This is a genomic window from Dactylosporangium sp. CA-139066, assembly GCF_050936175.1.
Taxonomy (GTDB): Bacteria; Actinomycetota; Actinomycetes; order Mycobacteriales; family Micromonosporaceae; genus Dactylosporangium.
Genome location: NZ_JBNJNH010000001.1, coordinates 6637137 through 6752479, shown reverse-complemented (window position 1 = coordinate 6752479; position 115343 = coordinate 6637137). Strand labels below are relative to the sequence as shown.

Sequence of the window (115343 nt, the reverse complement as noted above, 5' to 3'; positions counted from 1 at the left end):
ATCGAGGCCAGGGCGATGACGTTGGCCGCGGTCCCGGTGACGGCGAGCACCGTCTCGGCGTGCTCGCCGAAGTGGGCCTTGAACAGCGCGTGGGCGCGGGCCGTCACCGGGTCGTCGCCGTAGGAGCGGGCGTGCCCGTCGTTGGCGGCCACGAGGGCCGCGAGGACGTCCGGGTGCACCCCGGCGTTGTTGTCGCTGGCGAAGTACACCCGGCCGAATCTACTTGCCGATCTCGGTCAGGATGCCGGTCCACAGCTCGGCGCGCGCGGCCAGGGCGGCGTTCACGGTGTCGGCGGCCTCGGTCCACTTCACCGGGTCGTCGCCGCACAGGTCGGCGAGCATCTGCATCGCCATCGGGGTGTGCTCCTCGCCGTCGACCTCGATGTGCCGGGCGAGGTAGTCCACGAACGTCGTCAGGCGGCCGGCGCCGGCCTCGTTGACCCGCACGACCTGCTCGAACATGTCGGGGATGAGGTCCTCGCGGCCGAACGCGAACGCGGCCGCCTGGCAGTGCACCGGCGCCTCCTGGATGAACGTCCAGGTGGTGCCGGTGAACGCGGCCGACGGGGCGGGCACGCCCGCGGCGACCAGCGCCTCGGGCACCGCCACGCCCTCACGCAGCGCGGCGATGAACGCGTCGATCGCCGTCCGGCCGGCGCCGGCCTCGGTCATGCCCTCGAGGTACAGCTCGAAATGGCTGATGAACCCGCCGCGCAGCTCGTCGCTCTCCTCGACCAGGACGATGTCGTTGATGAGGCGGCGGCTGCCGGTCGGGCCGCTGGGCACCCACGGCACGGCGACGCAGGTGAGGCTGCGCTGCAGCGACTTGAGCAGGCTCATGAAGTCCCACACGGCGAACACGTGGTGCTCCATGAACGTGACGATCGCCGCGTGGCTGTTCAGCGCGGCGTACAGCGGGTGCCCGACGACGCGCTCGCGGGCCGGCCGGATCTCGGCCTTGAGCTTCTCGATGCCGGGGTGGGTCTCGCCCCAGTCGTAGCGGGACATGCGTGGCTCCTCACGGTTGCGCGGACCACCAGCGGTGGCCCGCCTCGGGCAGGGTGTGGATCGGGTCGTAGTAGGGGTGGGTGGAGCCGGGCCAGACGGAGATGCCGCGCTCGCGGTCGTAGGAGACGTACTGGTGCACCCAGCGCTTGCCGGCGAACGGCACGTCGCAGACCAGGCGCGGCGTGGCGTAGCCGGGCAGCCAGCCCATCAGGCCGTCCTGCAGGGCGCACGCCGCGGACAGCGGGATCCGCCAGTGCTCGGCGTTGGGGATCATGTCGCAGAGGTAGAAGTAGTACGGCAGGATGCCCGCCTCGTCCTGCAGCGCGAAGCACAGGTCGAGCAGGGCCGCGACCGAGTCGTTGACGCCGGCGAGCAGCACGCCCTGGTTGCGCACGTCGCGCACGCCGGCGTCGAGCAGGGCCCGGGCCGCCTCGGCGACCAGCGGGGTGATCGACGCGGCGTGGTTGGCGTGGGTGTGCACGGCCAGGCTCACGCCGCGCGAGCGGGCCAGCGCGGCCACGCCGGCCAGGCCCTCGAGGACGGCCGGCTGCAGCCAGTGCTGGGGCAGGCCGACGAGCGCCTTCGTGGCCAGCCGGATGTCGCGGACCGAGTCGAGGTCCAGCAGCTGGCGCAGGAACTCCTCCAGCTGCCGCCACGGCACGTTGGCGACGTCGCCGCCGGAGACGACGACGTCGCGCACGGCCGGGGTGCGCTTGAGGTAGTCCAGCATCAGCTCGCGGCGGTGGGCGGGCTTCAGGGCGAGGCGGGCCTTGACCACCTGCGGCGTCGAGTTGCCCACCAGGTCCATGCGGGTGCAGTGGCCGCAGTACTGCGGGCAGGTCGTCACCAGCTCGGCGAGCACCTTGGTGGGGTACCGGTGCGTGAGCCCCTCCACGACCCACATGTCGGCCTCGTGCAGCGAGTCGCGCTCGGCCCGCGGATGGCTCGGCCACCGCGGGTGCCGGTCCGAGGCGAGCGGCAGCATGTAGCGGCGCACGGGGTCGGCCCGCAGCGCGTCCCCGTCCGGTACCGCCCCCGGCACCATGGTGTTGAGCATCTGCGGCGGCAGCAGCATCGACATCGTCGCGTGGCGCGCCTGGTCGGCGGCGAGGTCGTCGTAGAAGGCGTCACCGACCGGGCCGAGCACGGCCCGCAGCTGGGCGACGTTCTTCACGCAGTGCGCGCGCTGCCAGCCGGCGCTGCGCCATTGCGCCGCGGTGACGTCGCGCCAGCCCGGCAGGCGCCGCCAGTCGGGCTCGACCAGCGGCGCCCGCGCGTAGGCGTACGCCGTCATCCGTTCGACAGCAGCGCCGCGTGCCGGGCGCGCAGCTCCCGCTTGAGCACCTTGCCGGTCGGGCCGAGCGGGAAGTCGGCGGCCTCGCGCGCGACGCGCACCGCGGCCAGCGTCGCCAGGCCCGCCCGCGTGAGCTCCTTGTTCGCCTTCTCCAGGATCGCTTCCTCGCCCCACTCACCGGCGTCGGCCTGCAGCTGCACGACGGCGACCGGCCGCTGGCCGCCGCCGGGCGCCGGGATGCCGACGACCGAGCAGTCGCGGACCACGTCGGCGCAGTCGGCGAGCAGAACCTCCTCCAGCGGCAGGCTGTACACCGGCCCGTCGAGGGTGTCGATGACGTCCACGGTCCGGTCGAGGTGGTAGAAGTTCCCGTCGGCGTCGCGGTAGGCGACGTCGCCGGTGAGCCAGTACCCGGCCAGCTCGAAGCTCGCCGTGAGCCGCGGGTTGTGCCAGTACCCCGGCGTGCGCGACGGCGTCTTCACCGCCAGGAGCCCGACGGTGCCGTCGGGAAGCGCCCGGCCGTCCTCGTCGAGGATCGCCGCGTCCTCCACGACCTCGAGCGGCTTGCCGACGCACCGGTCGTTGCGCGGCGTCTCGGGCGTGGTGATCCCGCCGAAGAGGGCCATGCCCATCTCCGAGGAGCCGAGCCCGTCGACGAACTGCGAGCCCGGCAGCGCGGCCTCGGCGGCGGCGTCGCTGGGCAGCAGCCACGGCTTGATGAGCCCGGCCGGGCGCTCGCCGAGGGTGACCAGCCGGCGGATGTGGCCGTAGTGGGCCGAGTCGCCGGTGTTGAACCACGAGTGCACCCGGGCGGCGCCGCGCACCGGCAGGTCGCCGGTGGCCAGCTCGACGAACGTGCGCGGGAAGGAGGCCACCATCGTGGGCTGGAACGCCTCCATCACCGGCTCGACGGTGACCCGCCGGTGGTCGCCCATGACGACGACGGGCAGGCCGAGCAGGACCGCGGTGAGGAAGTAGCTCAGGCCGCCCGCGTGGGTGTGCGGCATCAGCGACATGAGCCGGTCGTCCGGCCCGCACGGGAAGCGCACCATCCGCGGCTGCTTGCCGTTCCAGAACTGGCGGTGGGCGAGCATCGTGGACTTCGGGGTACCGGTGGTGCCGGAGGAGTGGATCAGCGCGACGACGTCGTCGGGGGCGTGCCGGTGCGGGTACTGCGCCGGCAGCGCGACGCCGGCCGCGTCGAACGCCTGCACCTCGGCGGCGAGGGCCAGGAACCGGGGCCGGCGCTGGGGATCCGCGCGGTACGCCGACGCCAGCCGCGTGGTGTCGTCGGCCACGACGCCGACCACGCCGACGTGGTTGAGGTAGCGGACCATGACGTCGGGCCGCATCGCGTCGTTGACCATCGCCGGGATCGCGCCGAGCGCGGTGAGGGCCAGGAAGTGGATGAGCGGCTCGAGGCCCTCGGCGACGACGACGCCGACCGGCTCGCCGGGCCGCACGCCGTTGGCGGCGTACCACCGGGCGTAGCGGTCGCGGAGGGCGACGAGGTCGAGGAGGCTGTGGCCGCGCAGGAACACGCCCCCGGTGTGGTCGGGGTGGTGGCTGTACACCACCGGCACGCCCCGGTTCGGGTTGTGCTCGGCGGCCTTGTCCAGGAAGTTGCCCGCGCCCAGGTCCGGGTCGGTCATGAACCGCTCCCGGACGGCGAGCGGGGCAACGGGGCTGTGCGCGTGGTCGCTCATGACGCTCCCTCGACGTGACGAATGACTTCCGTGGCCGCCCGGTGGCCCGAGCGGATCGCGCCTTCCATGAGCCCGAAGAACTCGGTGCTCGTCTCCGTGCCGGCCCAGTGCACCCGGTGCACCGGCGCCGCGATGCGGGGGCCGGCGGCGATCCAGTCGCCGGGGCCCATGAGTGCGGCGTAGCAGCCGCGGCTGTAGCGCTCGTGCACCCAGTCCGTGACGTGCACGGCGACGGGCTCGCCGAGACCCGGGAACAGCCGCGCCGCCTGCCGGACCGCGGCCGCCCGCCGCTCGCCGTCGCCGAGCGCGGCGAAGCGGTGGGCGTCGGCGCCCGTCACAAACCCGGTGAGCACGCCGGGCCCGCCGGCCGGGCTGTCGTCCACTGTGGACGTGAGCGGGCCGGCGGCGCTCACCGACCAGCCGGACAGCCCGTCCTCGCGCCACAGCGGAGCCGGGTAGACGAGGTGTACCTTGACCGCGCACCCGGGCACCGTGGCCCGCCCGGCCCGCGGTGCCGGCAGCCCGGGCCGGAAGTCGATGGCGTCGGCGAGCAGCGGCGGGACCGCGACCACGACGGCGTCGGCGCGCCACTGGCCGTCGACGGTCACGCCGTGCGCGTCCTGGTGGATGCTCGCCACGGGGTGGCCGAGCACGACCCGGTCGCCGAGCCGCTCGGCGAGCAGCTGCGCGGCCCGGTGCGCGCCGCCGTCGACGCGGGCGTCCTGGGCGCCGCCCTCGAAGGCGTTGAGGTACGACAGCCCGCCCCCGGAGCGCAGGTAGAACGCCATGTGCAGCACGGAGACGGCCTCGGGCGCGGCGGCCATCATCTCGCCGAGGAACAGCGGGAAGAACGTGCGCGCGTCCGGGTGGGCGAGGTGGTCGCGGGCCCAGTCGGCGGCGGTGGTGGCGTCGAGCTCCGCGGCATCCGCGCCGGCCCACGGCGCGTCCGGGTCGACCCGGCGGGTGAGCGCCTCGAGGCGGTCGAACAGGTCGCCGAGGGCGACGGCGGACAGCGGCGGGAACCGGCCGGGGCGGGTCTGCGCCGGCCCGCGCAGCGCGAACCGGCTGGCCCCCTCCATCCCGGTCGGCACGGTCTTGAGGCCGACGTCGGCGAGCAGGTCGAGCAGCGCGGTGTGCCGGTCGCCGAGGTAGGCGGCGCCGGCGTCGACCCAGACGCCGGGGGCGACCTCGAGGCCGTGGACGCGCCCGCCGACCCGGTCGCGGGCCTCCAGCACCGTCACGTCGGCCCCGGCGGCGGCGAGCCGGTCGGCGGCGACCAGGCCGGCCAGGCCCGCGCCGACCACGACGACCCTCATCGCCGGCCGCCGAGGGCCAGGCGAGCCGACAGCGCGGCGGGCGTGGGCGCGGCCAGGAAGTCGTCGAACGTCAGCTCGGCCCCGGCGGCCCGGTAGACGGCGCTGAGCACCCGGGTGGCCAGCAGCGAGTCACCGCCGGCGGCGAAGAAGTCGTCGTCGGCGGCGATGCCGGGCCGCTCCAGCACCTCCGCGTAGATGGCGATCAGCTTGTCGACGGTCAACGCACGACCTCCTCAGGCGCGTGGGCGGATGCGGTGGCCAGGCGGTCGACCTTGCCGGTGGCGGTGTAGGCCAGGCGCGGTACGACCTCGATGCGGGCCGGGATCAGGTGGTCCGGCACCCGCCCGCGCAGGAACGCGGCGACGTCCGCGGCCCCGTCGAGCTCGACGTAGGCGACCAGCACGGTGTGGCCGGCACGGGTGGCGGGCACGACGGCGACGGCGCGGACGCGGGGGTGCTCGGCGATGCGGGCCTCGACCTCGCCGGGGTCGACGCGGATGCCGCGGATCTTCACCTGCCGGTCGAGGCGGCCCAGGTGGTCCAGGCCGCCGTCGGCGCGGCGGGCCACGCGGTCGCCGGTGCGGAACCAGCGCTCGCCGTCGAGCTCGACGAAGCGCTCGGCGGTGTCGGCGGGGCGGCCGAGGTACCCGCGGGCGAGCGCGGGGCCGCCGATCCACAGCTCCCCGCCGGCGCCGATGCGCTCGCGCACGTGCGGCAGCGCCCGCCCGATCGGGGCCTCGGCGGCGCCGGTGAGCTCGGCGGCGTGGGTGATCTGCGTCGTCTCGGTGCAGCCGTACGTGTTGAGCAGCCGCACGCCGCGCGTCGGCAGCGCGTGCCACTGGGCGAGGCGGGCCGGTGCGACGGCCTCGCCGCCGATGACGACGAGCCGCACGCACGGCGGCAGCCCGGCGCCGTCGTCGGCGAGGTGGCGCACCAGCTCGTGCCAGAACGCGGTCGGCAGGTCCAGCACGCTCACCCGGTCGCGCTCGAGCGCGCGCAGGAAGCGCGGGAAGGAGCCGGAGAGGGCGTCGTCGGCGAGGACGACCGCGGCGCCGCTCAGCAGCGCCGGCAGGATCTCCTCGAAGCAGGTGTCCCAGTTCAGCGACGCGAACTGCAGCACCCGGTCGGCGTCGGTCAGCTCGAACAGCCCGGCGAGGGCCGGTACCACCGCGTCGAGGGCGGCGCGGGGCGTGCCGACCGGCTTCGGTTCGCCGGTCGAGCCGGAGGTGAACAGCACGTACGCGAGGTCGGCCGGCGCCCCGGCGGCGGCCGCGGCCATCGCCTGGCGGCGCTGCGCCGGGAACGCCGGGTCGATCGGGCAGTAGGTGCCGCCGGCCGCCCACGTGCCCAGCAGGGACACGATCGTCCCGGGGCGGTGGACGGCGTCCACGGCGACGGTGCCGGGGCGGGCGCCGAGGCGGCGCCGCGCCCGGTCGATCTCCTCGGCGAGGCGGCCGTAGCCGATCGGGATGCCGTTGTGCACGAGCGCGGGGCGCAGCGGATGCCGCGCCGCGGTGGCGGTCACGGCGGTCAGGAGCGCGTCGATGATGCACCTCACCAGCTCGGAGGGCCGTTCGGGCCCAGCGAGCGTGGCATCGGGCGCTACAGATCCGCTGCGGATCGGCTACGAGGCGGTGCGCAGCTGCACGCGGCGGCGCATCCACTCGTCGACGGCGTCGCGGTCGACGAGCTCGGCGCCGCACTCGCGGGCATAGCGCAGCACCAGGTCGTGCAGGTGGTACCCGCCGGGCCCCGACTCGGCCAGGAGGTTCACGGCCACGAGCTCGTCGAGCAGCTGCCGGACGCGGCGGACCGACCGGTCGGTGGCGGCGGCGGTGCGGTCGATGGCGACGGTGGCCAGGCGCTCGCGGCCGAGGCGGCCGAACAGGTGCGCGGCGGCCGGGCTGAGCGCGGCGCGGGCGCTGTCCAGGGCCGGGGCGAGCGCGGCCGGGACGCTGCGCGGCTCGTCGGCGAGCTCGTCGACGAACCCTTCGAGGGACTGCCCGGGCCGGGCGGCCAGCCGCAGCCCGGCGGTGCGCACCGCGAGGGGGTAGCCGCCGCACCAGCGGACCAGGCGCTCCGCGGCCGGGTCGCGGCGGCGCAGCTCCCGTCCGCAGATGCGCTCGAGCAGCTCGCGGGTGGCGGCCTCGGTGAGCGGCTCGATGGGCTGCGCCTCGACGGCGTGGTGGGCGGCCAGGGCCGGCAGCCGGCGGCGGCTGGTGACCACGAGCTGGCCGGCCGCGGTCGGCGGGACGAGCGGCAGCAGCTGCTCCACGGCGCCCGCGTCGTCGGCCACGATGAGCACCCGCCGGCCGTTGAGCCGGGCGCGGTACTGCGCGGTGCGCCCGTCGAGGTCGTCGGGCAGCTCGTCGCGGCCGGCCCCGAGCGCGGTGAGCACGGCGGCGAGGGCGTCCAGGGCCGGCAGGGCCCCGCCGTGCAGGTCGACGTAGATCTGCCCGTCGGGGAAGGCGCCGGCGGCGCCGTGCGCCCAGTGCACGACGAGGGCGGTCTTGCCGAGGCCGCCGAGGCCGGAGACGAGCACGATCCGCGGCTCGCGGGTGGGGCGGGCGACGGCGTCGCCGAGCGCCTTGAGGTCCTCCTCGCGGCCGGTGAAGTGCCCGACGCCCGGCGGCAGCGTGGCCGGCGGCCGCGGGCCGGCCGGTGCGGGCGCCGGCTCCGGGGCGGGTGACGGCCAGGCCGCGGGTAACGGCCAGACCGCGGCGGCGGAGGCCATGGCGCCGGCGGCGGACGCCGGGGCCGCGGCGGCCAGCGGGTCCGTCCAGGCGTCGCCGCGCAGGATGGCGGCGTGCAGGGCGCGCAGGTCGGGGCAGGGGTCGCTGCCGAGCTCGTCGGCGAGGTGGCGGCGCAGCGCCTCGTAGACGTGCAGCGCGTCGGCGGCCCGGCCGGCGCGCTGCAGCGCCCGCATGAGCTGGCCGGCCAGCCGCTCGCGCAGCGGGTTGGCGGCCAGCAGCGCCGAGATCTCGCCGACGAGGTCGGTGACCCCGGCCAGGCCGGCCGGCGGCTCCAGGGCGAGCTCGGCCTCGAACAGCTCCTCGTGCAGGCCGACGCGCAGCTCGGCCAGGCGCACCCGCTCGACCTCGGTGCCGGGCGCGGTGACGCCGTCGAGCGGCTCGCCGCGCCACAGGCCCAGCGCGGCGCGCAGGTCGCGGGCGGTGTCGCGGGCCGTGGCGGCGGCGCGGGCCCGGCGCACGAGGGCCTGCATGGCGTCGAGGTCGGTGGCGGCGCCGGAGGCCTCGAGCACGTAGCCGGGATGGCGGGTGGCCAGGGCCGCGCCGACCTTGCGCCGCAGGGCCGACACGAGCCCCTGCACGCGGGAGCGCGGCGCGGCCGGGTGCCGGTCGCACCACAGCAGCTCGATGATCCGCTCGGTGGACACCACGGCATTTCTGGACAGCGCGAGAATGGCGAGGACATTGCGTTCCAGTGGCGTCAGGGAAACGGTTCGGCCGGATAAGCGCGCCTCGGTCGGCCCCAGCAGCGATACCTCAAGCATCGAAATACCTCGTTCCCTTTACGTGACACACATCGTGTGTGTGATCGATCCATGCCGATCGGTTCGCGATCGGGCATCCATTCGTGCACGAGGAGGCACCGGCGGCGCAAGCCCTCCGCGGCGAGATCGCGGCGAAGGCTCGGCCGAGGGGGCGGAACGCGCGACACGCCGGGTCGTTTCGCGCCATCCGCGTCTTCGGGCCTTTACCGGCATGTGCCCCGTTCGCCGCCGCACCCGGCGAAGCGCCGGATTGCCGCGGAACCCGCGCTATCGGCCCACGTCGGCACGCTCAGGGCCGCAACCGCCCGAATGGGGCCGGGCCAGGCATCGGCCAACTTCGTTGAATTTGCAATTGTCATCCGTGCTCATCGATGCATAAAACGACGCCGCACCGCTCGGCGAGCGGTGCGGCGAAACATGACGAAGATATGACGGTCAGCCGGTGAGCCACTCGCGGGCCAGGCGCCGGACCGCGGTGCCGTCGGCGTCGGCGAGCTTCACGCCGGCGAACTCGCGGGCCCAGTCGCTGGTGAGCACCCGCGGCGGCGGGTCGGGTTCGGTGAGGGCCCGCAGCACGATCCCGGCGACCTCCTCGGCCGGCTGCGCGCCCGGCCAGGCGGTGCGGGCGACCCAGTCGAGGTACGGCCGCAGGACCGGCTCGTAGGGCCCGGCGCCGGCCAGCAGCGAGTCGCGGGTGACCCCGGTGTTGGCGGCGAACGCGGTGCCCAGCACCGGCCCGGGCTCGACGATGACGACGCGCACGCCCATCCCGGCCGCGACCGGGGCGAGCGCCTCCAGGAACCCCTCGACCGCGAACTTGGCCGCGCAGTACGCCTCGTTGAACGGCTGCCCGACCAGGCCGCGGGTGCTGCCGACGGTGACCAGCCGCCCGCCGGCGGCCCGCAGGTGCGGCAGGGCGGCCTTCGTCATGGCCACCACGCCGAAGAAGTTGACCTCGATGTTGGCCCGGAACGCGGCCAGGTCGGCCAGCTCGATCGTGGGCACGGTGTTGCCGACGCCGGCGTTGTTGACCAGGGCGTCGAGGCGGCCGTGGTCGGCCACGACGCCGGCCACGCAGGCGGCGACCGAGTCCGGGTCGGTGACGTCGAGCTCGCGGACGTCGACGCCGGGCACGTCGTAGGGCTTGCGCATGCCGGCCGCGACCGTCCACCCGGCCGCGGCGGCGGCCTTCGCCACCTCCAGGCCGATGCCGGTCGACGCGCCGGTGACCAGCAGCGTGCGGCTCGCGCCGCCACCTCCGCTTCGCTCCGTACCGCTCACGCCGTCACCTCCGCTTCGCTCCGGCGCCGGCGCGAGAAGATCCCTGTGCTTATTGTGAGCGGCCACTCCGCTTCGCTCCGTACCGCTCACGCCGTCACCTCCGTGAGCTCGGCGGGGGCCGCGTCGCGCTCGCGGCGCAGCAGGGCGTTGATGGGGGCGAGGGGGATGGCGGCGAACAGCGTGCCGATGAGGGTGCCGCCGACCATGGTGAGCTTCGCGGCGCCGAGGATGCCGTGCCGGGCGGCGAGCGCGTCGACGATGATGCCGCCGGCGAGAACGCTGAACGGGATCACGCCCCACGTGATGGTGCGGAACGCGGCGTGCGACACGGCCTGGTCGCGGGACGGGACGCGGGCCTGGCGCACCGCGGCGGTGCTGACGTTGTACCAGACCATGAAGATGCCGTAGAGGGTCAGCGTGGCGCCGAGCACGAGCGGGCCGGGCAGCGCCGGCGCGGCCAGGATGCCCAGCCCGACCAGCGAGTGCAGGAAGATCGACCACGGGATCAGCCGCGCCGGCCCGAGCGCGCGGCTGACGCGCTGCGCGACGAGCGAGCCGCCGACGGCGCCGGCCGCGGCGACGGACATGACGGTGCCGAGCGCGCCGACGGACATTCCGAGGCCGCGGTACGCCAGGATCGGCAGCACCGTCACGAAGATCGGCCCGCCGATGTTCGCCAGCAGCGTCCCCTGCAGGGTGCGCCGCAGCACCGGGTCGGTCCAGTTGAGCCGCACCCCGTGGGCCAGGCGCCGCCACATCGACTCCTGCCGCCCGCCGCCCCCGCCGTAGGGCTTCATCGCCCGGATCTGCCCGGCCGAGAACAGGAACGTGGCCGCGTCGACCAGCAGGGCGCCGGCGCCGAGCAGCACGTAGATGCCGGAGGCGACGGCCGGCCCGACGACGTCGGAGGTGGTGCGGCTGGCCTCCAGGTGCGAGTACGCCTTGACCCGCCCGTCCGGCTCGACGATGGAGGCGATCGTCGCGGTGTAGCCGACGTTGAAGAACACCGCGGTGGCGTTGACGACCGCGACGACGGCGAAGACGAGGGGTACCGACAGGAAATGCCCGAAGTAGGCGGCCGGGACCAGCGCGATCACCGCGGCCCGGACCAGGTCGCAGCCGATCAGGGTGCGCCGCAGGTCCCACCGGTCGACCAGGGCTCCGGCGACCAGGCTGAGCAGCGGGATGGCCAGGTACTGAGCCATCGCGACGAGCCCGACCTGGAACGGCGAGGCGTGCAGGACCAGGATCATCAGCGTCGGTACCACGAAGATGCTGATCTTGTCCCCGATGTTGCTGACGGTCTGCCCGGCCCACAGCAGGTTGAACTCGCGGCCGAGGCGCACGACGTCTTTGCCCGCCGCGGCCGTCATGACGTGAACCGGGCGTGGCCGCGGCGGTAGGCGGCGAACCGGGCGGCGATGAGCTCGCGCTGGATGCGCACCGCCTCCGCCGACGTCGCGTCCGGGCACTGGATGGTGCCGTCGAGCTCGATCTCCGACAGCCACCAGCGCTCGCCGTCGTGCAGGAAGTCGGCGCAGAGGTACGGCAGCGGCAGCCGCGCCCGGAAATACTCCACGGCGGGGCGCAGCTCGTCGGGCAGTTCGGTGTAGTACAGCTTCCCGCCCGTGCTGAACTGGGTGTAGAGGGCGCCGTCGCCGGGCCGGCGCACCAGGGTGGCGAGCGGCTCGCCGTCGACGAGGTAGACCCGGTAGTCGACGGTGGCGTTGCCGAGGTACGGCTGGAACACCAGCGGCGTGTCCCCGCCCTGGGCGAGGCTGAGCAGCCCGCGCACGTCGTGCGGGTCGCGGGCCAGGTTGATGCCCCGCGACGCGCACCAGCCCGACGGCTTGGCCAGGGCCGGGTACGGCAGCGCGGCGATGCTCGGCACGTAGTCGTCGTAGACGAGGTCGCGGCCGGGGCCGATGCGCACGGTCGGGATCGGCGGCACCGGGCAGTCGCGCAGGAACAGCACCGAGGCCAGCTTGTCGTTGCACAGCGTCGCCATGGCGGCCGGGTGCGGCAGGTAGAATCCGGCCTGCTCCAGCACGGCGTAGAGGGTCAGCTGGTTGAACACGTCCGCGGCCTGGTACGGCAGCGAGTACAGCGACGTGATGAACAGCGTGTCGTCCGGCGTCACGACCTCGCCGTCGACGCGCACCACGGGCCGGGCCGGGTCCAGCGCGTCGACCGCGACCGACTCCGGCGTGACCCGCTGCCAGGACAGGTCCAGCTCCTTGGCGACCTCGGCGTAGGTCTGCCAGAACGCCGCGTTCCAGGTCGCCGAGGTCCGGCTGGACTCCCGATCCGGAAACAGCCAGCACAACCGTCGCAGCATGGCTCAGCTCCTACTCCTTGGAGGTCCTGCTCGTCGTTTGGGTGCAGGGAGTCTGGCGGCGGCCGCCATGGATCCGCTTCGAACCGCCCACATGTGGCTCAGGTCGGGCTCCGCGGTGCCGAACAGCACGTCGTGGGTCTCGACGCGCGCCGGCTGACACGCCGCCTGCTGCCGGCCGCCGCCGCGCTGGCCGGCCTGATCGCGGCGTTCCTGGTGATGCAGCTGATCACCACCGGCGCGTTCGAGCGGCTCGAGGCGCGTCAGGTCGCCCAGGACGCCGACCGCATCCGCATCGGCCTGGACGCGCAGGCGTCGCTGCTCAGCGCGTTCGGCGCGACCAACGGCGTGTGGGACAACTCCTTCAACGACGTCGCCGGCGCCGACCAGAACGGCTTCGCCACCGACTTCCCGCCCGGCACCCAGCACGAGATCCTCGACGTCGACGGCTTCCTCGGCATCGGCGCCGACGGCTCCCTGCGGGTCGGCGGCATGACCACCGACGCCGAGACGTTCGGGACCCCGCCGCCGCAGCTGCGCGACCCGGCGGTGCTGAGCAAGCTCTACGACCCGTCGGCGAAGGCCGGGCAGGCGCGCTGCGGCGTGGTGTCGGCCGACGCGCCGTACCTCTTCTGCGGCGTGCCGACCTACCCCAGCAGCGGCACCGGCACCCCGTCCGGCGGCATGATCATGCTCAAGCGCCTCGACGCCGACCGGGTGACCCGCCTCGGCGCGGCGATCGACCTGCCGGTGGCGCTGGCCGCCACGGTCCGCTCGGGGGCGCAGGCCGAGCCGGCGCTGCACAGCCGGCTCGGCGACCTCGCGATCGCCACCGCGGTCGTCGGCGCCAAGCACATCGCCGTGGACGCCACCATCGCCACCGTCAACGGCGACAAGGTCGTGCTCGAGGTCGTCGCGGCCCGGCCGATCCACGCCGCGGCCAGCAGCACCGCCGTGAAGCTGTTCGTGTTCGTGACCGCGGCGACCGTCGTGCTCGTCCTGGTCATGCTGTGGTCGGTGCGCTCGGCCCTGCGGCGGCGGGTCGGGCCGCTGCGGCGCACCACCGAGCAGATCATCGCCTCCGGCGACCGGGCGCTGCGCATCCGCCCGGCCGGCAGCGACGACATCGCCGTGCTCGGCCGCACCATCGACGAGATGCTCGACGCGATGCACGAGCAGGAGGAGCGCCTGCAGGAGGAGCGGGCCGCCAAGGAGGCCCAGCTCATGACCACGAACGTGCGCCAGCAGCTGGCCGAGCAGACGGTACGGCGCCGGGCCGGCGAGGTCATCGACGACACCAGCGGCGCCGTGCTGTCCGAGCTGCGCAACGTCATGCTGCAGGCCGACGAGGTGCTCTCCGCGGCCGACGCCATCGAGCAGCAGGCCGCGGCCGCCGACCGGGTCACCCGCGGCGTGGTGGAGCGGGCGACCGAGGCCGGCACGGTCATCGACGCGGTCACCGCGAGCCTCGGCCGGGTCGACGGCATCGCCAACCTCATCGCCGGCGTCGCCGGGCAGACGAACCTCCTGGCCCTCAACGCCACCATCGAGGCGGCCCGGGCCGGCGAGGCCGGCCGCGGCTTCAGCGTCGTGGCCGGCGAGGTCAAGAACCTCGCGTCGAAGACGAAGGACTCCACCGACGAGATCACCGACACGGTCTCGGCCCTGGGCGCCAACACGCACGCCATGTCGGGCGTCATCACCGACATGAGCCGGGGCGTGCACGCCGTCGGCGACGTGACCGCCGAGCTCAGCGACGTCACGGTCCGCCAGCGCTCCTCGGTCGAGCAGCTCGTCGGCAGCGTCCGCGAGGCGATCACCCGGATCGAGGCGCTGACCAAGGTGACCGAGCGGCTCGAGCGCCGCCGGCACAGCCGGGCCTCGGTCGAAGGGACGGTCGCGCTGCAGCACGCCGGCCGGCGTATCGAGGCCGACCTGCTCGACGTGTCGGTCAGCGGCCTGCGCTGCGGCTTCCGCCCCGGCGAGCGGCCGCCCATCGGCACCGAGGTCGACCTCACGCTGCGCCTCGGCGAGCAGGAGCACCACCTGCGCGGCCGGGCGGTGCGGCACATCGACGCCGACGAGGCCGACGAGGTCGGCGTCGAGTTCATCTCGGCCAGCCCCCAGACCATCGCCGACATCGGCGACTTCATCCGGGCGCTGCTCGCCCCGGCCGGCGAGCAAGCGGGTCTGTAGCGGATCCGTAGCCCCCGCTGCCAGCCTCGCGGTGTGACCGCAAGCATCGACGGGGCGGCGACGGCCCTGGGCATCGAGGTCGACGAGGTCGGCCCCGGCCGGGCCCGCGCCCGCATGCGGGTGACCGCCGAGATGGCCAACCTGCACGGCATCGCGCACGGCGGGTACGTCTTCCTGCTCGCCGACACCGCATTCGCCTACGCCGCCAACGCCGGGCGGGTCGCCCTGGCGCAGGCCGCGCACATCACCTTCCTGCGCCCGGTCCCGATCGGCGCCTCGCTGACCGCCGTCGCCGTCGAGCGCGCCGGCGGCCTCTTCGACGTCACCGTCAGCGCCGCCGAAGGCGCCGTCGTGGCCGAGTTCCGCGGCCAGTGTGCCGTGCTGCCCCGAGGAGTCTCATGAACGAGTCGTTGCAACGCATCTGCTGGGTCTTCCCCGACCGCGAGTCGGGACGGCAGGGCGCGCTCTGGAAGCGGGTCTTCTGGGACGCCTACCAGAAGGTCGCCGCCGAGCTGGGGATGTCGTTCACCATCCACGCACCGGACGCGATCGCCGTCGACGGCCTGCGCGCCGGCGAGCCCCGCGTCTACGTCGACGGCGACGAGGTGACCCCGCACGACACGGCGTTCATCACGGCGCTGTACTCCCTGCCGTACCACACCATGGACGTCTTCAACCAGTACGCGATCTACGCCGTGCTCGAGCAGGCCGGCTTCTACCTGCCGACCCCGCCGTGGCTGTCGGCGATCGTCAACGACAAGCTCGCCACCAACCTGTTCCTGGCCGGCGCGCCGATCCCGACGATCCCGACGGTGCGCATCGGCTGCGGCCGCGACATCCAGCACCGCCTCTACGAGCCGGTCCTGGACGGGCTCACGTTCCCGGCGATCGTCAAGCCGGCCGGCTGGGCGTCCGGCTGGGGCGTGTGCCTGGCCCGCTCGGTCGAGGACCTGCGCGGCCTGGTGAGCCTGGCCCAGGGCGGCGAAACGACCCTGGTCTGCCAGCCCTACCTCGGCGCCGGCACCAGCGACTACCGCCTGTACGTCATCGACGGCAAGGTCGAGGCGGTCCTGGTGCGCAGGCCCACCGGCGACGCGCCCTGCTCCAGCGGCAGCCGCGGGGGCACCATGCGGTTCGTGCCGCTGCCCGACGAGCTCGCGGCCACGGTGGACTGGTTCGCGCAACGCATTCCCACGCCCTACTTCTGCGTCGACTTCCTCCACGACGGCGAGCGCTTCTGGCTGTCGGAGATCGAGACCGACGGCGCCATCGCCCCGGACGACAACACCGTCCAGCACGACCTCATCGCCGCCCGGTTCAGCGCCTACCGCCGGGCTCACGCCGCCTGGAGGGAAGCCCGCCATGCCTGAGTTCTCGCACGACCGCCTCGACGCCGCCGGGGTCGCCCGCGTGCGCGACCTGCTCGCCCGGCTGCGGGCCGTGCCGGCGCTCGCCGACCGCTATGCGTCCATTGTGGATATTCAAGACCTGCAAACCCTGGCCGCGGTACCGCTGATGCTCAAGGACGACCTGCAGCTCGCGCTGCGCCACGACCGCCCGCGCGCGTCCGCGGCCACGACGTGGGTGTTTCAGAGCGGCGGCAGCACCGGCGCGCCCCAGCTCGGCTACGCGCCCACCGGCCTGTACATGCGCGAGGTGTACGAGCAGTGGCGCCCGATCGGCCCGGACGACGTCTTCGTCAACGGCTGGAGCGCCGGCAAGATGTGGGGCGCGCACTTCCTCGTCAACGCCTTCACCGACCACGTGCACTGCACCGCGATGAACCTCGGGGCGATGAGCCGCGACGAGTACGACGCCTGGCTCGCGTTCTTCGCCGCGCAGAAGGTCACCGCGTTCGGCGGCACCCCGAGCGTGCTGCGCCTCGTCTTCGGCCACGCCCGCGACGCCGGCGTGAAGCTGCCCGACCTGCGGGCCGTGCTGTACCTCGGCGAGGCCTGGAGCGACCAGCTCGACGACGACCTCGCCGCCGTCGCCCCGAACGCCCGCCGCTGGGGCATGTTCGGCAGCACGGAGACCTGGGTCGTCGGCACGAACACCCCCGACTGCCCGGCCGACACCTGGCATCCGCTGCCGTCGCAGCTGGTCTGTGTCGGCGACGACGAAATGCTCGACTTCACCACGCTGAACCCGGCGGGCCTCAACCCGGTGCTGCGCTACCGCACCGGCGACGCCGGCCGGTTCGTCGAGTGCGCCTGCGGCCGCCCCGGCCGCGCCTTCCAGGTGCTCGGCCGCCGCGACGGCCTCATCAAGTTCCGCGGCCACCTCGTCAACGTCGACGACCTCGTCCGCGACGTCGCCACCGTCAGCGGCGTGGCTCGCGCCCAGCTCGTCGTGCACGAGCAGGGCGAGCGCGGCAGCGTCCTGGAGGTGCTCGTCCTGCCCTCCGCCGCGGCCGGCCCCGACGTCGCCGACGCCGTGCGGGGCCACCTGCTGGCCTCGGCGTTCGGGCCGTCGATCGTCTTCCAGCGCAACGCCGACGCGCTGCGGGTGAGCGTCGTGGCCGCGCTCGTCGGCAATGAGCGCACCGGCAAGGTGCCCAACCTCGTGCGCCGATGAACCGGCAGTTCAACCTGCTGTGGGCGGGCCAGACGGTGAGCAACGCCGGCGACCGCGTCACCCTGTTCGTGGTGCCGGCGCTGCTCATCTTCGCCCTGCACGCCTCGCCGTTCCAGGTCGGGCTGATCTCCACGGCGCAGTACCTGGCGATCCCGGTGCTGAGCCTCGTCGCCGGCGTCCTGGCCGACCGCTGGGACCTGCGCCGCCTGCTCATCGCCTGCGACCTGCTGCGCCTGCTCGCCGTCGCCGCCATCCCGCTCGCGTACTGGCAGGGCCGGCTGTCGCTGCCCCTGCTGTTCGCCTGCGTCGTGGTCATCAGCGCGGCCACGGTCTTCTTCAACATCGGCTACGTGCCGGCCCTCACCCACATCGTCCCCGCCGAGCGCCTCGTCGCCGGCAACTCCCGCCTCGAGACCAGCCGGATGACCGCCGAGGTCAGCGGCCCCGCGCTCGGCAGCGGCCTCTACCAGCTGCTGGGCGCGGCGTCGCTGCTGGTGGACGCGGCCAGCTACCTGTTCTCGGCGCTGTGCATCCGCGCCATGCAGCCCCTCGGCCGGCTCGGCGGCCAGACCGGCTCCCTGCGCGAACGCCTCCTCGTCGGCATCCGCGCCAACTGGCGCGACCCCGTCCTGCGCCGCTGCACCGCGGGCACGCTGCTGGCCAACATCGGCGGCCCGGTCTTCGTCACGCAGCTGCCGGTCCTGGCGTACAACGGCTGGGGCCTGAGCGTCGGCGCCTTCGGCACCGTCATGACCGTCGGCGCCGCCGGCGCGGTGGCCGGCGCCCTGGTCGCCCCGGCCGTCAGCCGCCGCCTGGGCCCGGCGCGCACGATGTCCTGGGCCATGCCCGCGCATTCGGCGTGCGGCCTGGGCGTCCTGGCGATGGGCATCCCGGGAATGGGCACGGCCGCGCCGGCGGTCATCCTGGCCGTCACGCTGGCCGCCTACATGTTCTTCTTCGCCTGGTACAACATCTGCAGCCAGTCGGTCCGCCAGGCCCGCATGCCGATCGCCGACCAGGCCGTGATCTACGCCGCGTACCGCACCGTCACGTGGGGCGTCATCCCGGTCAGCGCCTTCATCGGCGGCCTGGCCGTGACCCTGCTGTCGCACTCGCTCGACATCCGCACCGCGGTCACCGCCACGATGCTGGCCGGCACCGTGATCGGCCTGTCCGCGTTCATCCCCCTGTCCCCGGTGCAGCCGATGCTGGAGCGTGAGTATGTCCCCGCCTAGGGTCGTTCTGGTCACCGGCGCCTCGACCGGCATCGGCAGGGCCACGGCACTGGCCGCCGCGGCCGCCGGCTGGACGGTGCTGGCCGGCATGCGCAAGCCGGGGGACCTACCCGGCACGCAGGTCGTGCCCCTCGACGTCACCGACCCTGCCACGGTCGACGCCGCACTGTCCACCGTGGACCGCCTCGACGCCGTCGTGAACAACGCCGGCATCGCCAACAACGCCTTCACCCTGGAGCAGGCGTCCCTCGAGGCGATCCGCGCCAATCTGGAGGTGAACTTCTTCGGCGTCCTCACGGTCACGAAGGCCGCCCTCCCGCTGCTGCGCGCATCGCGCGGCCGCCTGCTGACCATCGGCAGCGTCCGCGGCGTGATCGGCCAGCCCTTCAACGAGGCGTACTCGGCGGCGAAGTTCGCGATCGAGGGCTACCTGGAGGCCCTGGCCCCGACCCTGGCCACCCTCGGCGTGACCACCTGCATGATCGAGCCGGCGGCGGTCCTGGACACGTCGTTCGTCGCATCCTCACCGCTGGATCCGGCCGCCCTCCTCGCCGCCGCCGGCCCGTACACGGACGCCTTCGCCGCCTACCGCCGCTTCGTCGCGTCGGGCGCGATCGAGGCGGCCCAGACCGCCGCCGAGGTCGCCGCCGTCGTCGTGGAGGCGCTCACCGCCGACTCGCCGCCGTTCCGCATCCCGACCAGCGCCCACGCGGCCCGCTACATCGCCCGCAAACTGTCCGATGTGGACGGCTCGGCGGTGGCCGCGGCGATGCAACAAATCCTGCAAACGCCATTGCATTGACCGCGATCTGCCGCCGGTTCTAGGGTGCTGGGAAAGCGCATTCCTAGAAGGGAGCGGCCGATGCGCCGCAGATCTGTGCTGCTCGCGGGGGCCCTCGGCGGGCTGGCCGGGGTCGCGTCGGTCGCCCGGGGCGCCTCGGCGTGGCCCGGGTCGTACATCACCGTCGCGGCCGACGGCAGCGGCGACGTGAGCACCATCCAGGCCGCCGTCGACGCGGTGCCCTCGGGCAACGCGTCGGCCTTCACGGTGAAGATCAGGCCCGGGACGTACCGGGGACAGGTCGTCATCCCGGCCGACAAGCCCTTCATCGTCTTCCGCGGGCAGGGACCGGACCCCACGGCGGTCGTCATCAGCGACGACCGGGCCAACGGCACCCCCAAGCCCGACGGCAGCGGCACCTGGGGCACGTCCGGCAGCGCCTCGGTGACCATCTCCGGGCACGACTACAGCGCCCGCAACCTCACCTTCGCCAACACCTTCGACGAGGACGCCCACCCGGAGTTCGCCGGCCACCAGGCGGTCGCCGTGCTCACCCGGGCCGACCGGATCGTGTTCGACAACGTGCGGTTCCTCGGCAACCAGGACACCCTGTACCTCAACACCCCCGACGCCGCCACGGTCAGCCGCGTCTACCTGCGCAAGTGCTACGTCGAGGGCGACGTCGACTTCATCTTCGGCCGGGCCACCGCCGTGCTGGACCGCTGCACCGTGCACTCGCTCGACCGCGGCTCGGCGACGAACAACGGCTACGTGACCGCGGCCTCGACGTCCCTGGCCAACCCGCACGGCTTCCTGTTCACCCAGTGCCGGCTCACGTCCGACGCCCCGCCCGGCAGCGTGTATCTGGGCCGCCCGTGGCACCCGTCGAACGACCCGGCGGCGGTCGCCCAGGTGACGATCCAGGACTCGGTCCTCGGCGCCCATATCGGCCCGAGCCCGTGGACCGACTTCGGCACCTGGCCGTGGCGGGACGCGCGCTACGGGGAGTTTCACAACCGCGGCCCCGGCGCCGCGACCACCCCCGACCGCCCGCAGCTGAGCGCGGCATGCCCGCCCGCGGCGTACCTGTCCGGCGCCGACGGCTGGGATCCGGTCCGCTGACCTCGAGTTGGCCCGCGACGCCCCGGCCGCCACGGCGTTAGGCTGCGCCGCGTGAACGAACGCGAGCGCGACGGCTACCGCCTGACCAGCGACCCGGCCCGGGTCGACAAGCCCACCGTGCACCGGTGGCTGTCCGAGGACTCCTACTGGGCGGCCGGCCGCGAGTTCGACGTCGTGTCCCGTTCGATCGACGGCTCGGTGCCCTACTCGATCCACCGGGACGGCACCCAGGTCGCGTTCGCCCGGGCCGTGACGGACGGCGCCACGTTCGCGTGGATCTGCGACGTGTACGTCGAGCGCGCCCACCGCGGCCGCGGCCTGGGCGTCTGGCTGGTCGACGCGATCGTCGAGGACTTCACGCAGGCCGGCGTCCTGCGCCTGCTGCTGGCCACGCGCGACGCCCACGAGGTGTACCGCCGCAGCGGCTTCGAGCCCGTCGCGGGCCCGCAGCGCTTCATGGAGATCGACCGCCGGCCCACCCGGGCCGCGATCCTCGCCCACCTCGCCGAAAGCTAGGGCGTCAGATCGAGCGCATGCACCAGACGGCCTTGCCGTCGGCCGTGGGTCTGGTGCCCCAGCGGTCGCACAGCGACGACACCAGCTGCAGGCCGCGGCCGTGCTCGTCGTCCGGGGCCGGGCGCTGCTTGCGCGGCAGGTACGGGGCCGTGTCGTGCAGCTCCAGCACCACGTGGGTCGCCGTGCGGCGCAGGCGGAGCTGGATCGGCGGGCGGCCGTGCAGCACGGCGTTCGCCGCCAGCTCGCTCACGATCAGGACCAGGTCGTCGATGACGCGCTGCGGGGCGTGCCAGCGGGTCAGGGTGGTGTCGACCAGCCGGCGGGCGTCGCGCACGGCGCGCTCGTGGGCCGGGATGTGCTGGATGACCGACTGCTCCTCGCCGGGCTCGCCGACGACGCGGGTGAGTAGCAGCGTGATGTCGTCGTCGGGGCCGTCCGGCAGCAGCTTCGACACGAGGCGGTCCGGGACGTCGGCCAGCGGGCCGGCGACGTCGCCGACCAGCGCGGCCAGGGCGAAGATGCCGCTGTCCAGGTCGCGGTCGCGGTGCTCGACCAGGCCGTCGGTGTACAGCGTGAGCAGCGCCCCGACCGGGAGCTCCACCCGCTCCTCGGCCAGCGTGTGCGGGCCCGTGCCCAGCGGCGGGCCGGACGAGGTCAGGGGGCGCGGGGCGGCGCCCGGCAGCAGGAGCAGGGGCGGCAGGTGGCCGGCGTTGGCGTACGTCAGGCTGCGCTCCCCGGGGTCGTACACCGCGTAGACGCAGGTCACGATCTGGTCCTCGCGCAGGTCCCGCACGACCCCGTCGAGGTACTCGAGCACGTCGGCCGGCGGCAGGTCCAGCCGGGCGTAGGCGCGCACCGCGGCCCGCAGCTGGCCCATGACCGCGGCGGCCGGCACCCCGCGGCCCATGACGTCGCCCATGACCAGGGCGGTGCGGTCGGCGCCGAGCTCGATGACGTCGTACCAGTCGCCGCCGACCTGCGTGCCGGCCACGCCGGGGCGGTAGTAGCCGGCGACCTCGAGGTGCTCCGGGGCGAGCGTCACCGGCGGCAGGAGGCTGCGCTGCAGCTGGTCGGCGATGCGGTGCTCGCGGTCGGCGGCCTCCTGGGCGGCGGCCGCGGCGGCGAGGGCCTGCACGGCGCGGCGCTGCTCGGTGACGTCCTGGTTGGAGCCGCGCAGGCGCATCGGGCGGCCGGCCGCGTCCCGCTCGAGCTCGCCGATCGTGCGGAACACCCGCACGTCGCCGTCGGGCGTCTGCACCCGCGACTCGTAGTCCAGGGGTGCGCCCTGCACGGCGGCGTCGATCGCGGCGTCGACGCGGGCGCGGTCGGCGGGGTGGACGCGGCGGTTGATGAGGGCCCGGCCCTGCTCGTCGAGCAGCTGCTCCGGGGTGACGCCGAACTGGCGCAGGAACTCCTCGGAGCCGCGGATGTCGCCGGTGGCGAGGTCGAGCTCCCAGGATCCGACGGAGGCCAGCCGCTGCGCCTGGTCGAGCAGCTCGCGGCTGCGCTGCAGCTCGTCGCGGGTGCGGCGGATGCGGTCGAACTCGAGGTTGGCGCGGACGCGGGCGCGCAGCTCGCGCGGGCTGAACGGCTTGACGAGGTAGTCGTCGGCGCCGGCGTCGAGGCCCTCCACGGTCGCCTCGTCGCCGGCCCGGGCCGAGAGCATGATGACCGGCAGGTGGCCGGCGACCTCGTCGGCGCGCAGGGCGGAGATGAACCCGAAGCCGTCGAGGTTGGGCATCATCACGTCGGTGAGGACCAGGTCGGGCGCGGCGGAGCGGACCAGCCGCAGCGCCTCCTCGCCGTTGGCGGCCTCGCTCACGTTGTAGTCGGCGTCGAGGATCCGGCGGATGTACTCCCGCATGTCCGCGTTGTCGTCGACGACCAGGACCCGGGGCGCGGAGCGGGGCGGCGGGACGGCCGGCGCCCGCGCCGCGTCGGCGAGGCCGACCCAGCGGTCGATCTCGGCGAGGTAGCCGCGCACCTGCACCGCCGTCTCGGCCGGGTCGACCGGGACGGCGGCGTCCGGGCCGTCGCCGTAGGGCAGCCGGACGGTGAACGTGCTGCCCTGGCCGGGGCGGCTGCGCACGGCGACGCTGCCGCCGTGCAGCGCGGCGAGCTCGGCGACGAGGGCCAGGCCGATGCCGGAGCCCTCGTGGTTGCGGGAGCGGGCGCCCAGGACCCGGTGGAAGCGGTCGAAGAGCCTGCCCTGGTCGGCCGGGTCGATGCCGACGCCGGTGTCGGTGACGGCGAGCTCGACGCCGTCGCCGGCCGGGACGAGCCGCACCGTGATCGACCCGGTGAAGGTGAACTTGAGGGCGTTGGACAGCAGGTTGAGCGTGATCTTCGCCCACATCTCCCGGTCGGCCTGGACCGGGCGGGGCAGCGGCGGGCAGTCGACGACGAGGCGCAGCCCGGCCCGCTCGGCGGCGGGCGCGAACATGCCGGCGAGCTCGGCGGTGACCTCGGCGAGGTCCAGCGGCTCCGGGTGGGCCTCGAGCCGCCCGGACTCCAGCTGCGAGAAGTCCAGCAGCGTGTTGACGAGCTTCAGCAGCCGCTCGGCGTTGCGCTGCACGACCTCGACCCGGTGCCGCTGCGGCTCGGGCAGCGGCACGGCCTGGTCGGCCAGGGCGTCCTCGGCCGGGCCGAGCAGCAGCGTCAGCGGGGTGCGGAACTCGTGGCTGACGTTGGTGAAGAACGCCGTCTTGGCCCGGTCGAGCTCGGCGAGGCTCTCGGCCCGCAGGCGCTCGCTCTCGAAGGCGCGGGCGGTGGTGAGCCGGGCGGCGATCTGGCCGGCGATGAGGTCGATGAACCCGGCGTAGGCCGCGTCGAACGGGCGGTACCGGTTGAGGCCCACGACCAGGAAGCCGTAGGGCCGCCCGCCGGCCGGCTGGGGCAGCGGCACCAGGCGGGCCTCCCGCGGCGGCTCCGGCCAGGCGCCGGCCGGCAGGCCGGTCAGCCCGCCGATCGTCAGCGGGGTGCCGTCGATCGCCGGCCAGGTCGCCGGGTCGGCGCACGGGTGCCCGGCCGGGACGCCGGTCGAGCAGGCCAGGGTCGTGCGCTCGCCGTCGTAGAGGTAGGTGAGCGTGAACGGCAGGTCGTCGGCGTGGGTGGCGAGCCGGGCGGTCACCGCCGCCAGCAGCTCCGGCTCGCTGGAGGACCGGCCGAGGTCGGCGCCGAGGTCGCGCAGCGCGGCCATCCGCCGCTCGCCGACGACCCGGTCGGTGTCCTCGCTGACCACGCACAGGATGCCGGCGATCCGGCCGTGGTCGTCGGTCAGCGGGCTGTAGGAGAAGGTGTGGTAGGTCTCCTCGGTGTACCCGCTGCGGCTCAGGAACAGCTGCAGCGCCTCGTCCCAGGTCGACTCGCCGGTCTCGATGACGCCGCCGATGCGCGGGCCGATCTCGGGCCAGATCTCCGCCCACACCTCCCGGGCCGGGCGCCCCAGCGCCCACGGGTACTTCTTGCCGAGGGTGTCGCGGCGGTACGCGTCGTTGCACAGGAACGTCAGGTCGGGGCCCCACGCCATCCACATCGAGAAGCGTGAGCCCAGCAGGATGTGCACGACGGTGCGCAGGCTCTGGGGCCACGACGGGGGCGGCCCGAGCGGGGTCGCCGCCCAGTCGACCGCCGCCAGGTCGCGGCTGACCTCCGTGTCGCCGAAGAACGGTTCGGCCGGGGTGTCGCCCATCCCGTTCAGCGTACGCACCCCGGTGCTTTTTGCGCAGCGCGGTGAGATCGTGACAGCACCACTTGCGTGACTGGAGGCGCCATGACAACGCTGTCGTACGCCGTCGGGGCCGCCGACGGCCCGATGCTGGGCGAGACCATCGGGGCCAACCTGGATCGCACGGCCGCCCGGGTCGGCATCTGGGCGCCGAACTGTCCGGAGTGGACCATCCTGCAGTACGCCACCGCCAAGATCGGCGCGATCCTGGTGAACATCAACCCGGCGTACCGCACCCATGAGCTCGCCTACGTCCTGGACCAGGCCGGCGTGGGCCTGCCGGTCTCCGCCCAGCAGCTCAAGACCTCGCCCAAGGCGCCAGCCACGGCGCGTGCATGGTCATCCCGGCGCGGGCCTTCGACCCGGCCCAGACCCTGGATGCGGTACAGCGGGAACGCTGCACGGTCCTGTACGGCGTGCCGACGATGTTCATCGCCGAGCTGGCCCTGCCCGACTTCGCCGGCTACGACGTGTCGAGCCTGCGTACCGGCGTCATGGCCGGCTCGCCGTGCCCGGTGCACGTGATGAAGCGGGTCATCGCCGACATGGGCATGGCCGAGGTGACGATCTGCTACGGGATGACGGAGACGTCCGGGCGCCTGGCGCACTACAAGATCCCGCGGTACGTGAAGGTCGTCGACGCGTTCCCGATGACCGTGACCGGCAAGGTGCGCAAGGTCGAGATGCGCGAGGTGTCGGCGCGCGAGCTGGGCGCCGCGACGGCCGGCTCGTGATGACCCGCCCTCGGTGGTGCGGCGGCCCCCGTTGTTCGGCCGCACCGCCGAGGGCGGATCGTATATGATTTTCGTATATGATTATGGCCCGGGCGCGGGCCCTGTCAAGACTGGACGTGGCCGTGCAGCCTGAGCCCTCGAAGCACGAGATCGCGTACCGCGAGATCCGTGAGCGCATCATCGACGGGCGCTACGGGCCGGGGCACCGGCTGGTGCTCAGCAGCATCGGCCGGGAGCTGGACGTGAGCCCGGTCCCGGTGCGGGAGGCGATCCGCCGCCTGGAGGCGGAGGGGCTGGTGCACTTCGAGCGCAACGTCGGCGCCCGGGTGGCCACGCTGCAGGACGACGAGTGGGAGCAGCTCGTCGAGATGCTGGCGCTGCTGGACGGGTGGGCGTTCGCGGCGGCGGCGCCGCGGGTGACGGCGCCGGACATCGCGGCGGCGCGGGAGTTCAACCGGGCGCTGCGCACGGCGGCGTCGGCCGAGCAGATCGAGCACGCGGCGGTCATGCTGCTGCACCGGCGGTTTCACCGGGTGCTGTACCGCTGCTGCGGCAACCGCTACGTGATCGAGTCGCTGGACGCGATCTGGGACCGCATCGACGCCTCGCGGGTGCTGGCGACGCTGTACCCGTCGCTGCGCCTGGCCACGGCGGTCGACGAGCACGACGAGCTGCTGGACCGCCTGGAGCGGGGCGAGGACGACCCGGCGGTGCTGGAGTCCTGCGCCCGGGAGCACAACCTGAACGCGATCCGCACGATCCGCAAGACGGTCGGAGAATAAGAAGACCGGCATCCACGGGGGAAGATGCCGGTCTCGCGTTCAACTATACGACGCCCACACGTCGTCCGCCAGTGGCAGTTCGGCGACGCGTTCGTCACCGAGCGCCGACGGGTACCTTCGGGTTGCGCAGGCCCTTGGGCAGGGTGGGCTCGCTGGCCGCGATCTCGATCTCGAGGAAGCTGGTCTCGTGCCGTTCGGCCTCGTAGGCGGCGTGCCCGCCGCGCAGGCCGAAGAGCCGCTTGGACAGCAGGATGTACAGCACCGCGGCGATGTTGATGACGAGCGCGCCGACGCGGGTGACGGTCACCTTCTCCATGATCTCGTAGATCTCGATCGGCAGGCCGAGCGAGGTGGCGACGACGGCGAAGTACTCGCCCCAGCGCTTGAGCATCCACAGCCCGGCGCCCTCGATGAGCTGCAGCGTGCCGTAGAGGGCCAGGCCGGCGGCGACCCACAGCAGCGTCTTGGACTCGGCCTCGATGACGGTCCGGATCGTGTGGATCATCGCGGAGTCCTCGAACCTCCAGCCGATCTTGTCCATGAACGGCTTGAGCAGCGGCAGGTCCTCGTTGAAGGCGCGCTCGACGCCGTCGCGGTGGCTGCGGAAGTGGTACACCCCGTAGGCGGCGGCGAGGCACAGCAGGCCCTTGATGAACCGCTCCAGCGACAGCAGCCGCAGGATGAGCGCGTCGCGCAGGGCCCGGCCGCGCAGGACGATCGGCGCCCGCTCGGCGGGGCCGGTCTGCTGCGGCTCACCGATGACGAAGTCCCCGCACCGCAGGCAGCGCCAGGCGGCGCCGACGGGCGTGGTTGCGTGCAGCTTCTCGCGGAACGTGTCCTCGGTCGGGGCGTAGGTCACGTGTCCGCGGCGCGCGCAGGTGCGAAGGTTCCAGTCCACGCGACCTTGATACCGCATCCGCGCCACCGGCGCGTCGTTCAGGTCGGCTTTACAACTTCGGGCGCCTCGGCCGGGGCCCGGACCGCGATGCGCCGCCGCAGCTGGACGGGGACGGGCGGCGACGGGTGCTCCTGGCGGCTGGTGGCGACGAGCAGCACGCCGACGAGGGCGGCGGCGACGATGCCGTCGAGCCAGTAGTGGTTGGCGGTGCCGGCCACGACGAGCATCGTGAGGACCGGGTGGGCCAGCCACAGCCAGCGCCAGCCGGTGCGGGTGGCGTGGATCAGCCCGGCGGCGATGACGAGGGCCCAGCCGACGTGCAGGGAGGGCATGGCCGCGTACTGGTTGCTCAGGGTGTCGGTCTGCGGCGGCCCGTAGACCGACGGCCCGAAGACGGCGGCGGTGTCGACCAGGCCGAGGCTGCCGAGCATGCGCGGCGGGGCCAGCGGGAAGACGAAGTGGATGGCGAGGCCCATGGCCGTCAGCCAGGCCAGGATGCGCCGGAACCGCAGGTAGTGTTCGGGGCGGAAGCAGTACATGTACAGCAGGAACGCGATCGTGGCCGGGAAGTGCACGACGGCGTAGTAGATGTTGGCCGAGCGCACGATCGCCTCGGTGCCGAGCAGCAGGTGCTGGAAGTCCGCCTCGTCGGGCAGGCGCAGCACACGCTCGAGGTGCCACACGAAATCGGCGTCGGCGTAGGCGGCACCGACGCGCCCGTCGACGGCGAGCCGGCCGACCTTGTACGCCAGGAAGAGGCCGAGCACCAGCAGGAGTTCGGTCCAGGCTCTCGGGCGTAACCTCGTGGTTTTTTCCCGTTCACCCGCCCTGACCCCCGCGTTCATCATGTGAAGCTACCTGATGTTGCGGCGCAGGCAATATTGCAGATCGAGCACGGATATCGTGTGCTGCGTCACCGGTTTGTTTACGCTTCAACCTCTAGGGAGTCACATGAGTACCCGAGCCGACCAGGCGATCGCCGCCCTGCGCAAGGGTCACGACGACCTCTCCGCGCTCGTCGCCGGCCTCACGCCGGAGCAGCTGACGGGCCCGTCGGCGGCCAGCGAGTGGGACGTCTCGCAGGTCGTCAGCCACCTGGGCAGCGGCGCCGAGATCAACCTCGAGGCGCTGCGGGCGTCGTTGGAGGGGCGCCCGGCGCCCGAGTTCGAGTTCAACAAGGGCGTGTGGGCCCGCTGGGACGCCATGACCCCGCAGGAGCGGCAGGCGGCGTTCCCGGCGGCCAACGCGCGGCTCGTCGAGGCGTACGAGGCGTTCACGCCGCAGCAGAAGGAGGAGCACCGCATCGACCTGGGCTGGATGCCGGAGCCGGTGGACGTCGCCACGTCGGCGGTGCTGCGCCTGAGCGAGTTCGGCTACCACGACTGGGACGTGCGGGTCGCCTTCGACCCGGCGGCGACCCTCGCGCCGGAGGCGGCCGCGCTCATGGCCGACCGCGTGGAGGGGCTGCTCGGCTGGATCGCCAAGCCGGCCAACCTCGACGGGCGCACCGCGGACCTGCTGGTGCGGCTCACGGACACGGGGGAGGAGCTGGGCCTGCGCCTGGCCGACCCGGTCGCGCTGACCGCCGCGCCGGAGGCGCCGGACGGCGAGCTGGACCTGCCGCTGGAGGCGTGGCTGCGCCTGGCCGCGGGGCGGCTCAAGCCGGAGTACACCCCGGCGTCGGTCTCGATCACGGGCCCGATCACGCTCGACGACCTGCGCAAGGTCTTCCCCGGCTACTGATCCGTTGCCGGGTGGTACCGCGGGCCGGTGCGCCGGCCCGCGGTACCGAAGCCAGCTACTTGGTGGCCTTGAGGCAGAGGACGGTGCCCTCCTTGCCGGACTCGCCCTCCCAGTAGGTGTTGGTCGCGTCCTGGAACTGGTCGCAGGCCGCGTCGGTCTCGGTCTCGCGCTTGTTCTCGACCTTGCCGAGCACGCTGAAGTCCGCGTCGGCGCTGTCGCACTTGACGATCGCGAGGTCGTTGGCGCCCTTCTGGTGCAGGCAGTCGCCGACGTTGGCCTTCAGCGCGGCGTCGCGGTTGAAGAACCAGACACCGCCGCCGATGACGACGAGGACGACAATGGCGATGATGATCCTGAGACCAGCGCCACCCTTCTTCGCGGGCTGCGGCGGCGCCATCGGCGGCTGCCCCATGGGCGGCTGCCCAACGGGCGGCTGCTGCTGAGGCGGCTGCGGCTGGGCGTCGGGTGTGGTCATGGTGTGGAGCCTCCCGGGTTCCGAATGTGTACCGGGTAGGCGTACCGGTTACGGGTCACAAACGCGCGGAAGTGTCCACATTCCGACTCAAGATCGTGTCATGTAACCGCTTGCCAAAGCGCCGGGACGTTCGGCGGCTCCCAGCCCGGCTGCGCGGTGTGACCCTGCAGGCAACGGTACGTGACCCCGGCGTACGTCACCTGATCTCCGGTTTTGTAGGTCCGCCCGGCCGTCCAGGTGCTCCCGCCGGGCGGCGACGACGGGGGCGTCGTGGGCGGCGTGGAGGGCGGAGTTCCCGGGATGTCAAGGACGACGTCGAAGGACGCCTCCCGCCCGTTGTTCCCGTTTCGCACCGTCATGAGCAGGGCCGGGTCGTACAGCGTGTCGGTGCTGTTGCGGGGTTCGCCCGGGAAGTACAGCTGCGTCGTGAGCACGGGCCGGTTCGGCGCCTGCACCTTCACGTGGATGTGCCGGGTCCGCCCCGGGTAGAGCCCCGGCACGATCGTGGAGAGCGCGTAGGCCCCGCGGGCGTCGGTGTACTGGTGCCCGCGCAGCCGGAACCCGGTGTTGTCGTAGGCCCCGGAGTCGTCGGCCTGCCAGAAGTCGAGCAGGGCCCCCGCGATCGGCTGGCACGCGATGCCGAACACGAACCCGCTCAACGTCAGCCGCGTCCCCGGCAGCCCGGTCGCGATGCTGGTCCGCTCCGGCGAGTTCGGCTTGAAGTAGGGCCCCTCGATCTGCTCGTGCGTCTCGTCGCCGTCGTCGCACATCGGCGTCGGGTCCAGCGGCGCGTTCTGCGCCGCGGCCTGCTCGATCGTGCCGCCGGCGAGCAGGATCGGCAGTGGTGCGGCGGCGAGCGCGGTCTTGAGCAGCTGCTTACGGGTGATGCGCATGGTGCGGTACCTCCTGGCCTCCTGGGCCGAGTCCGGTGTGTGGGGATGCGCGACGGGGTTCACCCGCCACGGACCCGACCGACACTAGGCAGTGCATCCGTCACCGTCGATGGACTGGGCCGGCCGTTCCTGGTGCTTTTCGCGGTACTCCTTCGGCGTCAGCCCGACCTCGCGGCGGAAGAACCGGCTGAAGTACGCGGGATCGGCGAACCCGGCCGCCCGCCCGACCTGCGCGACGCTGAGCTCGGTGCGGGCCAGCAGCCGCCGCGCCTCCAGCGCCTGCGCCCGCCGGATGAGCCTCCCCGGCGGCTCCCCGGTCGCCGCCTTGACGGCCTCGGCGAGCCGCTGCGGCCGCGTGTTGAGCCGGCGCGCGTACGCCGCGACGCTGCGCTCGCCCCCGTTGTCGTTGATCAGCCGCACGAAGGCCGCCGCGAGCGGGTCGCTCGGCACGCTCCCGGTCGCGGCCCCCAGCCGGTGCGCCCGGACGACGAGCACGTGCAGCAACGCCGGCAGGACGCTCTCGAACCCGGCGGGCCGGTCCGCGTACTCCCGCGCGAGGTCGTTGAACAGCCCACCGAGCCCGCGCGCCTCGCGCGCCCGCAGCCGCACGGCCGGCGCCGCCTGGAGCAGGAGCCTGCGGTCGCCCGGGTACGCCAGCAGCGCCTCGTCCCCGAACACGAGCAACCGCCCGGCGAGCCCGCGCGCGTTACGCCAGTAATGCACCTGCCCAGGCGCAATGACGAACAGCTGCGGCGGCCGCAGCGCATACTCATGCAGGTCGATGACGTGCGCCCCTCGCCCCGCGGTCAGCAGCACGATCTCGTAGAACGCATGCCGGTGCGCAAACGCGGCCCGCGCCATGTCCCCGAACCACTCGAACCCACCCACGGCAACGGGCACGGGCGCCGGATCGGGCACGTCGAGCTGATGCCGCGGCAGACTCTCTGTAAACATTCCTTACGATAGCTCATCGCCAATGCGTGACGGGTTGTTACGGTGCGCGTTCGCTCGCGGAGATCGTTTAGGTGGCATGGGTTACGGTGGAAAAGCAAAACCGGAAGCGCCGCCGCCGGCTCGCGACGTGCTCGGGTTTGCGCCTTTGCGGAACGGCCCCGGCTGCGTCCGGCCTCGACATCGCTTCGCCTTCGACGCCCGCGCCCGCGCGTCACCGCCGCTCGCTCGCCGAGCCTTGTCGTCCGGCAGCCGCGCTGCTCTTGGGGTCTTTGTCCGGGCTGGCGTCACCGGCGGCGTCAGCTGGGCCAGGATCGGGTGGTGTGGACTCGGCGGTCGTCGGCCGCGAGGCGGGTGGGCGCTCCCTGACCGGTGCCGGGGCTGCCCGCCGGGTGGCCGTGCACGCGGCCGTTCGGGTTGTCGTCGGCAGGCGGCCCGGCGAGCCCGCCGGACGCGGTGTGCGCGGCGGCCGCGCGTGTGGCTGGCGGCGGGTCCGCGATGGTGCTCACCGTCGCGATCGCGGCGCCGTCGTGCAGGGCGGATCGTGCAGGCCGGCTTGCCGGGGCCGTCCTGGACCAGGACTCGCCAGCCGCCGGCCGGGGCGCGGCCGGCGCTGCCGACGGCGGGACCAGGTCGAGGCGCAGGCCGGGCGGGAGCGTCAGGCGGCTGTCCTCGAGGCGGATGTCGCGCCAACCCGCCGCCGGGCACGCGATCAAGCGCGGCGGGGCGGTCGCGGGGAGGCGCGCCGAGATCGTCGGGCTCGGGGGCCACGGCGCGCGGACCGCGAACGCTGGGTCCCAGGCGGCGTGCAACGAGCCGCGACCAGCTCGGCCAGCGCGGGGCTGGTCGCGACCGGGCGGCCGTCGTCGCGGCACGCCGGCCCGTTGGAAAGCCTTCAGGCGCTCCGTGACCCGAGCGCGGGCGGCGTCCAGCATCGCCGGGTCGGTCACCACCAGGGCGATCTCGGTGCCGTAGGAGGTCCAGCTCGCGGCCGCCGCCGGCCGCGGCCAGGCAGCGCCCGGCGGGGCCGCGTCCGTAGAGCCCAGGCCGGTCAGCCCCGCCCTCCTTCGCGAAGCCGTTGCCGTCGAGTGTCCGTACGGCGGCTCCGCCGGGAGTGGCAGAAGGCTGGGAGGGGCCGAGGGGCTAGCGCTCGACCGGGCGGCGCAGCGAGTACGTGACCGCGTGCAGGCGGTGCGGCTGGCCGATGATCATCGCGGCGCGGTCGTAGGCCTGCCAGCCCTCCGCGCCGGCGCGGTTGAGATGGCGCAGGTCGTTGAACCGCTCGTCGGTGCCCCAGCGCTGCACGCCGCCGGGGTGGTGGAACACGGCGTCCCAGTCCTCGAACTTGTCCGTGCCCAGCGTGCCCGCGGCACGGTACTCCAGCCTCGCATATTCCCAAAGCGTCACGCGGTACATCATGCCCGACATCGAGCGATCCCACCGTCACGGATTCTCGTGAAGTACGGTCGGAGGGTGGATCGGCAACGTGATCGGGACGCGGCCGGGCGGGCCCGCAACGCCCGTCCCCGCGACGAGCTCGGGCGGCCGCTGCCCCGCGGGGCGGCCGGCGTGCCGACGATGCCCGACGACCTGTCGGTGACGCCCGACGAGGCGCTCGAACGGGCGCAGCGGCTGCTCGACGAGGGGCGGCCGTTCCACGCGCACGAGGTGCTCGAGGCGGCGTGGAAGGCGGCGCCGGAGGGTGAACGGGAGCTGTGGCGGGGGCTCGCGCAGCTCGCCGTCGGGCTGACGCACGCGAAGCGCGGCAACGCGGCCGGCGCCGCCCGGCTGCTGGAGCGGGCGGCGCTGCGGATCGCGGCCTACGGCGACGACCCGCCGCACGGCATCGACGTGACCGGGATTGTGGCGTTCGTCGATGAGGGAGCCGAAGGGGTACCGCGGCTCAGAGCGTGAGCGCGACCTTGCCCGTGCGCGCGGCCGAGCGCATGTACGCGATCGCCGCTCCCGCCTCCTCCAGCCCGAACGTGCGGTCGATCACCGGCGTGACCCGGCCGTCGTCGAGCATCTCGCGCAGCGTCTGCAGGGGCTCGGGCGCGACGCGGGACATGAGCGCGGCCATCCGCGGGCGGCCGAGGCCGCCGAACAGCCCGGCCCGCAGCTGCCGGTCGGTGCCCTGCAGCCAGCGGCCGCCGCGCTCGGCCCCGACGATCACGAGGGTGCCCGACGGGGTGAGCAGCCGGCGCAGGGCCCTGAGCGGGCGGGCGCCGCCGGTGTCGAGGACGAGGTGCCACTGCCCGGCCGGCTCGCCCTTCGTGTAGTCGATGACGTCGGCCGCGCCGAGGGAGCGGACCACGTCGGTCTTCGCGGTCGAGCACACGCCGGTCACCTCGGCGCCGAGGGCCTTCGCGATCTGTACGGCGAACGTGCCCACCCCGCCCGCCGCGCCCAGCACCAGCACGCGCTGGCCGGCCCGCAGGCGGCCGGCGTCGCGCAGGCCCTGCAGGGCGGCCACGCCGGACGAGGCGACCGTCGCCGCCTGCGCGAACGTCGTGCGCTGTGGCTTGCGGGCCAGCCGGCCCGGGTCCGACGCCGCGAACTGCGCGAACGCCCCGTCGGCGGCGCCGAACACCTCGTCGCCGACCCGCAGGCCGGTCACCGCCGGGCCGACCGCGGCGACCACGCCGGCGACGTCCAGGCCGGGGACGGGCCGCTTCGGGCGGCGCACGCCGAAGCCGGCGAGGCGCACCGCGTACGGCAGCCCCTCCACCACATGCCACACGCCCTGGTCGACGCCGGCCGCCCGCACCTCGACGAGCACGCCGTCGGCGCCGAGCCGCGGCTCCGGCAGGTCGCGCGGCTCGAGCGGCGCGCCGTACTCCTCGCGGACCATCGCCCTCATGCCGCCACCGCCGCCGGCGCGGTCGTGGCCGCGGTGCGGATGCGGCCGGCGAGCAGCCACAGCACCAGCGAGATCTCGCCGGCGGCGGCCAGGCCCAGCAGGACCGGCGACGCCGGGGTGCGCAGCAGGTCGCCGAGGTAGCCGGCGCAGCCGAGCATCGCCAGCACGCCGACCGCCCTGGGCATCAGGCCGGAGCGGTAGATGACCAGGCCGAGGGGGAGCAGCCACAGGCCGAAGAAGATCTGGCCGATGAGGTACCCCTGTGCGAACACGTCCATGTACAGCCCGGCGAGGCGGTCGTCAGGCCCGCGGGCGGCGACGAGCGCGGCGTAGTGGTTGAGCAGGTTGGTGGCCATCACCGCGACGGCGACGGCGTTGCACACCAGCGCCGACGGTGCGAGCCAGCGCGAGGCGGGGGACAACAGGGCGTACAACACCAGCGCCACCCCGAGAAAGCACACGATGTTGACGAGGTCGGACACCAGCCCGAGCATGAACAGCCCGGACGATTCGCGGATGTGCGCCGCGGTGGCGGCGGCGTCGCCGGGCACCACGAGCCGCTGCCGCACGAACAGTTGGCTGTAGCCGCCGCACACCGCGACGACGAGGTACAACACGCCGGCGATCCGGGCCAGGCCCCGCTGCGACGTCATGGCTGCTCCTCCGGATACTGAAAGACGGTTTCGAGTGGTACCCCGAACACGCGCGCGATCAGGAACGCCGTCTCGAGGGTCGGCGAGTACCGCCCCTGCTCGATGGCGATGACGGTCTGCCGCGTGACGCCGATGCGCTCGGCGAGGTCCTGCTGGGTCATCTCCCCGGCCGCGAACCGCAGCGCCCGGATCGAGTTGGTGACTCGGGTCGGCTTGCCCACGCGCCTACAACCCCCGGCGGTAGGCGACGATCTTCACGACCGACGACACGAACGCCGCCAGCGCGAACGCCAGGTACAGCGAGTTGGCGATCCAGAAGTACGGCGCCTCGCGCATCGCCAGCACCAGCGGCACGACGGACGCGATGCTGACCGCGTAGAAGGCGACGTACTCCCCGAGCCGCCCGATCGCCCGATCCCGCTCGTCGCCGCCCCTGGCCTCGCGCGGCGCCCCGGACCCCGCAACGGCGGTGGCGAGGATGTTGAGCACGATCGCCCCGGCGATGGCCACGATCATCGGTGTGACGTAGTGACTGGCGGCGATTCCGCCGGCGGGGGTGCGGGCGAGCAGGATGGCGGCGTAGACGACGGGGACGACGAGGGCCACGACCGCGTAGACCCAGGCCTTCTTCTCCAGGTAGGACATCGGCCCTCCATGTAAAACATCCTTGACATGTACGAAGGTAAAGCGGAGCCGACATCGTGTCAAGAACGCTTTACATGCCCGCGTATCGGCGCCTCCCGGCGGGCGTCGACCCGCCGCCGAAACCGGATATGTCGGGCGCTGGCGCGCCCGACATATCCGATATTTCATAAAATTTGATGTTTGTCGCGGCGCAATTCGGCGGTGGCTCGCGAAGGTCAGGCGCAGTGCGGGCCGTGTGCGGCCGGTGCAGGCCGGTGGCGGCGAGGCGGGCGCGGCGCGGGCCGCATGAACGCGACCAGGCGCCTTCCGCGCGGATTTATCGCCCGACAACGTATAAATCCGACAAGTCGTGGCGCGGAGCGCCCGACTTGTCGGACAGCGGATCAGGGAGCGGTGACCGCGCGCTCGACGCTGATGTGGAACGCCTCAATGCGACGGACGACGTGCATCAGGCCGGCGAAGTCGACGGGCTTGGCGATGTACGTGTCGACCTGGAGTGCGCTGCTGCGCAGGAAATCCTCCTCGGCCCTCGAGGCCGTGAGGACGACGACCGGGATGCGGTTCAGCGCGGGGTCGGCGTGGATCGCCTTGAGCACCGCGCGGCCGTCCACGCCGGGCAGGTTCAGGTCCAGCAGGACGATGTCGGGGCGGGGGGCCGCGGCGTAGGCGCCCTCGCGGCGCAGCAGGCGCAGCGCGTCGGCGCCGTCGGTGCACACGGTGAGGCGGTTGCGCAGCTTGTGCTCGGCGAACGCCTCGCGGGTGATGAGCACGTCACCGGGGTCGTCCTCGACCAGCAGGATCTCGATCGGCTTGGCCGGCTCGTCGCGCATCGTGGCCCTTTCGACACAGGTCGCCCCACACTAGCGCGCGGCGGCCACCCCGCCCTACCGGCGGCGCCGGTGACCGCTACCTTCTATGCGTGGCGTTCACGATCGACACGGTCGGCGGGTACGGGGTCGTGCGGGCCGAGGGCGAGCTCGACGTCGGCACCGCGACGCAGATGCGGGAGACGGTCGGGGCCGCGCTCGACGAGCACGACCGGCTCGTCGTGGACCTGTCCGCGGTGACGTTCCTGGACTCGGTGACGCTGGGCGTGCTCATCGGGGCGTACAACCGGACGAAGGAAAGCGGCGGGGCATTCGCCGTCGTCGTTACCGACGAGCGGGTCCGGCGCGTCTTCCGGATCACCGGGCTCGACAAGGTGTTCGCGATGTTCGAGACCGTGGAGGCGGCCCTCGCCGCGCTATGACACGGGCTCCGGAGCGGAGAGGTGCAGCACCTCGTAGCGCTCCGTGGCCTGCGGGTCGTCCGGCTCCGGGGTGGTCCACAGGGCGAAGCGGACAGCCTGCCAGCGGTACGGGTCGAAGGCCACCGCCGCCGTGTGCAGCCCGGGCCGCTCGGCCAGCGCCGGCAGGTCCTCGCCCCAGTGCAGGGGCGCGACGAGGCGGGTCGCGGTGACCGGCGTGGCGCCGTGGCCGGGGCCGGTGATCGCGGCCGCGCCGGTCCAGTGGCTGACGGGCGGGCGGCCGAAGTCGCGCACGATGTTGTGGAAGCCGCCGCCCCCGATGAGGAACTGCGCCATCGCATCGGTGCTGTTCCACAGGTAGAAGGGCGCGTACTGGTTGACGGGGGAGCCGTCGGCGCCCGCGGTGCGGATCAGGTACGCCTTGAGGCCCAGCCCCGCCCGGTCGTCGAGCGCGTGGCCGCCCCGGCGCACGCGCTCGCGGATGATCCCCATGTCGTAGTCGGTGGGCAGCGTCAGCTCGTACTGCATGGCGTGCATGCCGTACATACTAGTAGGTACAGAATCCCTTACCCGCGCAGGATCGCGTCGATCTCGGCGATCTGCTCCGCGGTGTGCCGGCCGAGGATGAGGTCGAGCTCGTGACGCTCGGCCGGGGTCTGGTACGCCGCGATCTCCCGCGCCAGCCGCCGGCGCGCCCGGGTGGTCTCGACGGCGGCGCGCATCCGTCTGCTGAGTGTCTTCATGAGTCTTACTGTATCGATTCAGAAAGATCATCTCTCGTGGATGCGGAGTGATCGCGAGCACGCACGAGCTGAGCTGCGGGTGCAGGATGTTCATGTGCGCGACGTCACCCCCGCCCCGGGCACCCTGGAGCCGATCGAGACCGCCTCCCGCGACGAGCTGGCCGCCCTGCAGCTGGCCCGCCTCAGGTCGACCCTGCGCCACGCCTACGACAACGTGCCGCACTACCGGGCCGCGTTCGACGCGGCGGGCGTGTTGCCGGCGGATCTGTCCGAGCTCTCGGACCTTTCGCGCTTTCCCATGACCACGAAGGACGACCTGCGGGCCAACTACCCGTTCGGGATGTTCGCGGTGCCGCGGGAGCGGATCTCGCGCCTGCACGCTTCATCGGGTACCACGGGCCGGCCCACCGTCGTGGGGTACACCTCGAAGGACATCGAAACGTGGGCGGACCTGATGGCCCGGTCGATCCGCGCGTCGGGCGGGCGTCCGGGCGACATCGTGCACGTCGCGTACGGCTACGGGCTGTTCACCGGCGGGCTGGGCGCGCACTACGGCGCCGAGCGCCTCGGCTGCACGGTCGTGCCCGTCTCCGGCGGCATGACCGAGCGCCAGGTGACGCTCATCCGCGACTTCCGGCCCGACGTCATCATGGTCACCCCGTCGTACCTGCTGGCGATCGTCGACGAGATGGAGCGCCAGGGGCTGGACCCGCGCTCGTCGTCGCTGCAGGTCGGCATCCTGGGCGCGGAGCCGTGGACGCAGGACATGCGCGCCGAGCTCGAGCGGCGCCTCGACATGCACGCCGTCGACGTGTACGGGCTGTCGGAGGTCATGGGGCCCGGCGTGGCCAACGAGTGCGCCGAGACGAAGGACGGCCTCACGATCTGGGAGGACCACTTCTACCCGGAGATCGTCGATCCGGTCACGGGCGCCGTCCTGCCCGACGGCGAGCGCGGCGAGCTGGTGATCACGTCGCTGACCAAGGAGGCGATGCCCGTCATCCGGTACCGCACCCGCGACCTGACCCGCCTGCTGCCCGGCACCGCCCGCACGATGCGCCGCCTGGAGAAGATCACCGGCCGCAGCGACGACATGATGATCGTGCGCGGCGTGAACGTGTTCCCGACCCAGCTCGAGGAGCTGCTGCTGCGCGAGCCGGCGCTGTCGCCCCACTTCCAGTGCGTGCTGACCCGCCAGGACCGCCTCGACGTGCTGACCGTGCGCGCCGAGCGCCGCCCGGACGCCTCACCGGAGTCCGCCGCGGCGGCGGTCGCGTCCCTGCGGCGCGCGGCGAAGAGCTCGATCGGCGTGACGATCGCCGTCGAGGTCCTCGCCCCGGGCGCGGTGGAACGCTCCGCCGGCAAGATGCGCCGCGTCCTCGACGAGCGCTAGGTGACTGGTGTTAAACGATGGCCGGCACCGGCGTGGCGGCCATCGTTTTCGATGTATTTCGGCTAGTTTGCTGGGATGGCGTTAGGCAGGGCGTCACAGCAGTTGGATTTGCTGGACCCGGTTACCCGGTTCTGCGGCGAGACCCTCCCGGGCAACTCGATCTTCGGGTTCCTGCACGAGCATCGCGAGACGCTGTTTCCGGACAGCATGTTCACCGACCTGTTCGCCGCGGTCGGCCGCCGGTCGGTACCGCCCTCGGTGGTGGCCACGGTGATGGTGCTGCAACGCCTGGAAGGACTGTCCGACCGCGAGGCGGTGGACCGGTTCACGTTCGACGCCCGGTGGCGCTACGCCGCCGGGGTCGGTGGCTGGGACGGCGGCCGGGCCGGGTTCGCCCATACCGTGCTGGTCGACATGCGCGAGCGGCTGCGCCGCTCCCGGCAGCCGGACCGGATCTTCGAGGTGGCGTTGGCCGCCGCTCGGGCCGCTGGTCTGGTCGGCCGGCGGCGGGTCCTGGACTCCACACCCCTGTATGACGCGGTCGCCACGATGGACACGATCACGCTGATCCGCTCGGCGATCCGCGGGCTGCTCACCGTCGCCGGTAACGGCCTGGCGGGCCGGCTGCGGGCGGTGCTGGGCAGCGGCGACGAGTACGCCGCGGCGGGCAAGCCGGTCATCGACTGGGACGACCCGGCCGCCCGTGAGGCGCTCGTGGACTCCCGGGCCCGCGACGGCTACGCCCTGCTCGCCGCGCTCGACGGGGTCAAGGACCTGCCGGCGCCGGTCGGCGAGGCGACCCGGCTGCTGGCCACCGTGCTGGGCCAGGACCTGGAGACCGGCCCCGACGGCACCCTGCGGATCGCTCGGAAGGTCGCCCCGGACCGGGTCATCTCCACCGTCGACCCGCAGGCCCGGCACGGGCACAAGACCAACCACCGCGGCTTCGACGGCTACAAAGGCCACATCGCCGTCGACCCCGACAGTGAGGTCATCACCGCGACCGCGGTCACCCCCGGCAACACCGGTGACGCCGAACCCGTCGCCGGCCTCATCACCGACCTCACCAGCCCGGCCGGCACCAGCCCGGCCGAGGGCACCGCAGCGGTTTACGGCGATGCCGCCTACGGCGCCGGTGAGGTCCTGCACCACCTCGACACCGCCGCGATCACCGCGATGACGAAGGTGCAGCCACCGAGCGCACCCGCTGGGAAGTACCCGAAAGACCGCTTCGACATCGATCTCAACGCGAACACGGTGACCTGCCCCAACGGCACCACCATCCGGATCCGGCCGGCCCGCGGCCAAGGCCGCCACGCAGGCCGGGCCGACTTCGGCCGGGCCTGCACCACCTGCCCCCTGCAGCCCGGATGCACGGACTCCAAAACCGGCCGCAGCATCACGATCGGCCACCACGAAGCCCGGCTCACCGCCGCCCGCACCCGCCAGCAGGACCCCGACTGGCAGGCCGATTACCGCGCGACCCGCCCCAAGGTCGAACGCAAGATCGCCCACCTCATGCGCCACCGCCACGGCGGACGTCGCGCCCGCATGCGCGGCCTGCTACGCACCGCCGCCGACTTCAACCTCCTCGCCGCCGCAACCAACCTCGCCAGACTCGCCACCCTCAGCCTCACCCACACCACCCGCAGCGGCTGGACCCTCAAACCCGCCTGAACCACCACCGACACCACAACAGCAACTCACTGATGCCGGCCGACCGCCACAAACGCCTACGCGCCAACGGATCCACGCCAAGAACCGCCCGTTACACCATCGACAGACCAAGCCCCAAGGACCAACGGTGGCCGACCGGCAGCACCGGCCAACCACCGTTTAACACCAGCCACCTAGAGACCGTTGCGGGCGATGGCCTCGGAGTACCAGCGGCCGCTCGACTTCACCGTGCGCTGCAGCGTGTCGTAGTCGACGTGGATCAGGCCGAAGCGGCGGCTGAAGCCGAAGGCCCACTCGAAGTTGTCCAGCAGCGACCACACGAAGTAGCCGCGCAGGTCCACGCCGGATGCGATGGCCTCGTGGACCGCGGCCAGGTGGGCGCGCAGATAGTCGATGCGCTCCGGGTCGTCGACGCCGCCGTCGGGGCCGACGCGGTCCTCGTAGGCGGCGCCGTTCTCCGTCACGTACACCGGGATGTCGCCGTAGTCGCGGCGGATGCGCTGCAGCAGGTCGCGCAGGCCCGTCGGGTCGATCGACCAGCCCATGTGCGTCACCGGGCCGGGCGTGGGGTGGAACTGGACGGACTGGGCCGTCGGGTACGGGGTGTTGTGGTCGAGCAGGCCGTCGGGGGCCGCGCTGACCAGGTCCGGCTGGTAGTAGTTTACGCACACCGCGTCGATCGGGGCCGAGATCACCGGCAGGTCGGCGGGGCGGACGAAGTGCCAGTCGGTCAGGTCCTTCGTGTCCTCGATCGTGTCGGCGGGGTACGACCCGCGCAGGATCGGGTCGAAGAAGATGCGGTTCAGCAGGCCGTCGATGCGCCGGGCCGCGTCGGCGTCGGCGGGGGACGGGGTCAGCGGGCGGACGGCGCCGGCGTTGAGGGCCACCGACACGGTGCCGGTCACGCCGGCGGCGCGCAGGGCGGCGACGCCCAGGCCGTGGGCGAGCAGCAGGTGGTGGGTGGCGGTGAGCGCGCCCACGTGGCCGCGCCGGCCGGGCGCGTGGCCGCCCGTGCCGTACCCCAGGAACGCCGAGCACCACGGCTCGTTGAGCGTGTTCCACATGGCCACCCGGTCGCCCAGGCGCGCGGCGACGGCGGCCGCGTAGTCGCCGAAGCGCAGCGCCGTCTCGCGGTTCGTCCAGCCGCCGGTGTCCTCGAGCTCCTGGGGGAGGTCCCAGTGGTACAGCGTCGCCACCGGGCGCACGCCGGCGGCCAGCAGCTCGTCGACCAGGCGGTCGTAGAAGTCCAGGCCGGGCTCGTTCCAGCCGGCGCCGCCGGCCGCGCGGATCCGCGGCCACGCGACCGAGAACCGGTAGGCCGACAGGCCCAGCTCGGCCATCAGCTTCACGTCTTCGCGGTACCGCAGATAATGCCCCGTCGACGTCGCGCCCGTATCGCCGCCGGCGATCCGGCCGGGCTGCGCCGCGAAGGTGTCCCAGATCGACGGGGTGCGGCCGTCGTCGGCCACTGAGCCCTCGATCTGGTACGCCGCCGTGGCCGCGCCCCACCAGAAGTCCGAGGGGAAGGTCAGCCGGCCCTGCGTGGCCTGCACCGCCGTCGTGCTCACACGTATCACCCCGTGTCGAAGTCGTCACTGTGAGGGAAGGCTTGGAGAGCGCTCTCCAAGCCGCGTGACCAGACTGCGACGTGCCGTGGCCGGGTGTCAAGGTCGGTGGCGGGGCGAATCCCGGCGTACCGGATGAAATGGGGTTGGGACGGTATCGAGGACACTTGACACGGCCGAAACCGCGGGGCAACACTGCGAACCACTGGAGAGCGCTCTCCAAACCGCCGTCCGCGCTCTCCCACACCCCTGCAGCAAGGAGCCCCTCGTGCATCCGGCGCACACGTCCAGCCCCAGAGCAATCGGATCGGGCTGGCGGAAACTGCTCAGCTCGCGATGGCGCATCGCCCTAGTGGTCGCCGTCGTCGCCGCCGTCGCTGTCGTGGTCGCGCCGTTCGCGCGCGCCGCCGACAGCCTCATCTCCCAAGGCAAACCCGTCACCGCCTCCTCGGTGCAGTCCGACGACCTGGCCGCCAGCTACGTCAACGACGGCAACGACGGGACCCGCTGGGGCAGCCAGTGGAGCGACCCGCAGTGGATCCGCATCGACCTCGGCGCGACCGCCACGATCAGCCAGGTCACGCTGCAGTGGGAGGGCGCCTACGGCAAGGCCTTCCAGATCCAGACCTCGGCCGACGACCAGAACTGGACGAACATCTACTCGACCACGACCGGCGCCGGCGGCAACCAGACGCTGAGCGTCACCGGCAGCGGCCGGTACGTGCGCATGTACGGCACCGCCCGCGGCAGCGGCTACGGCTACTCGCTGTACGAGTTCAAGGTGTACGGCTCGTTCACCGGCACCAACCCGAGCGCGGGCGCCTGCAACACCGCGAACAACGTCGCGCAGGGCAAGCCCTCCAGCGCCTCCTCGCAGGAGGGCGCCGGCACCGCCGCGCAGTACGCGTTCGACGGCGACGCCAACACCCGCTGGAGCAGCCAGTTCAGCGACCCGCAGTGGATCCAGGTCGACCTCGGCTCGACCCAGTCGATCTGCCAGGTGGTCCTGCAGTGGGAGGCCGCCTACGGCAAGGCGTTCCAGATCCAGACGTCGGCCAACGGCACCGCGTGGACCGACGTGTACTCCACCAGCACCGGCACCGGCGGCACGCAGACCATCCCGGTGACCGGCAGCGGCCGCTACGTGCGCATGTACGGCACCGCGCGCCCGGGCGGGTACGGCTACTCGCTGTTCGAGTTCAAGGTGTACACCGGCGGCGGCACCACCCCGCCGACCTCGCCGAGCTCGACCCCGAGCACGTCGACGTCACCGACGCCGGACCCCGGCTGGACCACGGTCTGGCAGGACACCTTCGACGGCGCCGCCAACACGTCGCCCTCGGCGACGAACTGGCTCATGCGCACCGGCACGCAGTTCCCGGGCGGGGCGGCCAACTGGGGCACCGGTGAGGTGGAGACCGCCAGCAACAGCACGGCCAACGTGTACCTCGACGGGGCCGGCAAGCTCAACATCAAGGCCATCCGCGACGGGGCCGGCAACTGGACCTCGGGCCGCCTGGAGACCCAGCGCACCGACTTCCAGGCCAACGCGGGCGAGCAGGTGAAGTTCACCGCGCTGGTCAAGCAGCCCGACGTCGCCAACGGCGCCGGCTACTGGCCGGGCTTCCGGGCCACGGGCGCGGCGTACCGCGGCAACTTCAACAACTGGCCGGGCGTCGGCGAGACCGACATCATGACCGACGTCAACGGCCGCAGCCAGCTGTCGCAGACCCTGCACTGCGGCACCGCGCCGGACGGGCCCTGCGGGGAGTACAACGGCCGCAGCTCCGGGCTGGCCAGCTGCACCGGCTGCCAGACCGGCTACCACGAGTACACCCAGGTGATCGACCGGACGAAGACCGACGAGGAGATCCGCTTCTACCTCGACGGCAAGCAGTCCTGGGTCGTGCGGGAGAGCCAGGTCGGCGTGACCGCGTGGAACGCCGCCGTGCACCACGGCTTCTACCTGCGCTTCGACCTGTCCATCGGCGGCTCGCTGCCCAACGCGGTCGCCGGCTTCACCACCCCGACGCCCAACACCACCTCCGGCGGCATCCTCTCCGTCGACTCGGTGACGGTGTCGAAGGCGACCGGCACCGCGCCGGCGGCGATGACCGACCCGGCCACCCCGGCCGGCCCGAGCGTGGTCAAGGTGACCGGCAGCCAGGGCAACTGGCAGCTGCAGGTCGGCGGCCAGCCGTGGGAGGTCCGCGGCCTGACCTACGGCCCGCCGCAGGGCGCCGCCGACGGGTACATGCGCGACCTGCACAACATGGGCGTCAACACGGTGCGCACCTGGGGCGTCGACGACGCGCAGACCCCGGAGCTGCTCAACCGGGCCGCGCAGCAGGGCATCAAGGTGATCGTCGGGCACTGGCTCAACCAGGGCGCCGACTACGTCAACGACACCACGTACAAGAACAACACCAAGACCGAGATCGTCAACCGGGTCAACGCCCTCAAGAACTACTCGGGCGTGCTCATGTGGGACGTCGGCAACGAGGTCATCCTCACCATGCAGGACCACGGCCTGTCCGCCGCCGACGTCGAGGCGCGCCGGGTGGCGTACGCCAAGTACGTCGACGAGCTCGCCGTGGCCATCCACGCCGCCGACCCGAACCACCCGGTCACCTCGACCGACGCCTACACCGGCGCGTGGCCCTACTACAAGAACTACTCGCCGCACCTGGACCTGCTGGCCGTGAACTCCTACGGCGCGATCGGCAACGTCAAGCAGGACTGGATCAACGGCGGGTACACCAAGCCGTACGTCGTCACCGAGGCCGGCCCGTCCGGCGAGTGGGAGGTCCCCAACGACGTCAACGGCGTGCCGAACGAGCCGACCGACCTGCAGAAGCGCGACGGGTACACCGCCAGCTGGAACGCCATCAAGTCCCACCCGGGCGTGGCCCTCGGCGCCACCGAGTTCCACTACGGCCTGGAGAACGACTTCGGCGGCGTGTGGCTCAACACCTACGGCGGCGGCTGGCGCCGGCTGGGCTACGGTGCGCTGAAGCAGGCGTACTCCGGCTCGCCGCTTCCCAACACCGCGCCGCAGATCACCGCGATGACGGTCAGCAACCAGACCGCGGTGCCGGCGGGCAGCCAGTTCACGGTGAACGTCGCCGCGACCGACCCCAACGGCGACACGATCCGCTACAACATGATGGCCAGCGACAAGTACATCAGCGGCGGCACCGGCTTCCGCAACGTGAACTTCACGCAGAACGGCAGCACGTTCACGGTGACCGCGCCGGAGACGCTGGGCGTGTGGAAGATCTACGTGTACGCGTTCGACGGCCAGGGCAACGTCGGCATCGAGACCCGCTCCTTCAAGGTCGTGGCGCCGTCGATCCCGGGCACGAACATCGCGCTGAACAAGACGGTGACGGCCTCCAGCTACCAGCCCACCGGCACCAACGGCCCGCAGCTGCCCTCGTACGCCACGGACGGCAACTACGGCACCCGCTGGGCCAGTGAGTGGGTCGACACCGCCTGGTGCACGGTGGACCTCGGCAGCAAGCAGACCTTCAACAAGGTGTTCCTCGCCTGGGAGGCCGCGTACGCGAAGAGCTACCAGATCCAGGTTTCCGACGACAATGCCAACTGGACGACGATCTACTCGACCACGGCCGGCGAAGGCGGGTTCGACGACATCAACGTCAGCGGCAACGCGCGGTACGTGCGGATGAACGGCCAGGTCCGCGCGACCACGTACGGATACTCGCTCTGGGAGTTCGGCGTCTACCGGTCATAACGGTTCTGCGGTTGTTGTTTGCTGAAAGCGCTCTCCGGGCTCACGCTCGGAGAGCGCTTTCCGATGTCGTGCTATAAAAGCGCGTGATGAGCGAAAAACGGCGACCGACCCTGGAGGACGTCGCGGAGGCCGCGGGCGTGTCCCGGGCCACCGTGTCGCGGGTCATCAACGGCGTGCGCAACGTCGACCCGAAGCTGCACGAGATCGTGTGGCAGGCCGTCGACGCCACCGGCTACGTCCCGAACCGGGCCGCCCGCTCGCTCGTCACCCGGCGCAGCGGCACGGTCGCGCTGGTCGTCTCCGACGCCGTGTCCCACGACGACGACCCGTTCATGCGCCGCTTCTTCGCCGACCCGTTCTTCGGCCGCATCGTCGGCGGCGTCATGAGCGAGCTGCGCCCGAAGGGCATCCAGCTGGCCCTGCAGATCGTCGGCACCCAGGAGGCCCGCACCCGCCTCGTCGGCGACCTCGGCCAGGGCCAGGCCGACGGCGCCGTGGTCCTGTCGCTGCACCCGGACGACACGCTCCCGCAGCAGCTGTGCGACGCCGGCATCGCCGCCGCCCTGGTCGGCCGCCCCGCACAGCCGGTGCCCATCTCGTACGTCGACCTGGCCAACGACGCCGGCGGCGCCCTGGCCGCCGAGCGCCTGCTGGAGCGCGGCTGCGCCCGCCTGGGCATGATCACGGGCCCCGCGCACGTGCCGGCTTCGCAGGACCGCCTGACGGGCTTCCGCCAGGCCCTGGCCCGCCACGGCCACGCGTGGTTCCCGACGGTGGAGGGCGGCTTCACGTACGAGTCCGGCGAGACCGCGATGCTCGAGCTCATGACCCGCCACCCCGACCTCGACGGCGTCTTCGTCGCCAACGACCTCATGGCCCTGGGCGCCCTGATGACCCTGCGCACGCGGGACCTGCGGGTCCCCGAGGACGTCGCGGTGATCGGCTTCGACGACAGCAGCGCCGCCCTGGACGCCCGCCCGCAGCTGACCACGGTCCGCCACCCGCTGGAGGACATGGCCGCCGAGGCCACCCGCCTGGTCCTGGCCCGCATCGACGACCCCGCCCTGCGCGTGGAGTCGGTCATCTTCGACCCGAAACTCGTCATCCGCCAGTCCGCGTAGGGACGCGGTCACGGCGGGTAGTTTCGCAAGATCGACTTTTTTCGGGTCCTGTAGGCTGAGAGGAGAAATAAGCGGAACCCTCGCCGGCCACGCCTTTGGCATGCTGCCCGGGTGAACGCGGACATCTTCATCGACGCCGCCCTGGCGCGGCACCTGCTTCGCACCCAGCACCCGGACCTCGACGGCGACCTGACCCTGGTCGCCAGCGGCTGGGACAACGTCATCTACCGCCTCGGCGACGACCTGGCGGTGCGCCTGCCGCGCCGCGAGGTCGCCGCCGACCTGATCGTCCACGAGCAGCGCTGGCTGCCCTCGCTGTCCCGGTCGCTCCCGGCGGCGGTGCCGGCCCCGCTGCGGGTGGGCACCCCGTCGGAGGACTTCCCATGGCCGTGGAGCGTGACGCCGTGGCTGCCCGGGACGCCCGTGTCGTCGCTCGACGTCGCCTCGCGCGCCACGTTCGCGACCGAGCTGGCCGCATTCCACAACGCGCTGCACGTCCCCGCCCCCGCGGACGCCCCGTCGAACCCGGTCCGCGGCGTCGCCCTCTCGACCCGCTCGGCGGCGATGGCGGAGCGCTTCGCCACGGGCCGCGTGCCGCTCGGGCTGCGGGCGCTGTGGGACGAGCTGGTCGCGGTGCCCGGCTGGGCCGGCCCGCCGGTCTGGGTGCATGGGGACCCGCATCCCGGGAACCTGCTGGCGTTCGACGACGGGCGGCTGGCGGCGGTGCTGGACTTCGGGGACCTCACGGCGGGGGACCCGGCCACCGATCTGGCCGCGGCGTGGCTGGTGTTCGACGGGCGGGCGCGGGCCGCGTACCGGGCGGCGCTCGGGGCGCGCGTCGACGAGGACACGTGGCGGCGGGGGCGGGGGTGGGCGCTGAACATCGGTGCGGCGCTGGCGGCGGACGCGGGCGGGACGGCGGAGATGGCTGCGATCGCTGAACATGCGTTGCGCGAGGTGGCCGCGTCCTGAGGCTTGCGGCGTCGCGTGCCCTGAGGGTTGCGGCGTCCCTGCTCTGGGCTTGCGGCGTCGCGAGCCCTGGCGCGCCCGGCGTCCGTGCGTGCGCGGCCTGGCCGGGCTTTGGGCCGTGCGGCGTGGCGGGGCCCAGGGTGTGCGGCGTGGCCGGGCTTTGGGCCGCGCGGCGTGCGTGCGCGGCGTGGCGTGGCGGGGCCCAGGGTGTGCGGCGTGGCCGGGCTTTGGGCCGCGCGGCGTGCGTGCGCGGCGTGGCGGGGCCCAGGGTGCGCGGCGTGGCCGGGCCTCGGCCATCTGTGCCGCGCCGGTTCGGCCGCTGGGGATGCCGGGATGGCGATTGTGGCCGTAGGGCCCTATGCGAAAAACGGCCCTTGCGCCGGCCGCGCGCCGTCGCGGCCGGGATCGCCTCCGCCGGGCGCGCGCCGTCGCGGCCGGGATCGCCTCCGCCGGGCGCGCGCCGTCGCGGCCGGGATCGCCTCCGCCGGGCGCGCGCCGTCGCGGCCGGGATCGCCTCCGCCGGGCGCGCGCCGTCGCGGCCGGGATCGCCTCTGCCGGCCGCGTCCGGCGCCGCGCTCGCCGGCGGCGTCGGCTCTCACGGTGCGGCCGGCGCCGCGGGCGTTCGGGTCCGAAAGGGGCGCAGGGGTCGCGCGCCGCGACGCTGTGGCGGCACGCGGCGCGAGGTGGGGGAGAGCGCTCTCCCATGATCGATGGGTGGTTGACACGGGCGCGGGCGGGCGGGAGACTTTGTGCATATGGAGAGCGCTCTCCAATGGGTCGGGTGCCGGCGGAGTGCGCTTTCCGGGCGGCCAGCACAGCGGGCCAGCGGGCTCGACGGGGGCTGACTGGGTCGCCAGGCCGGGGTTGTGCGTTTGCGGGACAAGGGTTGTTCGGGTCGGTCATCCAGGCGGGGGCTGCCCTGAGCGACGCGGTGTCTCCGGGCGGGGACACGCGCATGCGCACGCCGGCCGGGCGCGAGCCGTCCGTGGCGGTGACCGGGTTGGGGTCGCCGCCGCCGGGCCGCGGCGGTCCAATGGGGCTCTGGGCGCCTCGGGCCGCCGCGGGCTTGGCGACGGCGGGCATCCGGTCGGGGGTCACCTTCGACGACAGCCGGGCCGGGCTGGTGACCGCCGGCTACGTCGGGCCGCCTGGACCAGGAACGCCACACGGAATGCACGACTTACCCGGAAAGGCCCCACCGCCATGAGGCCGTTGCCGTTGTTGCTCGCCGCTGTCCTGCTCGCGACCGGTGGATGTGCCGGTCCCGCCGCCGACTCGAGCGCGCCCGCCAAGCCGAACCCCGTCGCCGCGACCGACTTCGGGGGTACCGACATGGCCTGGGTCGAGCTCATGATCCCGATGGACGAGCAGCTGCTGCCCGTCCTCGACCTCGTACGCGAGCGGGCCGCCGACCCGGCCCTCGTCGCCGTCGCCGGGGACCTCCGCGGGGTCTACGACGGCGAGCTGCCCCAGTTGCGCGCCCTCTCCGACCGGGCCGGGCTGCCCTCCGACAGCCCGCACAAGGGGCACAATATGCCGGGGCTCGTCGACGCCGACACCCTTGCGGCGCTGAAGGCCGACTCCGGGGCCTCGTTCGAGCGGCGGGCCGTGACCTGCCTGCGCGAGCACCTCGACCAGCTGGCGAGCCTGGCCGCCTCCGAGATCGCCAACGGCATCAGCCCGGCCGTGAAGGCCCTTGCGCAGAAGGTGCAGCAGTCCCGCGGCGCCGCCGGGGCGCGGCTGCCTCACGTCACGGCCTGACCAACCCGGCAAGGCGGCCGCGCGAAAGTCAAGGCCGCAGCAGGGGGCGGCTGACGGCCGCGGACAGGGCGATGATCGCGGCGGCGAAGCCGAGCAGCGCGACCGGAGCGCTCACCGTCTGCGTGAGCACGCCCAGGCCGAGGACCGGGACGGCCAGGCCGAGGTACCCGCCGAGGAACAGCCCGGCCAGGGCCTCGCCGCGCACGGCGGGCGGGGCCAGGTCGACGACGGTGGAGATCGCGCCCTTGAGCAGCGCGCCCGCGCCGCCGCCGGCCACCACGCCGCCGGCCAGGAACGCCGGGAGCGACTCCGCCCACACCGCGGCCGTCAGCGTCACCAGGCCGAGCACGACCAGGGCCAGGCCGGCGGCGAGCTGGGTGCGGGTGGTGCGGCGGCGCAGCAGTACCTGAGCCAGCGCGCCGCTGCCGAACACCATCGACGCCACCGCCCCGGCCAGCGCGCGCGACGGGTGGTGCAGCGTGCCGGCGACGAAGGCCGGCGCCAGGGAGGTGAACAGGCCCAGCACCGACAGCGACGCGAACGCGCCGGTGGCCGCGGCGAAGTAGCGCGGGCGGGCGGCGGGCGGGACGTTGACCCGCTGCGGGCGGTAGCGGCGCGGCTGCGGGGTGACGGTTTCCGGTACCACCGCCACCGCCAGCGCGGCGAGGAGCAGCAGTGCCAGGAAGACCAGATACGGCGTGTGCAGCGGGCCGGAGACGTACTGGGCCAGCAGGCCCGACGTCACCGGGCCGATCGCGAAGCCGCCCAGGTTCGCCACCGTCGCGACCAGGTCGCCGCGGGTGCGGCCGGCGCCGGGGCGGGCGGCGGCGTGCAGCTCCGACAGGTGGGCCGTGGCCGTCGCGGTGATCATGCCGATGCCCAGGCCCGACAGGACCCGGGCGACGATCACGACGCCGAGGCCGGTCGAGGTCAGGAACAGCGTCGCCGCGACGGCCTCGAGCAGGACCGCCGGCAGCAGCACGCGGCGGCGGCCCAGCCAGTCCGAGACGTGCCCGGCGAGGAAGAGGCTCGCGATGACGCCGAACGCGTACGCCGCGAACGCGATCGTCACGGCGATCGTCGAGTAGCCGTCGTGGCGCTGGTACAGCGCCCACAGCGGCGTCGGCACCACGGTGAACGCCAGCGACACGGCGAACGCGAGCGCGATCGCCCAGAAGCCCTGCTCATGGCTGAGGCGGCGGTCGCGGACGGGCCCCGGCGCCGCCGGGCGGGACATCACAGTGGTCATCATGCGAGATTGCCCCGCCGGCATCAGCACCGACAACGAATGTTTGTGTTGATGACCATCACGAAATGCGATGATGCCCCCTGTGGAGCTGCGGCATCTGGTGTACTTCGTGACGGTCGCCGAGGAGCGAAACTTCACGAGAGCGGCGCAGCGCCTGCGCGTCGTGCAGTCCGGGGTGTCCGCGGCCGTGCGCGCCCTGGAGCGCGAGCTCGGCGCGAGCCTGTTCGAGCGCAGCTCGCAGCGGGTGGACCTGACGGATGCCGGCGCCGCCCTGCTCCCGGCCGCGCGGGCCACGATCGACGCCGCCCAGGCCGCCCGCGACGCCGTGGCCGAGGTGCGCGGCGGCCTGCGCGGCACGCTGCGCATCGGCACCCTGATCTCGGTCGGCTTCGTCGACCTGCCCGGGCTGCTGGGCCGGTTCCGGGCCGAGCACCCGGCGGTCGACCTGCGCCTGCGCGCGGCCCCGACCGGCTCGGCCGGGCTCGCCGCCGACCTGCTCGACGGCGGCCTCGACGTGGCGTTCCTGTCGCTGTCGGGGCGCGCGCCGGCCGGACTGTCGGTGCGCACCCTGGCGGCCGAGCCGATCGTCGCGGTACTGCCGGCCGCCCATCCGCTGGCAACGCGCGACCGGCTGACGCTGGCGGACCTGGCCGATGAGCCGTTCGTGGACTCCCCGCCCGGGTACGGCAACCGCACCGAGGTCGACCGCGGCTTCGCCGCCGCCGGGCTGCGCCGGCGGGTGGCGCTGGAGGTGGCCGACATCGCGACCGTGCGCGAGTACGTGCGGGAAGGCCTCGGGGTGGCCCTCATCCCACGGTTCTCGGTGCCGGACGAGCCCGGGCTGCGGGTCCTGCCGGTCGAGGCGCGGCTGCGCTGGACCTTCGCGGTGGCCACGGCCGCGGCGCGCACGCCGAGCGCCGCGCTACGCGCGCTGCTGGCCCTGGTCGACGACTTCCGGCGTTAGCCGGCCGATGCGCGGGCCAGGGGTGGCGACGGCCGCGGCGCGCACGCCGAGCGCCGCGCTACGCGCGCTGCTGGCCCTGGTCGACGACTTCCGGCGTTAGCCGGCCGGTGCGCGGGCCCGCCGTGGCGACCAGGCACAGCACCGACAGGGCCAGCGCGATCGGGCCCATCAGGTAGTTCTCCCAGCGGCTCGGCGAGGCGAAGTTCGCCAGCGCGCTCAGCGCGAGCAGCACGCCGAGCACGCGGGCGGCCCACCGGTGCGCGGGCGGCGCCGGCCGGGCGCGCCGGCCGTACGTGAACAGCGTCAGCGCGGCGCCCGCCATGAACAGGGCCGACGCGGCGCTGCCGGCGCGCAGGCCGGCGGGCAGCACGGTGTACGCGCCGCCCCACGCGGCGTGGCCCAGCGGGGCGCCGAGCGCGAGGGCCACCTGGAACGCGGCGACGCCGGCGAGTCCGGCGGCGGCCGCCGAGGCCGTCCAGCCCGAGCGGGTGTCGGTCACGACGCTCCTTCGGGAAGATCACGGGGCCCGTCCTCGGCGAGGCGGGCCAGGCGCCGGCTGAGGCGTTCGGCGGCCGGGGACGGCCCCTCGAGGTCGGCGCGCAGGTCGCGCAGCCAGTCGAGCTCGGCCGCGACGTGCCGGATGCCGTTCTCGAGGGTCGCGGCGGCCATCACCCGGTCCGCGGCGTCCGGCCCCTGCAGCGCGGCGACGCTCTGGCCGGCGATCGCCCGCAGCACCTCGAGCCGCTCGGCGGCGGCCGCGATCCGGGCGTCGAGCAGCGCGGCCCGACCGGCGGCGGGCAGCCGGCCGGCGAAGAAGAGCTTGAGCAGGAACGGCTCGTGCACGGGCGGCGGCTCGTCCGGCGCGGCGAGCCACGCGTCGAGCTCACCCCGGCCGGCCGCGGTGATGTGGTGCTCCTTGCGATCCGGCCGGCCGTCCTGGGCGACGGCCACCACCTCGGCGAGGCCGTCGCGGTGCAGCTGGTTGAGGGTGCGGTAGATCTGCGCCTGATCGGCGCTCCAGAAGTGCTGGACGCTCGCGTCGAAGTACTTCTTGAGGTCGTACCCGGTCAGCGGGCGCAGCGCGAGAAACCCGAGGATCGCGTGGCGCAGGGACACGCGTACGACACTATATGACAGGTCCTATATGAGACAAGTCCTATGAGTGGGCGGCGCACGCGGTGCGGGGCGCGGCCATGGCGCGGCGCCTGGAGTACACCGCGTTCACCGTCGCGATCGCCCAGCGCATGCGCGCGACCGCCACCTCGGGGTGGTCGCCGAACTCGCCGGCCACGCACGCGGCGCAGCCGCGCGGGCCCAGGCGGGCGAACGTCTCGGCCACCGCGCGGCGAACCGCGGCGGCCTCTGGGGTCTCCGATGACTGCACACTCGAGACGAACAGCGCCTCGGCGCGCGCCGCCGCCAATACGTTTGGCATCTGGCACCTCCTGGCTGTACCCGGCTGAGCACCACCGTATGAACGGGGAGCGATCAGCCGCATCCGGGGCGATCCCCGGCACCTCCCTGAACCCGGGACCCTGACGCCTCTCATCCGGCCGCGTTGCAAGGTCCACCTTCAGTAGAGCACCGTGCGGCAAGCGGAAATACACCGGGTCACCGGGCATCTGGCCGTTGTCGTCGAGGCCGCGGCCACGCGCGCCGGGGCGTGAGGCCGGACACAAAGCGGGTTCTGGAATAGCGGTCGCGCCGTGCGATGTTTTTAGACTGACTGGTCAGTTCAAACTTGGGAGGCTGTCGTGGCCGATGAGGTGCTCGTCGCCGAGGGGCTCGGGGCCCGCACGCGGCGCGGGTGGGTGTTCCGGGACGTCGACCTGGTCGTGGAGCCCGGGGAGTTCGTGACGTTGTCGGGGGCGAGCGGCAGTGGGCGTACGTCGCTGCTGCTCGCCCTCGCCGGGCACTTCAGGACCAGCGAGGGGACCGTCCGGCGTACGGCGAAGGGGGCGCTCGGCTACGTGGCCGGGGTCAACGCGCCCGAGCCGGGGCTCAGCGTGGTCGAGCACGTCGAGGAGCGGCTCGTGCTGCTCGGGCGCGCGTCCTGGTCGCCTCCCAAGCGTCGGCGGCAGGCGCTCGAGCGGCTTCAGGGAGTACACCTGAAGCCCGAAACCCTCGGCAGGGACCTCGACCCGCTGGGGGCGCAGCTGCTGTGCCTGGCGCTGGCGCGGGTCAACGAGCCCGGCATCATCTTCGCCGACGACGTCGACAGTGGACTGTCCGAAGTGGAGCGCGAGACCCTCGTCGCGGCGCTGCGGGAGAGCGGGGCGGCCGTGGTCGTCACCGCGCGCGAGGAGGTGGCGGCGTGAACCTCTTCGAGCTGCGGCGGTTCTTCCGGGCGCCGATCACCGTCGCGGCGCTCGTCGTGCTGGCCCTCATCCCGCTGCTTTATGGGGCGCTGTACCTGTGGGCGTTCTGGGACCCGTACGGCAACATGCGCCACATCCCTGTCGCCATCGTCAACGCCGACAAGCCCGCCCGCGCCGCCGACGGCAGCACGCTCAACGCCGGGAAGGACCTCGCCGACGAGCTGCAGCGGCGCGACGTGTTCGGGTGGCAGCCGGCCACCGCGGAGCAGGCCCGCAAGGGGCTCGAGGACGGGCGGTACCAGCTCGTCTTCCAGATCCCCGCGGACTTCTCGGCGTCGCTGGTCACGCCGCCCGACCCGGCCGCGGCGCCCGAGCGGGGGCGGCTGCTCGTCGTCAACGACGACGCCACCAACTACCTGTCGGGGCAGCTGTCCCGCAGCGTGTTCAGCGAGGTGCGGGCCGGCGCTTCCGGGACGGCGGCGCGGCAGTACTTCGACCGCATGCTCATCGGGTTCACCGACCTCAAGTCGCAGACGCAGCGGGCCGCCGACGGCGCCTCGCAGCTCGCGTCCGGCGCCGCCGACGCGCGGGGCGGAGCCGGCGACCTCGCCGACGGGGCGGACCGGGCCCAGTCCGGAGCCGGCCGGCTCGACCAGGGGCTCGCGCAGGCGACGGCCGGGTCGAAGCAGCTGTACGACGGGCTCGTCGCCCTCGACGCCGGCGCCGCGCAGCTCGCCGACGGCACCGCGCAGGCCGCGGCCGGCGGGCGGCTGCTCGCCGGGAAGGTCGACGCCGCCGCCGACAAGGTCGAGCCGGCGCTGCGCGACAACGCCGAGCTCATCGCCGAGTCCGCGAACGCCATCGCCGACGGGGCCGACCTCATCGTGCAGCACCTCGACGCGCTGCCGGCCCTGGCCCGCAAGGCCGCGCAGGCGCACGCGGACCTGGTGGCGCTGGGGGAGCGGTACCCGGACATCACCTCCAGCGCCGAGTACAAGGCGGCGCTGTCGGCCGCCGAGGCGGCGCAGGAGCTGCAGGCCCGCCTCGACACCGGCGACCTCGACGCGCTGCGCGACCAGATGGCCGCCGTCGCCAGGACGGCCCGGCAGGTGGCGCAGGCCGCCCCGCACCTGGCCGACGACGTCGCCGCCGCGCGGGCACAGGTCGACGCCCTCGCCACCGGGCTCGACCGGCTGGCCGGCGGGGCCGAGAAGCTGCACACCGGGACCGGCTCGGCGGTGAGCGGCGCCCGCGACCTCAACGGCGGGCTGTACCGGCTCTCGACCGGCGCCCGGCAGCTCGACGCCGGCCTCGGCACGCTCGCCGACGGCGGGCACCGGCTCGCGGCCGGCCTCGCCGACCTGGGCGACGGGGCCACGCGCCTGGCCGACGGGCTGGCGGACGGGCCGTCGAAGATTCCCGGGTACGACCCGGACACGCGCGCCGAGCGGGCCGGCGTCCTCGGCGACCCGGTGGCGTTGCAGCGCGACACGCAGCACCCGGCGGCGACGTACGGGGCCGGTTTCGCGCCGTACTTCCTCGGCCTGGCGCTGTGGGTCGGCGCGATGATCAGCTACATGGTGCTGCGCCCGCTGACCCGCCGCCACCTCGTCTCCGGCGCCCGCCCGCACCGGGCCGCCCTCGCCGGCTGGCTGCCGGCGCTGCTCATCGGCGTCGTGCAGGCGGCGGCGCTGTTCCTGGTGGTGCGCTTCGCGCTGGGCCTGCGCCCGGCGCATCCGTGGGGCATGTTCGGGTACCTGTGCCTGACCGCGGTCGCGTTCACCGCGCTGGTGCAGTGGTTCGGTGCCCGGCTGGGCCCCGCGGGCCGGCTCGTGGCCCTGGCGGTGCTGATGCTGCAGCTGACGTCGTCGGGCGGGACGTACCCGATCGAGACGACGCCCGCGTTCCTGCAGGCGGTCCACCCGTTCCTGCCGATGACGTACGTCGTGTCGGGCCTGCGGCACCTCGTCAACGGCGGCCCGGGCGGTACGGTGCTGACCGGGGTGCTCGTGCTCGCGGGCTTCGCCGCTGCGGCGTTCGCGTTGACGACGCTCGCCGCGTGGCGGGGGCGCCGGCTGACCCCGTCGAAGCTGCACCCGGACCTGGTCATGTGATTGGAGGGCGCGCCGTGCCCGACGGCCCCACTCGCCGAGGCGTCGCGCCCGACGGCTCCGCCCGGCCGGGCGTCGTGCCCGACGGTTCCACCCGCCGAGGCGCTGTGCCCGACGGCCCCACTCGCCGAGGCGTCGTGCCCGACGGCCCCGCCACGCCGGGCGCTGCAGCAGGCGACCCTGCGTCGCAGGGCGGTGCGGCAGGCGGCTCCCGCCGCCGGGGCGCTGTGGCCGGCGAGTCCGCCGCGCCGGGCGCCGTGCCGGAGGGTCGCGACCCGCGGGGCGCCGCGCCGGAAAGTCACGGCCCGCGGGGTGCGGCGGCGGACGGCCGCACTCGCCGCCGCGACGACACCAAGCAGCGGCTCTACGACGCCGCGATGGAGCTGATCGCCGAGCACGGCTTCTCCGCCACGACCGTCGACGACATCGCGGTCGCGGCCGGGGTGGCGAAGGGCACCGTGTACTACAACTTCCCGTCGAAGAACGCGCTCTTCGAGGCGCTGCTGCGGCACGGCGTCGGCCTGCTCACGGCCGACTTCCGGGCCGCGGTGGCCGGCGCGGGCACGCCGCCGGAGCAGGCGGTGGGGCTGATCCGGGCGGAGCTGGCGTACATCCAGCGGCACCGCTCGTTCGCCCAGCTGCTGCTGTCCGAGATGTGGCGCACCAACCGGGAGTGGCACCAGACGCTGCAGCTGCTGCGCGGGGAGGCGGTCGGGGTCATCGCCGAGGTGCTGGGGCGCGGGGTCGAGGAAGGGTACTTCGACCGCGAGCTCGACGTGCGGATGGCCGCCGCCGCGTTGTTCGGGGTGTGTCTCGTCGTGGCCGTGGACTGGCTGGTGTTCGAGCCCGACCGGTCGCTGGAGGCGGTGCAGGAGTCGCTCATCGCCGTCATCCGAGCTCGCGTCGGGATTTGAGAACTGGGGTCACGCAAGTCGCTCGTCGCCGTCATCCGCGCACGCGTCGGGATTTGAGAACTGAGGTCAAGCAAGTCGCTCATCATCTGAGAACTGGGGTCAAGCAAGAACGTTCGCGCCTCGGCCTTCATTGCGACTGGGGGCGTCGGGGCTGCCGGAGCCGTGGGACGAGGGGACCCGGGTCGCGGCGCCCCCCTTCCTGCTTGACCCTACACGCACCCGAAAAATCGATCTCTGCGCCGAACGCGGACCGTGAGCGAGCGTCACCCAGCGTCGCGGGCGGCCTGTTCCAGGCGGGCGAGGTGGTCGGGGGCGATGGGGAGGACGTTGGAGCGGTCGGGGCGCCAGCCCGTCGCGCCGTCGATGAGTTCGCGGACGATGTCGGCGTGGCCGCCGTGGCGGTCGGTCTCGGCGATCATGTGGATCAGGATCTGGTGCAGCGTCACGTCGGCCGTTTCCGGGCGCCACCACGGGACGCGGCCGGGGGCGTCGAGGTCCAGCGCCTCGATCGTGGCGTCCGAGTGGGACCAGACGCGCCGGTACAGGCCGACGATGTCCTCGCGGGACTGGTCCGGGGTCGCCCACATGTCGGCGTTGGCCTCGGCGTCATCGTCGATCCACGGCAGCGGCTCCGGGAACGGGCGGCCGAACGTGGCGCCGAAGTAGCCGGCCTCGACCGAGGCGACGTGCTTGACCAGGCCGAGCAGGTTGGTGCCGGTCGGGACCAAAGGGCGGCGGATGTCGTACTCCGACAGGCCCTCCAGCTTCCACACCAGGTTGTCGCGGCCGAGTTGCAGGTATCGCTGCAGGTGCGCCTTGGACATGACGGGCTCAGGCCGGCCGGTAGCGGGCGACGAGGTCGTCCATGACCTTGTCGAGGCGCTCGTCGATGATCTGGCGGGACGGGTCCTCGTCGAACCAGGCGACGATCTCGCGGGCGCCGCGGTGGAACGGGATGGTGGCGACGTACTCCGGGACGAGGGCCTTCACCTTGGTGTTGTCGAAGACCATCGAGTGGGCCTTGTCGCCGAGCAGGCCGGCGCCCCACTCGGGGTCGGCGGCGGCGATCGCGTCGGACGGGACGTGGACGATCTTCGCGGTGGTGCCGAGCGCGGCGGCCATGTGCTCGGCGATCTGGTTCCACGTCAGGACGTCGTCGCCGGTGATCTGGAAGACGTCGCCGATTGCGCGGGGGTGGCCCAGCAGCGGCACGAACGCCCGGGCGAAGTCCTCGTGGTGGGTCAGCGTCCACAGCGAGGTGCCGTCGCCGTGCACCACGATCTCCTTGCCGGCGCGCATGCGGGCCGGGACCGTCCAGCCGCCGTCGAACGGCACGAGGGTCCGGTCGTAGGTGTGCGAGGGGCGCACGATGGTCGCCGGGAAGCCCTCGTCGCGGTACACCTTCACGAGGAGGTCCTCGCAGGCGATCTTGTCGCGGCTGTACTGCCAGTAGGGGTTGCGCAGCGGCGAGGACTCGACGACGGGCAGCCGCGCCGGCGGGGTCTGGTAGGCCGAGGCCGAGCTGATGAAGACATACTGCCCGGTGCGGCCGCGGAACAGCTCGATGTCGGTGTGGACGTGCTCGGTGGTGAACGCCACCCAGTCGACGACGGCGTCGAACGCGTGCCCGGCGATCGCCTCGCGCACGGATCCGGCGTCGCGGATGTCGGCCCGCAGCACCGTCGCCGCCTCCGGCAGCGGGCGCAGGTGCGACTCGCCGCGGTTGAGCACATACAGGTCGATGCCGCGCTCAACGGCCAGCCGGGAACAGGCGGAGCTGATGATCCCGGAGCCGCCGATGAACAGGACCTTCACGAGACCACCAAACGAACGGAGCCGCCGATGAACAGGACCTTCACGAGACCACCAAACGAACGGAGCCGCCGATGAACAGGGCCTTCACCAGGCCACCAAAGGAACGGGGGCGCCGATGAACTGCACCTTCACGATTCCACCCAACCATGGCTGCGAGCGAACTGGACGAGATGCTGGCGGGCCTGCGCGATCTGGCTGCCGGTCAGCGAGGGCACGTGCTGGATGAGCAGCTCGGTCACCTCGGCGGTGAACTCGCGGCTGGACAGGACGTCGCACAGACCGTCGTCCTCGTGCGGGGTCGGCGCCGAGGCGAACGGTGAGGCGGGGGCGCGGCGCGAGGGGGCCGGGCTGTCGAGGATGCGCACCGAGGCGACCTTCAGCCCGCGCTCGCCCTCCTCGACCTCGTACTCGACCCGCATCCCGGGATGCACCAGGTGCCGCTGGTCGCCGAAGTCGTTGGCGTGCACGAAGACGTCCTCGCCGCCTGCGTTCGGCGCGATGAAGCCGTAGCCCCGGACCTCGTCGAACCGCAGAATCCTGCCCGTCTCCACCGCGAACCACCACCCACCGAAACGTCCGGCCTACAGCATAGGGGCCTGGAGCCGCTTCTTCTGCACCTTGCCCATGGCGTTGCGGGGCAGGGCGTCGAGGAAGTGCACGACCCGTGGGCGCTTGTGCACGTTGAGCTGCGCGGCCACGAAGTCGACGAGCTCGCGCTCGGTGACCGGGGCCGCGGGCACCACGAAAGCGGTGACGGTCTCGCCGAGGTCGTCGTCGGGCACCCCCACGACCGCCACCTCGCGCACCGCCGGGTGGGCCAGCAGCGCGTCCTCGACCTCGCCGGCGCCGATGCGGTACCCGCCGCTCTTGATGAGGTCGGTGGAGGCGCGCCCGACGATGCGGTGCCAGCCGTCGGGCGCGATGCGCGCGAGGTCGCCGGTGCGGAACCAGCCGTCCGGGGTGCGGGCGGACCCGGCCGGCTGCCCGCGGTACCGCCGCAGCAGCATGGGCCCGTCGACCCACAGCTCGCCGATGGTCTCGCCGTCGCGGGCGACGTCGGTGCCGTCCTCGCCGACGAGCCGGGTGCGCACGCCCGCCACGGGGACGCCGACCTGGCCGGGGCGGCGCTCGCCGTCGGCGCGGCTGGAGATCGTGATGAGCGTTTCGGTCATGCCGTAGCGCTCGACCGGGCGGTGGCCGGTGAGCGCGAAGAGGCGCTCGAAGACCGGGGCGGGCAGCGGGGCGCTGCCGGAGACCAGCAGCCGCGCGGGGCGCAGGGCGCGGGCGGCGGCGGGCTCCTGGCAGATCCGCGACCAGACCGTGGGCACGCCGAAGTAGAGGGTGCCGCGGGCGGCGGCGTAGGCGGCCGGGTGCGGGCGGCCGGTGTGCGTCAGCGGCGAGCCGTGCCGCAGGGCGCCGAGCACGCCGAGGACCAGGCCGTGGACGTGGAACAGGGGCAGGCCGTGCACGAGCCGGTCCTCGGGCGTCCAGGCCCAGGCCTCGGCGAGGGCGTCCAGCCCGGCCTCGACGGCGCCGTGCGTGAGTTCGACGCCCTTGGGGCTTCCGGTGGTACCGCTGGTGTACATCACGAGCGCGACCGCACCCGCGTCCGGCGCGGCGAATCCGGCGCCGGAGCGGCGGGACACGTCGACCGGCACCGCGCCGGGGTACCGGTCCGGGCGGTTGCCGAGCGTGACGGCCGCGCCGGAGTCGCGCAGGATGTGCTCGCGCTCGGCCGGCCCGGCGTCGGCGGGCACCGGCACGACGGCCGCGCCGGCCATCAGGGCGCCGGTGACCGCGACGACGGTCTCCAGCGTCGCGGTGGCGTCGACCGCGACGGTGGCGGCACCCTGCACGTCGCCGGCGACCGCGGCGGCGGCGCTGTGTAACCGCTCGGCGGACAGGCCGCGATCGTTCACACTGACAGCGGGTTCATGGTCGGTACCGCGGGCGTGCAGACCCTTGAGCAGGCGCATGGGCCCCATCGTCACACGAGCGTAGGGTGTGGAAACGGCCGGATCACGATCCGATCGCTCGTCTTGACACCCCTCTTTGTGAGCGTTAACACTGTGGCGGCAACGCCCCAGCAATATCTTCGAAATCGAGTCGGTGGCACCGTTCACACCCTTAACGCCCGCCCGCCGACCGCTGCACGCTGCCCTGAGGGGGAGAAGTGAAGTTTGCACGCATCGCCGCTTCGGCGATTGGCCTCGCGGTCGCATTCAGCATGGCCGCCTGTGGTTCCTCCGAGAAGACGGCCGACAAGGACGCCAACGCTCCCGCCGGTGCCGCCGGCGCCCTCGTGGGCGTCACCATGCCGACCAAGTCGTCGGAGCGGTGGATCGCCGACGGCAACAACGTCAAGGCGGCGCTGGAGAAGCTCGGCTACAAGGTCGACCTGCAGTACGCCGAGAACGACATCCCGACCCAGGTCAACCAGATCGAGAACCAGATCACCAAGGGTGCCAAGCTGCTGATCATCGCCTCGATCGACGGCACCGCGATCACCACGCAGCTGCAGGAGGCGGCCGACAAGCACATCCCGGTCATCGCCTACGACCGGCTGATCCGCAACTCGCCGAACGTCGACTACTACGCGACCTTCGACAACTACAAGGTCGGCGTGCAGCAGGCCACCTCGCTGCTGGTGGGCCTCGGCCTGAAGAAGGAGGACGGCTCCGACGGCACCGCCCAGGGCCCGTTCAACATCGAGCTGTTCGCCGGGTCGCCCGACGACAACAACGCGACCTTCTTCTTCAACGGCGCGATGGACACGCTCAAGCCGTACATCGACAAGGGCACCCTCGTGGTGAAGAGCGGCGAGAAGGACTTCAAGACCGTCGCGATCCTGCGCTGGGACCCGGCGACGGCCCAGAAGCGCATGGAGGACCTGATCACCAAGGCGTACAACGGCGGCGCCAAGGTCCAGGGCATCCTGTCGCCGTACGACGGCCTGTCGATCGGCATCCTCTCGGCGCTCAAGAGCGCCGGCTACGGCACCGGCGGCCAGCCGTACCCGATCGTCACCGGCCAGGACGCCGAGGTCGCGTCGGTCAAGTCGATCATCGCGGGCGAGCAGTACGCGACGATCTACAAGGACACCCGCAAGCTCGCCGACGTCACCGTCAAGATGGGCGACGCGGTGCTCAAGGGCGGCAAGCCCGAGGTGAACAACACCAAGGACTACGACAACGGCAAGAAGGTCGTTCCCTCCTACCTGCTCGAGCCGGTCGTGGTGTACAAGTCGAACTACAAGACGGTGCTGATCGACGGCGGCTACTACACCGCCGACCAGCTCAAGTAACGGCGTGCCGCCGGGGGCCTCTCGCAGGCCCCCGGCGGCGACCTTCAGGAAGAGAACGGCATGACCGAGGCGCTCCTGCAGATGCGGGGCATCACCAAGACGTTCCCGGGCGTGAAGGCCCTGGACGACGTCAACCTCACCGTGCGCCGCGGCGAGATCCACGCCATCTGCGGGGAGAACGGCGCCGGCAAGTCGACCCTCATGAAGGTCCTGTCCGGCGTGTACGGCCACGGCACCTACGAGGGCGAGATCCTCTTCGAGGGCGAGCCCTGCCACTTCGGCGGCATCCGGGACTCGGAGCGGCGCGGGATCGTCATCATCCACCAGGAGCTGGCGCTCATCCCGTACCTGTCGATCGCCGAGAACATCTTCCTGGGCAACGAGCGGGTCGGCCGCGGCCTCATCGACTGGAACCGGACCAACGCAGACGCGGGGAAGCTGCTGGACCGGGTCGGGCTGCACGAGAACCCGGTCACGCCGGCCATGGACCTCGGCGTCGGCAAGCAGCAGCTGGTCGAGATCGCCAAGGCGCTGTCCAAGGAGGTGCGGCTGCTGATCCTCGACGAGCCGACCGCGGCGCTCAACGACGAGGACTCCGCGCACCTGCTGGGCCTGCTGCGCGGCCTGCGCGACCAGGGCGTCACCTGCGTGATCATCTCGCACAAGCTCAACGAGATCGAGGCGATCGCCGACTCCACGACGATCCTGCGCGACGGGCGGACCATCGAGACGCTCGACATGCACGCGCCGGGCGGGGTCAGCGAGGACCGCATCATCGCCGGCATGGTCGGCCGCGACCTCGAGCACCGGTTCCCGCCGCACACGCCGAAGATCGGCGAGGAGGTGCTGCGGATCGAGAACTGGACCGTGCACTCGCCGACCCAGCATGGGCGCACGGTCGTCGACAACGCCTCGCTGACGCTGCGGGCCGGTGAGATCGTCGGGCTGGCCGGGCTGATGGGCGCCGGGCGCACGGAGCTCGCGATGAGCGTCTTCGGGCGCAGCTACGGCGTCGACATCACCGGCCAGGTGTACAAGCACGGGCGGCCGATCCAGGTGCGCTCGGTGCAGGAGGCCATCGCGCACGGCATCGCCTACGCGACCGAGGACCGCAAGCGCTACGGGCTCAACCTCATCGAGGACATCCAGCGCAACGTCTCCGGCGCCGCCCTGGGCAAGCTGTCCAGGGGCGGATGGGTCGACGACAACCGGGAGTTCCAGGTCGCCGAGCAGTACCGCGGCAGCCTCAACATCAAGGCCAGGAGCGTCGGCACCGTCACCGGCACGCTGTCCGGCGGCAACCAGCAGAAGGTCGTGCTGGCCAAGTGGATCTTCACGGACCCCGACGTGCTGATCCTCGACGAGCCGACCCGCGGCATCGACGTCGGCGCGAAGTACGAGATCTACACGATCATCAATCAGCTCGCCGACCAGGGCAAGGCGATCCTCGTCATCTCCTCCGAGCTGCCCGAGCTGCTCGGCATCTGCGACCGGATCTATGCCCTGTCCGCCGGCCGCATCACCGGCTCGGTCGAGCGCGCCGAGTTTTCTCCGGAGCGGCTGATGCGGCTCATGACCAGGATCAAGGAGTAACCCGTCCCATGACCACAGTGGTCGAACCCGCGGTCGAGCCGACCGTCACGCCACCGACCCGGTTCTCGGTGAACCTGCGTCAGAGCGGCATCTACATCGCCTTCGCCGCCATCGTCGTGTTCTTCACGATCCTGACCGACGGGTCGCTGCTCGAGCCGCAGAACCTCTCGAACATGGTCATCCAGAACTCGTACGTCCTGATCCTGGCGATCGGGATGATCCTCATCATCATCGCCGGGCACATCGACCTGTCCGCGGGCTCGGTCGTCGCCGTCACCGGCGCGCTCGCCGCGGTGCTCATGGTCAAGGCGGACATCCCCTGGCCGCTGGCGATCGTGGTCACGCTGCTGGCCGGCGCGGCGATCGGGGCGTGGCAGGGCTTCTGGATCGCGTACTTCGGGATCCCGGCCTTCATCGTCACGCTCGCCGGCATGCTCATCTTCCGCGCCCTCACCATGACGACGCTGGGCAACCAGGGCATCGGCCCCTTCGCCGAGGACGTGCGCACCCTGTCCAACGGCTTCATCCCGGGCTTCCTGAACAACGTCGGCCTCGGCCCGCTGGGCGGCGCCGACCTGTTCACCCTGATCGTGGGCATCGCCACGGTCGTCGGCATCGTCGCGGTGCAGTGGCGGGCCCGCCGCGGCCGCATCGGCTACGGCCAGGCCGTCGACTCGCTGCCGGTCTTCTGGGCCAAGCTCGCCGGTGCCTCGCTCGTGCTCATGTTCGTCATCGTGCAGCTGGCCCGGTTCAAGAACCTGCCGTGGGTGCTCGTCCTGCTGGCGGTGCTCGTGCTGACGTACACCCTGATCTCCCAGCGCACCGTCTTCGGCCGGCACATCTACGCCGTCGGCGGCAACCTGCAGGCGGCGAACCTCTCCGGCGTGAAGGTCAAGCAGGTCACGTTCTGGATCTTCGTCAACATGGGCGTGCTGTCGGCGATCGCCGGCATCATCTTCGCCGGCCGGCTCAACCTGGCCGGCCCGACCGCCGGCAACGCCTTCGAGCTCGACGCGATCGCGGCGGCGTTCATCGGCGGCGCGGCGGTGCAGGGCGGCGTCGGCAAGGTCGTCGGCGCCATCACCGGCGGCCTCATCATGGCCGTCATCAGCAACGGCATGTCCCTGAACAGCGAGCCGCCGGAGCGCGTGATGCTCGTCAAGGGCATCGTCCTGCTGGCCGCGGTCGCCTTCGACGTGTGGGCGAAGCGCCGCGCGGGCCGCGCCCGCTAGAAGCTTTCCTCGGGTGTCTGGTAAACGGTGCGGGGATGGGTAGCCTTCGGGGCGTCGGCGACCCATCCCCGCACCACCTCCAGCAGCGCCTCCGGGCTCTCGATCTGCGGCAGGTGCCCGGTGCGGGGCAGCACCACGAACCGCGCTGAGGGAATCGCCTCGGCCAGGGCCCGCCCGTAGCCGGCGTCCGCGATCCCGTCGCTGTCGCCCCACACCACAAGAGCCGGCACCTGTACGGCACCGAGCCGCTCCCGCAGCGTCGGGTCCACCATCGACGGCTCGCCCGCGTAGACGGCGAGCGCCGCCCGGTTGCCGGCCATCTTCGCGGGATCGACCCGGAACGTGCCCGGCCGGTAGTAGCTGGCCGCCGCGACCTGCTCGGGCGTCATGCTGAAGAAGTCCGCGACGGGATGCCCCGCCACCTCGATCCCCACCGCGTCGACGAGCACGACCCGCCGCACGTTCGGCGGGTTCAGCAGCGCGAGCTCGGCCGCGATCCACCCCCCGATCGAGTTCCCGATCACGGTGACGTCCTCGAGCTCCTCGATCTGTTCCCGGTAGTACGCCGCCAGCGCCCGGACGGTCCCGATGTGCTCGGGCCGCTCGGTCCCGTCAAACCCCGGGTGGGTCGGCGCGAGCACCCGCGCCCCGGTCTCGGCCGCCAGCATCTCGGCGAACGCCGCAACGGACTGCGGCCCGGCCCCGCCATGCAGGATCAGGTATGTCTTCATCATATCAGGAACCTTATATCAGCATGTTGATATCAGCAACCTGAGATACGCTGGACGCATGACGAGGGCACTGTCGGAGATCGGCCTGTCGATCAAGCGCCTGCAGATGCGCCACCACCGCGAGGCCAACGCGGCACTGGCCCCGCTGGGCGTGAGCCTGGTGCAGTGGGACGCCCTGCGCCACCTGCACCGCAACCCGGACGCGTCGCTGCACGACCTGGCCCAGCTGACCTTCCAGACGGACCAGTCCTTCGGCACGCTGGCCGCTCGGATGATCGACCGCGGCCTGATCGAACGCGTCCCCGGCCCCGGCCGTGCCGTCCACCACCGCCTGACCGAGAAGGGCGACGCCCTGCGCGAGGAGGGCCAGCGCATCTTGAACGGCGTCCTGGAGCGCTCCTTCGCCCCCCTGACGCAGGACCAGCTGGCCGCCCTCGACGAGATCCTGCTACGCCTCCTGCCCTAACCCCTGAAACAGCGCGCCGATGCGCCGCGCGAGACGCCCGGCACACCCCACGCCGACGGTCATCGCACGACGCGGCGGGCCGGGCGGTGGGTGGTGGGGATCTCGGGGGCGAACGGGTCCAGCTCGATCGCGATGCGGGCGCCGCGCAGCGGGCTGCGCTCGATGACCAGGCGGCCGCCGGCGGTCTCGGCGACCCGGCGGACGATGTCCAGGCCCAGGCCCGTCGAGCCGGCGCCGCTGGAGCCGCGGCGCAGCGCGCGGTCGGGGTCGGCGATGCCGGGGCCGGCGTCGTCGACGGTCAGGCCGCGGGCCGACACGTGCACCTCGAACGCGGTGCCCTCCGCCGTGTGCTGGAAGACGTTGCCGAGCAGGCAGTCGACGGCCGAGACGAGGTCGGACTCGGCGACCGGGACGTACACCGGCTCCCGGCCGCCCGTCACGCGCCATGGGCGGTTCTGGTCCTCGGCCAGTACCGACCAGAAGGCCAGGCGGTCCGCGACCACCTCGACCAGGTCGGAGGTCTGCGGGGTGCGGTCGGCGGCCGAGCGGCGCGCCGCGGTGATGATCTGCTCGATCTCGTCGTCGAGGGCGTCGAACGCCTGGCGCATCCGCTCGCCGATCGGGCCGGGCGGCATGGCGTCGGCGTCGAGGCGCAGCGCGGTCAGCGGGGTGCGCAGCCGGTGCGACAGGTCCGCGGCGAGCTCGCGTTCGGCGTCGGCGAAGGCGACCATCTGCTCGGCCATGCGGTTGAAGCTGCGGGCCGCGTCGCGCAGCTCCGGCGGCCCCTCGGGCTCGACGCGGGCGTGCAGGTCGCCGTCGCCGAACGCGCGGGCGCCCTCGGCGAGGTGCCGGGTCGCGCGGACGATCTGCGCGCCGAGCCGGTCGGCGACCAGGGTGGAGCCGGCGACGAGGACCACCGCGAGGCCGGCGAGGGCGAGCCAGGCCGCGCCGACGCCGCGGCTGAGGTCGTCGTCGGAGACGTACACCTCCACGACCGCGGTCCGGTCCCCGTCGAGGACGACGGTCTGCAGGTAGGCGACGCCGCCGGGGGCGTCCGCGGTCAGCGAGCGGCGCTGGCGGGCGGCCCGGTCGACGTCGGCGGACAGGGCGTGGCTGGTGCCGATCGTGGGCTCGCCCCCCAGGTGTACGGCGAGCCGCCCCGACTGCCCGGCCGGCACGGTGGCGACGGCCCGGTCCAGCGCGCCCGAGCCGTTGCCGGGGGCGGAGGCGAGCGCGGCGACCATGGCGTCGGCCTGGTAGCGGGCCTCGGCCAGGGCGCGGTCGTGGGCGATCTGCTTCGTGACGTACGCCAGGGGCACCAGGAACGCCAGCGCGATCATGGAGGTGATCGCGAACGACAGGCGCATGAGGGCGCTTCTCATGACTGTGGCTGGTTCGGGTCCATGAGCATCACCCCGACGCCGCGGAACGTGCGCAGGTAGCGGGGGGCGGTGGCGCTCTCGCCGAGCTTGCGCCGCAGCCACGACACGTGCACGTCGATGGTCTGGTCCTCGCCGGAGCTGTCGGGGCGCTGCCACACCTCGGTCAGCAGCTCCCGGCGGCTGACCACGCGGCCGGCCCGCTGGGCGAGGTACGACAGCAGGTCGAACTCCTTCTTCGTCAGCTGCAGCGGCCGGCCGTTGATCGACGCCGAGCGCTGCTGCGGGTTGACGTGCAGCTCACCGATCGTGACCCCGGCCGGCGGGGCGGCGGGGCCGGGGGTGCCCTGCCCGCGGCGCAGCACGGCATTGATCCGGGCCGACATCTGGGCGCTGGAGAACGGCTTCGTCACGTAGTCGTCGGCCCCGGCGTCGAGCAGGCGGATGATGTCGCGCTCGGATCGGCGCGCGGTGGCCACGATGACCGGCGCGTTGGAGATGCCGCGCAGCATGCGCAGCACGTCGAGGCCGTCCATGTCGGGCAGGCCCAGATCGAGGATGACCAGGTCCGGCGGGTCGGTGGCGATGACCCGCAGCGCGGAGCCGGCGTTGCCGACCGGGCGCACCACGTGCCCGGCGTCGGTCAGCGCCCGGGAGAGGGCACCGGAGACGGCGACGTCGTCCTCGACGAGCAGGATGAGGGGCATGGCAACAAACTATCGTCACCGACCGGTTCGTTGGTTCGGACCCGCACGGGTCACGTGAGAGGATTTCGCCATGCGGGTTCGTCGGGGCGCGGTGCCGGTGCTGCTGTGGTGCCTGGCCACCGCGGCGAGCATCGGGGTGGCGTCGCTGGCGCTGCGGCCCGTGCTGCGCACCGCCGTGCCCGACGACGCCGTGCCGGCCGCCGCCGGCGAGCAGGGCGGCCGCGAGGCGGTCACGCAGACCCTGCCGCCCGACCCGGCGTTCTCCGTCACGCCGCGGCCGACGATCATCGCCGATCCGAGCTCCGCGTTCAGCCCGCCGCCGGGCGCGCCGCCGACGCACGGGGCCGCGAGCCCGTCGGCGACCGCGAAGGCGACCACCGCCGCCCCGGCCCGCATCGTCGACGGCTGGACGGTGACGACCGGGCCCGACGGCGTCGACGTGTACCTGCGCTCGTTCCGCTCCGACGGCGGCGACGCGGTGATCCGCATCCGCGCGGGCGTCGTCTCGCTCGTCACGGCGACGCCGCGCGACGGCTACTCCGTGTCGCAGTCGCAAACGGAGCCGAGCCGGCTCGTCGTGCAGTTCGTCGCGTCGGCCGGCGGCGCGGCGTGGCTCGTCGACTGCATGTGGTGGCAGAACGCCCCGCACGGCGAGGTCACCCGCATCGGCAGCTGACGGGTCCCCGCCGGATGGCGGACCTTTGCCACAATCGATGTCATGCTTCGACGTGTACGGGGGTACTTCGAAGCGGTGGTGCTGGTGGCCGCCGCCGTCGCCATGTGGGTGCTGGATGCGCCGATCGTCGCCGTAGCGCTGGTCACCGTTGTCGCGCTGCTCAGGGTGGTGGCGGCGGTGCTGGCCGGGCGGCCGGCGCCGGCCGTGCGGCCGGCCGAGGAAGCCCTGGAGTATGAGGAAGCCCTGGAGTATCTCGCGCGGGAGACGCTGCGCTATTGGCAGCGGCAGGCTCAGGAGCGCGGCCTGGTCGGCCCGTCGCCGGTGACGCTCGCGACCGGCACCGTGGCGGACGTCCGCGAGCGGCTGTACCGCCCGGCCGACGCCCCGGACCGCATCGTGATCCTTGGTGAACCCGGCGCCGGCAAGACCTCGACGATGCTGCGGCTGCTGCTCGACATCCTCAGCGACCGCGAGGCGGGCTCCGGCGAGCCGGTGCCGGCCTGGCTCACGCTCAGCGGCTGGGACCCGGCCACGCCTCTGGTGCAGTGGGCGGCGGCGAACCTCGTCGACGCATATCCCGACCTCGGCGAGCGGAAAACCGGCCACTCCCGGGCGCGGGGGCTGATCCTCGACCGGCGCGTGGCGCTGTTCCTCGACGGCCTCGACGAGATGCCCGAGGACCGGCGCGCGCGGGCACTCGAGGCGCTCGACCGCGACGCGGCCGGCCTGCGGGTGGTGCTGACCAGCGGGCCGGACGAGTTCCAGGGCCGCCGGCGCGAGCCGCGGCTGCGGGGCGCGGCCGTCGTCGAGGTACGGCCGATGGAGCCGGACGCGGCGGCGGCGTTCCTGCTCGCCGGGCAGACCGGCGCCCAGCGCGAGCGGTGGGAGGCCGTCATCCGGGCCGTCGCGGATCGGCCGAACGGCGTCGCCGCGCACGCGCTGCGCACCCCGCTCGCGCTCGCCCTGGCCCGCGACGCCTATGCCCACGACGACCCGGCCGAGATGACCGACGAGGAGCGGTTCGTCACCGTCGACGAGCTGATGGGCCACCTGCTGGCGCGCTGCGTCGAGGCGGCCTACCCGGAGCCCGGCGAGCGCCGCGACGCCCTGCGCTGGCTGGGCTGGGCCGCCGCGCACCTCGGCGAGGCCCGGGACCTGCGCTGGTGGGCCATGCCATTCTGGGGCGGCATCGACCCTCGGGACGGCCGGCCGCGCTCCGGTCGCTACGCGGTCGTGGCGCTGGCCGCGGGGACGCTCGTCGCCGGCATCGCCGTGCTGAGCGTGCCCTGGATGGTCGGGTCCGCGCAGGCGAAGTTCGGCTACCTCACGCTGGGCAGCGGGCTGGCCGCGTTGATCATCGGCAATGTGGTCCACGCCTTCCCGCGCGACGTCTCGACGTTCGCCCGCCGTTGGACGTTCACCGGGGACGCGCCGCGGAGCGGGGCCGAGCGACCGGCGGTGACGGCGCGCGGCCTGTACCGCCACGACCGCACCATCGCGGTGGTCCAACTGGGCGGGACCATCGCGTGGACCGCCGCCGTCGCGGCGGTCTTCTTGGGCCGGATGATCCCGGTCGCCATCTTCATGGCGCTCTGCCTTTGCTGGCGCACCATCGGCCCGTCCCTGCTCCTGCTGTTCGCACAGGTGCGGTGGCGGCTGCGCGGCCGGCCCGTGCGGTTCATGGCGCTGCTCGAGGACGCCCGGCAGCGCGGGGTGCTGCGCGAGGCCGGCCCGGTGTACCAGTTCCGGCACGCCCTGTTGCAGGATCATCTCGCCCGCGCGGCGCGGACCTTATTTCCGGGTTAAAAGCGTTATTCGCGCCCGTCGAAAATCATCGGGACAAATTAATGCGCACCTAATAGAAACCGTGGCGCGGCGGGACTTACCGTCAGGGACGTGAGCAGCGCGACCCCGGGTGGCGAGGAGCACATCAACGGCTCGGCCGTGGCATTGTCGGGCGATCCCGAGCCGGAAGCGGCGCCCGTCCAACAAGAAAGCCCCGTCGAGCCGGAAAAGCTCGACGAGCCCCAGCGGCGCGACCTCTGGCGGCGGCTGCTCGCCGTCGCGGTCGTCCTCGTCGCCGCCTTCGCCGTCGTCGTGCTGTGGGCGCGGCCCGCGCATGAGCCGGCCGCGCCGCCGCTGGAGGTGCCCAGCGCCCCGGCCGGGGCCGCCGCGGTGCTCAACCCGACCGACCTCGCGTTCCTGCAGCTCATGATCTCGCTCGACAACAGCGCGCTGCCGCTGTTCGAGCTCGTCAAGGACGACCCGGCGCTCAAGGCGGCCGCCACCGCCGGGGCCGACGGGCACCGCGCCGAGCTCGCGGCGCTGCGGGCCGCGCTCACCGCCGGCGGCGGGATCGAGGACCCGGCCCAGCACGCCGGGCACGACCTGCCGGGGATGGTGCTCGACGCCGACCTCGCCGCCGTGCGCGACGCTCCGGCCGGGCAGCGGGCCGCGAAGGCCGCCGCCATTCTGCGCGAGCACCTCGGCGGGACCGTCGCGCTGGCCACCTCCGAGGGCACCGCCGGGTCCGACCCGGCCACGAAGGCCGCCGCGGCGCAGGTCATCGACGCGCACAACAAGCTCCTGGCGCTGCTGCCGGCGGTGTAAGTTTCCGCGGCGGTACGCCCCTGAGCTGGACGAATGCGCGGCGAGGCCGGGCGCGCTGTCGCCGTACCGAATCCGGCGCCTATGAAACGCCCATGAGGAGACTCTGGGCCGCCGTCGCGGCCAGCAGCATGGCCCTCGTCGGCACCGCCGTCGTGATCGGGCTCAACAGCCAGGCCTCGGCGGCCACCGGCGGCACCGGGACGGGGTACCTGAGCACCCAGGGCGCCCAGCTCGTCGACAGCACCGGCGCGAAGGTCCGGCTGACGGGCCTCAACTGGTTCGGCATGGAGACCGACAACAAGACGTTCCACGGCCTGTGGGCCCGGGCGTGGCGCGACCACATCGACCAGATGGCGAGCCTCGGGTACAACACGATCCGCGTGCCGTACTCCGACGACGCCCTCAAGCCCGGCGCCCAGGCCAACAGCGTCGACGGGTACACCAACCCCGACCTGCAGGGCCTCACGCCGCTGCAGATCCTCGACAAGGTCGTCGACTACGCCGGCAGCAAGGGCATGCGCATCCTGCTCGACCGGCACCGCCCGACCTCGGCCGGGCAGAGCGCGCTGTGGTACGTCGCGGCGACGCCCGAGTCGACGTGGATCAGCAACTGGCAGATGCTCGCCCGCCACTACGCGAACAACCCGACCGTCATCGGCGCCGACCTGCACAACGAGCCGCACGCCGACGGCACCGACCCCAACGGCACCGGCGCCTGCTGGGGCTGCGGCGACGTGAACCGCGACTGGCGCCTCGCCGCCGAGCGGGCCGGCAACGCGATCCTCGAGGCCAACCCCAACTGGCTCATCGTCGTCGAGGGCGTCAGCTGCACCAGCGGCGGCAACGCCAACGCGTGGGACAACATCCCCGACGAGCCGTGCGGCTGGTGGGGCGGCAACCTGTCGAAGGCCGGGCAGTACCCGGTGCGCCTCAACAAGCCCAACAAGCTCGTGTACTCCGCGCACGAGTACGCCAACTCCGTCTACCACCAGGCGTGGTTCGACGACCCGACCTTCCCCGCCAACCTGCCCGGCATCTGGGACCAGTTCTGGGGCTACCTGCAGAAGCAGAACATCGCCCCGGTGCTCGTCGGCGAGTTCGGCAGCACCCTGCAGAACCCGCAGGACGTCGTGTGGCTGCAGAAGCTGATGCAGTACATGGGCACCGGCGTCACCGGCATGAACTTCACCTACTGGTCGTGGAACCCCAACTCCGGCGACACCGGCGGCATCGTCGGCGACGACTGGAAGACGGTCAACCAGCAGAAGCAGAACATCCTGCAGCCGTACCTCATCCCGCCCGTCGGCGGCGGCACCGGCCCGACCGGCTCCGTCTCGCCGTCGGTGTCGAAGTCGCCGTCGGGCCCGCCGCCCACCGGCGGCTGCACGGCCACGGTCAAGATCGACAACGCGTGGCAGGGCGGCTACCAGGCCAGCGTCACCGTGAAGAACACCGGCAACACCGCGGTCAACCCGTGGACGGCGACGTGGAGCGTCCCGTCCGGCGTGACGCTGCAGAGCGGCTGGAACGCCACCGTGACCCAGTCCGGCACCACGTTCACGGCGGCCGCCCCGACCTGGGCCCCGTCGCTCGCCCCGGGCGCCTCGGTCACGATCGGCTACACCGCCAACGGCCCGTCCAGCCCCGCCCCGTCGGGCGTGAAGCTCAACGGCGCGGCCTGCTCGTAACCAGGGGGATCGGCCCGGGGAGGGATTCGGCGCCCTCCCCGGGCCACGGCGGGGCCCGGCGCGGCCGGTCAGCACAAGAGGCAGCGCCACGTCGGGAACGCGCCGCGGCGACGGCTCGCCGGGCCGCGCGGGGCGTGTGTCGCGCACGTTGCCGGTATCAGGACACCGGGAACGCCACGTCGAAGACCTCGTCGCCGTCGGCGGCGGCCGGGAAGTCGGTCCAGTAGGTCTCCCGCGGCGCCCGGGCGATGCTCAGCCCGTTGGCGGCGACCCACTTCTCGACCGCCTCGTACACCCCGCCGAGCTGCCCGCCCGTGACCAGCCCCTTCGTCACCCGGGCGTACGCCTCGCGATGGGCCGGGATGGTCCGGTCGCCGCCGCTCGCCACCGTCGCGCAGACCTCGACCGGCGTCGGCCCCTCGTTGGGGTTGCCCTCGTAGATCGTCACGAACACCGGCTCGTCCGGCCGGCCCGAGCGCTCCAGGAACGGCCAGTCCGCCGTGCCGAGCAGCCCGCCGGCCGCCCGCGCGCGCTCGGCCACCCGCGCCATCGCGCCGGGCAGCCAGGCCGTCAGCTCGGCCTGGTCGACCGTGCGCACCTCCGTCACGACATGCTGCTGCGGCACGTCGCGCAACCGAATCTCGACCACGACTCCTCCAGTCCCGGCGCCCCCATGTGCGCCGCCGGACGCCAGCATGCAGTCTCTGCCAAGGTCAAGGTCAAGCGCCGTACACCTCCAGCGACGACAGCTGCCCCGCCCCCTGCACGCTGTTGGCGGTGAAGACCACGCGGACGTACCGCACCGCCCCGGCCGGCAGCGCGACGCTCACGCGCTGCCCGGAGTCGTTGGAGAAGCTGTACGTCGTGGCCGGCACGATCGAGCGGAACGTCCGGTCGTCCGTGCTCGCCTGGATCTCGATCCGCTGCGTGCGGGCCGGCCACGCCGCCAACGGCGGCAGCCGCAGCACCGCCCGCCGCACCTCGGTGGCCGCGCCCAGATCGACCTGGACCCACTGCGGGAACGTCGTGTGGCTCTCCCAGTACGACATCGGGTTTCCGTCGACGATGTTGCCCGACCCGTACACGTCGGCGTGCCCGCTGTCCCGCGTGGGATGCGCCATCGCCAGGTCGATGAGGTCGCCGAGGCTGAACTGCGTCGGGCTCTGCGCACCGCTCGGCGCGGGCGGCCCGGCCGAGCCTCCCGTGGCCGGCGCCGACCCGGACGGGCGCCCCGCGGACGGCGTCCCCGACGCCGAGGCCGGCGCCCGCGACCCGCGCGCCGAGGCCCCCGGCGCCGACGGCCCGCCACCGGTCCCCGGCACGAACCCCGGCTCGAGCTGCTCCTGTTCCGCGGCGACCGGCCCGCCGCCACCGCGCGGCCAGGCGAACGCCACGCCGACCAGCACGAGCACGACGATCGCGGCGGCGGCCAGCGCAAGCATTCGCCGCCTCCGCCCGTCCGCGGCGGGCACGGCATCCGCCCCGTCGGCGGCGGCCGTCGGCAGCAGCTCCGCCGCCCTGTACGCCTTCACCCGTCCCGCCGCGCTCCCCGCGTCCCCGGGGTGCCGCTCGGCCAGCTCCCGGGCCGCGGCGAGCCCCCAGGCGGTGGCGTCGCCGGCCACCCGCATGTCCACGACGGCCGGAATGTCCGTGAGCACGGCCGTGAACAGCGCCGACACCGGCGGCCACAGGAGGTCGTTGATCTCCAGCCCCGCGGTCCCGACCACGACCCGGTAGCGCCCGTCGGCGGGATCCGCCTCACCGAGCGGCCCGGACACTCCGCCCGGCGCATCGGGATCAGGCACGGCGCCCCCGGCCGTGGAGGGCGTCGCGGGCCCGGCAGCTGCGGCGGCCGGTGTGAGGTCGAGCGTCAGATCGATGGTGGCCGGGCCCGCATCCTCATCGGCGGGCGTCGAGGCTTGCGGCGGCGGCACCTCCGCCCGGCCGCGCCCGGGCAGCAGCGGGCCGGACGGCTCGGCGATCAGGCCGCCGCCCGAGAGCCGGACGAGCCAGCCGAGGTCCATCCCGTAGGTCGCGGCGTCGATCGGCCGCAGCGCCGGCTGTGGCGGGGAGGACGCCAGGACCTGCTCGCGCCCGTCGGGATGGCAGCACAGCAGCCACGCCGGCTCCGGCCACACGGGCAGGCCGGCGGGGTCGAGGGCGTAGACGACCACATCACCGGCCGGGGCGTGCAGGGGCACGCCGTTGAACAGCTGCACGGGCTCGCCGAGCTCGCGCGCGGCCGCGAACGCGACCGGCCGGCCCGCGCCCTGGCCGGGCAGCAGCGGCACGACGTCGGTGATGAGCCGAGCGGCCGGTGGCAGGGCCCGCAGCGCGGCGGCGAGCGACGCTCCGGTCACCGTGGCGTCGAAGAGCAGCCGGGGCCGGTCGGGGTCGACGGCCACCGCGTCGGCCGGCCCGGAGTCGCCGTCGCCCAGCAGCCATCCGGCGGGGACGGCGCGGACCGCGAGCTCCGGGACGCTCGACTGCCAGGCCGGGGCGGGCCAGCGTGGTCCGGCCGCGACCCGGCGGCCGCCCGGCGTGTGCCGCCACCAGCCGGCCGAGGCGAACAGCAGCCCGCCGGGGGCCAACAGGACCGGGCCGTCCGTCGCGAGCACCGGCCGGCCGACCGCCCCCGAGAGCTCCACCGCTGCCGGGTCGCCGGCTCCGAGCAGGATCAGGCCCTCGAGGCCGTCAGGACCGTCCGGGTCCTGCGTGCCGCGCAGGCCGCGCAGCACGACGGGGCTCAGGGGCACGGGGGCCGCCGCCGGCGCCACCACGACCGCGAGCCAGCCCTCCGGCACGGGCACCGTGGTGGTCGTGTCGCCGATCAGCAGGCACCGGTCCACTCGTCGCGCGGTCGGCTCATCCGGCTGCTCAGTCACCCCGGCACCCTACCGTGCACCACCGACACCTTTCCCCGCCGCCGTCACGGCGCTGACGCACCGTGACGGCGGGAACACGCGGGATCAGCGGACGTAGATGGCGGGCTGCTTCGGGGCCGCCATGCCCGTGCCGATGAAGTACGACGGGTGCGGGGGCTGGTTGTACGCCGTGTTCTGCCACGCGATCGCCTCGCGGTACTGGCAGTCGTGCATCAGGGTGTACAACTTCGTGCTGGTCGGCGTCGTGGTGCTGTAGATGCGCAGCGCCGTGTTGTCGGTCGTGGGCCACACGACCTCCTCGCGCCAGTCGCCGAACAGGTCGGCCGACAGCGACGGCGTCGACTTGGTGCCGTTGTTCGAGTGCACGCCGGAGGCGGTCAGCAGGCGGGTGTCGCCGCTGGTGCCGTACTTGTCGATGTGCGTGCCGTCGAGCAGCTCGCGGGTCGTGTCGGCGTCCCACCAGACCACGAAGTTCGTCGAGCCGGGCTTGCGCGTGGACACCACCGTGCCGTGCGTGTCGCGCAGGCCGTCCGCGGCGGCCGACCAGCTCTCGGCGCCGGGGCTGCCGGGCCAGATGTCGTCGGAGACGCCGCGGCCGTTGTCGCCGTTCGGGGCGGTGGTCCACAGCACCTGGCCGGTGCGGGCGTCGGCCATCCACGACGACGGCTTCGAGCCGTCCTCGTCGACCTTGAACTCCTCCAGGCCGGGGCGCGCCGGGTCGAGGTCGCCGACGTGCATCGCGTCGCCGTGGCCGTTGCCGGTGTTCCACAGCCGGCCGCCGTTGTCGTCGATCGCCATCGCGCCGTACACGATCTCGTCGCGGCCGTCGGCGTCCACGTCGGCGACGGCGAGCTGGTGGTCGCCCTGGCCGGCGTACGCGCTGTTGCCGGAGGCGTTGCTGTCGAACGTCCAGCGCTTCGTCAGCGAGCCGTTGCGGAAGTCCCAGGCGGCGATGACGGTGCGGGTGTAGTACCCGCGCGCCATGATGAGCGACGGGCGCTGGCCGTCGAGGTAGGCGGTGCCGGCCAGGAAGCGGTCGACGCGGTTGCCGTACGAGTCGCCCCAGCTGGAGACGGTGCCGCGGGGCGGGTCGTAGTTGACCGTGGACATGGCGGCGCCGGTCTGGCCGTTGAACATGGTGAGGTACTCGGGGCCGGACAGGATGTAGCCGGAGGAGTTGCGGTAGTCGGCGTTGGCGTCGCCGATGACCTTGCCGGTGCCGTCGGTGGTGCCGTCGGCCGTCTTCATCGCGATCTCGGCCTTGCCGTCGCCGTCGTAGTCGTACACCTGGAACTGGGTGTAGTGCGCCCCGGCCCGGATGTTGCGGCCCAGGTTGATCCGCCACAGCCGCTGGCCGTTGAGGCGGTACGCGTCGACGTAGACGTTGCTGGTGACGCCGGACTGGGAGTTGTCCTTGGAGTCCGACGGGTCCCACTTGAGCACGATCTCGTACTGCCCGTCGCCGTCGAGGTCGCCGACGGAGGCGTCGTTGGCCGAGTAGATCGAGCCGGGGGACTGGATCGGCACGTCGAGGTACCCGCCGCCGGTGAAGCGCAGCGACGCGGGGGAGGCGGCCTGGTCGACGCCCCCGGCGACGGCGCGCACGGTGTAGGAGGCGTCGGCGGCCGCGCCGGAGTCGAGGTAGTTCGTCGAGCTCGTCACGGTCGCGATCCGGGTGCCGGCGCGGTAGACGTTGAACGACGTGTCGAACGCCTCGGCGCCCAGCAGCCGCCAGGAGACGAGGTTGCCGCTGCCGGAGCGCACGGAGATCAGGCCGCGGTCGAGGTCCTCCATCTGCCGCCCGCTTCCACCCGGCGGCGCCGAGGTCGGCGGCGCTGAGGTCGGTGTCATGCCGTTGCAGACGACGCCGTTCAGGGAGAATGAGGCGGGGACCGGGTTCGAGGTCGTGAAGGATCCGTTGAAGCCGAAGGAGACGGTGCCGCCCGTGGCGATGGCGGCGTTGTGGCCGGCGTCCGTGGCGCGCACCGAGGTGCCGGTCTGCGTGACCGTGGCGTTCCAGGCCTGCGTCACCGCCTGGCCGCTCGCGTACGTCCACGTCAGCGCCCACCCGTTGACCGGGTCGCCGAGGTTGGTGATGTCGACGTTCGCGCCGAAGCCGCCCTGCCACTGGTTCGTCACCGTGTACGTCACGCGGCACCCGGCGGCGGCCGCCGAGGCCATGTGCACGGCGAACAGCGCGCCGGCGCCGGTCGCCAGGATTGCCGCCGAGGCGGCCACTGTTCTTCGCACGGTCGCTCCTCATCCGAAGGTGAGTCGGACCGTAGACCGGCGCGCAAGGTTTCGAAAGCCATCGATCCCGGGACCGCTGCGGGCAGTCCCGGGACCGACGAAACTTACAGGGCTACGCGGCCACCAGCCGGAACGACTGGGCGCCCGTACCGTTGCAGGTGTACTGCACCAGCTGCACGCTGTCGGCCGTGGACGCGCCGGGCGTGTCCAGGCACTTGCCGGTGGCCCGGCTGACGAAGTGGTAGTAGCCGCCGCCCTCGGCGACCGGCTGCCACTGCTGGTTGGTGCCGCCGCTGTAGGCCCACAGCTGGATCGGCGCATTGTCCGCAGTGGACTTGCCGGTGACGTCGAGGGCCTGCGCCGCGTTGTTACGGTTGTCGATCTGCACGTAGCCGCCGCTGGTCGGCTGGAAGCGGTAGTTCTGGGCGGTCGTGCCGTTGCAGGTGTACTGCTGGATCGCCGTGCCGTTGGCGGTGCCGGCCGCGCGGGCGTCGACGCACTTGCCGCTGTTCTTGTTCACGACCGAGTACCAGGCCGTGGGCGAGATCGGGCCGTTCGACGCCGAGGGCGACGGCGACGCCGAGGTGGGCGGCGTCGAGGTGGGCGGCGTGGTCGTGCCCTGCCCGGCCAGCCAGAGGATGCCCTGGATGATCCAGCGGTTCTGGTTCACGCTCTCGAACGTCGAGGAGGTGCGCGTGTTGGTGTCGTAGTTCATGCCGTCGTGGCCGAAGTTGGCGTACAGCATCTTGTAGTTGCGGTTGGTCCACAGGATCGGGTAGTAGCCGCTGTACCAGGACTGGTTGGGGTCGGTGCCGACCGGGAAGCTGCTCGGGTCGACCGACGCCAGGATGTCGATGTTCGGGTTCTGCCGCAGGTCGTTGCTCCAGGAGTACCACTCGGAGACCGCGGAGGTGAACGTCGCCGGCAGGCCGGCCATGGACGGGTGGCTGCGGTCCTCGACCTTGTACGTGATCCGGGTCGGGCCCCAGGTGTTGGTCTGGAAGGCGCCGGAGCCCAGGAACGTGTTGTAGTACCAGCTCCACGACGCCGGGTCGGTCGTGAACGCGCTGACGTGGAAGCCCATGAAGGCTCCGCCGTTCTGCATGTACTGCTGGAACGCGGCGCGCTGCGCGGCCGGCGGGGCGTCGTCGAGGAACATGATCACCTTGTACTGCGACAGGCTCCCGGCGTTGAGCCGGCTCCAGTCGGTGGTCGCCTCCCAGGTGAAGCCGTTGGCGGCACCCTGGGCGGGGAACCAATCTTTCGCCTCTTTGTCAAAGTCGATGTGGGCGGCGTCCCAGGTGCCGTTGTAGAAGGCGAGCACCTTGAACGGGGTGGCGGCGAGGGCGGGCCGGATCACGAGGCCCACCCCCAGCGCCGTCAACAGGGCAAGCGCGGCCAGCGCCAGCTTTCTGCGCACGGTTGAGGGTTCCTTCGGGTGTAGGCGGGAGGGATGGGCGGATCCGCTCAGTCGCATCATCGGCCATCGATAGCGCCCGCACAAGGTAAAGAACCCTAATAGTTAAGCTAAGTCGCCAATTAAGTCCCTGGCCTGCGCCGCGATGAGCTCCTCGACGGCCTCGACGGCCTTGACTGCCTTGACGGCCTCGACGGCCGAGCGGCGGCCGCGGTGGCCGGGTGGCGGCGGTGGTCGGGTGGCGGCGGGCGGTAGCGGCGGTGGCCGATGGTGGCGGGTGGCCAGGCGGCGCCGGCGCCCAGCGGCGGCGGCTGACGCGGCGGCGGCCGAGCGGTCCAGCGTGGCGGCCACCGCGCGGGTCCGGGGCGCCGCGCGATGGCCTCGCGGACCGCGGCGCGGGCGCAGCAGTGCGTCGCGTCGGGGAACGCGGTGGCGAGCCAGGCGCGGTGAGCGACGCGGCCGCCTGCGCGACGCGGCCGCCTGAGCGGGCCCGGCCAGGTGCGGGGGAGCCGTCCGCCTGTATGAGCGCCCATAAATGCGCTGCCGCAAACCGCCGGAGCTGGAATCATCGACCGGTGATGCACGAGGGGGAGGCGCCGACCGACGCCGAGCTGGTCCGGGCGCTGGTCGCGGCGCAGTTCCCGCAGTGGGCCGGGCTGGAGGTCACGCCGCTTGCGTCGACCGGCACCGACAACGCCATCTACCGCCTCGGCGGCGAGCTCAGCGTGCGCCTGCCGCGCCTGCCGCACGCGACCGGCCAGATCGAGCTCGAGCGGCGGTGGCTGCCGCGGCTCGCCCCGCACCTGCCGGCCGCGGTGCCCGAGCCGGTCGCGGTCGGCTCGCCGGCGCTGGGGTATCCGTATGCGTGGGCGGTGTACCGCTGGCTGGAAGGCACCAACCCGGTCGGGCCGGACGGGCTCGCGGCGCCCCTGGCCGACTTCGTCCTGGCGCTGCGCAGGATCGGCACCGCGGGCGCGCCGGTCGCGCCGGCGGGCGGCCGCGGCGGGGACCTGCGCCACCGCGATATCGGCGACTGGATCGCCCAGCTCGCCGGCGACTACGACCCGGCGCTGCTCACCGCCGTATGGGAGGCCGACCGTTCGGCGCCCGGATGGGCCGGGCCGCCGGTGTGGGTGCACGGCGACCTGCACGCCGGCAACCTCCTGGTGCGCGGCGGCACCCTCGCCGCGGTGCTCGACTGGAGCTGCCTCGCCGCCGGTGACCCCGCCGTCGACCTGATCCCGGCGTGGATGCTGCTCGACGCGCCCGGGCGGGCCGAGCTGCGGTCCCGGCTGGGCGAGGACGACGACACGTGGCGGCGCGGCCGGGCGTGGGCGTTCAGCATGGCCGTGGGGCTGCTGCCGTACTACCGCGTCACGAACCCGGCCTTCGCCGAGGTGGGGCGCTACGGCCTCGAGGAGATCCTGGCCGAGACCCGGTAGGCCGCTACAGGTTGGTCATCCGCTCCATCTGGTCCGAGTACCGGCCGCCCTGGACGTCGATGTTCGCCGCCACGCCCTCGATCTCGGCCAGGTCGTCGGGGTCGAGCTCGACCTCGGCGGCGCCGATGTTCTCCTCCAGGCGCGCCAACCGGCGCGTGCCGGGGATCGGGACGATCCACGGGCGCTGGGCGAGCAGCCAGGCCAGGGCGACCTGCGCGACCGTCGAGCCCTTGCGCGCCGCGACCGCGCCGAGCAGGTCGACCAGGGCCTGGTTGGCCCGCCGGGCCTCGGCCTCGAAGCGGGGGATCGTCGTGCGGATGTCGCCTTCGGTGAACGTCGTGTTCTGGTCGATGGCGCCGGTGAGGAAGCCCTTGCCGAGCGGGCTGTAGGGGACGAGGCCGATGCCGAGCTCGTCGCACATCGGGATGATCTCGGCCTCGGGGCGGCGCCACCACAGCGAGTACTCGTTCTGCAGGGCGGTGACCGGCTGGACGGCGTGCGCCCGGCGGACCGTCGCGGCGGCGGCCTCCGACATGCCGAAGTGCCGCACCTTGCCGGCGGCGATCAGGTCCCGCACGGCGCCGGCCACGTCCTCGATGGGGACGTCCGGGTTGACGCGGTGCTGGTAGAACAGGTCGATGCGGTCGGTGCGCAGGCGGCGCAGGCAGGCGTCGGCGACCGCACCGATCTCCTCCGGGCGGCTCGACAGGCCCGTCTGGCGCCCGTCGGCGTCGAACGCGAAACCGAACTTCGTGGCGATGACGACCTGGTCGCGGACCGGCTCCAGGGCCTCGCCGACCAGCTCCTCGTTGACGAACGGGCCGTAGGTCTCGGCGGTGTCGAAGAACGTCACGCCGCGCTCGACGGCCGCGCGGATGAGCGCGATGTTGGCGTCGCGGTCCGGGCCGGGGCCGTAGCTCTGGCTCATGCCCATCGCACCGAAGCCGAGGGCGGACACCTGCAGGTCTCGGCCGAGCGTTCGCTGGTGCATACGGCAAACGCTACCTTGCGGCGCGGGCGGCCGCCGCGCACGCGGCCGCCCGACACAACACGTCAGGCCTTGACGTCCAGCAGGTCGCCGCTGTCGAGGACCGAGCGCAGCTGACCCAGGTCGACGCCCTTGGTCTGCAGGCGCTGCACGAGCTCGTTCGGGCTCAGCTTCGACAGGTCGTCGGTGTCGGAGTCGAGCAGCTCGCCGAGCTGCCGGCGCTTCGCGTCGTCCTGCAGGGCGGCCGATCCGCCGGGGCCGCCGCCGGGCGGCGGGCCCATCGGGCCCTTGCCGGCGGGGGCGTCGCCGGGCTTGCCGGCCTCGATCGCCGCGATGAGGTCGTCGTGGGAGACCCCCTGGGCGTTGGCCACGTCGGTGAGGCTCTTGCCGTCGCGCAGCCGGCTCTTGAGCTCGTCGGTGGACATGCTCAGCGCCTTCGCCACCGAGGTCATGGGGTCCTGCCCGTCCATGGGCCGGTGTGCGGTGCGGGCGCCGGCCATCTGGATGCCGTACGAGCTGGAGATGCCGCTGATGCCGCTGATCGAGGTCACGTCTGCTCCGTCCGTGGTGCGGTTGCGGTGCGACCGGAGGTCCCGGTGGCGAGCCCGACTTCGGCGCGGCCGGCGTCGCCCGGAGTCTCTGCCAGGCTATTGGCGGCATTCACCGGGTTCTGCCAGGCGTACGGCGGAGGCGGCGGTGCGGTCCGGGTGCGGCACGGGTTTAGGTTGGTTGCCGTGATCGAGTGGGCCGAGCGCGACACGGGCGACGTCGACCGCGACGGCCTCGAGGCCGCCGCCCGGCTGGCCCGCGACCGGGGCGGCGCGGCGCAGCTGTGCGTCGTGCGCGACGGGGTGGTGGTGCTCGACCGGGCGTACGGCTGCCGGCCCTCGTCCCTGTTCTGGGTCTTCTCCACGAGCAAGCCGTTCGCGGCCCTGCTGGTCCATCGCCTCGTCGAGCGCGGGGCGCTGGCGCTGGACGATCCGCTCGCCGGGCACTGGCCCGAGTTCGCCGCGAACGGCAAGGGCGGGATCACCGTCCGGCACGTCCTGCAGCACCGCTCCGGGCTGCCGGTCGCCCGCTCGCCGCTGCGCGACGCCCTCGCGATGACGGACTGGGACGCGTCCGTGCGGGCGGTCGAGCGGGCCCGGCCGCGGTTCCCCGCCGGCGAGGGCCCGGCCTACCAGTACGTCAGCTACGGCTTCCTGCTCGGCGAGCTCCTGCGGCGGGTCACCGGCGAGCCGATCCGCGAGCTGCTCGCCGCCGAGATCCTCGGCCCGCTCGGGCTGCGCGACACGCACCTGGGGCTGCCCGACGAGCTGTGGCCGCGGCACGTGCCGCTCGCCGGGCGCGGGCCCGGCCCGTCGGCGGCCGCGGCGTTCATCAACCGGCGCGCGACCCGGCGGGCCGTCATCCCCGCGGCCGGCGTCTCCACGACGGCCCGCGACCTGGCGGTGCTCTACGCCGCCCTGTCGATGGGCGGGACGCTCGACGGCGTGCGGGTGCTCGGCCCGCAGGCGCTCGCGGTGGCCACGACACCGACCAGCGACGGCACCGTCGACGGGCTGATCCGGCTGCCGATCCGCTGGTCGCACGGCTTCCAGCTGGGCGGGCCGGGTGAGCGCATCGACCCGCGGCGGCCGCGGCCGATGGGGCGCACGAGCAGCCGGCTGGCCTTCGGGCACAACGGCAGCAACGTGTGCGTGGCCTGGGCCGACCCGACGCGCCGCCTCGCGGTGGCGTACCTGACGAACCAGCTCCTGCCGCGCCACGACGGCGTCGCCGGGCAGGACGCCGTCAGCGACGCGGTGCTGGCCGCCTGCCCGCCGGTCAGCGATTGAACCCGGCGCCGTAAAGATCCCGCAGCATGCCGATCTCGCCGCCGTGGTGCATCGTTTCGCGGTTGATGTGCGCGATGAGCGCGGCCATCGGGTCTTCGGAAAAATAGGCGCCCTTCGGTCCCAGCGGGGTGCGCATCGCCTCGTCGTCGAGCGCGGCGATGTGTGCGTGCCATTGCCGGTATGTGTCGTGCAGGAACGCCACCCCGCCGGCCGCCGTGTGCGGCAGATCGTCCGGCGTGTGCACCGGGTCGAACATGTCCGCCTCGCCCGGGCCGAAGAAGGCGCTCGTCCGGGTGGCGAAACAGCCGACGGCGATGTGCATCATGCGCCAGGCGATCGTGGTGACCGGCGCCGGCGATCGGCGGGTGGCCGGGCCGTCGGCGCGGAATCGGCCGTCGTCGCCGGGGCGCACGCTCCAGCAGCCGGCCACCGGTTCCCAGAAGTATTCGTCGTCGGTGAGCCCATTCCGGCGCGGCCACAGGTGCGCGTCCCAGTAGAACTCCAGCTGGGCGACGAGCAGCCGTCCCCAGTCCACGGGCTCAGCATAGCCGCGGCGGGTGCGTAATTGGCCCGACACGATCGGTGAAGATCGGTCGGCGAAAAAGAGTTGTGGCGCATTTTCAATTTATTGGCGATACTGTTTGCACAAAAGCCGCTCACGGGAGGTCGGCCGGCATGGCCAAGCGTGTCATTCAGGAACTGATCGACGATCTGGACGGCAAGGCCGCCGATGAGAGCGTGACGTTCGGCATCGATGGCGTGCAGTATTCGATCGACCTGTCGAAGAAGAACGCGGAGAAACTGCGGGCCGCGCTCAAGCCCTACATTTCCGCGGGCACCAAGGTCGGGCGCAGCGCGACGGTTCCGCCCCGATCGGCTCCCGGGCGCGGCCGCGGCACGACGCGCGGCGACCGCGACCAGAACCGCGCGATCCGGGAATGGGCACAAAGCGCCGGATTCCAGGTTTCCGACCGCGGGCGCATCAAGCAGGAGATCGTCGACCAGTTCCACGCCAGCAACGGGCGCTGAAGCCCTCAAGGCGGCCGCGGGCCGGCCGATCGGGCTGGGGTGAACCTGGTAGCGGTGCTCATCGTCCGCGACGAGGCGGCCAACCTGCCCGCCTGCCTGGCCTCCCTCGGCGGCCTCGTCGACGGGGTGCACGTCCACGACACCGGCTCCGCGGACGACTCGGCCGGCATCGCCCGCTCGCTGGGCGCCACCGTCAGCTCGGGCCCGTGGCGCGACGACTTCGCCGCCGCGCGCAACGACGCGCTCCAGGCGGCCGGCCGGCCCGACTGGGTGCTGAGCGTCGACGCCGACGAGCGGGCTTGTGGTGTACCGCGGTGGCTGCACGAAACCGTGAGCTCGGCGGCGGCGGACGCGTTCCTCGTCGAGCTGGACAACCGGCACGACGAGCTGCCGTACACCCACCGCAGCCCCCGCCTGTTCCGCCCGGCCGCCCTGCACTGGGAGGGCCGTGTCCACGAGCGCCTCGCCCCGCCCGGCGCCTGGCCGGAGCTGCCGCGCGACGCGCTGCACTGGGAGGGCCGCGTCCACGAGCGCCTCGCCCCGCCCGGCGCCTGGCCGGAGCTGCCGCGCGACGCCCTGCACCTCGCCCACCACGGCTACGAGCGCGCCGACGCCCGCCGCCGCAAGGCCGAGCGCAACGCGGCCCTCGCCGAGGAGGCGCTGCGCCGCGGCGTCGCCGGGCGCGACGAGCTGGCCACCACGCTGCTCGACCTCGGCCGCAGCTACGTCGGCGCCGAGCGCCGCCAGGCCGCCGTCGACGCCTTCGAGCGCCTGCGCGAGGTCGCGCCGCCCGGCGCCCGCCAGTGGATCCTCGGCACCGACGCCCTCGCCCGGCTGCTGCTCGGGGCCGGCCACGACGAGGCCGTCGTCGTCCTCGCCCGGCAGCTGCGCGCCGAGGGTGTCGAGCCGCAGTACTGCGACTGGCTCGAGGCGCAGGCCCTGGCCCAGCTCGGCCGCGCCGGCGACGCCTGGCGCCTGCTGGAGGGCGTGCACGAGGTCGTCGACCCGGCCGGGCGCCGGTACGCCCCCGAGCACCTCGCCGCCCTCAAGGGCCTCCTCGCCGAGCTGGTCTCAGTCCGCTGAGCGCGGCTCACCGCGGTACGTGCCGAAGGACCACAGGTTGCCCTCCGGGTCGCGCACCGCGAACCCCCGTGAGCCGTAGTCGGTCTCGTTCATCTCCTGGATCACCTCGGCGCCGGCGGCCACGGCCCGCTTGTAGAGCGCGTCCGGATCGGCGCACACCACGTAGCCACCGAACGTGCCGGCCCGCAGCTGCCACGGGCCGTCGTCGCGGACGCTGCCGAGCATGATGCCGCCGCCCTCCGGCCACGAGAGCTGGGCGTGCTGGACGAGGTCGCCCTCGCCGTACACGGCCGTCTCCTCGAAGCCGAACGCGTCGACGAGGAACCGGATCAGGGCGCGGGCGTCGGTGGCCCGCAGCGTGGGCCAGACCTGCGGGGCAGGGGCTTCAACGGTCGTCATGCGACCGAGTCTGCCGCCTCGAGGTCCACCGGCGATTGCACGTTTCGGAACTCCTCCGCCCACCACCGCGCCGGCGGCACCCCGGCCAGCGCCGAGAACTCGCGGGTCAGGTGGGCCTGGTCGTAGTACCCGCAGGCGACGGCGAGCGCCGCGAGGGGGAACGCGCCGCCGGAGTCCTGCAGCCGCCGCCGGGCCAGGTCGAAGCGGGCCACCCGGGCCGCCACCTTCGGCGACAGGCCGATCTCGACGCCGAAGCGGCGGCTGAGGTACCGCCCGCTCCACCCGGTCTCGCCGGCCAGCTCGGCCGGGCTGACGGCCCCGCCGGTGGCGCACAGCCGCCGCCACGCGTACGCGACCTCCGGCGCCGGCGCGAGCGACGGGTCGAGGCGGCGGCCGAGCACCTCGTCCACGACCCGGAACCGGGCCGGCCAGTCCGGGGCCAGGCTCGCCCGCTCCCGCAGCTCGGCCGCCAGCGGCCCGAGCAGGCAGGCGGCGTCGAGGTCGGCCGCGGCCAGCTCCCCGGCCGGCAGGCCCAGCAGCGACCGGGCGCCGAGCGGCGACAGCGCCACCTGGATGCCGGCGCCGCGCCCGTCGTGGGTGATGATCGCCGGGGTGGTGTGCAGGCCGCCGATCAGCGTGTCGTAGGTCCCCGGCGGCGTGGCCGGGTCCGGGTGCGCCGCGACGCGCAGCGGCTCGTCGAGCGTCACGATCAGGGTGAGGTACGGCGAGGGCAGCCCCCGGTGCCGCCCGGGCGGGAGCCCGTCCTGGCGGTAGCCGGTGTACCAGGCCGCGAACGGCCGCACCACCGGCGCCGGCCGCCACCGCACGTACTCGGGGGCCACGCCCGAAGTCTAGGCGCTGCGCCGGTCCGACCGGTTCATCGGCCACGGCGTCGGCCCCGGCGCCGCCTCGAGCTCGGTGATCAGTGCGGTGTCGTCGCCGTCGAGGGCCGCCTGCACGGTGCGGTACGTCAGGATGGTGTTGAGGGTCCCGCCCTCACGCAGCGTGTGCACCACCTGAGCGTTCGGGCCGGCCAGCACCAGGCCGCCGCCCTGCTCGGCGGCGATGCCGGCGGTCACGCGCAGCATCATCACACCCGTGCAGTCCATCGTGGTCACCGCCGCCAGGTCGACGACGATGCGAATCTGCGGCCGCAGCAGCACCTGGGACAGCGCGGTCTCCAGCTGCATCGCGCTGGCCGCCACCAGCGCCCCGTGACAGGACAGCACCGTGGCGGCAGCGAGTCGTTCCACTGCGAGGGTCAGGGCTGTCATGCTGCGACGATACGGTCTGCGGTGACCCTCGGTGAACCGCTGTCCAGCCGGGAACCCCATCCGACCGGAGGGTGCCCGGACCACCGGACGTCGCCGTCCGTGATCGTTCGGACGGCGTCGGCACTGGCCCGGCCGGGTGTTTATCGCGCGACTTCGTGCCCGGGTGCAACCGGATGACCGGTTCGGGCGTCCGGCTCATTGACGACCGCGTTCCGGCCGTGACGTTGCGTAGTCCGCCCGGCCGGGGGACCCCGGACGGGTCGCCGCTTGGCCGAATTCGAGCCGAACATCGACGATAATCACGATTTGGCGATATCGGGCAACCCCCGGCATCCCCTTGCGTCCACCCTTGCAGTACGACGTGACGCTCGCCTATGTCGATGACGGCGATAGTGTGCCTTGTCAATATGATCCCGAACCGGCGTGCCGGGACAGGCGGTAATCCCGCCCGGTTCCGCGCGCCGTCGTAAGGAGGCTCCATGGTGAGAAAAGGCCTGGCCACGTCCGCGGCCGTCGCCTTGGCTCTGCCGGTGCTCGTCGCGTTGCCGGCCGTGCCGGCGCTCGCCGCGCCCGCCAAAGCCCCGGCGAAGGAGGCGTCCGGCGCGTCCGACGTGCGGGAGTTGCACCGCACGAACTGGAAGCTCGACGGCAAGACCCTCGACACGTCGAAAATGGCGAGCCAGAAGGTCCAGTCGCGCTCGACGCTCGCCGCGGCGGCCACCCCGTCGGTCGGCACGGTCCGCCAGTGGCTGGGTTCCGACGACTACAATGGCACCCTGTACCGCAAGGACTACGTCCTGCGCGGCGTTGGGCAGCACATTGAGGTCTGGGTCGCCGTCGACACCTCGTTCCCGGCGGGCGACTGCCGCAACCAGGTGCCGAACTCCACCACGGTGACCGACGCCCAGGTGGCGAACTTCATCACCCAGTTCGACACCAACATGTACCCCAAGGAGACCGCCGCCTTCGCCACCCCGCCGGACCGGGACGGCAGCCAAGCGCTGCTCGGACCGGACAAGAACGGCAACGGCGGCGTGTACACCGGCGACGGCAACAAGACGGTGACGCTGGTCGACAACGTCCGGGACGACAACTACTACACGTTCCCGGCCGCCCCGACCTACATCGCCGGCTTCTTCTCCTCGCAGTTCAACGCGCTGTTCGACCGCAACGTCATGACGATCGACGCGTACGACTGGGAGCACCGCACCGGTGCCGACCCCGTCGACGCGCCCACGTCGGACCTGTGCACCAGCCGCCCGGCCCGCCCGCGCCTCTACGAGGGCACGTTCGCGCACGAGTGGCAGCACCTGGTCGAGTCCTACTCGGACCCGAACGAGGTGACGTGGATGAACGAGGGCCTTTCGGACTTCGCGCAGACGCTCACCGGTTACGTCGACGGGACCAAGACGGTCTTCGACAAGGGCGGCGACAGCCACCTGTACTGCTTCCAGGGGTACGGCCCGGTGCAGACGCCGTACAACCCGAACCCGCGCGACTGCGGCGGGGCCCAGAACTCGCTCAACCTCTGGGGTGAGGGCGGCAACGGCAACGGGGTGCTCGCCGACTACGGCAACGCCTACGAGCTGATGCTGTACCTCTACGACCGCTTCGGTCAGGGCATCATCGAGCGGCTCCACCGCGACGGTAACCTGCAGGGCATCGCGAGCCTCGACGCCGCCGTGAAGGCGGCCGGCGCCAAGGACGCGTACACGGTCCTGCACGACTACCAGAGCATGGTGCTCCTCGACAAGCTCGTCGGGGACTCGAAGTACGGCATCGTCCTGGGTGCGGACAAGAAGAACGTCACGTCCAAGAGCCTGCGGTCCTCGGTGAACCTCGCCAACCCGCAGTCCTACAGCGTGCCCGGCGCCGCCCCCAACGGCGCGGACTACGTTCTGCTGCAGAAGAACGGCCAGCCCCTGGCCGGCAAGGACCTGCGCTCCCTGAAGTTCCAGGGCGCGACGACCCTGCCGACCCTGCCGCTGGCCTGGACGCTGGTCAACAACGACCCGGACCGCGCGGGTAACTCGGTGCTGTTCTCCGGCAACGCGAACAACACCGACGCGTCCGCGGTGATCCCGGTGACCGTGCCCACCACGAACGCGACGCTGACCTTCCTCGCGAAGTACGGCGCCGAGCTCACGTACGACTACGGCTATGTCCAGGTCTCCACGGACGGTGGCAGCACGTACACCTCGATCGCCGGTGACAAGACCGTCGACGGGCCGCTCGGCCCGGGCCTCAACGGCACGACGAACGGCTTCGAGCAGCACACGTTCGACCTGTCGGCGTACGCCGGCAAGTCGATCCTGCTCTCGTTCCGCTACGTCAGCGACGGCGGCGTCAACGAGGGCGGCCTGCTCGTCGACGACATCAAGCTCGGCGGCACGCTGCTGAGCGACGGGTCCAGCCTGGCCCCGTTCAAGTCGCCGACGCAGATCAAGCCGATCACGGTCAAGAACTGGAACGTCAAGCTCGTCGGCATCGACGAGGCGCACAACTTCGCCTGGCAGTTCGAGTTCAACGGCAAGACCAACCTGTCGCTGAACTGGATCGAGCTGGCCCTGCTGTCGCTGTTCCCGAAGGTCGTGGCGGTCGTCGCCTACGACGAGCCGACGGAGCAGGTCCAGCAGTACGCGCCGTACACCCTCACGGTGAACGGCGTCGTCCAGCCCGGCGGCGGCGGAGCCTGACGCTCCCGCACCACCACGGCAGCCCCACCACCCTCCCCGGGCGGTGGGGCTGTCTGTGTTTCCGGCTCGCTTCGCTCGCGCCGGGGGAGCTGTCTGTGTTTTCCGGCTCGCTTCGCTCGCGCCGGGGGAGCTACGCTCCACCCGGACCCCCTCAAAATCTGCGGCGGCGCGCCCGGCTGGTGAGCGTTCGCTGTGCGCAGGTCTGTGTTTCCGGCTCGCTTCGCTCGCGCCGGGGGAGCTACGCTCCGCCCGGACCCCCTCAAAATCTGCGGCGGCGCGCCCGGCTGGTGAGCGTTCGCTGTGCGCAGGTCTGTGTTTCCGGCTCGCTTCGCTCGCGCCGGGGGAGCTACGCTCCGCCCGGACCCCCTCAAAATCTGCGGCGGCGCGCCCGGCTGGTGAGCGTTCGCTGCGCGCATGAACCAGCTCGCGCGCGTCCGGAAGGGCGCGGCAGCGGCGCTGGGCGTGGCGGCTCGATATTCCGCGCCGATGCCCACCAGACCCCATCGCCCGCGCTACGACGTGACGCCCCGCCCTGATCGCCGGGGCGACCGAGCGCCGCGCCGCCGGTGACGTCGCCGAGCCCCGCGCAGCCGCACAGCCCCGCCAACGCAGTCACTGCCAACGCAGCCCCGGCCTACGTAGGCGTGGCCTGCGCGGAGGTGGGTGCGCGCCGCGGAGGGTTGGCAAGGTTCATCTGGGCCCGCCGGGCCGCCGGTGGCGGGGCGAGCTCGGCGACCGCGCCGGGTGTCAGGCAGCGGTGCAGCCGTTGTGGTGCTGCCCGCGCCGGCCGCTCGACGATGCCGCTGCGCCGGCGCGGAACCCGACGCGCAGTAGCGCGTGCCGTCGTCGCAGCACGGGCCTTCGTGGCGGCTCCAGGTGTGACGCCGGCGCGGCCCGTCGTGGTGGCGCGCCCGGTCGTGGTGGCGCGCCCGGTCGTGGTGGCGCGGCTGGTCGTGGTGGCCCGGGCCCTCGTAGCGGCCCGGGCCTTCTTGGTGGTGCCGGCGGTCTTGGCTGCGGTGCTCTTGGATTTCCTCATGGCGTGACGGTACCGCCGGGGTACGACAATTTTCGGCGTCACCCTCCACTGTGGACGAAGACCGTCACGGCCCGGCGGACTTCGCCAGGGTGGCGCGCGCTGCGTCGGCGGACTTCGGCGGTGTAGCGGGCGGCTTGGTGGTCGCGGGCGGCGGCGCCGGCGACCGGGTCGGTTCCGGCTTCCGGCTGGGGCAGTTGGGCGCCTGGCACGTCGGGTTCGCGGTGGTCGCCTTCGCCGACGGAGGAGCCGCGGCCGGCGAAGGCGGCGGCCCGCTGGCGCGGTCCGAGGCAAACGTCGGCTGCGCGAACCGATAGGCGTTCTTGTCCAGCTTCAGCGCCGCCGTGGCGTCGACCATGAACTGCCGCCAGATCGCGCCGGGATAGCTGGCGCCGTAGACGTCGTGCTTGCCGTCCTTGGTGGTGAGGGCCTTGCCGTCCGTGGTGCCGAGCCAGACGGCGGCGGCCAGCGGGCGGGTGTAGCCGACCATCCACGTGTGCGAGTTCTCCTCGAGGCTGTCGCCGCGCTGCCAGGTGCCGGTCTTGCCGGCCGAGTCCCAGCCGTTGGGCAGCTTGGCCGCCTCCACCTGGCGCAGCGTCCAGTTCAGCTCGTTGATTTTCTCCTGGTCCAGCCCGATGTCGCGCTGGGCGAGCTTTTCGGTGTACACCTCGTTGCCCCGCTTCGACACCGAGCGCACGAAGTGGGCGTCGGCGCGCTTGCCGGCCGCGGCGAAGGTGGCCATGCCGTTGGCGTGGTCCAGCACCGTGACCGGGTACTGGCCGATGCCGACCTCGTTGGAGAAGCGCGGGGCGACGTCGCGGCCGGCCGCGCCGCGCAGGTCGACGCGGACCGGGTCGGGGTGGCCCGGGTCGTTGGCCCACATCGCGTCGATGCCCGCGACCCTGGCCGTGTCGATGATGTTCGCCGCGCCCAGCTTCTCGGTCAGGTCGAAGAACGTGACGTTGAGGGACGCGACGGTGGCCTCCCACAGGGTGCAGTCCGGCTGGCACTTGGCGGTCTCCGCGTTGCGGACCGGGCCGGCGGGGCTGCCCTTGACGCGGCCGCTGGCGGGGAACTCCTTGCTGGGCGGGGAGTCCCAGTGCGACTTCATCGAGACGTTCTGGTGCAGGGCCTCGGCGAGGTCGTACACCTTGAACGACGACCCCGGCGGGTGGGCGCCGAAGCCGCGCGGCTGGCCGGACTCGTCGACGTACCAGCCGGCGTAGTCGGCGCCGGTGCCGCTGCTGCCGCCGTAGTACCCCAGCACCCGCCCGGTGCCCGGCTCCACGGCGACGAGCGCGGCCTGCCAGTCCTCCGGCTGCCCGCGCACGATCTGCGGCGCGCTCGTCCGCCGGATGTCGGCGGTCGCCTCGGCGACGTCCTGCACCCGCTTGTCGATCGTGGTGACGATGTGGAAGCCGCCGTTGCGCAGGTAGTCGTCGGGCTTGTCGCGGAACTGGTCGGTGCGGCGCAGCTCCGCCATCACCTGGCCCACCACCAGGCCGGTCGGGCGGTCCAGGCCGGTCTGCCGGGCGGCCGGGTCGGGCCGCTTGACGGTGTTGGGGTAGGCGAGCGCGTCGGCCTGGGCTCGGGTCAGGTATCCGAGCTCGACCATGTTGTCGCGGACGTACGACCACCGGCTCTTGGAGTTCTCAAGAGCCTTCGGGCCCCGGCTCGGGTCGTAGCCCGGGCTGCCCTGTGGGTCGCTGGGGTCGGCCTCGGGCTGCTTGATCATCGAGGCCAGGACCATCGCCTCGGCGGTCGTGACCTGCTGGTCCGGCGGTGCGTTGCGCTCGGCCGTCTTGCCGAAGAAGGTCTGCGCGGCCGCCTCGATGCCGTAGGCGCCCCGGCCGAAGGGGACGGTGTTGAGGTAGAACTCCAGGATCTGCTGCTTGGAGTAGCGGTCGTCGAGCTTCCACGCCATGACCGCCTCGCGCAGCTTCCGCGAGTACGTCACGCCCTTGAGGTCGGCGGCGAGCCGCGCGTACTGCTGGGTGATGGTCGACGCGCCCTGCGTCTGGCCGCCCGTGGCGTTGTTGCGCGCCGCGCGCAGGATGCCGCTGAAGTCCACGCCCGGATTGGTCCAGAACGTGCGGTCCTCGGCGGCGACGACGCTCTGGCGCACCGCGTCGTTCATCTCGGCGTACTTGAGGATGGTCCGGTTCTGCGTGCCCAGCTTGGCCATCGGCGTCGTGCCGTCGGAGTAGTACACGGTCGTCGACTCCGGCAGCGTCAGCTCCTCGGGCGTCGGCACGCTCTCGAAGTACAGGGCGCCGATCACCGCGCCCACGCCGGACAGCATCAGGGCGGCGACGAGCGCAACGACCAGCCATGGCCGCCGGTACCATCGGCGCGCCCGCGGGGGCTCGGTGTGTTCCACACCGTTGACGGTTCCCGGGGTCGATATCCCGAAAACACCGGCGGTGCGATGTTCGGGTCTGTTCGGACGTGAACAGGTGCGTTCGGTTCGTGGTGCCGGTACCGCGAGTTCGCTACCGATGTCTGCATGAAACGTCTCGCCGCCGTCCTCGTCGCGGCCGCCGCCGTCCTGCTGTACACCCAGCCCGCCTACGCCGCCGCGGTCACCATCACACCGGGCACGGTGTGGACCGACACCGCCGGCGGCGTGATCCAGGCCCACGGCGAGGGCGTCACGAAGGTCGGCGACACCTACTACTGGCTGGGCGAGGACAAGACCAGCGGATCCGCCTTCCAGAACGTGAAGTGCTACTCGTCCACCGACCTCAAGAGCTGGCGGTTCGTGGCGAACGTCCTGACCCGCCAGTCCAGCGGGGACCTGGGTCCCAACCGCATCGTCGAGCGGCCGCACGTGATCTACAACGCCGCCACGGCCACCTACGTGATGTACATGCACATCGACAACACGAGCTACTCCGAGCGCAAGGCCGGCGTCGCCACCAGCGGCAGCATCTGCGGCACCTACACGTACCGCGGCAGCTCCAAGCCGCTGGGCCACGACAGCCTGGACGACAACCTGTTCCTCGACGGCAGCACCGGCTACTTCCTCAGCGAGGACCGCACCAGCCAGAAGCTGCAGATCTACCGCCTGTCGGCGGACTTCCTGAGCGTCGCCGCGCTGGTCAGCACGCTCAACCAGTACGAGGCGCCGGCCATGGTCAAGATCGGCGGCACGTACTTCCTGTTCGGCTCGCACCTGACCGGCTGGTCCACCAACGACAACCAGTACACGACCGCCACCTCGATCACCGGCACGTGGAGCGCCTGGCGCAGCTTCGCCCCGTCCGGCACCAACACCTGCAACTCGCAGACCACCGCCATCCTGCCCGTGTCCGGCACCGCCGGCACCAGCTACGTCTTCCTCGGCGACCGCTGGAACTCCGGCAACCTGGCCGACTCCCGCTACGTCTGGCAGCCGCTGACCGTCAGCGGCACCACCGCGTCGATGACCTGCCGGTCCAGCTGGACGATCGACACCGCCACCGGCGCGACCGGCAGCGACGGCGGCGCGGTCGTGCGCGGCACGGGCTCCGGCCGCTGCCTCGACGTGCCCAACAACGCGACCGCGAACGGCACGCACACCGTCATCTGGGACTGCAACGGCGGGGCCAACCAGTCGTGGACGTACACCGCCGCCAAGCAGCTCATGGTGTACGGCAACAAGTGCCTCGACGTCGCGAACAGCTCCACGTCGGCCGGCGCCGCGGTCCAGATCTGGGACTGCACCGGCGCGGCCAACCAGCAGTGGAACGTCAACGGCAACGGCACGATCACCGGCGTCCAGTCCGGCCTGTGCCTGGACGTCACCGGCGGCGCCACGGCGAACGGCTCCGCCGTGGAGATCTGGACCTGCAACGGCGGCTCGAACCAGGCCTGGACCCGCTCGTAGCGGCCATCCGCCGCGAGCCGGCCGGTCGCGCCGGGCCGGCTCGCGGCGGCCGCGGTGTCCCTATAATCGCCGGCGATGCCGAACGATCAAAAGCGGCGGCGACGGTACGGCGTGATGCCCGCCCTCATCGCCGCCGTCAACGAGCGGCGGGCGCGGCGTCCCTACAATCGGCGGCGATGTCGAAGGATCAAAAGCGGCGGCGACGGTACGGCGTGACGCCCGCCCTCATCGCCGCCGTCAACGAGCGGCGGGCGGCCGGTGACGTCGCCGGTGCGTGCGCGGCGGCCGGGATCGAGGCCGGCGTCGACCTGGCCGCCGTCGCGCACGAGGCCGGCGCCGAGGTGGCCGCGCAGGTCGAGGACGACCTGCGCCACCTGGTGCCCGACCTGCTGCGCTGGCACGTCCTGCGGCTGCAGCACCACCCGGCGCGGTTCGACCGCCGGTACAGCTCCGCGGTGTACCTGAGCCGGCACGTGACGCCCCTCGCCGAGTACGGCGAGCGCGCCCTGTACCTGGCACCCGCCGCCGGTGCCGGCCCGTTCTCCGTGCGCACGGCCTCGGCGTCGGGGCCGTCGCGCTTCGTGCTGCGCTTCGGGGAGCCGCCGGCCCCCGCGCGGCCGATGAGCCTGGCCGGCCTGCGCGAGCTGTGGGACGCCCGGCACGCGGCGGGGCTGCTCGCGCGCTGCGGCGGCCACACCAGGCTGCCGTTCTTCGCCGCCGACGGCACCCGGCACGAGGGGACCGGCCCGGAGGCGGTCGCCGAGCGGGTCTGGCGCCTGTTCGACGCCGGCCGGCCGGAGGAGGCGTGGCACGAGGCCGGCGTCGACCTGGACCTCGACGGCTCGGTCCGGGACTGGTACGACACGATCGGCGACACCGGTCACCCGGCCGCCGCCGATGGTCACGGCCGGCACCACGCGGCCGGGCGCGCCGGGCAGCCGGCCGCCGCCGGGGGCCACGGCGGGCACGACGCGGCGGGGCGCGCCGGGCACCCGGCCGCCGCGGGCCACGGCCAGCACTACGCGGCCGGGCGCGCCGGGCACCCGGCTGCCACCGATGGCCACGGCCAGCACCGGACGGCCGGGCACGCCGGGCAGCCGGCCGGCACCGAGAGCCAGGGGTGGCCCGATCCGGTCGGGGGCGCCGGCTACCCGGCCGCCGCGCAGATTCCGGCGGCGGCGTGGCGGGCGGCCGTCCGGGCCGGCGTCGACGCGGTCTGGGCCCGCGGCGCCCCGAACCAGGTCCTCTGGCTGGACCGCCTCGACCCGTCCGGCGCCGGCCGGCCGCGCCTGCGCGTGCTCGACGCGGCCCACCTGCGCGAGGCGCGGGCCGTCGAACTGCCGCTCACCGAGCAGTGGTGGCCCGAGGACTTCCGCGACCTCATGTCGGGCTGGATCACCCCGTCCGACCTGCACCCCCTCGTCGCCGCGGCGCTGTTCCCGGCCCTGCCCGCGGCCGGCGTGAGCGGGCCGCCGCCGATGCCGCCACCGCCGTCGCCGCTCGTGCGCTGCGCCGGGGCCTGGCACCGGCTCCGCTTCGACGGCGGCGCGCTGACCGGGCCGCACTCCGACGCCGAGATCGACCGCGAGTCGGCGATGCTGGCCATGGGCGGCCCCGAGCCGACGGGCTGCGCCGGCGCCGTCCTCGGCTGGCGCGCCCGGGGCGTGCGCCTCCCGCGGGCGCTGCGCGACGCCCGCCGGGAGCTCATGGCCCGGGTCGCGGCCGGCGAGGCCGACACCCTGGAGGCGATGCTGGACGCCGGCTTCGACCCGCGCTGCCGCGACGGCGACGGCCGCACCCTGCTGCACCTGCTGTCCTGCCTGGCCCCCGACGGCGCCGCCCTGCGCCTGCTGCCCCGCCTGCTCGCGGCCGGCCTGGACCCGCGCACCCCCGACGCGCACGGCCAGACCGCCATCGACATCGCCGAGCGCAACGCCGCCGCCCCTGCCCTGATCGCCGCCCTGCACGCCTACCGCGCGCCGCTCACGCCGGGCGCAACGCCCTGACCCCTGCCCTGATCGCCGCCCTGCACGCCTACCCCGAGCCGCTCACGCCGGGCGCTTCGTGACCCGATGCGCGCCGTGGCGGCGTGAGCCGGCGATGCCGGTGTCCCGGCGCCACTGCGGTCGTTCGTGGATGACGCTGCGTGAAGTGGTGTCTCATGGCGTCACGGTACCGCCGGGGTACGACAATTTTCGGCGGCACCATCCACTGTGGACGGAACCTACAACACGCGCGGGGGAGTGTTGCCCGCGGCGACGATGGCACGCCGCACCGGGACCAGCAGGAGCATGATCAGGCCGGCCACGAAGAAGACCAGCGTGGAGATGATGGCCAGCCGGTTGGTGTGGGTGAGCTGGAACGCCAGGCCGAACAGCAGCGGGCCGAGCCAGCTCGTGCCGTCGGAGGAGATCTCGTACAGGCCGTAGTACTCGGCCTCCATGCCGTGCGGAATCATCTGCGCGAACAGCGACCGGCTCAGCGCCTGGCTGCCGCCCAGCACGATGCCGATCAGGGCGCCCAGCAGCACGAACGCGACCGGCTGGTGCGCCGGCAGCGGGTAGGCCAGGCCGACCGCCACGATCCACACCACGAGACTGCCGGCGATCGTGCGCCACGCGCCGAAGCGGCCGGCCACGCGGCCGAGCAGCCAGGCGCCGCCGAACGCGACGAACTGCACGAGCAGGATCGTCATGATCTGGACCGACTGGCTGAGCTTCAGCTCCTGGTCGGCGTAGATGGTGGCGACCGTGATGACCGTCTGGATGCCGTCGTTGTACACCAGGTACGCGGCCAGGAAGAACAGGGTCAGCGGGTAGGCGCGGGCGCTGCGCAGGGTGTGCCCGAGCTGGCGGAAGCCGTCGCCGAAGACCGAGCCCCCGGCGCGCTCGCCGGCCACGGCGGGGCGGTCGGGCAGGCCCATGATGGCGACCGTGGTGAAGACCGCCCACCACACGCCGGCCGACACGATCGACCAGCGGGCGACGGTCGCCGCGTGGTCGTCGCCGAGCGCGACCAGCGCCGCGAGGTTGGCGGTGAGCAGGATGCCGCCGCCGATGTACCCGATCGCCCAGCTGAAGCTCGACACCCGGTCGCGGTCGTCGGGGCCGGCCAGCTGCGGCAGGTAGGAGTTGAAGACGACCTTGGCCGCGCCGTAGGCGATGTTGGCGGCGAGCAGCAGCCCGGCGCCGAGCAGGTAGCGCGAGCCGGTCAGGAAGACCATCGCGATGACGCTGCCCGCGCCGATGTACGCGAACAGGGCCAGCAGGCGTTTCTTGTGCGAGCTGCGGTCGGCGAGGGCCCCGACCAGCGGCAGGACGGGCACGGTCAGGAGCACGGAGGCCGAGATGGTGTACGTGAACAGCGACCCCGTCGCCACCGGCACCCCGAGCACGTGGACCAGGCCGTCCGGCCCGGCGGCGCGTTCGGCGACGGTCGTGAGGTAGGGGCCGAGGAAGACGGTGATGACCGTCGCCCGGAACGCGGAGATGGCCCAGTCGTAGGAGTACCAGGCGACCCGCTCACCGCGGGTCGAGGCGGGGGCGTTCTCGATGACGGCGGTCATGGCTGCGCATGATGCCACGGTCGCCGCCGCCCGGACACCCCCCGAGCGCGGGGCCGGTCAGGGCAGGTCGGCGGTCGTGCCCGTCGCCTCGTCGCTGACGTGGACGCGGCGGCCGTCGGGCGGGCGGTGCCGGGGGGTGGCCAGGACGGCGCTCAGGCGGGCGACGCCGTCGCGCCAGCGGTCGGCGGCCGGGACGGCGTTGAAGAGGTCGCCGTCGAGCTCGGAGCGGACGGTGACGTCGAGGTCGTGCCAGACGTGCTCGTCGCCGACCAGCTCGGGGGCGCGCCGCGGGCCGGCGTCGATCGCGGTGGCGGGGGCGAGTTCGGTGTACCACATCCCGGCCTTGATCAGCTCGGCGACGGACCGTGCGGGGCCGGTGGCGGGCGCGCTCACGCGGGCGCCGCGGACCGAGGCCGACAGGGCGCCGCCGCGGTGCAGCACGAGGTCGACGCGCGGGGCGTCCTCGGCCAGGCGCAGCAGGTCGGCGGCGGTCCAGGCGGCGACGATCAGGGGCCGGTCCGCGGCGGGGAAGGCGCCGAAGTACATGCCGGGGTGCGCTTTCACGGCGTCGACGATCGATCGTGTCCGTGTGCGCAGGCGCGGTAACCCGTTGTCAGCCACGGCGACGATTGTGACAGTCGTGCCCGTCGATGTGCAGCCCGCCGTCAGGATTTAACAAACTGCCCCGCGAACCACTCGGCGGCCAGCGGGATGTCCCACGCCGCGAACAGCGCCCCGGCGTCGCGGGCGTGCCGCTCGGCCGCGCCGGGGTCGCCGGCGGCCGCCGCGGCCAGCGCCAGGTACGCGTCCACGGGGCCGATCGGGGCGCCCGACCCGGCCGCGGCGACCCGGCCCGCCATCGGGGCCAGGCGGCGGTACACCTCGGCGGCATACTGCGGGCGGCGCAGGTCGTGCGCGGCGTACGCGGCCACGGACAGGTCGAACGGGGCCGCCCACGAGCCGGCGTCCGGCGGCCCGGGTTCGCGGTCGAGCACCGCGGCGGCCTCGTCCCGGCGTCCGGCCCGCAGCAGGAGCAGCAGGTAGGCGCCGGACGCGAGGTGGGGCGCGGCGTCGTACACCGGCCGCAGCCCGTCGACGACCTCGCCGGCCCGGCCCTGCCAGGCGCGGACGATGGCGGGGAGGAAGACGAGGTACTGCCGGGCGGGCAGCATGGTGCGGGCGCTGATGTCGGCGAGCTCCGCGAGCAGCCGGTCGACGTCGTCGAAGCGGCCCTGCATGGCGCGCCACATCAACTCGACGCTGTCGACGACGAGCAGCGGGAACGGCAGCCGCAGCCGCTCGGCCGCGGCCCGCGCGGTGGCGGCGTCGCGCCACATCGCCTCGACGCGGCCGGTCTGCTGGGCGGCGACGGTGCGGTACGTCAGCAGCCGCACCCGCGCCTCCTGGCGCGCCGGCGACTCGCCGGGCTCCGGGCCGGCGAACCCGGGCCGATCGAGGGCCTCGCCGAGCAGGTGCCAGCGCTGGTCGGCGCCGCCGGCGCGCCAGGACGCCTGGAAGGCGGCGCCGGCCGCCCACGCGAACAGGTCGGGGTCGCCGAGGCGGCGGGCCATGGCGAGGCCCTCCTCGGCCAGGGCGTCGCTCTCGGCGTCGGCGCCGGCCCAGTGCAGCTCCCCGGCGAGGGTGAGCAGCGCCCGGCACCGCAGGTCGCCGTCGTCGGCCGGCAGGCCGCCGCGCAGGACCCGGCGCAGGGCGGCGATCGCCGGCTCGTGCACGATGCCGTGGTCGCGGACCGTCCACATGGACCCGTCGGGGGTCCGGACCGCGGCCCGGGCCAGGCGCACGACGTCGCCCAGCTCGTCGGCGGCGGCGCAGGCCAGGTCGATCGCCTCGAGCTGCCCGTCGCGGTCGCCGACCCACTGGCACGCGTCGGCGTGGGTCATGAGCAGCTCGTAACGCTCGGCGGCGGTGGCGGCGCGGTCGCGGGCCTGCGCGGCGCGGGCGGCGGCGAGCAGCGCGACGGCCTCCTCATGGCCGTGCAGCGCGCGGGCCCGCTCGGCGGCCCGGGCGGCGGCCCGCCAGGCGGCCCCGGCGTGCTGCGGCCCGGCGGCCAGCCAGTGCCGGGCGGCCTCCGACGGGTGCGCGTCGGGCTGGGCGGCGGCGACCGCGGCGTGCCGGCGGGCGCGGCGGGTCGCGGGCTGCGACTCGTACACCATGTCCCGCACCAGCGCATGCGCGAACCGGAACCGCCCCGGCTCGGCGTCCTCGGCCACGATCCCGTGGGCCAGGGCCGGGTCGAGATCGTCGAGCACGCCGTCGGGGTCGGCGCCGGCCGCGGCGGCGAGCGTGTCGAGGTCGAACTCGCGGCCGATGACGGCGGCCCAGCGCAGCAGCTCCCGGGTCGGCTCGGGCAGTCGGCCGATGCGCCGCGCGATGACGTCGGTGACCGCGCCGGGCAGCTCCTGGGGGCCGGCGGCCCGCAGGAGCTCGACGACGAAGAACGGGTTGCCGCCCGTGCGCTCGCGCAGCGCCGCGATGCGGTCCCCCGGCGGCGGGGTGCCGTTGGTCGCGGACGCCAGCTCCGCGACGGCGTCGTCGGACAGGCCGGGCAGGTCGAGGCGCAGCGCGTGGCGGCGGCTCAGGCCCACGCTGGCCTCGGCGAGCAGGCCCGTCGGCTCGGGGCGGTCGCGGCGGGTGGCGACGACGGCGATGCGGGCGTCGCCGAGGTGGTCGGTGAGGTGGCGCAGGAGGCGCAGCGACGACGGGTCGGCCCAGTGCAGGTCGTCGAGCACGATGAGCAGCGGCGTGTGGGCGGCGGCCGCGGTCAGCACGCGCGCGGCGGACTCGAAGATCTCGAAGCGCTCGGCCTCGACCGACGCGCCGTTGCCGGCGGCGGCCGGCAACAGGCCCGGGGTGCCGGTGGCAAGCAGGCCGGCGTCGGGGTCGGCGACGTCGCGCAGCACGCAGGTCCACGGCCAGAACGGCGGGGCGCCCTCGTCCTGCGAGCAGCGGCCGGACACCACGGCGAAGCCCGAGGCGGCGGCGACGCGGGCGGCCTCGGCGGCCAGGCGGGACTTGCCGATGCCGGGCTCGCCGGTGAGCAGCGCGAAGCGGGTCCGCCCGGCCCGGGCCTCCTCGAGCAGCGCGGTGAGCGCGGCCACCTCGGCGTCCCGGCCGGCCAGCGGCAGGTCCCGCGGATCGAGCACCGCGGGCGCCGGGGCCGGGGCCGCCGCCGGCGCGGTGGGCGCCGCGGTCGCCGCCGCCAGGAAACCGGGGACGGACCGGACCGGCGAACCGAGATCCTGGTGCAGGACCGCCCGCTCGGTGGCGCGCAGTGCGGGGCCGGGGTCGACGCCGAGCTCGTCGGCCAGCACCCGGCGGATCTCGGCGATCACGTCCAGGGCCTCGGCCTGGCGGCCGGCCCGGGCCAGGGCGAGGGCCCGCAGCGCCCACAGCCGTTCCCGCAGCGGGTGCTGGCGGGTCTCGGCGCCGAGGTCGGCGGCGACCGTGGCGTGCCGGCCGAGCGCCAGGCGTACCAGGGCGAGATCCTCGGTGGCGACGAGCCGCAGCTCCGCGAGGCGGGCCCGCTCGGCCACGGCCGGGGCGGACTCCTCCAGCTCGATGAACGGCGTGCCCCGCCACAGCGCGAGGGCGCCGGACAGGCTCTCGGCGAGCGCGAGGAGCTCGGCATGGGTCCGGGCCGGCGGCACGGACGGCAGGTCGGACGGGTCGGCGAGGCTGCGGTGGGCGTCGTCGACGGCGGCGGCGAAGCGGGCGGCGTCGAGGTCGTCGTCGGCGAGGCGCAGCGCGTAGCCGGGGCGACGGTGACCAGGACGGACGGGCGGCCCCGGGCGGCGCGGCCGGGCTCGACGACGCGGCGCAGGCCGGCGATGTACCCGTGCAGCGAGTTCAGCGGCGCCGGCGGCGGGCGTTCGCCCCACAGCAGGTCGACGAGGGCGTCGACGGCGATCGCGCGGGGGCGGTACAAGGCCAGGGCGGCGAGCACCGCCCGCTGTTTGTGCGCGCCGGCGTCGACGGGTTCCCCGTCGGCGACGACCTCGATGGGACCCAGCACCGCGACTCGCATCCGGGCACCATATGGTGCCGCGGAACAAGTTGCTGTCAGGAAACAGAAACCGCGGCGATCGAGCGCACGGCGTCGCGCCCGGCCCGGTTGGCGCCGACGGTGCTCGCCGACGGGCCGTAGCCGACGAGGTGCAGGCGGGGCTCGCGCACGACCCGGGTGCCGGCCATGCGGATGCCGCCGCCGGGCTCGCGCAGGTGCAGCGGCGCGAGGTGGGCCAGGTCGGCGCGGAAGCCGGTGGCCCAGAGGACGGCGTCGAAGGGCTCGAAATGGTTGCCCCACATCGCGCCGCCGGGCACGAGGCGGTCGAACACCGGGTGACGCCGCAGCGCGCCGCGGTCCCGGGCGGCGCGGGCGAGGGCGGTGTACCCGAGCCCGGTGACGCTCACCACGCTGAGCGGCGAAAGGCCGGCCTCGACCCGCTCGGCGACCTTGGCGACGACGGCCCGGCCGTAGTCCTCGCTGAACTCGCCGTCGTGGAAGACCGGCTCGCGGCGGGTCACCCAGTAGGCGTCCGGGAGCTCGGCCAGGACGTGGATCGCCGAGTGGCCGCCGCCGACGACGAGCACGCGCTGCCCGGCGAACTCCTCCGGGCCCCGGTATTCGGCGTAGTGCAGCTGCCGGCCGGCGAAGTCCGCGGCGCCGGGGTAGTAGGGGACGTACGGCGAGCGCCAGGTGCCGGTGGCGTTGATGACCGCGCCCGCCGTCCATTCGCCGACCCGCAGGCCGCCCTCGGCGCGGGTGACGGAGCGGACGTCGTACGGCCGGAGGATCGGCAGGTCGAAGGCGCGCTCGTAGGCGCGGAAGTAGCCGGCGACGACGCTCGCCGCGGAGCCGGACGGCGGCGGGGTGAACGGCATCCCCGGCAGGTCGAAGATGCGGTGCAGCGACCCGGCGCCGAGCGAGGGGGAGCGGTGCTGCCAGGCGCCGCCGGGCGCCGCGGCGGCGTCGAGCACGACGAATGACAGGCCGCGCCGCCGCAGCCAGTAGGCCGCGGAGAGCCCCGCCTGGCCCGCCCCGATCACGACCACCTGGTTACGCTCGGCCACGTCCACGGCGGGTACAACCCCGCCGTGGACGCGTGACCTACCAGGTGGTGACGGACCTTACTTCGCCTTGCCCTTCACCAGGGCCCAGGCCGTCGTGTTGAGGGTGTCCTCGACGCCGGCGAAGCCCTCGTCGGGGGTGTAGACGTCCTCGCCGAAGTCGTAGTCGACGTCGTCGGCGGTGCCGCCGATGTTGTCCGGGCCCACGCCGAACAGGCCGGGGAACGCGCCGCCGGCGTCCATGAGGTTGGGCGTGCCGTTGAGCGGGTCGGTGTGGAAGTTGCCGTACAGGTGCCCGGCCTCGTGGCTGATGACGTTGCCCAGCGCCCGGCCGATGAACTTGATCTTGTTGCTGGCCGGGGTGATGTAGGTGTTGAGCGAGGCGTCGCCCGTCGGGTCGGAGAGCACGTCGAGGAGCACGATCGCGCTGTCCTCGGTCGCGTAGTTGCCGGGGTCGATGTACTGCGAGATGCCGATCGTGTCGATGCCCGACTCGGCGATCGTCCCGCCCACGACGATCCGGTGCACGTTGGGCTTGCCGAAAGCGTCCGGGTTGTCGCGGCTGTTGAGGATCGTCAGCCCGACCCGCGGGTCGGTGCCGCGGGCCTTCGCGTCGGCCAGGATGTTCTCCCGTACCGTCGCGACGACCTGGTCGATCACCTTGTCCTCGTCGGCCGCGGTGAGGCCCCACTTGCCGAGGAAGCCCTGCAGCGGGCTCAGCGTGCGCACCCCGGGGCCGCCGAAGATCGCGGTGTTGATCCGGGCCCCGTCGAAGTCGAGGAACAGCGTCTGCGTGGTGCCCTGCTCCAGCGCCTCCGGGCCGGGCCGGTACGCCTCGACGGTGACGTCGTACTGGCCGCTGCCGCTGCCGCCGACCTCGAGGGTGTACCGCCCGTCGCGGGGCGTCACGTAGGACACGACGGCGTTGCCGCCGCCGGGCAGCGGGGCGCTGGGCGCGTAGATGAAGCTCGCGTCCTGCTCGGAGCCGAACACGACGCGCCCGGCCGGGTCGCGCACGGTCAGGCGCGTGCCGAGGCCGGTCACCGAGGCGCCGAGCACGTCGCCGGCGAGCAGGTCGACGGCGTAGAAGTCGAGGTCGGGGAACACCAGCTGGGCCGCGAGGCCGTAGGCGCCCTCCCGGCCCGAGCCGAGGCCGCTGCCGGAGTCGAACGGGTCCTCGGGCAGGACGGTGCCCAGCCCGTAGCCGGCGACCATCAGGTAGTAGTCGCCGGTGGCCGGGATGGTGAAGTCGAGCAGGCTCAGCAGGCCCGGGCCGCTGTCGTCGTCGGTGGCCACGATCGTGCCGGTGGCGTCGTACAGCACCAGGACCGTGTCCAGGTCGCCGGACGTGCCGGCGGTGAGCTGCTGGCCGGCCGAGGCGTGCACGACGGAGAAGTCGAAGTCGCCGCTGCCGTCGCCGGCGCTGCCGTGCGGGCCGTCGCCGATGGTGCCGGTGGTGGTGTAGGCGTTGCGCGCGGTGCCCAGCCCGAACTCGTGCGCGAGCGGGATCGCGCCGTCGTCCTCGGCGGACGGCGACTGCGCCGAGGACGACGGCGTTTCCGGCGAGAACTGGCCCAGCACGCGGGCGCGGTTGTTGAGCTTCTTGCCGGTGCCGAAGCCCTTGATGAGCTCGGCCGTGGCGTGCGAGTCGTTGCTGCCGTGGGTGCCCTTCGGCTCCGCCTCGTCGTGCACCAGCGGCGAGGCCGCCGCGGCGAGCGAGTTTCGCAGCGGCGCCTTGCTCTGCGCCCGGGCCTGGCCGGCCGCCTTGGCCTGCTCCGACCAGTAGTACTTGTCCACCTTGGACGGATCGCGCAGCAGCGCGGTGTACGGGTTCGCCGCGCCGGTCGCCGCCAGCTTGCCCGTGGCGGTCTGCTTCGGCACGACCTGGATGCCGGCGGCGAACTGCCGCCGGATCCCCGCCGCGAGGTCACCGTGCGGCGACACGGGTGCCGCGGCCGCGGGTGCCTGGACGAACACCACCGCGGAACCGGCGATCAGGCCGGCCGCGGCGATGGTCGCGAGCCTTTTCCTCACTTGGCCTCCCCATTGAGTCAGGCGCTTTCGTGCACGCTATGACCGGCAAGGTCCACTGCACCACCCTTTCTTGTTAATAATTGTCGATCAATGTTTTCCGGAATCATTACTTTCATGATCGCCAATGTGGAATAGCGGGGGCACCGGCGCCGTGCGCGAGCGCGTAGGGTGGTGCGATGTCCGCCGTCATCAGCCCGACGCAGCGCCAGCTCGACGCCGGGGCCGTATCCGACCTGCTCCGCGAGCGGTTCGGCCGCGTCGCCGTCCACTGTGGACCGCTCTCCGGCGGCACCTTCGCCGCCGTGTGGCGCGTCGTGCTCGACGACGGCACCGAGGCCGCCGTCAAGATCGGGCCGCCCGCCGGGGTGCCGCTGCTGCGCTACGAGCGGGGCGTGATCGCCGCCGAGGCGCGCTACTACCGGCTGGCCGGGGCGGCGGGCGGGGTGCCGGTGCCGCCCGTCCTCGCCGCCGACGACGAGGTCGTCCTGGTCGGCCTGCTGCCGGGCCGCCCCCTCACCGAGCCGGAGAACCAACAGGACCCGGATTCGGTACGGCGTGAGCTCGGCACCGCCCTGCGCGCCCTCCACGCCGTCAAGGGCGAGCGCTTCGGCTACGACGGCGAGGGGCGCACGAGCGGCGCGACCTGGCCGGAGGCGTATGCGGCGATGACCGCCGACCTGCTCGCCGACGCCCGCGACTGGGGCGTGGCGATGCCGGTCCCCGACGCCGAGATCCTGGCCCTCGCCGAGCGCCACGCCGGTGCCCTCGCCGAGGTCCGCGAGCCGTCGCTGGTCCACTTCGACCTCTGGGACGGCAACGTGCTGTGCGCGGACGGCCGGCTGACCGGGCTGGTCGACGGCGAGCGGTACTTCTGGGGCGACCCCCTCTACGACTTCGTCTGCACCGCGATCGGCCGGCGGATGGAGGACGAGCCGGGCCACCCGGTCCTGCGCGGGTACTACGGCACGGAGGCGCACGATTTCAACGCGGGCGAGCGGATCAGGCTCGGGCTGTACCGAATCCAGTTCTGTCTGTTGCTCCTGGCGGAGATGCCGTCGCGCGCCATGACCGGCGAGATCGCGCGGGAACGCCGCGAATGGGTGACGCCGCAGCTGCTGGCCGACATCAACGCACTGCGCTGACCCCCGCCAATGTGATAGAAGACGTTATCCAACGGTGAGGACTTCGATGGGCAGGCTGGACGGACGCAGACTCCTCGTCGGCTATGCCGTGCTCATGGCGGCCCTGGCCGGCCTGCTGTTCCTCCGCCCCGGCCTCAACTCCGTCGCCTGGGCCGGCATCGGCCTGCTCGCCTCCGGGGCGATCGTCGCCGGGATCGTGCGGGTGCGCCCGCCGCGCTCGGCGCCGTGGTGGGCCCTGGCCGCGGCGCTGATCGCGATGATGCTCGGCGACTTCGTCTACGGCCTCGTCGCGCCCGGCGGCGCCGAGCCCCCGGCCCTGGCCCAGCTCGCCTACCTGGCGATGTTCCCCATCGTCGCGATCGCGCTCATCGGCCTGACCCGCGAGAGCGTCTTCCTCGACGACCGCAGCCGCCTGCTCGACCTGCTCGCCCTCGGCACCGCCGGGCTGCTCGCCGGCTGGGTGTTCATCGCCTCGCCGCGGATGGCCGGCGGCGGCATGACGGCCGCCGACTGGTCGGTCCAGGCCGCGTTCAGCCTCGGCGACGTGATCGTGCTGGTCGTCACCACCCGCCTGGTCACCGCCACCCCGCGCAATCCCTCGGCGGTCCTGCTGGCCGTCGGCGCGGCCGCCATGCTCCTCGGCGACGCGGCCTACGGCGTCGCCCAGGCCGACGGCGGGCTGCCGCCCGGCGGCCCGGCCGACGCCGCCTACGTGCTGCTCTACGCCGCCTGGGGCGCCGCCGCGCTGCTGCCGTCGATGGCCCGCCTCACCGCCCCGCCCACCGGCCGGGTCCGCCCGGCCCGCGAGCCCGTCGGCGGCCTGGGCCTGGCCCTGCTGCTCACCTGCGTCGCGTTCGCCCCGCTGGTCCTGCTCGTGCAGGCCCTCACCGGCGGCGTGCACGACGGCCCGGTCATCGCGGCCGCCTCTGGCATCACGCTCGTGCTGCTCGTCGTGCGCCTCAGTGACGCCGCCGGCAAGCACGCCGGCGCCCTGCGCCGCGAGCGCGCCCTGCGCGAGGCCGGCACCGTCCTCGTCGGCGCCGCCGACGCCGGCCAGGTCGCCGACGCCGTGCGCGCCGCGGTCCGCACGCTGCTGCCCGACGGCACCCCCTACGACATCGTCGTCGACTTCAGCCTCACCGACCTGCTGCCGCTCGGCGAGCTGTCCGCCCCGCGCATCCAGCCCGTGACCGGCATACCGCCGCTGTGGAGCGAGCGGCTCGCCGAGCACGACCACGTGCTCGTCTGCCCGCTCGACGCCGGCGTGCTGTACGTCGCCGCCCCGCGCCGCGACCTGCTCACCGCCCTCGACGCGGTCTCGGTCGTGGCCGGCCAGGCCGCCCTGGCGCTGGCCCGCATCAGCCTGACGGAGGCCGCCAGCCGCCGCGACAGCGACGACTACCTGCGCGCGGTCACCGAACACGCCGGCGACGTGGTCCTGGTCCTCGACGACGACCAGCGCATCCGCTACACCAGCCCGACGGTCGCCGACCTGCTCGGCATCTGGCCCACCCCGTTCGCGACGCTGCGCGAGATCGTCGCCCCCGAGGACCGCGAGCACGTCCGCCGCACGGTCGAGCGGGCCGACACCGCGGACCGCGACGGCACCTACGACCTGTGGAGCCTGCGCCGCCCGGACGGCACCCGCGTCCTGGTCGAGGTCATCGTCCGCGACCTGCGCGACGACCGCCTGGTCCGCGGCATGGTCGTGACGCTGCGCGACGTCACCGAGCAGCGCCGCGCCGAGCACGAGGTGCTGCGCCGCGCCTTCCAGGACACCCCGGCCGCCCAGAACCGCGACAGCTCGTCCCGCAAGTTCCACTGACGGCCGCCCCGCCGGCGCCGCCCGCGCCGGCGGGCGCGGTTACAGCGGCAGGAGATCCCGCTTGAGGCGGTGCACGACGCGCCACTGCGCGCGGTTGCCCGACGGCCACGGGAAGCCGCCCCAGCGGAAGACCCAGTTGAGGTACGACACGAACGGCACCGTCGGCGTCTCCTCGTCGTCGTTGCGGTGGAAGCGGTACCCGGCCTCGGTGAGCCGCTCGACGATGACCTCGATGTTCTGCCGCGCCCGCCGCGCCATCTCGTCGCACACCGCCTGCGCCTCGGCGGCGAGCTCGGCCTCGAGCGGCGCGGCGCCGAGCTGCCGCTGCTCGTGCCAGACGGTGTCGCGCTGACCGTTGTTGTACCGCTGCAGCCACTGCGGCCCGGAATCCATGCGCGCCATGATGCCCCGCGATGATCGGCGCCGCCGCCCCGGCCCGGCGGTCACGGCACGTTCGGCTCCAGGATGATGCGCGCCCGCCGCCCGGCCCGGATGTCGAGCGTGACCGGATGGTCCGCGCCCAGGCGCGCCACGGCGGCGCCGAGCACCGTCCTGCGTACGACGGTGCCGTTGCCGGCCCGCGGCGTCGCGGCGAGGTTGCCCCCGGCGACGAGCGTGTGCGGGTGCTCCTCGCCGAGCGTCGCCCGGGCCGCCTCGTACGCCTCCTCGATCAGGGCCGCCGCGGCCGCGGGCTCGCCGGTGCGTGCGAGGTCGTCGGCGTGGTTGACGTCCGCCGCGATCGAGAACGGGTGCGCCGGCCCGAGGCGTTCCCGCAGCGCCTCGGCGACCGCCGCCGACTCGGCCAGCGCCGTGCCGTGCTCGCCGAGCCGGCTCAGGAACCCCGCCCGGTTGCCGCGCAGCACGAGCATGAACGGGTTTGCGGCGTCCAGCGGCGAGACCTTCATTGCCTCCTCGGTGTCGCCGCGCGCCCGGTCGTGCCGGCCCGCCGCCGAGCGGTCGGCGCTCACGCCGGCGAGGCAGATCAGGGTGTACAGGTGCCCGCGGGCCAGCAGCCGCCGGCACCGGTCGAGCGTCGCCTCGCTGAGCTCCTTCGCCGCCGTGCGCCGGCCCAGCCAGCGCAGCGCGGTGGCGAGGCTCGTCGCCGCGAGCAGGGTCCCCGGGTGGTCGGGGCCGACCGTGCCGAGATGGCCCTCGTACGACCACGTGAGCATCCGCCGCGACTCGGCCAGGTCGCCGACCCAGAGCAGGTCGATGCCGTGGCTGGTCGCCGCGTGCAGCGTGTCCGGGTGCGTGTCGCCGTTGAGCCGCCGTTGCCGGCGCAGCGCATCGGCCTGCAGCGCCGAGGCGCGGCGGTGATCGCCGAGCAGCCGCAGGCTTACCGCGAGGTTGTTGGCGGCGTAGAGGGTGCGCTGATGGTCGGGGCCGAGCACGCGGCGGTAGCGGTCGAGGGTGTCGGACCCCAGGCGGTACGCGGCCGGGTAGTCCGCGGCGATGCGCAGGTCGGCGCCGACGCTGTTGGCGGCGTTGAGGGTGATGGGGTCGTCGGGCCCGCTGATCCGCGTCAGCCGGGCCAGCACGTCCGCGTTGACGGCCGCGGCCTCGGCGTATCGGGCCATCATGCGCAGGGAGTTGGCGGACTCGGCGCGCAGCCGCAGCGTCACGGGGTCGTCGTCGCCGAACCGGCGCCAGCGCTCCAGCACCGTCGTGGCCAGGTCGAGGCCGGTGCGGGGGTCGCCGCGGCGGTAGAGGTAGCGCACCAGGTCGACGATCAGCTGCCGCATCGCCGGGTCGTCGTCGTCCGTGGCTCGGCAGGCCTCGACGTGCGCGAGCACGACGGCGTACGCCGGCCAGCGCACCGGGTCCCCCGGGTCGTGCGGGTCGGCGTCGGCGAGCATGAGCCGGGCCAGGCGGCGGCGCCCCGCCACGCCGTCGGGTCCGAGGTGGTCGCGGACCACGGCCTGGACCAGGCGTTTCACCTGCAGCGTCCGGCTCTGCGGGTCGAGCCGGGCGAGCGCCGAGGCGGCGACCTCCCGCACCAGGCGGGCCTGCACGATCGGGTCGCGCACGTCCGGGTCGAGCCCGGCGAGCTCGTCGAGGGCACGCTCGGAGCCGAGCAGGAGGTCGACCGGGACCGGCTCCGGCGCCAGGCAGGCGCAGACCTCCAGCAGGGCGGCGGCCGCGGGCTGGGTGCCGTGCAGCCGGTCCAGCGCCAGCCGCCACGTGGCCGTGATCGCCCGGCCGTAGTCGGCCGGCGGGGCGTCCTCGAACAGGCGGGCCGGCGCGGCGTCGAGCAGCCGGAGGTACTGCGGCACCGGCATCGCCGTCGAGGCCAGCCACCCGCCGGCCTGCTCGATCGCCAGGGCAGGTCGCCGAGGCGGTCCGCGAGCTCACGGGCGTCGCGGTCGTGCAGGTCCGGGGCTCGCCGGCGCAGCAGCGCGACGCTCTCGTCGCGGTCGAACACGCCGAGCTCGACCGTGCTCGCGTAGCGCCCCCAGTCCCGGTTGCGCGAGGTGATGAGCAGCCGCCCGGCGCCGTGCGGCATGAGCTCGCGCAGCCGCGCCGGGTCCTCGGCGTTGTCGTAGATGAGTAGCCAGCGGGCGTACGGCCGGCCGCGCCGCAGGGCGTCGAGCACCGCGGCGACGCTCTCCGTCCCCTCCGCGGCCGGCACGCCCAGGTGCGCGGCGAGCGAGATGAGCGACTCGCGCACCAGCGTCGGATGCTCGGCCGGCACCCACCAGACCAGGTCGAAGCCGGCGGCGTAGCGGTACGCGTACTCGACCGCGGTCTGCGACTTGCCGACGCCGCCGAGCCCGTACAGCGCCTCCGGCACGACGACCGCGGCGCCGCCCGTCAGCCGCTCGTGCAGCCGATCGAGGACCTCGTCCCGCCCGACGAACGCCGGGTTGCGCGGCGGCACGCTCCACACCCGCGGCAGCGCGCCCGGGAAGGGCCAGTGACTCCCGTCGCCGGCGGGCGGCGGCTCGACCACCGTGCCGCGCAGCGTCCGTACCGCGGCCAGCAGCGCCTCCCGCGCCCGCTCCTCCGGCAGCCCCACGAGGTCGAGCGCCGCCGCGCCCGCCGGGCCGGTCCCGTCCGGTCCGACGCGGATGAACAGCTGTTCGCCCTCCGCCCCGGTGCGCCGCCCGTCGGAGAGCCGCAGCCGCCGCGACGCCACGATTGTGCCGGGCGCGGCGTCGTCCGGCAGCCGCCGCAGCACGGCGTCGACCCCGGCGAGGCTCAGCTCCGCGCGGACCCAGTCCGCCCACGCCCGCCCCGACCGCCCATCGGCCCCTCCCCGGGTAGGAGCCAAGCTTATCGATCGGTCACCGTTCGGCAACGGTGCGGAGTCGCCCCGCCGCTCAGCCCACGACGTGGCGCCGGCACGCTCCGGTCGCGACGCCGAACAGGGCGGCGTCGAGCGTCAGGTGTGCAGGGGCTAGGGCACGACCGTGACGGGCCAGCGGCCGGACTTGACCAGGCGCACGGCCAGGGAACCGACGAAGCGGTGGCCGAAGCGGCGCGACGCGCCGACGACCACGGCGTCCGCGCGCAGGTCCGTGGCGATGCGGATCAGCTCCCCGTACGGGTCGCCGCGCACCGCGATGAACTCGGCATTCACGCCGGTGTGCACGGCGCCCTCCTCGACCTGGCGGCGCATGTCCTCGATCGACTCGCTGATGGCCTGCTCGACCGCGCCCGCGGCCTCCGCGATCAGGCGGCTCGCGGCCGGGGCGCCGGTCACGAAGACCACGACCAGGCGGGCCCGCTGGCGGCGGGCCAGACCGGCGGCGTACGCGCCGGCGCGCATGGAGGTGTCCGATCCGTCGACACCGACCACGATCACCTTGGGTCCGTCGGTCCCGAGTTCGAACTGCACGCGAACAGCATGCCGTAGGGGGGCGCCGTTGTCGCCGCGGGGCAGGGAAACGACATCAACGCGGGTGGTGCGGCTCGTCGTCGCTCGTGAAACGGTCGGCGAAGCGGCCCGCGTCCAGGCGGCGCAGGAGCGGGATGTAGCGCAGCTCCAGCGTCAGCAGCACCAGCACCGTGGCGCCCGTCGCGACCAGGATCAGGCCCTCGCCGGCGCAGGCGCCGATGACCGCCGCGGCGAGGATGGTCGCGGCGGTCGTCACGCCGTGCAGCGTGGCCAGCTGGCTGGTGCTGCGGCCGCCGCGCGTGGCCGGCGCGATCGGGTCCTGGGCCGTGTTCTGCGGCGGGTTCTGGCGGAACAGCAGGCCCGCGCCGATGAAGCCGACGCCGGTGATGGCGCCGGCCAGGGCCGTGGGCGCATTCTTCTCGGCGAGCAGGCCGATCACGCCGCCGGCGATGCCGACGAGGGCGAAGGTGCGGTCCCCGGCCGTCGAGCCGCGCAGCTCCCGCTCGTAGCCGAGCGCAAAGGTGAGCGCGAACGAGACGAACAGCCGGCCCACCAGGAGGAGGTCGTGGGTCACGGGCCTCATCCTGCCCGACGCGTCAGACGGTCACCGGGAGGGTCTCGAAGCCGCGTAGCACGCGCGTCGTGCGTCGGGTCGGGGGGCCGTCGGGGCGCAGGTCGGGGTACCGCTCGAACAGCATCCGCAGCCCGACCTCGCCCTCCAGGCGGGCCAGCGCGGCGCCGAGGCAGTAGTGCACGCCGCCCGAGAAGGACAGGTGGTCGCGGGCGTTGGCGCGGGTCACGTCGAAGCGGTCCGGGTCGGCGAACACGTCCGGGTCGCGGTTGGCCCCGCCGAGCATGGCCATGACGACCTGGCCCGGCGCGATCGCGTAGCCGCCGAGGTCGGCCTCCCGGCGGCAGACGCGCGCGGTGACCTGGACGGGGGAGTCGTACCGCAGCGTCTCCTCGACCGCATTGGGCCAGCGCTGCGGCTCGTCGCGCAGGATCGCCAGCTGCTCGGGGCGGCGCATGAGCAGCGACGCGCCGGTGCCGAGCAGGTTGACGGTCGTCTCGAAGCCCGCCGCGAGCAGCAGGCCGGCCGTGGCCAGCAGCTCGTCCTCGCTCAGGTCGTCGAGCTGGACCAGCTGGCTGAGCAGGTCGTCGCCGGGATTGCGGCGCAGCCGCTCGAAGTGACCGCGCATCCACACGTTGACGCGCTTGATATTGATTTCCGTCTGACGGTACAGCGGGAAGGGCAGCCCCAGGTCCAGGGTCGGCGCGGCGGCGTTGCCCCAGGCGAGGAACTGGCGGCGCATGTCGAGCGGGACGCCGAGGATCTCGGCGATCACCGTCACCGGCAGCAGCGAGGCGAAGTCGGCGACCAGGTCGGTGGGCTTGTCGCGCAGCAGTTCGTCGCAGGTGCGCTCGATCCGCGGGCGCAGGCCCTCGATGGCGCGGGCGGTGAACACCTTCGAGACCAGCCGGCGGTACCGCGTGTGGTCGGGCGGGTCGACGACGAGCATCGACGGCGGGTCGACCGGGCCGATGGGGGAGCTGCGGCGGCTGAAGCGGAACATCAGCGCGACCGGTGCGGGCAGCGGCCGGTCGGTGAACCCGACGCCGAACGCGTCGTGGCGCAGCACCGCGGCGGCCAGATCGTGCCGGGCGGTCGCCCACATGAGGCGGCCGCGCACCAGCGGCGCGGTGTCGCGGATCGTCTTGTAGAACGGGTACGGCTCCTGGCGTACCGCTGGATCGGTGAAGAATCTCGCCTGCTCGTCACCCCGGCGGGCGGCGGCGTTGATGCCCGCCCGCATGAACCCGTGCTTCGTGGCCCAGCGGATCGCGGTTCCCGGCAGCATGGCCCTGACCACCCCCTTGGTACTTCACGGTACCAAGGGGGCCGGCCACGGTCTACTTCGCCTCGATCGCCTCCGGTTTTCCATTACTCGAGGCTAGCCCGGCCAGCAGGGACCGAAGGTCGATGCCGGTCAGGTCGGTGCCGAGCTGCAGGCCCTGGGCGACGTTGCTGGCCACCGACTTGGTCAGCGACGTGGCGCCCTCGGTCGAGATGACGGTCATCGTGTCGATCTCGCCGATCGGCGCGCTGGCCGCGCCGACGACCTCGGGCAGGACCCGCACCAGCAGGTCGAGCACCGCGGCCTGGCCGTACTGCTCGAACGCCTCGGCCTTGGCCCGCATCGCCGCCGCCTCGGCCTGGCCGCGGGCCAGGACCGCGTCGGCCTCGGCGGCGCCCTCGAGCCGGACCGCCTCGGCGGCCGCGGCGCGGCGGGCCCGCTCGCCCTCACCCAGCAGCTTGGCCTGCTCGGCCGAGGCCTGGGCGGTGGCGATCGCGGCGTTCTTGGCCGCCTCGGCCTCCTGCTCGACGCGGTACCGGGCGGCGTCGGCCGGCTTGCGGAC

At 73.4% G+C, this 115343-nt stretch carries 102 protein-coding genes and 1 pseudogene (2 of these 103 cut by a window edge); 41 read left to right on the top strand and 62 right to left on the bottom strand.

The genetic code is table 11. The annotated features are described in order from the left end of the window. The 11 genes from ACQEVU_RS31010 to ACQEVU_RS30960 form a co-directional block, all read right to left on the bottom strand. On the bottom strand, positions 1-209 hold the 5' end (the start) of the coding sequence (locus ACQEVU_RS31010) for a threonine aldolase family protein (protein WP_433329729.1). Its footprint begins 799 nt before the window's first position; the window shows 209 of its 1008 coding nt (coding positions 1-209); its start codon is at positions 207-209; its stop codon lies off the left edge, out of view. 10 nt (positions 210-219) lie between these two features. Beyond that, positions 220-1008, bottom strand: a complete 789-nt coding sequence (locus tag ACQEVU_RS31005; RefSeq protein ID WP_433329727.1) for a DUF3050 domain-containing protein — start codon at positions 1006-1008, stop codon at positions 220-222. 10 nt (positions 1009-1018) lie between these two features. Beyond that, positions 1019-2302, bottom strand: a complete 1284-nt coding sequence (locus tag ACQEVU_RS31000) for a KamA family radical SAM protein (RefSeq protein WP_433329725.1) — start codon at positions 2300-2302, stop codon at positions 1019-1021. Continuing rightward, on the bottom strand, positions 2299-4008 hold the full coding sequence (locus ACQEVU_RS30995) for a class I adenylate-forming enzyme family protein (RefSeq protein WP_433329723.1): 1710 nt from the start codon (positions 4006-4008) through the stop codon (positions 2299-2301). The genes ACQEVU_RS31000 and ACQEVU_RS30995 overlap by 4 nt, the downstream gene beginning before the upstream one ends. Beyond that, positions 4005-5324 (bottom strand): flavin monoamine oxidase family protein, encoded by a 1320-nt coding sequence (locus ACQEVU_RS30990; protein WP_433329721.1) that lies wholly within the window; start codon positions 5322-5324, stop codon positions 4005-4007. Before ACQEVU_RS30990 ends, ACQEVU_RS30995 begins: the two co-directional genes overlap by 4 nt. Further along, complete coding sequence (locus ACQEVU_RS30985) at positions 5321-5545, bottom strand: phosphopantetheine-binding protein (protein ID WP_433329719.1); 225 nt, start codon at positions 5543-5545, stop codon at positions 5321-5323. The genes ACQEVU_RS30990 and ACQEVU_RS30985 overlap by 4 nt, the downstream gene beginning before the upstream one ends. Further along, positions 5542-6882, bottom strand: coding sequence for an AMP-binding protein (locus tag ACQEVU_RS30980; protein ID WP_433329717.1), 1341 nt, complete (start codon positions 6880-6882; stop codon positions 5542-5544). The genes ACQEVU_RS30985 and ACQEVU_RS30980 overlap by 4 nt, the downstream gene beginning before the upstream one ends. A gap of 66 nt (positions 6883-6948) precedes the next feature. After that, the gene (locus ACQEVU_RS30975) at positions 6949-8838 is read right to left on the bottom strand and encodes a BTAD domain-containing putative transcriptional regulator (protein ID WP_433329715.1); all 1890 of its coding nucleotides are present in this window, start codon (positions 8836-8838) and stop codon (positions 6949-6951) included. A 435-nt stretch (positions 8839-9273) separates the two neighbouring features. Further along, a complete protein-coding gene (locus ACQEVU_RS30970; RefSeq protein WP_433329713.1) occupies positions 9274-10119 on the bottom strand; it encodes an SDR family NAD(P)-dependent oxidoreductase in 846 nt (281 codons plus the stop codon). Positions 10120-10205: 86 nt separating this feature from the next. Next, positions 10206-11492 carry an MFS transporter gene (locus ACQEVU_RS30965; RefSeq protein ID WP_433329711.1) on the bottom strand — a complete coding sequence of 429 codons (1287 nt, stop codon included), beginning with the start codon at positions 11490-11492 and terminating at the stop codon, positions 10206-10208. Further along, a complete protein-coding gene (locus ACQEVU_RS30960) occupies positions 11489-12457 on the bottom strand; it encodes an ATP-grasp domain-containing protein (RefSeq protein WP_433329709.1) in 969 nt (322 codons plus the stop codon). The genes ACQEVU_RS30965 and ACQEVU_RS30960 overlap by 4 nt, the downstream gene beginning before the upstream one ends. Positions 12458-12589: 132 nt before the next feature. Here ACQEVU_RS30960 and ACQEVU_RS30955 point away from each other — a divergent pair, with 132 nt between their 5' ends. Genes ACQEVU_RS30955 through ACQEVU_RS30920 form a run of 8 tightly spaced genes read left to right on the top strand, consistent with a single transcriptional unit; the run spans position 12590 to position 20881 of the window. Then, entirely contained in the window at positions 12590-14650 is a 2061-nt protein-coding gene (locus ACQEVU_RS30955; protein ID WP_433329707.1) for a methyl-accepting chemotaxis protein, read from the top strand. Positions 14651-14683: 33 nt separating this feature from the next. Next, complete coding sequence (locus tag ACQEVU_RS30950; RefSeq protein ID WP_433329705.1) at positions 14684-15052, top strand: hotdog fold thioesterase; 369 nt, start codon at positions 14684-14686, stop codon at positions 15050-15052. Next, entirely contained in the window at positions 15049-16020 is a 972-nt protein-coding gene (locus ACQEVU_RS30945; protein WP_433329703.1) for an ATP-grasp domain-containing protein, read from the top strand. Before ACQEVU_RS30950 ends, ACQEVU_RS30945 begins: the two co-directional genes overlap by 4 nt. Then, positions 16013-17227, top strand: coding sequence for a phenylacetate--CoA ligase family protein (locus ACQEVU_RS30940; RefSeq protein WP_433329701.1), 1215 nt, complete (start codon positions 16013-16015; stop codon positions 17225-17227). The genes ACQEVU_RS30945 and ACQEVU_RS30940 overlap by 8 nt, the downstream gene beginning before the upstream one ends. Continuing rightward, positions 17224-18462, top strand: coding sequence for an MFS transporter (locus tag ACQEVU_RS30935; protein WP_433329699.1), 1239 nt, complete (start codon positions 17224-17226; stop codon positions 18460-18462). The genes ACQEVU_RS30940 and ACQEVU_RS30935 overlap by 4 nt, the downstream gene beginning before the upstream one ends. Beyond that, positions 18443-19264, top strand: a complete 822-nt coding sequence (locus ACQEVU_RS30930; protein ID WP_433329697.1) for an SDR family NAD(P)-dependent oxidoreductase — start codon at positions 18443-18445, stop codon at positions 19262-19264. The genes ACQEVU_RS30935 and ACQEVU_RS30930 overlap by 20 nt, the downstream gene beginning before the upstream one ends. Before the next feature lie 60 nt (positions 19265-19324). Continuing rightward, positions 19325-20365, top strand: a complete 1041-nt coding sequence (locus tag ACQEVU_RS30925; RefSeq protein WP_433329695.1) for a pectinesterase family protein — start codon at positions 19325-19327, stop codon at positions 20363-20365. 51 nt (positions 20366-20416) lie between these two features. Beyond that, the gene (locus ACQEVU_RS30920; RefSeq protein ID WP_433329693.1) at positions 20417-20881 is read left to right on the top strand and encodes a GNAT family N-acetyltransferase; all 465 of its coding nucleotides are present in this window, start codon (positions 20417-20419) and stop codon (positions 20879-20881) included. 4 nt (positions 20882-20885) lie between these two features. On the opposite strand, the gene ACQEVU_RS30915 is transcribed toward ACQEVU_RS30920, so the two are convergent. Beyond that, complete coding sequence (locus ACQEVU_RS30915; protein ID WP_433329691.1) at positions 20886-24572, bottom strand: SpoIIE family protein phosphatase; 3687 nt, start codon at positions 24570-24572, stop codon at positions 20886-20888. Between the two features lie 81 nt (positions 24573-24653). Here ACQEVU_RS30915 and ACQEVU_RS30910 point away from each other — a divergent pair. The 3 genes and pseudogenes from ACQEVU_RS30910 to ACQEVU_RS30900 all read left to right on the top strand — a co-directional run. Then, a pseudogene (locus tag ACQEVU_RS30910) lies at positions 24654-24842 on the top strand (AMP-binding protein); the annotation flags it as partial. 101 nt (positions 24843-24943) lie between these two features. Then, positions 24944-25342, top strand: a complete 399-nt coding sequence (locus tag ACQEVU_RS30905) for an AMP-binding protein (protein ID WP_433329689.1) — start codon at positions 24944-24946, stop codon at positions 25340-25342. A 77-nt stretch (positions 25343-25419) separates the two neighbouring features. Then, positions 25420-26124: a GntR family transcriptional regulator gene (locus tag ACQEVU_RS30900; RefSeq protein ID WP_433329687.1), complete on the top strand. Its 705-nt coding sequence runs from the start codon at positions 25420-25422 to the stop codon at positions 26122-26124. 94 nt (positions 26125-26218) lie between these two features. Here ACQEVU_RS30900 and ACQEVU_RS30895 read toward each other — a convergent pair whose 3' ends face one another. Then, entirely contained in the window at positions 26219-27022 is an 804-nt protein-coding gene (locus ACQEVU_RS30895) for a DUF2127 domain-containing protein (protein ID WP_433329685.1), read from the bottom strand. A 38-nt stretch (positions 27023-27060) separates the two neighbouring features. Next, a complete protein-coding gene (locus ACQEVU_RS30890) occupies positions 27061-27789 on the bottom strand; it encodes a phosphatase PAP2 family protein (protein ID WP_433329683.1) in 729 nt (242 codons plus the stop codon). 184 nt (positions 27790-27973) lie between these two features. Here ACQEVU_RS30890 and ACQEVU_RS30885 point away from each other — a divergent pair, with 184 nt between their 5' ends. Next, on the top strand, positions 27974-28765 hold the full coding sequence (locus tag ACQEVU_RS30885; protein ID WP_433329681.1) for a maleylpyruvate isomerase family mycothiol-dependent enzyme: 792 nt from the start codon (positions 27974-27976) through the stop codon (positions 28763-28765). A gap of 55 nt (positions 28766-28820) precedes the next feature. Here ACQEVU_RS30885 and ACQEVU_RS30880 read toward each other — a convergent pair whose 3' ends face one another. The 5 genes from ACQEVU_RS30880 to ACQEVU_RS30860 all read right to left on the bottom strand — a co-directional run bounded on the left by ACQEVU_RS30880 (position 28821) and on the right by ACQEVU_RS30860 (position 32491). After that, the gene (locus tag ACQEVU_RS30880) at positions 28821-29240 is read right to left on the bottom strand and encodes an LppU/SCO3897 family protein (RefSeq protein WP_433329679.1); all 420 of its coding nucleotides are present in this window, start codon (positions 29238-29240) and stop codon (positions 28821-28823) included. A 98-nt stretch (positions 29241-29338) separates the two neighbouring features. Beyond that, on the bottom strand, positions 29339-30133 hold the full coding sequence (locus ACQEVU_RS30875) for a carbohydrate-binding protein (RefSeq protein WP_433329677.1): 795 nt from the start codon (positions 30131-30133) through the stop codon (positions 29339-29341). 84 nt (positions 30134-30217) lie between these two features. Further along, positions 30218-31087: a helix-turn-helix domain-containing protein gene (locus ACQEVU_RS30870; RefSeq protein WP_433329675.1), complete on the bottom strand. Its 870-nt coding sequence runs from the start codon at positions 31085-31087 to the stop codon at positions 30218-30220. Between the two features lie 296 nt (positions 31088-31383). Further along, positions 31384-31593, bottom strand: a complete 210-nt coding sequence (locus ACQEVU_RS30865) for a hypothetical protein (protein ID WP_433329673.1) — start codon at positions 31591-31593, stop codon at positions 31384-31386. A 634-nt stretch (positions 31594-32227) separates the two neighbouring features. Beyond that, complete coding sequence (locus ACQEVU_RS30860) at positions 32228-32491, bottom strand: hypothetical protein (protein ID WP_433329671.1); 264 nt, start codon at positions 32489-32491, stop codon at positions 32228-32230. A gap of 66 nt (positions 32492-32557) precedes the next feature. On the opposite strand from ACQEVU_RS30860, the gene ACQEVU_RS30855 reads away from it, so the two are divergent. After that, on the top strand, positions 32558-32998 hold the full coding sequence (locus ACQEVU_RS30855; protein ID WP_433329669.1) for a DUF309 domain-containing protein: 441 nt from the start codon (positions 32558-32560) through the stop codon (positions 32996-32998). Here the strand turns inward: ACQEVU_RS30855 and ACQEVU_RS30850 are convergent. From ACQEVU_RS30850 to ACQEVU_RS30830, 5 genes are all read right to left on the bottom strand, one after another. Then, positions 32988-33944, bottom strand: a complete 957-nt coding sequence (locus ACQEVU_RS30850) for an NAD(P)-dependent alcohol dehydrogenase (protein ID WP_433329667.1) — start codon at positions 33942-33944, stop codon at positions 32988-32990. The genes ACQEVU_RS30855 and ACQEVU_RS30850 overlap by 11 nt on opposite strands. Beyond that, positions 33941-34597, bottom strand: a complete 657-nt coding sequence (locus ACQEVU_RS30845; RefSeq protein ID WP_433329665.1) for a DUF4386 domain-containing protein — start codon at positions 34595-34597, stop codon at positions 33941-33943. The genes ACQEVU_RS30850 and ACQEVU_RS30845 overlap by 4 nt, the downstream gene beginning before the upstream one ends. Beyond that, positions 34594-34818 (bottom strand): helix-turn-helix transcriptional regulator, encoded by a 225-nt coding sequence (locus ACQEVU_RS30840; RefSeq protein ID WP_433329663.1) that lies wholly within the window; start codon positions 34816-34818, stop codon positions 34594-34596. Before ACQEVU_RS30840 ends, ACQEVU_RS30845 begins: the two co-directional genes overlap by 4 nt. 4 nt (positions 34819-34822) lie before the next feature. Continuing rightward, the gene (locus ACQEVU_RS30835; protein WP_433329661.1) at positions 34823-35242 is read right to left on the bottom strand and encodes a hypothetical protein; all 420 of its coding nucleotides are present in this window, start codon (positions 35240-35242) and stop codon (positions 34823-34825) included. 383 nt (positions 35243-35625) lie between these two features. Beyond that, complete coding sequence (locus tag ACQEVU_RS30830) at positions 35626-36072, bottom strand: response regulator (RefSeq protein ID WP_433329659.1); 447 nt, start codon at positions 36070-36072, stop codon at positions 35626-35628. Between the two features lie 89 nt (positions 36073-36161). Here ACQEVU_RS30830 and ACQEVU_RS30825 point away from each other — a divergent pair, with 89 nt between their 5' ends. After that, positions 36162-36491, top strand: a complete 330-nt coding sequence (locus tag ACQEVU_RS30825) for an STAS domain-containing protein (protein ID WP_433329657.1) — start codon at positions 36162-36164, stop codon at positions 36489-36491. On the opposite strand, the gene ACQEVU_RS30820 is transcribed toward ACQEVU_RS30825, so the two are convergent. After that, positions 36486-37025, bottom strand: a complete 540-nt coding sequence (locus ACQEVU_RS30820) for a DUF4865 family protein (protein ID WP_433329655.1) — start codon at positions 37023-37025, stop codon at positions 36486-36488. The two genes, ACQEVU_RS30825 and ACQEVU_RS30820, sit on opposite strands and share 6 nt — an antisense overlap. Positions 37026-37054: 29 nt before the next feature. After that, on the bottom strand, positions 37055-37231 hold the full coding sequence (locus tag ACQEVU_RS30815) for a hypothetical protein (protein WP_433329653.1): 177 nt from the start codon (positions 37229-37231) through the stop codon (positions 37055-37057). A 94-nt stretch (positions 37232-37325) separates the two neighbouring features. On the opposite strand from ACQEVU_RS30815, the gene paaK reads away from it, so the two are divergent. Both paaK and ACQEVU_RS30805 read left to right on the top strand, forming a co-directional pair. Further along, on the top strand, positions 37326-38624 hold the full coding sequence (gene paaK / locus ACQEVU_RS30810; protein ID WP_433329651.1) for a phenylacetate--CoA ligase PaaK: 1299 nt from the start codon (positions 37326-37328) through the stop codon (positions 38622-38624). 108 nt (positions 38625-38732) lie between these two features. Then, positions 38733-40301, top strand: coding sequence for an IS1182 family transposase (locus tag ACQEVU_RS30805; protein ID WP_433325354.1), 1569 nt, complete (start codon positions 38733-38735; stop codon positions 40299-40301). A gap of 173 nt (positions 40302-40474) precedes the next feature. Here the strand turns inward: ACQEVU_RS30805 and ACQEVU_RS30800 are convergent, their stop codons facing one another. Further along, positions 40475-41869 (bottom strand): GH1 family beta-glucosidase, encoded by a 1395-nt coding sequence (locus tag ACQEVU_RS30800; protein ID WP_433329649.1) that lies wholly within the window; start codon positions 41867-41869, stop codon positions 40475-40477. A 265-nt stretch (positions 41870-42134) separates the two neighbouring features. Between ACQEVU_RS30800 and ACQEVU_RS30795 the strand changes: the two genes are divergently transcribed. The 4 genes from ACQEVU_RS30795 (at position 42135) to ACQEVU_RS30780 (ending at position 49474) form a co-directional block, all read left to right on the top strand. Further along, positions 42135-45623 carry a galactose-binding domain-containing protein gene (locus tag ACQEVU_RS30795; protein WP_433329647.1) on the top strand — a complete coding sequence of 1163 codons (3489 nt, stop codon included), beginning with the start codon at positions 42135-42137 and terminating at the stop codon, positions 45621-45623. Positions 45624-45709: 86 nt separating this feature from the next. Beyond that, a complete protein-coding gene (locus ACQEVU_RS30790; protein ID WP_433329645.1) occupies positions 45710-46744 on the top strand; it encodes a LacI family DNA-binding transcriptional regulator in 1035 nt (344 codons plus the stop codon). A 111-nt stretch (positions 46745-46855) separates the two neighbouring features. Continuing rightward, positions 46856-47716 (top strand): aminoglycoside phosphotransferase family protein, encoded by an 861-nt coding sequence (locus ACQEVU_RS30785; protein ID WP_433329643.1) that lies wholly within the window; start codon positions 46856-46858, stop codon positions 47714-47716. Between the two features lie 1200 nt (positions 47717-48916). Beyond that, on the top strand, positions 48917-49474 hold the full coding sequence (locus tag ACQEVU_RS30780; protein WP_433329641.1) for a DUF305 domain-containing protein: 558 nt from the start codon (positions 48917-48919) through the stop codon (positions 49472-49474). A gap of 28 nt (positions 49475-49502) precedes the next feature. Here the strand turns inward: ACQEVU_RS30780 and ACQEVU_RS30775 are convergent, their stop codons facing one another. After that, entirely contained in the window at positions 49503-50723 is a 1221-nt protein-coding gene (locus tag ACQEVU_RS30775; RefSeq protein WP_433329639.1) for an MFS transporter, read from the bottom strand. Between the two features lie 82 nt (positions 50724-50805). Here ACQEVU_RS30775 and ACQEVU_RS30770 point away from each other — a divergent pair, with 82 nt between their 5' ends. Then, positions 50806-51687 (top strand): LysR family transcriptional regulator, encoded by an 882-nt coding sequence (locus ACQEVU_RS30770; RefSeq protein ID WP_433329637.1) that lies wholly within the window; start codon positions 50806-50808, stop codon positions 51685-51687. Positions 51688-51745: 58 nt separating this feature from the next. Here the strand turns inward: ACQEVU_RS30770 and ACQEVU_RS30765 are convergent, their stop codons facing one another. Genes ACQEVU_RS30765 through ACQEVU_RS30755 form a run of 3 tightly spaced genes read right to left on the bottom strand, consistent with a single transcriptional unit; the run spans position 51746 to position 53122 of the window. Then, positions 51746-52186 (bottom strand): hypothetical protein, encoded by a 441-nt coding sequence (locus ACQEVU_RS30765; RefSeq protein WP_433329635.1) that lies wholly within the window; start codon positions 52184-52186, stop codon positions 51746-51748. Beyond that, positions 52183-52803 (bottom strand): PadR family transcriptional regulator, encoded by a 621-nt coding sequence (locus ACQEVU_RS30760; protein ID WP_433329633.1) that lies wholly within the window; start codon positions 52801-52803, stop codon positions 52183-52185. Before ACQEVU_RS30760 ends, ACQEVU_RS30765 begins: the two co-directional genes overlap by 4 nt. A 40-nt stretch (positions 52804-52843) precedes the next feature. Then, entirely contained in the window at positions 52844-53122 is a 279-nt protein-coding gene (locus tag ACQEVU_RS30755; RefSeq protein ID WP_433329631.1) for a hypothetical protein, read from the bottom strand. Positions 53123-53441: 319 nt separating this feature from the next. On the opposite strand from ACQEVU_RS30755, the gene ACQEVU_RS30750 reads away from it, so the two are divergent. The 3 genes from ACQEVU_RS30750 (at position 53442) to ACQEVU_RS30740 (ending at position 57030) form a co-directional block, all read left to right on the top strand. Further along, positions 53442-54005, top strand: coding sequence for an ATP-binding cassette domain-containing protein (locus ACQEVU_RS30750; protein WP_433329629.1), 564 nt, complete (start codon positions 53442-53444; stop codon positions 54003-54005). Beyond that, positions 54002-56119: a YhgE/Pip family protein gene (locus ACQEVU_RS30745; RefSeq protein WP_433329627.1), complete on the top strand. Its 2118-nt coding sequence runs from the start codon at positions 54002-54004 to the stop codon at positions 56117-56119. Before ACQEVU_RS30750 ends, ACQEVU_RS30745 begins: the two co-directional genes overlap by 4 nt. A 374-nt stretch (positions 56120-56493) precedes the next feature. Further along, positions 56494-57030, top strand: a complete 537-nt coding sequence (locus ACQEVU_RS30740; RefSeq protein WP_433335146.1) for a TetR/AcrR family transcriptional regulator — start codon at positions 56494-56496, stop codon at positions 57028-57030. Positions 57031-57293: 263 nt separating this feature from the next. Here ACQEVU_RS30740 and ACQEVU_RS30735 read toward each other — a convergent pair whose 3' ends face one another. The 4 genes from ACQEVU_RS30735 to ACQEVU_RS30720 form a co-directional block, all read right to left on the bottom strand. Then, on the bottom strand, positions 57294-57854 hold the full coding sequence (locus tag ACQEVU_RS30735; protein ID WP_433329625.1) for a DinB family protein: 561 nt from the start codon (positions 57852-57854) through the stop codon (positions 57294-57296). 7 nt (positions 57855-57861) lie between these two features. Then, on the bottom strand, positions 57862-58845 hold the full coding sequence (locus tag ACQEVU_RS30730) for an NAD-dependent epimerase/dehydratase family protein (RefSeq protein ID WP_433329624.1): 984 nt from the start codon (positions 58843-58845) through the stop codon (positions 57862-57864). Positions 58846-58973: 128 nt separating this feature from the next. Beyond that, complete coding sequence (locus ACQEVU_RS30725; RefSeq protein WP_433329622.1) at positions 58974-59396, bottom strand: cold-shock protein; 423 nt, start codon at positions 59394-59396, stop codon at positions 58974-58976. A 30-nt stretch (positions 59397-59426) separates the two neighbouring features. Next, positions 59427-60821, bottom strand: a complete 1395-nt coding sequence (locus ACQEVU_RS30720; RefSeq protein ID WP_433329620.1) for an acyl-CoA synthetase — start codon at positions 60819-60821, stop codon at positions 59427-59429. 197 nt (positions 60822-61018) lie between these two features. On the opposite strand from ACQEVU_RS30720, the gene chvE reads away from it, so the two are divergent. From chvE to mmsB, 3 genes are read left to right on the top strand one after another with little or no spacing between them, the layout of a single operon-like run. Next, complete coding sequence (chvE, locus tag ACQEVU_RS30715; RefSeq protein WP_433329618.1) at positions 61019-62149, top strand: multiple monosaccharide ABC transporter substrate-binding protein; 1131 nt, start codon at positions 61019-61021, stop codon at positions 62147-62149. A 60-nt stretch (positions 62150-62209) separates the two neighbouring features. Further along, on the top strand, positions 62210-63742 hold the full coding sequence (gene mmsA, locus ACQEVU_RS30710; RefSeq protein WP_433329616.1) for a multiple monosaccharide ABC transporter ATP-binding protein: 1533 nt from the start codon (positions 62210-62212) through the stop codon (positions 63740-63742). A gap of 8 nt (positions 63743-63750) precedes the next feature. Next, complete coding sequence (mmsB, locus tag ACQEVU_RS30705; RefSeq protein ID WP_433329614.1) at positions 63751-64974, top strand: multiple monosaccharide ABC transporter permease; 1224 nt, start codon at positions 63751-63753, stop codon at positions 64972-64974. Here the strand turns inward: mmsB and ACQEVU_RS30700 are convergent. Then, entirely contained in the window at positions 64971-65708 is a 738-nt protein-coding gene (locus ACQEVU_RS30700) for an alpha/beta fold hydrolase (RefSeq protein ID WP_433329612.1), read from the bottom strand. The genes mmsB and ACQEVU_RS30700 overlap by 4 nt on opposite strands. Before the next feature lie 55 nt (positions 65709-65763). On the opposite strand from ACQEVU_RS30700, the gene ACQEVU_RS30695 reads away from it, so the two are divergent. Further along, entirely contained in the window at positions 65764-66171 is a 408-nt protein-coding gene (locus ACQEVU_RS30695; protein ID WP_433329610.1) for a MarR family winged helix-turn-helix transcriptional regulator, read from the top strand. Between the two features lie 59 nt (positions 66172-66230). Here ACQEVU_RS30695 and ACQEVU_RS30690 read toward each other — a convergent pair whose 3' ends face one another. Further along, positions 66231-67553 (bottom strand): ATP-binding protein, encoded by a 1323-nt coding sequence (locus ACQEVU_RS30690; protein WP_433329608.1) that lies wholly within the window; start codon positions 67551-67553, stop codon positions 66231-66233. Beyond that, on the bottom strand, positions 67550-68257 hold the full coding sequence (locus ACQEVU_RS30685; RefSeq protein ID WP_433329606.1) for a response regulator transcription factor: 708 nt from the start codon (positions 68255-68257) through the stop codon (positions 67550-67552). Before ACQEVU_RS30685 ends, ACQEVU_RS30690 begins: the two co-directional genes overlap by 4 nt. Before the next feature lie 70 nt (positions 68258-68327). On the opposite strand from ACQEVU_RS30685, the gene ACQEVU_RS30680 reads away from it, so the two are divergent. The 4 genes from ACQEVU_RS30680 to ACQEVU_RS30665 all read left to right on the top strand — a co-directional run bounded on the left by ACQEVU_RS30680 (position 68328) and on the right by ACQEVU_RS30665 (position 73231). After that, positions 68328-68933: a hypothetical protein gene (locus ACQEVU_RS30680; RefSeq protein WP_433329604.1), complete on the top strand. Its 606-nt coding sequence runs from the start codon at positions 68328-68330 to the stop codon at positions 68931-68933. Positions 68934-68975: 42 nt separating this feature from the next. Then, positions 68976-70739 (top strand): NACHT domain-containing protein, encoded by a 1764-nt coding sequence (locus tag ACQEVU_RS30675; RefSeq protein ID WP_433329602.1) that lies wholly within the window; start codon positions 68976-68978, stop codon positions 70737-70739. 90 nt (positions 70740-70829) lie between these two features. Continuing rightward, positions 70830-71543, top strand: a complete 714-nt coding sequence (locus tag ACQEVU_RS30670) for a DUF305 domain-containing protein (RefSeq protein WP_433329600.1) — start codon at positions 70830-70832, stop codon at positions 71541-71543. A gap of 92 nt (positions 71544-71635) precedes the next feature. Further along, positions 71636-73231: a cellulase family glycosylhydrolase gene (locus ACQEVU_RS30665; RefSeq protein WP_433329598.1), complete on the top strand. Its 1596-nt coding sequence runs from the start codon at positions 71636-71638 to the stop codon at positions 73229-73231. 157 nt (positions 73232-73388) lie between these two features. On the opposite strand, the gene ACQEVU_RS30660 is transcribed toward ACQEVU_RS30665, so the two are convergent. The 5 genes from ACQEVU_RS30660 to ACQEVU_RS30640 all read right to left on the bottom strand — a co-directional run bounded on the left by ACQEVU_RS30660 (position 73389) and on the right by ACQEVU_RS30640 (position 80134). Next, a complete protein-coding gene (locus ACQEVU_RS30660) occupies positions 73389-73880 on the bottom strand; it encodes a hypothetical protein (protein WP_433329596.1) in 492 nt (163 codons plus the stop codon). 70 nt (positions 73881-73950) lie between these two features. After that, positions 73951-76116, bottom strand: coding sequence for a galactose-binding domain-containing protein (locus ACQEVU_RS30655; RefSeq protein ID WP_433329594.1), 2166 nt, complete (start codon positions 76114-76116; stop codon positions 73951-73953). A gap of 84 nt (positions 76117-76200) precedes the next feature. Then, positions 76201-78297: a cellulose binding domain-containing protein gene (locus ACQEVU_RS30650; protein WP_433335144.1), complete on the bottom strand. Its 2097-nt coding sequence runs from the start codon at positions 78295-78297 to the stop codon at positions 76201-76203. 181 nt (positions 78298-78478) lie between these two features. After that, on the bottom strand, positions 78479-79786 hold the full coding sequence (locus ACQEVU_RS30645) for an RICIN domain-containing protein (RefSeq protein WP_433329592.1): 1308 nt from the start codon (positions 79784-79786) through the stop codon (positions 78479-78481). 102 nt (positions 79787-79888) lie between these two features. After that, positions 79889-80134 (bottom strand): hypothetical protein, encoded by a 246-nt coding sequence (locus ACQEVU_RS30640; protein ID WP_433329590.1) that lies wholly within the window; start codon positions 80132-80134, stop codon positions 79889-79891. A gap of 227 nt (positions 80135-80361) precedes the next feature. Between ACQEVU_RS30640 and ACQEVU_RS30635 the strand changes: the two genes are divergently transcribed. Further along, a complete protein-coding gene (locus ACQEVU_RS30635) occupies positions 80362-81225 on the top strand; it encodes an aminoglycoside phosphotransferase family protein (RefSeq protein ID WP_433335142.1) in 864 nt (287 codons plus the stop codon). A gap of 4 nt (positions 81226-81229) precedes the next feature. On the opposite strand, the gene ACQEVU_RS30630 is transcribed toward ACQEVU_RS30635, so the two are convergent. Together ACQEVU_RS30630 and ACQEVU_RS30625 are read right to left on the bottom strand one after the other, a co-directional pair. Next, positions 81230-82216: an aldo/keto reductase gene (locus ACQEVU_RS30630; protein ID WP_433329588.1), complete on the bottom strand. Its 987-nt coding sequence runs from the start codon at positions 82214-82216 to the stop codon at positions 81230-81232. Between the two features lie 62 nt (positions 82217-82278). Then, entirely contained in the window at positions 82279-82764 is a 486-nt protein-coding gene (locus ACQEVU_RS30625; protein WP_433329586.1) for a hypothetical protein, read from the bottom strand. Between the two features lie 183 nt (positions 82765-82947). On the opposite strand from ACQEVU_RS30625, the gene ACQEVU_RS30620 reads away from it, so the two are divergent. Next, entirely contained in the window at positions 82948-84051 is a 1104-nt protein-coding gene (locus ACQEVU_RS30620) for a serine hydrolase domain-containing protein (protein WP_433329584.1), read from the top strand. Here the strand turns inward: ACQEVU_RS30620 and ACQEVU_RS30615 are convergent. Continuing rightward, positions 84041-84586, bottom strand: a complete 546-nt coding sequence (locus ACQEVU_RS30615) for a DinB family protein (protein ID WP_433329582.1) — start codon at positions 84584-84586, stop codon at positions 84041-84043. The genes ACQEVU_RS30620 and ACQEVU_RS30615 overlap by 11 nt on opposite strands. 140 nt (positions 84587-84726) lie before the next feature. Between ACQEVU_RS30615 and ACQEVU_RS30610 the strand changes: the two genes are divergently transcribed. Together ACQEVU_RS30610 and ACQEVU_RS30605 are read left to right on the top strand one after the other, a co-directional pair. Next, on the top strand, positions 84727-85080 hold the full coding sequence (locus tag ACQEVU_RS30610) for a histone-like nucleoid-structuring protein Lsr2 (RefSeq protein ID WP_433329580.1): 354 nt from the start codon (positions 84727-84729) through the stop codon (positions 85078-85080). Positions 85081-85119: 39 nt separating this feature from the next. Further along, positions 85120-86163, top strand: coding sequence for a glycosyltransferase (locus tag ACQEVU_RS30605; RefSeq protein WP_433329578.1), 1044 nt, complete (start codon positions 85120-85122; stop codon positions 86161-86163). On the opposite strand, the gene ACQEVU_RS30600 is transcribed toward ACQEVU_RS30605, so the two are convergent. The 3 genes from ACQEVU_RS30600 to ACQEVU_RS30590 are packed head-to-tail and all read right to left on the bottom strand — an operon-like array spanning position 86152 to position 87836. Next, positions 86152-86562: a VOC family protein gene (locus tag ACQEVU_RS30600; RefSeq protein WP_433329576.1), complete on the bottom strand. Its 411-nt coding sequence runs from the start codon at positions 86560-86562 to the stop codon at positions 86152-86154. The two genes, ACQEVU_RS30605 and ACQEVU_RS30600, sit on opposite strands and share 12 nt — an antisense overlap. Next, positions 86559-87404, bottom strand: coding sequence for a helix-turn-helix domain-containing protein (locus tag ACQEVU_RS30595; protein ID WP_433329574.1), 846 nt, complete (start codon positions 87402-87404; stop codon positions 86559-86561). Before ACQEVU_RS30595 ends, ACQEVU_RS30600 begins: the two co-directional genes overlap by 4 nt. Positions 87405-87413: 9 nt before the next feature. Next, on the bottom strand, positions 87414-87836 hold the full coding sequence (locus ACQEVU_RS30590; protein WP_433329572.1) for an STAS domain-containing protein: 423 nt from the start codon (positions 87834-87836) through the stop codon (positions 87414-87416). A 479-nt stretch (positions 87837-88315) separates the two neighbouring features. On the opposite strand from ACQEVU_RS30590, the gene ACQEVU_RS30585 reads away from it, so the two are divergent. Beyond that, positions 88316-90532 carry a choice-of-anchor J domain-containing protein gene (locus ACQEVU_RS30585; protein WP_433329570.1) on the top strand — a complete coding sequence of 739 codons (2217 nt, stop codon included), beginning with the start codon at positions 88316-88318 and terminating at the stop codon, positions 90530-90532. 634 nt (positions 90533-91166) lie between these two features. Here ACQEVU_RS30585 and ACQEVU_RS30580 read toward each other — a convergent pair. Beyond that, the gene (locus ACQEVU_RS30580) at positions 91167-91568 is read right to left on the bottom strand and encodes a hypothetical protein (protein WP_433329568.1); all 402 of its coding nucleotides are present in this window, start codon (positions 91566-91568) and stop codon (positions 91167-91169) included. A 64-nt stretch (positions 91569-91632) separates the two neighbouring features. Next, a complete protein-coding gene (locus ACQEVU_RS30575) occupies positions 91633-93945 on the bottom strand; it encodes a transglycosylase domain-containing protein (RefSeq protein WP_433329566.1) in 2313 nt (770 codons plus the stop codon). A gap of 126 nt (positions 93946-94071) precedes the next feature. On the opposite strand from ACQEVU_RS30575, the gene ACQEVU_RS30570 reads away from it, so the two are divergent. Together ACQEVU_RS30570 and ACQEVU_RS30565 are read left to right on the top strand one after the other, a co-directional pair. Next, the gene (locus tag ACQEVU_RS30570; protein WP_433329564.1) at positions 94072-95433 is read left to right on the top strand and encodes a ricin-type beta-trefoil lectin domain protein; all 1362 of its coding nucleotides are present in this window, start codon (positions 94072-94074) and stop codon (positions 95431-95433) included. Between the two features lie 176 nt (positions 95434-95609). Continuing rightward, entirely contained in the window at positions 95610-97439 is a 1830-nt protein-coding gene (locus tag ACQEVU_RS30565; protein ID WP_433329562.1) for a hypothetical protein, read from the top strand. Between the two features lie 218 nt (positions 97440-97657). Here the strand turns inward: ACQEVU_RS30565 and ACQEVU_RS30560 are convergent, their stop codons facing one another. From ACQEVU_RS30560 to ACQEVU_RS30540, 5 genes are all read right to left on the bottom strand, one after another. Then, positions 97658-98998, bottom strand: coding sequence for an MFS transporter (locus tag ACQEVU_RS30560; RefSeq protein ID WP_433329560.1), 1341 nt, complete (start codon positions 98996-98998; stop codon positions 97658-97660). A gap of 57 nt (positions 98999-99055) precedes the next feature. After that, on the bottom strand, positions 99056-99562 hold the full coding sequence (locus ACQEVU_RS30555; protein ID WP_433329558.1) for a hypothetical protein: 507 nt from the start codon (positions 99560-99562) through the stop codon (positions 99056-99058). A gap of 101 nt (positions 99563-99663) precedes the next feature. After that, complete coding sequence (locus tag ACQEVU_RS30550) at positions 99664-102897, bottom strand: ATP-binding protein (RefSeq protein ID WP_433329556.1); 3234 nt, start codon at positions 102895-102897, stop codon at positions 99664-99666. A gap of 181 nt (positions 102898-103078) precedes the next feature. Next, on the bottom strand, positions 103079-104089 hold the full coding sequence (locus tag ACQEVU_RS30545) for an FAD-dependent oxidoreductase (protein ID WP_433329554.1): 1011 nt from the start codon (positions 104087-104089) through the stop codon (positions 103079-103081). A gap of 57 nt (positions 104090-104146) precedes the next feature. Beyond that, positions 104147-106120, bottom strand: a complete 1974-nt coding sequence (locus ACQEVU_RS30540; RefSeq protein WP_433329552.1) for a PPC domain-containing protein — start codon at positions 106118-106120, stop codon at positions 104147-104149. Between the two features lie 176 nt (positions 106121-106296). On the opposite strand from ACQEVU_RS30540, the gene ACQEVU_RS30535 reads away from it, so the two are divergent. Together ACQEVU_RS30535 and ACQEVU_RS30530 are read left to right on the top strand one after the other, a co-directional pair. Continuing rightward, on the top strand, positions 106297-107262 hold the full coding sequence (locus ACQEVU_RS30535) for a phosphotransferase family protein (RefSeq protein ID WP_433329550.1): 966 nt from the start codon (positions 106297-106299) through the stop codon (positions 107260-107262). Between the two features lie 46 nt (positions 107263-107308). Beyond that, on the top strand, positions 107309-109087 hold the full coding sequence (locus tag ACQEVU_RS30530) for a PAS domain-containing protein (RefSeq protein WP_433329548.1): 1779 nt from the start codon (positions 107309-107311) through the stop codon (positions 109085-109087). 39 nt (positions 109088-109126) lie between these two features. Here ACQEVU_RS30530 and ACQEVU_RS30525 read toward each other — a convergent pair whose 3' ends face one another. The 6 genes from ACQEVU_RS30525 to ACQEVU_RS30500 all read right to left on the bottom strand — a co-directional run. Continuing rightward, the gene (locus ACQEVU_RS30525) at positions 109127-109480 is read right to left on the bottom strand and encodes a hypothetical protein (protein ID WP_433329546.1); all 354 of its coding nucleotides are present in this window, start codon (positions 109478-109480) and stop codon (positions 109127-109129) included. A 50-nt stretch (positions 109481-109530) separates the two neighbouring features. Then, a complete protein-coding gene (fxsT, locus tag ACQEVU_RS30520; protein WP_433329544.1) occupies positions 109531-111360 on the bottom strand; it encodes an FxSxx-COOH system tetratricopeptide repeat protein in 1830 nt (609 codons plus the stop codon). Between the two features lie 1124 nt (positions 111361-112484). Next, entirely contained in the window at positions 112485-112925 is a 441-nt protein-coding gene (locus ACQEVU_RS30515; protein WP_433329542.1) for a universal stress protein, read from the bottom strand. Between the two features lie 55 nt (positions 112926-112980). Continuing rightward, positions 112981-113499, bottom strand: a complete 519-nt coding sequence (locus ACQEVU_RS30510) for an MgtC/SapB family protein (RefSeq protein ID WP_433329540.1) — start codon at positions 113497-113499, stop codon at positions 112981-112983. A 22-nt stretch (positions 113500-113521) separates the two neighbouring features. Next, positions 113522-114784 carry a cytochrome P450 gene (locus ACQEVU_RS30505; RefSeq protein ID WP_433329538.1) on the bottom strand — a complete coding sequence of 421 codons (1263 nt, stop codon included), beginning with the start codon at positions 114782-114784 and terminating at the stop codon, positions 113522-113524. A gap of 52 nt (positions 114785-114836) precedes the next feature. Continuing rightward, positions 114837-115343 carry the 3' end of a flotillin family protein gene (locus tag ACQEVU_RS30500; protein WP_433329536.1) on the bottom strand. The gene runs 888 nt beyond the window's last position, so 507 of the gene's 1395 nt are visible here — the last part of the coding sequence; the start codon falls outside the window, past its right edge; its stop codon occupies positions 114837-114839.

What these genes read in the sequence shown, in the direction of transcription:
- ACQEVU_RS30975 (WP_433329715.1), bottom strand. Translation starts at nt 8,838, where the DNA reads ATGCTTGAGGTATCGCTGCTGGGGCCGACCGAGGCGCGCTTATCCGGC.
- ACQEVU_RS30700 (WP_433329612.1), bottom strand. Translation starts at nt 65,708, where the DNA reads ATGATGAAGACATACCTGATCCTGCATGGCGGGGCCGGGCCGCAGTCC.
- ACQEVU_RS30735 (WP_433329625.1), bottom strand. Translation starts at nt 57,854, where the DNA reads ATGTCCAAGGCGCACCTGCAGCGATACCTGCAACTCGGCCGCGACAAC.
- ACQEVU_RS30580 (WP_433329568.1), bottom strand. Translation starts at nt 91,568, where the DNA reads ATGAGGAAATCCAAGAGCACCGCAGCCAAGACCGCCGGCACCACCAAG.
- ACQEVU_RS30525 (WP_433329546.1), bottom strand. Translation starts at nt 109,480, where the DNA reads ATGGATTCCGGGCCGCAGTGGCTGCAGCGGTACAACAACGGTCAGCGC.
- ACQEVU_RS31005 (WP_433329727.1), bottom strand. Translation starts at nt 1,008, where the DNA reads ATGTCCCGCTACGACTGGGGCGAGACCCACCCCGGCATCGAGAAGCTC.
- ACQEVU_RS30650 (WP_433335144.1), bottom strand. Translation starts at nt 78,297, where the DNA reads ATGGCCTCGGCGGCCGCCGCCGGGTGCCGCGTGACGTACACGGTGACG.
- ACQEVU_RS30905 (WP_433329689.1), top strand. Translation starts at nt 24,944, where the DNA reads ATGGTCATCCCGGCGCGGGCCTTCGACCCGGCCCAGACCCTGGATGCG.
- ACQEVU_RS30820 (WP_433329655.1), bottom strand. Translation starts at nt 37,025, where the DNA reads ATGCACGCCATGCAGTACGAGCTGACGCTGCCCACCGACTACGACATG.
- ACQEVU_RS30680 (WP_433329604.1), top strand. Translation starts at nt 68,328, where the DNA reads ATGCGGGTTCGTCGGGGCGCGGTGCCGGTGCTGCTGTGGTGCCTGGCC.
- ACQEVU_RS30900 (WP_433329687.1), top strand. Translation starts at nt 25,420, where the DNA reads ATGATTATGGCCCGGGCGCGGGCCCTGTCAAGACTGGACGTGGCCGTG.
- ACQEVU_RS30965 (WP_433329711.1), bottom strand. Translation starts at nt 11,492, where the DNA reads ATGACGGCCGCGGCGGGCAAAGACGTCGTGCGCCTCGGCCGCGAGTTC.
- ACQEVU_RS30815 (WP_433329653.1), bottom strand. Translation starts at nt 37,231, where the DNA reads ATGAAGACACTCAGCAGACGGATGCGCGCCGCCGTCGAGACCACCCGG.
- ACQEVU_RS31000 (WP_433329725.1), bottom strand. Translation starts at nt 2,302, where the DNA reads ATGACGGCGTACGCCTACGCGCGGGCGCCGCTGGTCGAGCCCGACTGG.
- ACQEVU_RS30530 (WP_433329548.1), top strand. Translation starts at nt 107,309, where the DNA reads ATGGGCAGGCTGGACGGACGCAGACTCCTCGTCGGCTATGCCGTGCTC.
- ACQEVU_RS30830 (WP_433329659.1), bottom strand. Translation starts at nt 36,072, where the DNA reads ATGCGCGACGAGCCGGCCAAGCCGATCGAGATCCTGCTGGTCGAGGAC.
- ACQEVU_RS30845 (WP_433329665.1), bottom strand. Translation starts at nt 34,597, where the DNA reads ATGACGTCGCAGCGGGGCCTGGCCCGGATCGCCGGCGTGTTGTACCTC.
- ACQEVU_RS30790 (WP_433329645.1), top strand. Translation starts at nt 45,710, where the DNA reads ATGAGCGAAAAACGGCGACCGACCCTGGAGGACGTCGCGGAGGCCGCG.
- ACQEVU_RS30590 (WP_433329572.1), bottom strand. Translation starts at nt 87,836, where the DNA reads ATGACAGCCCTGACCCTCGCAGTGGAACGACTCGCTGCCGCCACGGTG.
- ACQEVU_RS30675 (WP_433329602.1), top strand. Translation starts at nt 68,976, where the DNA reads ATGCTTCGACGTGTACGGGGGTACTTCGAAGCGGTGGTGCTGGTGGCC.
- ACQEVU_RS30570 (WP_433329564.1), top strand. Translation starts at nt 94,072, where the DNA reads ATGAAACGTCTCGCCGCCGTCCTCGTCGCGGCCGCCGCCGTCCTGCTG.
- ACQEVU_RS30940 (WP_433329701.1), top strand. Translation starts at nt 16,013, where the DNA reads ATGCCTGAGTTCTCGCACGACCGCCTCGACGCCGCCGGGGTCGCCCGC.
- ACQEVU_RS30695 (WP_433329610.1), top strand. Translation starts at nt 65,764, where the DNA reads ATGACGAGGGCACTGTCGGAGATCGGCCTGTCGATCAAGCGCCTGCAG.
- ACQEVU_RS30945 (WP_433329703.1), top strand. Translation starts at nt 15,049, where the DNA reads ATGAACGAGTCGTTGCAACGCATCTGCTGGGTCTTCCCCGACCGCGAG.
- ACQEVU_RS30565 (WP_433329562.1), top strand. Translation starts at nt 95,610, where the DNA reads ATGTCGAAGGATCAAAAGCGGCGGCGACGGTACGGCGTGACGCCCGCC.
- ACQEVU_RS30685 (WP_433329606.1), bottom strand. Translation starts at nt 68,257, where the DNA reads ATGCCCCTCATCCTGCTCGTCGAGGACGACGTCGCCGTCTCCGGTGCC.
- ACQEVU_RS30835 (WP_433329661.1), bottom strand. Translation starts at nt 35,242, where the DNA reads ATGTCCTACCTGGAGAAGAAGGCCTGGGTCTACGCGGTCGTGGCCCTC.
- ACQEVU_RS30630 (WP_433329588.1), bottom strand. Translation starts at nt 82,216, where the DNA reads ATGCACCAGCGAACGCTCGGCCGAGACCTGCAGGTGTCCGCCCTCGGC.
- ACQEVU_RS30635 (WP_433335142.1), top strand. Translation starts at nt 80,362, where the DNA reads ATGCACGAGGGGGAGGCGCCGACCGACGCCGAGCTGGTCCGGGCGCTG.
- ACQEVU_RS30535 (WP_433329550.1), top strand. Translation starts at nt 106,297, where the DNA reads ATGTCCGCCGTCATCAGCCCGACGCAGCGCCAGCTCGACGCCGGGGCC.
- mmsA (WP_433329616.1), top strand. Translation starts at nt 62,210, where the DNA reads ATGACCGAGGCGCTCCTGCAGATGCGGGGCATCACCAAGACGTTCCCG.
- ACQEVU_RS30665 (WP_433329598.1), top strand. Translation starts at nt 71,636, where the DNA reads ATGAGGAGACTCTGGGCCGCCGTCGCGGCCAGCAGCATGGCCCTCGTC.
- ACQEVU_RS30870 (WP_433329675.1), bottom strand. Translation starts at nt 31,087, where the DNA reads ATGTTTACAGAGAGTCTGCCGCGGCATCAGCTCGACGTGCCCGATCCG.
- mmsB (WP_433329614.1), top strand. Translation starts at nt 63,751, where the DNA reads ATGACCACAGTGGTCGAACCCGCGGTCGAGCCGACCGTCACGCCACCG.
- ACQEVU_RS30755 (WP_433329631.1), bottom strand. Translation starts at nt 53,122, where the DNA reads ATGCCAAACGTATTGGCGGCGGCGCGCGCCGAGGCGCTGTTCGTCTCG.
- ACQEVU_RS30780 (WP_433329641.1), top strand. Translation starts at nt 48,917, where the DNA reads ATGAGGCCGTTGCCGTTGTTGCTCGCCGCTGTCCTGCTCGCGACCGGT.
- ACQEVU_RS30995 (WP_433329723.1), bottom strand. Translation starts at nt 4,008, where the DNA reads ATGAGCGACCACGCGCACAGCCCCGTTGCCCCGCTCGCCGTCCGGGAG.
- ACQEVU_RS30560 (WP_433329560.1), bottom strand. Translation starts at nt 98,998, where the DNA reads ATGACCGCCGTCATCGAGAACGCCCCCGCCTCGACCCGCGGTGAGCGG.
- ACQEVU_RS30775 (WP_433329639.1), bottom strand. Translation starts at nt 50,723, where the DNA reads ATGACCACTGTGATGTCCCGCCCGGCGGCGCCGGGGCCCGTCCGCGAC.
- ACQEVU_RS30740 (WP_433335146.1), top strand. Translation starts at nt 56,494, where the DNA reads ATGGAGCTGATCGCCGAGCACGGCTTCTCCGCCACGACCGTCGACGAC.
- ACQEVU_RS30720 (WP_433329620.1), bottom strand. Translation starts at nt 60,821, where the DNA reads ATGCGCCTGCTCAAGGGTCTGCACGCCCGCGGTACCGACCATGAACCC.
- ACQEVU_RS30990 (WP_433329721.1), bottom strand. Translation starts at nt 5,324, where the DNA reads ATGAGGGTCGTCGTGGTCGGCGCGGGCCTGGCCGGCCTGGTCGCCGCC.
- ACQEVU_RS30600 (WP_433329576.1), bottom strand. Translation starts at nt 86,562, where the DNA reads ATGACGACCGTTGAAGCCCCTGCCCCGCAGGTCTGGCCCACGCTGCGG.
- ACQEVU_RS30610 (WP_433329580.1), top strand. Translation starts at nt 84,727, where the DNA reads ATGGCCAAGCGTGTCATTCAGGAACTGATCGACGATCTGGACGGCAAG.
- ACQEVU_RS30875 (WP_433329677.1), bottom strand. Translation starts at nt 30,133, where the DNA reads ATGCGCATCACCCGTAAGCAGCTGCTCAAGACCGCGCTCGCCGCCGCA.
- ACQEVU_RS30880 (WP_433329679.1), bottom strand. Translation starts at nt 29,240, where the DNA reads ATGACCACACCCGACGCCCAGCCGCAGCCGCCTCAGCAGCAGCCGCCC.
- ACQEVU_RS30915 (WP_433329691.1), bottom strand. Translation starts at nt 24,572, where the DNA reads ATGGGCGACACCCCGGCCGAACCGTTCTTCGGCGACACGGAGGTCAGC.
- ACQEVU_RS30960 (WP_433329709.1), bottom strand. Translation starts at nt 12,457, where the DNA reads ATGCTGCGACGGTTGTGCTGGCTGTTTCCGGATCGGGAGTCCAGCCGG.
- ACQEVU_RS30925 (WP_433329695.1), top strand. Translation starts at nt 19,325, where the DNA reads ATGCGCCGCAGATCTGTGCTGCTCGCGGGGGCCCTCGGCGGGCTGGCC.
- ACQEVU_RS30690 (WP_433329608.1), bottom strand. Translation starts at nt 67,553, where the DNA reads ATGAGAAGCGCCCTCATGCGCCTGTCGTTCGCGATCACCTCCATGATC.
- ACQEVU_RS30885 (WP_433329681.1), top strand. Translation starts at nt 27,974, where the DNA reads ATGAGTACCCGAGCCGACCAGGCGATCGCCGCCCTGCGCAAGGGTCAC.
- ACQEVU_RS30585 (WP_433329570.1), top strand. Translation starts at nt 88,316, where the DNA reads ATGGTGAGAAAAGGCCTGGCCACGTCCGCGGCCGTCGCCTTGGCTCTG.
- ACQEVU_RS30850 (WP_433329667.1), bottom strand. Translation starts at nt 33,944, where the DNA reads ATGAGGGCGATGGTCCGCGAGGAGTACGGCGCGCCGCTCGAGCCGCGC.
- ACQEVU_RS30935 (WP_433329699.1), top strand. Translation starts at nt 17,224, where the DNA reads ATGAACCGGCAGTTCAACCTGCTGTGGGCGGGCCAGACGGTGAGCAAC.
- ACQEVU_RS30505 (WP_433329538.1), bottom strand. Translation starts at nt 114,784, where the DNA reads ATGCTGCCGGGAACCGCGATCCGCTGGGCCACGAAGCACGGGTTCATG.